97 protein-coding genes and 2 pseudogenes (1 of these 99 running past the window's edge) are annotated in these 115,343 nt (G+C 71.9%); 40 read left to right on the forward strand and 59 right to left on the reverse strand.

The window, feature by feature from the left end; all coding sequences use genetic code 11:
• Positions 1-246: 246 nt before the first annotated feature.
• Positions 247-1,200: a hypothetical protein gene (locus I8N68_RS20440; protein ID WP_307812897.1), complete on the forward strand. Its 954-nt coding sequence runs from the start codon at positions 247-249 to the stop codon at positions 1,198-1,200.
• A 132-nt stretch (positions 1,201-1,332) separates the two neighbouring features.
• Here the strand turns inward: I8N68_RS20440 and I8N68_RS20445 are convergent, their stop codons facing one another.
• Entirely contained in the window at positions 1,333-1,866 is a 534-nt protein-coding gene (locus I8N68_RS20445) for a DUF4240 domain-containing protein (protein WP_200212433.1), read from the reverse strand.
• 150 nt (positions 1,867-2,016) lie between these two features.
• On the opposite strand from I8N68_RS20445, the gene I8N68_RS20450 reads away from it, so the two are divergent.
• The 4 genes from I8N68_RS20450 to I8N68_RS20465 all read left to right on the forward strand — a co-directional run bounded on the left by I8N68_RS20450 (position 2,017) and on the right by I8N68_RS20465 (position 4,814).
• Entirely contained in the window at positions 2,017-2,436 is a 420-nt protein-coding gene (locus I8N68_RS20450) for a barstar family protein (RefSeq protein ID WP_200212435.1), read from the forward strand.
• A 206-nt stretch (positions 2,437-2,642) separates the two neighbouring features.
• Positions 2,643-3,644 (forward strand): hypothetical protein, encoded by a 1,002-nt coding sequence (locus tag I8N68_RS20455; protein ID WP_200212437.1) that lies wholly within the window; start codon positions 2,643-2,645, stop codon positions 3,642-3,644.
• A gap of 248 nt (positions 3,645-3,892) precedes the next feature.
• Positions 3,893-4,336, forward strand: coding sequence for a YunG family protein (locus tag I8N68_RS20460; RefSeq protein ID WP_307812898.1), 444 nt, complete (start codon positions 3,893-3,895; stop codon positions 4,334-4,336).
• Between the two features lie 61 nt (positions 4,337-4,397).
• On the forward strand, positions 4,398-4,814 hold the full coding sequence (locus I8N68_RS20465) for an NUDIX domain-containing protein (RefSeq protein ID WP_234040261.1): 417 nt from the start codon (positions 4,398-4,400) through the stop codon (positions 4,812-4,814).
• Between the two features lie 89 nt (positions 4,815-4,903).
• Here I8N68_RS20465 and I8N68_RS20470 read toward each other — a convergent pair whose 3' ends face one another.
• A complete protein-coding gene (locus I8N68_RS20470; protein ID WP_200212441.1) occupies positions 4,904-5,305 on the reverse strand; it encodes a hypothetical protein in 402 nt (133 codons plus the stop codon).
• Positions 5,306-5,656: 351 nt separating this feature from the next.
• Here I8N68_RS20470 and I8N68_RS32980 point away from each other — a divergent pair, with 351 nt between their 5' ends.
• Together I8N68_RS32980 and I8N68_RS32985 are read left to right on the forward strand one after the other, a co-directional pair.
• Entirely contained in the window at positions 5,657-6,175 is a 519-nt protein-coding gene (locus I8N68_RS32980) for an IS110 family transposase (protein ID WP_234040262.1), read from the forward strand.
• The gene (locus tag I8N68_RS32985) at positions 6,172-6,789 is read left to right on the forward strand and encodes a transposase (RefSeq protein ID WP_234040263.1); all 618 of its coding nucleotides are present in this window, start codon (positions 6,172-6,174) and stop codon (positions 6,787-6,789) included. Before I8N68_RS32980 ends, I8N68_RS32985 begins: the two co-directional genes overlap by 4 nt.
• A gap of 167 nt (positions 6,790-6,956) precedes the next feature.
• Here I8N68_RS32985 and I8N68_RS20480 read toward each other — a convergent pair whose 3' ends face one another.
• The 7 genes from I8N68_RS20480 to I8N68_RS20510 all read right to left on the reverse strand — a co-directional run bounded on the left by I8N68_RS20480 (position 6,957) and on the right by I8N68_RS20510 (position 13,864).
• Positions 6,957-7,142, reverse strand: a complete 186-nt coding sequence (locus I8N68_RS20480) for a ribonuclease (RefSeq protein WP_200212443.1) — start codon at positions 7,140-7,142, stop codon at positions 6,957-6,959.
• Positions 7,143-7,777: 635 nt separating this feature from the next.
• Positions 7,778-8,629 carry a DUF4262 domain-containing protein gene (locus I8N68_RS20485; protein WP_200212444.1) on the reverse strand — a complete coding sequence of 284 codons (852 nt, stop codon included), beginning with the start codon at positions 8,627-8,629 and terminating at the stop codon, positions 7,778-7,780.
• 55 nt (positions 8,630-8,684) lie between these two features.
• Positions 8,685-9,326: an SIMPL domain-containing protein gene (locus tag I8N68_RS20490; protein WP_200212446.1), complete on the reverse strand. Its 642-nt coding sequence runs from the start codon at positions 9,324-9,326 to the stop codon at positions 8,685-8,687.
• Between the two features lie 192 nt (positions 9,327-9,518).
• Complete coding sequence (locus tag I8N68_RS20495) at positions 9,519-10,727, reverse strand: ABC transporter ATP-binding protein (RefSeq protein WP_200212447.1); 1,209 nt, start codon at positions 10,725-10,727, stop codon at positions 9,519-9,521.
• An 11-nt stretch (positions 10,728-10,738) separates the two neighbouring features.
• Positions 10,739-11,575: a carbohydrate ABC transporter permease gene (locus tag I8N68_RS20500; protein WP_200212448.1), complete on the reverse strand. Its 837-nt coding sequence runs from the start codon at positions 11,573-11,575 to the stop codon at positions 10,739-10,741.
• A gap of 1 nt (position 11,576) precedes the next feature.
• Positions 11,577-12,578: a carbohydrate ABC transporter permease gene (locus tag I8N68_RS20505; protein ID WP_307812899.1), complete on the reverse strand. Its 1,002-nt coding sequence runs from the start codon at positions 12,576-12,578 to the stop codon at positions 11,577-11,579.
• Positions 12,575-13,864: an ABC transporter substrate-binding protein gene (locus I8N68_RS20510; protein ID WP_200212449.1), complete on the reverse strand. Its 1,290-nt coding sequence runs from the start codon at positions 13,862-13,864 to the stop codon at positions 12,575-12,577. The genes I8N68_RS20505 and I8N68_RS20510 overlap by 4 nt, the downstream gene beginning before the upstream one ends.
• Before the next feature lie 230 nt (positions 13,865-14,094).
• On the opposite strand from I8N68_RS20510, the gene I8N68_RS20515 reads away from it, so the two are divergent.
• From I8N68_RS20515 to I8N68_RS20525, 4 genes and pseudogenes are all read left to right on the forward strand, one after another.
• Positions 14,095-14,673: a DsbA family protein gene (locus tag I8N68_RS20515; protein WP_200212454.1), complete on the forward strand. Its 579-nt coding sequence runs from the start codon at positions 14,095-14,097 to the stop codon at positions 14,671-14,673.
• A 211-nt stretch (positions 14,674-14,884) separates the two neighbouring features.
• Positions 14,885-15,442 (forward strand): annotated as a pseudogene (locus I8N68_RS32995) (VOC family protein); the annotation flags it as partial.
• Positions 15,443-15,709: 267 nt separating this feature from the next.
• A complete protein-coding gene (locus tag I8N68_RS33000; RefSeq protein WP_307812906.1) occupies positions 15,710-16,141 on the forward strand; it encodes a RusA family crossover junction endodeoxyribonuclease in 432 nt (143 codons plus the stop codon).
• Between the two features lie 47 nt (positions 16,142-16,188).
• Positions 16,189-16,464, forward strand: coding sequence for a hypothetical protein (locus tag I8N68_RS20525; protein WP_200212458.1), 276 nt, complete (start codon positions 16,189-16,191; stop codon positions 16,462-16,464).
• A gap of 52 nt (positions 16,465-16,516) precedes the next feature.
• Here I8N68_RS20525 and I8N68_RS20530 read toward each other — a convergent pair whose 3' ends face one another.
• From I8N68_RS20530 to I8N68_RS20545, 4 genes are all read right to left on the reverse strand, one after another.
• Positions 16,517-17,233 carry an AMIN-like domain-containing (lipo)protein gene (locus I8N68_RS20530; RefSeq protein WP_200212459.1) on the reverse strand — a complete coding sequence of 239 codons (717 nt, stop codon included), beginning with the start codon at positions 17,231-17,233 and terminating at the stop codon, positions 16,517-16,519.
• 144 nt (positions 17,234-17,377) lie between these two features.
• Positions 17,378-17,968 (reverse strand): hypothetical protein, encoded by a 591-nt coding sequence (locus I8N68_RS20535; RefSeq protein ID WP_200212460.1) that lies wholly within the window; start codon positions 17,966-17,968, stop codon positions 17,378-17,380.
• Between the two features lie 395 nt (positions 17,969-18,363).
• Positions 18,364-19,149, reverse strand: a complete 786-nt coding sequence (locus tag I8N68_RS20540) for a DUF4184 family protein (protein ID WP_200212461.1) — start codon at positions 19,147-19,149, stop codon at positions 18,364-18,366.
• A 21-nt stretch (positions 19,150-19,170) separates the two neighbouring features.
• Positions 19,171-19,869, reverse strand: a complete 699-nt coding sequence (locus I8N68_RS20545) for an HAD family hydrolase (protein ID WP_200212462.1) — start codon at positions 19,867-19,869, stop codon at positions 19,171-19,173.
• A 216-nt stretch (positions 19,870-20,085) separates the two neighbouring features.
• On the opposite strand from I8N68_RS20545, the gene I8N68_RS20550 reads away from it, so the two are divergent.
• Positions 20,086-21,435 (forward strand): hypothetical protein, encoded by a 1,350-nt coding sequence (locus tag I8N68_RS20550; RefSeq protein WP_200212463.1) that lies wholly within the window; start codon positions 20,086-20,088, stop codon positions 21,433-21,435.
• Between the two features lie 40 nt (positions 21,436-21,475).
• Here I8N68_RS20550 and I8N68_RS20555 read toward each other — a convergent pair whose 3' ends face one another.
• Complete coding sequence (locus I8N68_RS20555) at positions 21,476-24,181, reverse strand: MGH1-like glycoside hydrolase domain-containing protein (protein WP_200212465.1); 2,706 nt, start codon at positions 24,179-24,181, stop codon at positions 21,476-21,478.
• Positions 24,182-24,223: 42 nt separating this feature from the next.
• Between I8N68_RS20555 and I8N68_RS20560 the strand changes: the two genes are divergently transcribed.
• The 6 genes from I8N68_RS20560 (at position 24,224) to I8N68_RS20585 (ending at position 33,100) form a co-directional block, all read left to right on the forward strand.
• Entirely contained in the window at positions 24,224-26,164 is a 1,941-nt protein-coding gene (locus tag I8N68_RS20560; protein WP_200212467.1) for an amylo-alpha-1,6-glucosidase, read from the forward strand.
• Between the two features lie 145 nt (positions 26,165-26,309).
• Positions 26,310-27,641 (forward strand): glycosyltransferase family 4 protein, encoded by a 1,332-nt coding sequence (locus tag I8N68_RS20565; protein WP_200212469.1) that lies wholly within the window; start codon positions 26,310-26,312, stop codon positions 27,639-27,641.
• 79 nt (positions 27,642-27,720) lie between these two features.
• Entirely contained in the window at positions 27,721-29,574 is a 1,854-nt protein-coding gene (locus I8N68_RS20570) for a serine/threonine-protein kinase (protein ID WP_200212471.1), read from the forward strand.
• Between the two features lie 142 nt (positions 29,575-29,716).
• A complete protein-coding gene (locus I8N68_RS20575; RefSeq protein ID WP_200212816.1) occupies positions 29,717-31,270 on the forward strand; it encodes a serine/threonine-protein kinase in 1,554 nt (517 codons plus the stop codon).
• 100 nt (positions 31,271-31,370) lie between these two features.
• Positions 31,371-32,180: a metal-dependent hydrolase gene (locus tag I8N68_RS20580; protein ID WP_200212473.1), complete on the forward strand. Its 810-nt coding sequence runs from the start codon at positions 31,371-31,373 to the stop codon at positions 32,178-32,180.
• Entirely contained in the window at positions 32,180-33,100 is a 921-nt protein-coding gene (locus I8N68_RS20585) for an amidohydrolase family protein (protein ID WP_200212475.1), read from the forward strand. The genes I8N68_RS20580 and I8N68_RS20585 overlap by 1 nt, the downstream gene beginning before the upstream one ends.
• A gap of 43 nt (positions 33,101-33,143) precedes the next feature.
• Here the strand turns inward: I8N68_RS20585 and I8N68_RS20590 are convergent, their stop codons facing one another.
• The 7 genes from I8N68_RS20590 to I8N68_RS20620 form a co-directional block, all read right to left on the reverse strand.
• Entirely contained in the window at positions 33,144-33,737 is a 594-nt protein-coding gene (locus I8N68_RS20590) for a nucleotidyltransferase family protein (RefSeq protein ID WP_200212477.1), read from the reverse strand.
• A gap of 173 nt (positions 33,738-33,910) precedes the next feature.
• On the reverse strand, positions 33,911-35,584 hold the full coding sequence (locus I8N68_RS20595) for a bifunctional 3'-5' exonuclease/DNA polymerase (protein WP_372433778.1): 1,674 nt from the start codon (positions 35,582-35,584) through the stop codon (positions 33,911-33,913).
• Positions 35,585-35,708: 124 nt separating this feature from the next.
• A complete protein-coding gene (locus tag I8N68_RS20600; protein ID WP_200212481.1) occupies positions 35,709-36,665 on the reverse strand; it encodes a carbohydrate ABC transporter permease in 957 nt (318 codons plus the stop codon).
• An 11-nt stretch (positions 36,666-36,676) separates the two neighbouring features.
• A complete protein-coding gene (locus I8N68_RS20605) occupies positions 36,677-37,618 on the reverse strand; it encodes a carbohydrate ABC transporter permease (RefSeq protein WP_200212483.1) in 942 nt (313 codons plus the stop codon).
• 22 nt (positions 37,619-37,640) lie between these two features.
• Positions 37,641-39,053: an N-acetylglucosamine/diacetylchitobiose ABC transporter substrate-binding protein gene (ngcE, locus tag I8N68_RS20610; RefSeq protein WP_200212485.1), complete on the reverse strand. Its 1,413-nt coding sequence runs from the start codon at positions 39,051-39,053 to the stop codon at positions 37,641-37,643.
• Positions 39,054-39,079: 26 nt separating this feature from the next.
• Positions 39,080-39,829 carry an SIS domain-containing protein gene (locus tag I8N68_RS20615; protein ID WP_200212487.1) on the reverse strand — a complete coding sequence of 250 codons (750 nt, stop codon included), beginning with the start codon at positions 39,827-39,829 and terminating at the stop codon, positions 39,080-39,082.
• Positions 39,826-40,788 (reverse strand): MurR/RpiR family transcriptional regulator, encoded by a 963-nt coding sequence (locus I8N68_RS20620; RefSeq protein ID WP_200212489.1) that lies wholly within the window; start codon positions 40,786-40,788, stop codon positions 39,826-39,828. The genes I8N68_RS20615 and I8N68_RS20620 overlap by 4 nt, the downstream gene beginning before the upstream one ends.
• Positions 40,789-40,985: 197 nt before the next feature.
• Between I8N68_RS20620 and I8N68_RS20625 the strand changes: the two genes are divergently transcribed.
• A complete protein-coding gene (locus I8N68_RS20625; protein WP_200212491.1) occupies positions 40,986-41,975 on the forward strand; it encodes an N-acetylglucosamine kinase in 990 nt (329 codons plus the stop codon).
• Positions 41,976-42,660: 685 nt separating this feature from the next.
• Here the strand turns inward: I8N68_RS20625 and I8N68_RS20630 are convergent.
• The 5 genes from I8N68_RS20630 to I8N68_RS20650 form a co-directional block, all read right to left on the reverse strand.
• Complete coding sequence (locus I8N68_RS20630; protein WP_200212493.1) at positions 42,661-43,092, reverse strand: SRPBCC family protein; 432 nt, start codon at positions 43,090-43,092, stop codon at positions 42,661-42,663.
• On the reverse strand, positions 43,085-43,399 hold the full coding sequence (locus I8N68_RS20635; RefSeq protein ID WP_200212494.1) for an ArsR/SmtB family transcription factor: 315 nt from the start codon (positions 43,397-43,399) through the stop codon (positions 43,085-43,087). Before I8N68_RS20635 ends, I8N68_RS20630 begins: the two co-directional genes overlap by 8 nt.
• Positions 43,392-43,766, reverse strand: coding sequence for a glyoxalase superfamily protein (locus I8N68_RS20640; protein WP_200212495.1), 375 nt, complete (start codon positions 43,764-43,766; stop codon positions 43,392-43,394). The genes I8N68_RS20635 and I8N68_RS20640 overlap by 8 nt, the downstream gene beginning before the upstream one ends.
• Before the next feature lie 91 nt (positions 43,767-43,857).
• The gene (locus I8N68_RS20645) at positions 43,858-44,343 is read right to left on the reverse strand and encodes a G protein-coupled receptor family protein (RefSeq protein ID WP_234040265.1); all 486 of its coding nucleotides are present in this window, start codon (positions 44,341-44,343) and stop codon (positions 43,858-43,860) included.
• Positions 44,344-44,434: 91 nt separating this feature from the next.
• Entirely contained in the window at positions 44,435-45,208 is a 774-nt protein-coding gene (locus I8N68_RS20650; protein WP_200212823.1) for a carbohydrate ABC transporter permease, read from the reverse strand.
• Positions 45,209-45,441: 233 nt separating this feature from the next.
• On the opposite strand from I8N68_RS20650, the gene I8N68_RS20655 reads away from it, so the two are divergent.
• Complete coding sequence (locus I8N68_RS20655) at positions 45,442-46,656, forward strand: RNA-guided endonuclease InsQ/TnpB family protein (protein WP_200212496.1); 1,215 nt, start codon at positions 45,442-45,444, stop codon at positions 46,654-46,656.
• An 11-nt stretch (positions 46,657-46,667) separates the two neighbouring features.
• Here the strand turns inward: I8N68_RS20655 and I8N68_RS20660 are convergent, their stop codons facing one another.
• Together I8N68_RS20660 and ngcE (I8N68_RS20665) are read right to left on the reverse strand one after the other, a co-directional pair.
• Positions 46,668-47,576 (reverse strand): carbohydrate ABC transporter permease, encoded by a 909-nt coding sequence (locus tag I8N68_RS20660; RefSeq protein ID WP_200212497.1) that lies wholly within the window; start codon positions 47,574-47,576, stop codon positions 46,668-46,670.
• Between the two features lie 62 nt (positions 47,577-47,638).
• The gene (ngcE, locus tag I8N68_RS20665) at positions 47,639-49,057 is read right to left on the reverse strand and encodes an N-acetylglucosamine/diacetylchitobiose ABC transporter substrate-binding protein (protein ID WP_200212498.1); all 1,419 of its coding nucleotides are present in this window, start codon (positions 49,055-49,057) and stop codon (positions 47,639-47,641) included.
• 200 nt (positions 49,058-49,257) lie between these two features.
• Here ngcE (I8N68_RS20665) and I8N68_RS20670 point away from each other — a divergent pair, with 200 nt between their 5' ends.
• Entirely contained in the window at positions 49,258-50,691 is a 1,434-nt protein-coding gene (locus tag I8N68_RS20670) for an acyltransferase family protein (RefSeq protein WP_200212500.1), read from the forward strand.
• On the opposite strand, the gene I8N68_RS20675 is transcribed toward I8N68_RS20670, so the two are convergent.
• Positions 50,663-52,153, reverse strand: a complete 1,491-nt coding sequence (locus I8N68_RS20675) for a CoA-acylating methylmalonate-semialdehyde dehydrogenase (RefSeq protein WP_200212503.1) — start codon at positions 52,151-52,153, stop codon at positions 50,663-50,665. The two genes, I8N68_RS20670 and I8N68_RS20675, sit on opposite strands and share 29 nt — an antisense overlap.
• Entirely contained in the window at positions 52,150-53,451 is a 1,302-nt protein-coding gene (locus I8N68_RS20680) for an aspartate aminotransferase family protein (protein ID WP_200212506.1), read from the reverse strand. The genes I8N68_RS20675 and I8N68_RS20680 overlap by 4 nt, the downstream gene beginning before the upstream one ends.
• 246 nt (positions 53,452-53,697) lie before the next feature.
• Here I8N68_RS20680 and I8N68_RS20685 point away from each other — a divergent pair, with 246 nt between their 5' ends.
• Positions 53,698-54,657 (forward strand): hypothetical protein, encoded by a 960-nt coding sequence (locus I8N68_RS20685; RefSeq protein WP_307812901.1) that lies wholly within the window; start codon positions 53,698-53,700, stop codon positions 54,655-54,657.
• Positions 54,658-54,670: 13 nt separating this feature from the next.
• Here I8N68_RS20685 and murD read toward each other — a convergent pair whose 3' ends face one another.
• Positions 54,671-56,017, reverse strand: coding sequence for a UDP-N-acetylmuramoyl-L-alanine--D-glutamate ligase (murD, locus tag I8N68_RS20690; protein WP_200212516.1), 1,347 nt, complete (start codon positions 56,015-56,017; stop codon positions 54,671-54,673).
• Positions 56,018-56,105: 88 nt separating this feature from the next.
• Between murD and I8N68_RS20695 the strand changes: the two genes are divergently transcribed.
• Positions 56,106-57,455, forward strand: a complete 1,350-nt coding sequence (locus I8N68_RS20695; protein WP_200212519.1) for a MurL-like N-terminal domain-containing — start codon at positions 56,106-56,108, stop codon at positions 57,453-57,455.
• Between the two features lie 47 nt (positions 57,456-57,502).
• Here the strand turns inward: I8N68_RS20695 and I8N68_RS20700 are convergent, their stop codons facing one another.
• The 5 genes from I8N68_RS20700 to I8N68_RS20720 all read right to left on the reverse strand — a co-directional run bounded on the left by I8N68_RS20700 (position 57,503) and on the right by I8N68_RS20720 (position 64,363).
• Positions 57,503-58,084 (reverse strand): TetR/AcrR family transcriptional regulator, encoded by a 582-nt coding sequence (locus tag I8N68_RS20700; protein ID WP_200212526.1) that lies wholly within the window; start codon positions 58,082-58,084, stop codon positions 57,503-57,505.
• A 103-nt stretch (positions 58,085-58,187) separates the two neighbouring features.
• Positions 58,188-58,838, reverse strand: a complete 651-nt coding sequence (locus I8N68_RS20705) for a hypothetical protein (RefSeq protein WP_200212529.1) — start codon at positions 58,836-58,838, stop codon at positions 58,188-58,190.
• Positions 58,839-58,885: 47 nt separating this feature from the next.
• Positions 58,886-61,288: a PEP/pyruvate-binding domain-containing protein gene (locus tag I8N68_RS20710; RefSeq protein WP_200212532.1), complete on the reverse strand. Its 2,403-nt coding sequence runs from the start codon at positions 61,286-61,288 to the stop codon at positions 58,886-58,888.
• Positions 61,289-61,464: 176 nt separating this feature from the next.
• Positions 61,465-63,438 carry a PucR family transcriptional regulator gene (locus I8N68_RS34500; RefSeq protein ID WP_200212540.1) on the reverse strand — a complete coding sequence of 658 codons (1,974 nt, stop codon included), beginning with the start codon at positions 63,436-63,438 and terminating at the stop codon, positions 61,465-61,467.
• 76 nt (positions 63,439-63,514) lie between these two features.
• Positions 63,515-64,363: a TrmH family RNA methyltransferase gene (locus I8N68_RS20720; RefSeq protein ID WP_200212827.1), complete on the reverse strand. Its 849-nt coding sequence runs from the start codon at positions 64,361-64,363 to the stop codon at positions 63,515-63,517.
• 102 nt (positions 64,364-64,465) lie between these two features.
• On the opposite strand from I8N68_RS20720, the gene I8N68_RS20725 reads away from it, so the two are divergent.
• The gene (locus I8N68_RS20725) at positions 64,466-64,666 is read left to right on the forward strand and encodes a hypothetical protein (RefSeq protein WP_200212541.1); all 201 of its coding nucleotides are present in this window, start codon (positions 64,466-64,468) and stop codon (positions 64,664-64,666) included.
• 60 nt (positions 64,667-64,726) lie between these two features.
• Here I8N68_RS20725 and I8N68_RS20730 read toward each other — a convergent pair whose 3' ends face one another.
• Complete coding sequence (locus I8N68_RS20730; RefSeq protein WP_307812902.1) at positions 64,727-65,332, reverse strand: dihydrofolate reductase family protein; 606 nt, start codon at positions 65,330-65,332, stop codon at positions 64,727-64,729.
• 106 nt (positions 65,333-65,438) lie between these two features.
• Between I8N68_RS20730 and I8N68_RS20735 the strand changes: the two genes are divergently transcribed.
• Both I8N68_RS20735 and I8N68_RS20740 read left to right on the forward strand, forming a co-directional pair.
• Positions 65,439-66,041 (forward strand): dTMP kinase, encoded by a 603-nt coding sequence (locus I8N68_RS20735; protein WP_200212542.1) that lies wholly within the window; start codon positions 65,439-65,441, stop codon positions 66,039-66,041.
• A 29-nt stretch (positions 66,042-66,070) separates the two neighbouring features.
• A complete protein-coding gene (locus tag I8N68_RS20740; protein ID WP_200212543.1) occupies positions 66,071-66,484 on the forward strand; it encodes a GNAT family N-acetyltransferase in 414 nt (137 codons plus the stop codon).
• 75 nt (positions 66,485-66,559) lie between these two features.
• Here I8N68_RS20740 and I8N68_RS20745 read toward each other — a convergent pair whose 3' ends face one another.
• The 4 genes from I8N68_RS20745 to I8N68_RS20760 all read right to left on the reverse strand — a co-directional run bounded on the left by I8N68_RS20745 (position 66,560) and on the right by I8N68_RS20760 (position 71,391).
• Complete coding sequence (locus I8N68_RS20745; protein WP_234040269.1) at positions 66,560-68,761, reverse strand: transglycosylase domain-containing protein; 2,202 nt, start codon at positions 68,759-68,761, stop codon at positions 66,560-66,562.
• A gap of 93 nt (positions 68,762-68,854) precedes the next feature.
• Positions 68,855-69,655 (reverse strand): hypothetical protein, encoded by an 801-nt coding sequence (locus tag I8N68_RS20750; RefSeq protein WP_200212551.1) that lies wholly within the window; start codon positions 69,653-69,655, stop codon positions 68,855-68,857.
• 150 nt (positions 69,656-69,805) lie between these two features.
• A complete protein-coding gene (locus I8N68_RS20755) occupies positions 69,806-70,912 on the reverse strand; it encodes an SPFH domain-containing protein (RefSeq protein ID WP_200212553.1) in 1,107 nt (368 codons plus the stop codon).
• Positions 70,913-70,917: 5 nt separating this feature from the next.
• Positions 70,918-71,391 (reverse strand): NfeD family protein, encoded by a 474-nt coding sequence (locus I8N68_RS20760; RefSeq protein ID WP_200212555.1) that lies wholly within the window; start codon positions 71,389-71,391, stop codon positions 70,918-70,920.
• Between the two features lie 90 nt (positions 71,392-71,481).
• Between I8N68_RS20760 and I8N68_RS20765 the strand changes: the two genes are divergently transcribed.
• Positions 71,482-72,801, forward strand: coding sequence for a serine hydrolase domain-containing protein (locus tag I8N68_RS20765; RefSeq protein WP_200212829.1), 1,320 nt, complete (start codon positions 71,482-71,484; stop codon positions 72,799-72,801).
• Here I8N68_RS20765 and tnpB read toward each other — a convergent pair.
• Entirely contained in the window at positions 72,770-74,167 is a 1,398-nt protein-coding gene (tnpB, locus tag I8N68_RS20770) for an IS607 family element RNA-guided endonuclease TnpB (protein WP_234040296.1), read from the reverse strand. The genes I8N68_RS20765 and tnpB overlap by 32 nt on opposite strands.
• Before the next feature lie 450 nt (positions 74,168-74,617).
• Positions 74,618-75,430 (reverse strand): DUF3097 domain-containing protein, encoded by an 813-nt coding sequence (locus I8N68_RS20775; RefSeq protein WP_200212557.1) that lies wholly within the window; start codon positions 75,428-75,430, stop codon positions 74,618-74,620.
• 181 nt (positions 75,431-75,611) lie between these two features.
• On the opposite strand from I8N68_RS20775, the gene I8N68_RS20780 reads away from it, so the two are divergent.
• Positions 75,612-76,406, forward strand: a complete 795-nt coding sequence (locus tag I8N68_RS20780; protein ID WP_200212559.1) for an Rv1486c family protein — start codon at positions 75,612-75,614, stop codon at positions 76,404-76,406.
• A gap of 21 nt (positions 76,407-76,427) precedes the next feature.
• Here the strand turns inward: I8N68_RS20780 and I8N68_RS20785 are convergent, their stop codons facing one another.
• The 6 genes and pseudogenes from I8N68_RS20785 to I8N68_RS20810 all read right to left on the reverse strand — a co-directional run bounded on the left by I8N68_RS20785 (position 76,428) and on the right by I8N68_RS20810 (position 82,894).
• Positions 76,428-77,294 (reverse strand): HAD-IIA family hydrolase, encoded by an 867-nt coding sequence (locus tag I8N68_RS20785; protein ID WP_200212561.1) that lies wholly within the window; start codon positions 77,292-77,294, stop codon positions 76,428-76,430.
• A complete protein-coding gene (locus I8N68_RS20790) occupies positions 77,243-78,271 on the reverse strand; it encodes a ferrochelatase (protein ID WP_200212563.1) in 1,029 nt (342 codons plus the stop codon). Before I8N68_RS20790 ends, I8N68_RS20785 begins: the two co-directional genes overlap by 52 nt.
• Positions 78,272-78,341: 70 nt before the next feature.
• Positions 78,342-79,109, reverse strand: a complete 768-nt coding sequence (gene fabI, locus I8N68_RS20795) for an enoyl-ACP reductase FabI (protein ID WP_200212565.1) — start codon at positions 79,107-79,109, stop codon at positions 78,342-78,344.
• Between the two features lie 23 nt (positions 79,110-79,132).
• Positions 79,133-79,837, reverse strand: coding sequence for a beta-ketoacyl-ACP reductase (fabG, locus tag I8N68_RS20800; RefSeq protein WP_200212567.1), 705 nt, complete (start codon positions 79,835-79,837; stop codon positions 79,133-79,135).
• Between the two features lie 929 nt (positions 79,838-80,766).
• Positions 80,767-81,447: pseudogene (locus I8N68_RS20805) on the reverse strand (hypothetical protein); the annotation flags it as partial.
• Positions 81,448-81,484: 37 nt separating this feature from the next.
• Positions 81,485-82,894: a hypothetical protein gene (locus tag I8N68_RS20810; RefSeq protein ID WP_200212569.1), complete on the reverse strand. Its 1,410-nt coding sequence runs from the start codon at positions 82,892-82,894 to the stop codon at positions 81,485-81,487.
• A gap of 152 nt (positions 82,895-83,046) precedes the next feature.
• Between I8N68_RS20810 and I8N68_RS20815 the strand changes: the two genes are divergently transcribed.
• Positions 83,047-85,197: a BTAD domain-containing putative transcriptional regulator gene (locus I8N68_RS20815; protein WP_200212571.1), complete on the forward strand. Its 2,151-nt coding sequence runs from the start codon at positions 83,047-83,049 to the stop codon at positions 85,195-85,197.
• A 520-nt stretch (positions 85,198-85,717) separates the two neighbouring features.
• Here the strand turns inward: I8N68_RS20815 and I8N68_RS20820 are convergent.
• The 3 genes from I8N68_RS20820 to I8N68_RS20830 are packed head-to-tail and all read right to left on the reverse strand — an operon-like array spanning position 85,718 to position 88,751.
• Positions 85,718-86,668 carry a VWA domain-containing protein gene (locus tag I8N68_RS20820; protein WP_200212572.1) on the reverse strand — a complete coding sequence of 317 codons (951 nt, stop codon included), beginning with the start codon at positions 86,666-86,668 and terminating at the stop codon, positions 85,718-85,720.
• Complete coding sequence (locus I8N68_RS20825) at positions 86,665-87,663, reverse strand: DUF58 domain-containing protein (RefSeq protein ID WP_200212830.1); 999 nt, start codon at positions 87,661-87,663, stop codon at positions 86,665-86,667. The genes I8N68_RS20820 and I8N68_RS20825 overlap by 4 nt, the downstream gene beginning before the upstream one ends.
• Positions 87,642-88,751: an AAA family ATPase gene (locus I8N68_RS20830; protein ID WP_200212574.1), complete on the reverse strand. Its 1,110-nt coding sequence runs from the start codon at positions 88,749-88,751 to the stop codon at positions 87,642-87,644. Before I8N68_RS20830 ends, I8N68_RS20825 begins: the two co-directional genes overlap by 22 nt.
• Before the next feature lie 241 nt (positions 88,752-88,992).
• Between I8N68_RS20830 and I8N68_RS20835 the strand changes: the two genes are divergently transcribed.
• The 3 genes from I8N68_RS20835 to I8N68_RS20845 are packed head-to-tail and all read left to right on the forward strand — an operon-like array spanning position 88,993 to position 91,281.
• Entirely contained in the window at positions 88,993-89,223 is a 231-nt protein-coding gene (locus tag I8N68_RS20835) for a hypothetical protein (RefSeq protein ID WP_200212576.1), read from the forward strand.
• Positions 89,224-89,245: 22 nt separating this feature from the next.
• Entirely contained in the window at positions 89,246-89,773 is a 528-nt protein-coding gene (locus I8N68_RS20840; RefSeq protein WP_200212585.1) for a PH domain-containing protein, read from the forward strand.
• The gene (locus I8N68_RS20845; protein WP_372433780.1) at positions 89,770-91,281 is read left to right on the forward strand and encodes a PH domain-containing protein; all 1,512 of its coding nucleotides are present in this window, start codon (positions 89,770-89,772) and stop codon (positions 91,279-91,281) included. Before I8N68_RS20840 ends, I8N68_RS20845 begins: the two co-directional genes overlap by 4 nt.
• A gap of 15 nt (positions 91,282-91,296) precedes the next feature.
• Here I8N68_RS20845 and I8N68_RS20850 read toward each other — a convergent pair whose 3' ends face one another.
• Entirely contained in the window at positions 91,297-92,361 is a 1,065-nt protein-coding gene (locus I8N68_RS20850) for a phosphatase PAP2 family protein (protein ID WP_200212586.1), read from the reverse strand.
• A gap of 165 nt (positions 92,362-92,526) precedes the next feature.
• Between I8N68_RS20850 and I8N68_RS20855 the strand changes: the two genes are divergently transcribed.
• Positions 92,527-92,922, forward strand: coding sequence for a thioesterase family protein (locus tag I8N68_RS20855; protein ID WP_200212587.1), 396 nt, complete (start codon positions 92,527-92,529; stop codon positions 92,920-92,922).
• Positions 92,919-93,749 carry an MBL fold metallo-hydrolase gene (locus tag I8N68_RS20860; protein WP_200212588.1) on the forward strand — a complete coding sequence of 277 codons (831 nt, stop codon included), beginning with the start codon at positions 92,919-92,921 and terminating at the stop codon, positions 93,747-93,749. The genes I8N68_RS20855 and I8N68_RS20860 overlap by 4 nt, the downstream gene beginning before the upstream one ends.
• Positions 93,750-93,772: 23 nt before the next feature.
• Here I8N68_RS20860 and I8N68_RS20865 read toward each other — a convergent pair whose 3' ends face one another.
• Complete coding sequence (locus tag I8N68_RS20865) at positions 93,773-94,705, reverse strand: carbohydrate kinase family protein (protein ID WP_200212591.1); 933 nt, start codon at positions 94,703-94,705, stop codon at positions 93,773-93,775.
• Between the two features lie 196 nt (positions 94,706-94,901).
• Positions 94,902-96,056, reverse strand: coding sequence for an XdhC family protein (locus I8N68_RS20870; protein ID WP_200212594.1), 1,155 nt, complete (start codon positions 96,054-96,056; stop codon positions 94,902-94,904).
• Between the two features lie 233 nt (positions 96,057-96,289).
• Between I8N68_RS20870 and I8N68_RS20875 the strand changes: the two genes are divergently transcribed.
• Genes I8N68_RS20875 through I8N68_RS20885 form a run of 3 tightly spaced genes read left to right on the forward strand, consistent with a single transcriptional unit; the run spans position 96,290 to position 100,006 of the window.
• Entirely contained in the window at positions 96,290-96,790 is a 501-nt protein-coding gene (locus I8N68_RS20875; protein WP_372433784.1) for a (2Fe-2S)-binding protein, read from the forward strand.
• Positions 96,777-97,772 carry an FAD binding domain-containing protein gene (locus I8N68_RS20880; protein WP_200212596.1) on the forward strand — a complete coding sequence of 332 codons (996 nt, stop codon included), beginning with the start codon at positions 96,777-96,779 and terminating at the stop codon, positions 97,770-97,772. Before I8N68_RS20875 ends, I8N68_RS20880 begins: the two co-directional genes overlap by 14 nt.
• Entirely contained in the window at positions 97,769-100,006 is a 2,238-nt protein-coding gene (locus I8N68_RS20885; RefSeq protein WP_200212597.1) for a xanthine dehydrogenase family protein molybdopterin-binding subunit, read from the forward strand. The genes I8N68_RS20880 and I8N68_RS20885 overlap by 4 nt, the downstream gene beginning before the upstream one ends.
• Positions 100,007-100,133: 127 nt before the next feature.
• Here I8N68_RS20885 and asnB read toward each other — a convergent pair whose 3' ends face one another.
• Positions 100,134-102,095 (reverse strand): asparagine synthase (glutamine-hydrolyzing), encoded by a 1,962-nt coding sequence (gene asnB / locus I8N68_RS20890; protein WP_200212599.1) that lies wholly within the window; start codon positions 102,093-102,095, stop codon positions 100,134-100,136.
• 158 nt (positions 102,096-102,253) lie between these two features.
• On the opposite strand from asnB, the gene I8N68_RS20895 reads away from it, so the two are divergent.
• From I8N68_RS20895 to I8N68_RS33670, 3 genes are all read left to right on the forward strand, one after another.
• The gene (locus I8N68_RS20895) at positions 102,254-103,738 is read left to right on the forward strand and encodes an aminopeptidase P family protein (protein ID WP_200212601.1); all 1,485 of its coding nucleotides are present in this window, start codon (positions 102,254-102,256) and stop codon (positions 103,736-103,738) included.
• Positions 103,739-104,037: 299 nt separating this feature from the next.
• The gene (locus tag I8N68_RS33665; protein ID WP_267909629.1) at positions 104,038-106,026 is read left to right on the forward strand and encodes a hypothetical protein; all 1,989 of its coding nucleotides are present in this window, start codon (positions 104,038-104,040) and stop codon (positions 106,024-106,026) included.
• 487 nt (positions 106,027-106,513) lie between these two features.
• A complete protein-coding gene (locus I8N68_RS33670) occupies positions 106,514-108,334 on the forward strand; it encodes a hypothetical protein (protein WP_307812903.1) in 1,821 nt (606 codons plus the stop codon).
• 77 nt (positions 108,335-108,411) lie between these two features.
• Here the strand turns inward: I8N68_RS33670 and pulA are convergent, their stop codons facing one another.
• The 3 genes from pulA to I8N68_RS20920 all read right to left on the reverse strand — a co-directional run.
• Positions 108,412-113,910, reverse strand: coding sequence for a pullulanase-type alpha-1,6-glucosidase (gene pulA / locus I8N68_RS20910; RefSeq protein WP_200212611.1), 5,499 nt, complete (start codon positions 113,908-113,910; stop codon positions 108,412-108,414).
• 247 nt (positions 113,911-114,157) lie between these two features.
• Positions 114,158-114,826, reverse strand: a complete 669-nt coding sequence (locus tag I8N68_RS20915) for a cellulose binding domain-containing protein (protein ID WP_200212619.1) — start codon at positions 114,824-114,826, stop codon at positions 114,158-114,160.
• A gap of 285 nt (positions 114,827-115,111) precedes the next feature.
• Positions 115,112-115,343, reverse strand: the 3' portion of a protein-coding gene (locus I8N68_RS20920) for a DUF6841 family protein (protein WP_200212625.1). Its footprint extends 158 nt past the window's final position; the window shows 232 of its 390 coding nt (coding positions 159-390); its start codon lies beyond the right edge, outside the window; it ends in the stop codon at positions 115,112-115,114.

The following is a 115,343-nucleotide window of genomic DNA, read 5'->3' on the forward strand; positions in this document are numbered from 1 at the left end:
GCACGTCCGGACGGCAATCGGGGCCAGCTCGGCGTGACGTTGAGTAGCGCGCGGATCGCGGCAGATCCGGACATCCGATCGAAGGCCGCCCGCGTGATTCCGGCTTCATGGGCACTGAACACCATGGGCTGCGGTCGGCCGAGTCACGTCCGCCGAGTGCGCCGTTTCCCTCCAACGGGCCAGGGCGTATGCGATCTCCACTCGCACACCTAAGCTCCTCACGTGTATTTCCTGGAGCGGTCGCGCGTGGATTCTCCGTTCAGCAAGTTGATCTTCCACGTGCCGGAAACGACGGTGCTCGGCTGGTTCCAGCGCGCCTGGCACCACGAGGACCCGGAAGCGCTTCTCAACGCCGAGATCGGCGGCGGCGCCTACGGTTTCGACTCGATCTTCGAGGCGATCGAGGAGCACCGCCTCCCCTGCCCACAGACCCTCGACGAGCTGCGCGAACTCCTAGACGAGCACCTCTGGGTCGAATCTGACTACCCGATACGCCTCGACGAGCGCGGGCTGCGGGTGCGTACGAACGACGACGAGGTGGACCTGGCCTACTACTTCCTCGAGGACGAGGCGATCGTCGCCCACCCCGACCGGCTCGCGTACCTCGTAAACGACACTTGGCCGCTGCCGTCCGGCGCCGCCGCGCCCGGCGCGACCTTCACCCCTGACGTGGCGCTCCGCGTCGTCGGCCCACCCGGGCCCGGTCCGGATTCCGTCTACGCCGTCCGCATCACCTGGCAGCACACCGACCACAACGGCACGAACCTGGACCAGCGGGAAGCGACCGTCTTCCCCGGCGTCAACCTGCCCGGACTTGCCGACCACCTACGCGGTATCGCCGATCCCGTGTCCCGGGAACGCTTCGACGCCGACCTGCTGCGCTCCCTCGTCGGACCCGGCGACGAAGGCATCGGCCCCGCCATGGACCGTTACGTCTGCCTCGAACCATACGACTTGTCGATCTTCGGAAAGTGGACCGCACCCAGCCACGAGCAGATCCTGCAATGGAAGCTGCCGCAGCCACCACCGGAGGCCCGCGTCGCGGTGGATGAGCACCTCGCCCAGGCCGCCCGCTACATCGACGACTTCTTCGGCCACGAGCAACTGTTCCTCTTCGACACGCAATGGGCCGCCGCCCACCCCGACCTGGCGCTGTCCCTCCTCCGCTATGCCACCCACTGGGACCCGTTTGCGCCGTGACGGGTTTCCGAACACTCAGTTGCGTCACGGGCTCCTGGCCGCCCGAATAGGTTCACCCCGGAGGCGGGGACTGAACTTGCCCCATCCGCTCCTCGGCATGAAGGCGCTCCGTGGCAGATCCGCTTGACGCGACTAATCCATGAAGAGCGCGGCGAGCCTCGGCAGACGCCGACGGACCTCGCCGTCGTCCTCGAAGTCCCAGCCCTGGCCGAGCTCCGGGTATCTACCAGTGACCGCACTGGGCAGCTCCATGCTCCCTGATACGACCGCGTATGCGTCCCATACGACGCCATACATGGATTCGCATTCAAGATCGAACCCGCCGTCGACCGCAACGCGTTGGACCACCGGCAGGTCGGCGAGCGTATCCGGGTCTGCCACAGCGCGTTCGAACGACTCACGCCCCTGTGTGAGCAGCCAGCCGCGGAAGTACTCGAAGCCGTCGTCGGAGCAACCGCCGTTGATAAGATAGGCCGCCTGCCACAGGTCCCACCCGTACGACTGCGCACGCAGATCCCACAGCGGCTGCGCCAGTTCCGCGATCTTGGCGGCCGGCAGGGCAGCCAGCAGCCGCAGTGTCTGCTCGGCGACGTCCTCGGCGTCCAAGGGGTCGGCCGCAGACTCCCGTGCCTTCGCCACCACGTTCCAGAACTCGTCAACACTCATGACGCGGGAGTATGGCAGCGGTCTCCGACTTCGCCGCCCACCATTCGCCGTCGTGCCCGGTGCCTGACCGCCCGTCTAGCGCACGGAGCCCTGGAAGATGAGCTGATCGCGGCAGATCCGGATGTTGTGGGTCGCGCCCATACTTGCATCGTGACCAACCAGAGCGATGCCCTCCCCGTGCTTGTCATCGACGGAGCCTCGTTCGTCGACTTCGCCGGCTTCGTACGCGAGTTCTCGCAACTGCTTTGTCACGGCACCTGGAACGGAAACCTCGATGCCTTCAACGACATCCTCCGAGGAGGCTTCGGCACTCCGGAGACCGGATGGGTACTCAGGTGGGTCAACTCTGACTCGTCCAAGGTCGCGCTCGGTTATGACGCGACCGTCCGATGGCTGGAGCAGATCCTCCTCACCTGCCACCCATCGCACCGCGCGAACATCGAGGCCAGGGTCAGCAACGCGCAGCGTGGCCAAGGGCAGACGCTGTTCGACATGATCGTAGAGATCATCCACGACCACGGCCCAGGCGGCAGCGAATCCGAGGACGGCATCATCCTCGAGTTGCCCTAACCGTAGGGTGGATAAACCGAACCCCTGACCGTTGCCGCCGGACCCGAGCAGCATCCGCTCACCAGGTCCACGCCTCCGCCGGCCACGACTCCCAGCGACGCGCGAATCGCGGCAGATCCGGGCACGCGATCTTGGTGCCTCGTATCTGTGGCGAGGGAGACCTTTTTCATCGACATTGGTCGTGGGCGGGTCGGTAGGGTCGCGCGGTGAGCAGCTTCCCCGCCCAGGCCGACCGGGTCCGTGATGCCGAGCTGCCGGTGCGACGCCGGCTGCTCGCTTTGCGTGAATGCGCTCTGCGCTTCCCGCCATACGGGTTCCGCGCCACCTGGCATCACTTGGTGGTCAACGCCGGCCTGCCGGTGCGTTTGGAAGAAGATCCCGACTCACTGCTGCGCGCCGTTCAAGAGCTTGAGGAGGCACGGCAGCTTTGGCTCGCCGAGGCACAGACCTTCAAGGCGCGGCGTCGGCAGGAGAAGGGAGCGGGCCGGCGGGAGCCGCGTCCGAACGAGGGGTGGCATACCTGGGCGGGCTGGTTGGCTTTCTGCCCAGATCCGGAGGTACACCCACGGGAGCGCCTCGCGACCGTAGTGCACCGCCTGATCGTCGCGTACCGTTCCGAGGCCGCGCCTTCGGCAGTATGCCCGGCCTGCGGTGCCCTGCGCCCGTCCCCGCCGTGCCCGAGCTGCGGGGCGTATCCCTCGAGCCCGGCAGGCGTCCGGGCGTCCGAAGGGCCCGACACCGGGTTTCGTTGGCAACAGATCTGGCATCGCGCCGTGCGGCGGGAGGCGACGGTCGGAGGTGGTCACATCACCGACTTCCGGACAGAGTTCACGCCCACCAGCGAGGACCGGTTGTTCGGAATACTGCAGGTCTACGTACGTGGCGTTCCGCTCGGCGACGGAACAACCACCGCCCTTCATCCCCATTTCCTGAATCTGCGGGGCCTGTGCGCCGCGGCTGAGCTGCCCGGCTCGCGGGGACCGGAGCCGCTGAGCCTCGGCGACACGTTCGACCATCTGGAGATGAGCCTAGAGACCAGCGAGAGAGACGTGATCTTCACTTTCGTCACGCGCCCGGAGCGGGGTGACCCACCGCCATGGGCGCCGCGGGCGGGCGCCACGATGCGGTTGATGGTGCGGCGGTCGGACGTGGTCAATGCTTGGCGCGAGGCAGAACCGCAGTTCCGCCAGTTCCTGAGCTGGCTCTAGTGCCTACCTTTGACCTATTTCCGCTGGCGAAGGTCTTGTCACTGGGTAGCTCACCTAAGGATTACCCCTCCGGGCGACGCACCCAACTCGGCATGTGCGCATGGCGGCCGAGTCAGCACTTCGTAACGCCGCCTAGCGCGCGGATCGCGGCAGATGAGCGCGCCCGCTAGTGGCGCCGTTCGGCCGGCCAGGACCCGAGGCGGGATATTTCTTGACTCTCGACCCGGTCGAGGGCTGACCCTTCCTGGGTGACGTCTGAAGAGCGCGACCAACGATCAGTCCCTCTCGCGATTGACCTGGAGATGCTGCGGCCGGTACTGCGCGGCGGCTGGGGAGCGGATACCTGCGACCCGCACGATGTGCAGGATTGGCACGCCGGCAACGCAGCCCGTGGTCAATGCGGGGTGACTGCCTTGATCATTCAGGACCTGCTCGGCGGAGAGCTGATCCTCGGCGAGGTCCTCGCCGGAGACGCCAAGGTCGGCTACCACTACTGGAATCGATTGGCCGACGGCCGCGAGGTCGACCTGACAGCTGACCAGTTCCAGCCACCGGAAGTCGTTGTCGGCGGTCAAGTCCAGCAACGCCCGCCGGGCCCACCTCGGCGATGCCGCCAGCAGTACGAGATCCTGCGGGACCGCGTCTTCGCAGCCCTCTACGGCGGCGATCCAACGCAATCCACGCAACCGTGACGGCCGGCGAACAGGCCGAGCGCACGAACGGCGGCAGGTCCGCATGGCTCAGGATGTGCCCATGACGATCTCCGCTGACGACTCCGGTCCGGTCCGGATTGTGACGGCCGTTCTTCGCGACGGCGATCGGGTGTTGCTGTGTCATCGAAGCGCCGGACGCCGTTGGTATCCCGACGTGTGGGACCTTCCGGGCGGTCATGTTGAGGAGGGGGAGGATCCGAAAGAGAGCCTTGTCCGCGAGCTTCGGGAGGAGTTAGGAATCACGGCATCGGAGCCGTCCAGCCCGCCGATGCATGAAATCCGGACCGCGACGTACGACATGCAGATCTGGTTGATCGACAGGTGGACCGGAACGCCCGTCAACGCCGCGCCGGACGAGCACGACGCTGTGGCATGGTTCGAGACGTCCGACCTTGACAGCCTGCGTCTCGGCCACGAGTCGTATCTCTCGATGCTCACCGCCGTGCTCGCCGGGTGACGTCGCTCCGGAAGCCAGGGGTGCGCGCTCATCGGCACGAGCGACACCTGATCAAGCGGTGCTGACGACCAAAACGGCACTGCGCGGGCTTAGAGCCGAACCCACTCTCCGAGTCGTTCAGGTGAAGCAGCATCGATGAAGGCGGCGATCGCCGCCGTTGCCTTGGTGACGCTGGAGACGAAGTCACCTGAGAACGTGCAGTCGTCGCCGAGCACCGGGACTTCGACGGTTTTCGTCGCGGGCAGCCCGCCATCCCCACAAAGAAGGTGGCAGTCGCCTGGGGATTTGAACAGGTGCATGACTGCGTAGCCGCCTCTGAACGAGAACGTCAACAGGGGGTAGTCCGCCTCGACGCGGCGTACCTCGGTGTATCCCTCTCCGGCGCTCGGAAGGTGCTGGAGCCGGGACATGAAGCCGTCGACGTCAGACCGGCTTTCCGTGGAGGCCAGGTCGCCACTTCCAGGATCGGTCGCGATCCATGCCACGTCCATGTGTGTCTCCGGCAGGCGAGTCAACGCGTCGCGCGCAGCGTCGCACACCAGCGCACGGAGACGCTGTCTTCGGCACGGCCGGACGCCGGCCCGACCGAGCGTTGCGTAGCGCGCGACTCGCGGCTACTTAGAGACTTGGTCCAGGACCGGTGTCCGGCCAGACTCGGTCCAGGTGCCCGGCGAGACGCTCCCACATTGCGGCTGCCCACCGGTGTCATTGGTGTGGCTCTCTCATGGCCTGCGGTCTCGCCGGGCACCGCGCGAGGAGTGGCTGGAAAGGGGTTTGTTCTGCTCGAAGTAGCGGTGCCCTCCTTGTGACAACTCCGTCGAGTTCAGCTAAGGGAGGCGCCGATGAGCGTGATCATCGGGATGGACCCGCACAAGCGTTCGGCCACCATCGAGGTCGTCGACGAACGCGGCCGGTTGAAGGCTACGGGCAGGTACGGCACCGACAAGGCTGGCTACGCCGACATGCTCGCGGCCGGTCGCAGCTATGCCGATCGGGTCTGGGCGGTGGAGGGCTGCAACGGCATCGGCAAGCACATCGCCCACCGCCTGGTCCACGACGGTGAGACGGTGCTCGACGTGCCCGCGAAACTGTCGGCGCAGGTGCGGGTGTTCGCCACCGGCAACGGCCGCAAGACCGACCCGGTGGATGCGCACTCGGTGGCGATGGTGGCGCTACACAGCCCGAATCTGGTGCAGGTTCAGGTCGACGCGGACCTGCAGGTGATGGGCATCTCGCCGACCGGCGTGACGAGCTGGGCCGCGCCCGAACCCAGACCATCAACCGGCTGCACCGGCTGCTGCTGGAACTGTTACCCGGCGGGGCGAAGAAGTTCCTGTCCGCGCCACAGGCCCGCGCGTTGATCGCCACGGTCAAACCCCGCGACATCGTGGGCAAGACCAGACGCCGCCTCGCCGTCGAGCTGATCAGTGAACTCGAGGGGATCGACAAGAAGATCAAGGCTGCGGAGAAGGACCTCAAGGAACTGGTGGCCGCCCGCGGCTCTACCCTGATGGAGTTGCACGGCATCGGCCCCTCAGGCGCGGCCCGCCTACTGGCAGACGTCGGGGACATCAGCCGGTTCGCCGACCGCGACCGGTTCGCCTCCTGGAACGGCACCGCACCCCTGGACGCCTCCTCCGGCGACCAGAAGCGTCACCGTCTCTCACGCGCCGGCAACCGGCGGATCAACCGCACGCTGCACATCATGGCCGTGGTCCAGCTGCGCAACGCAAGGCCGCGCCTACTTCGACGCGAGAAAGGCCGCCGGGAAGACCTCCATGGAAGCCATGCGCGCCCTCAAACGCCGGCTGTCCAACGTGGTCTACGCGCGCATGGTCGCCGACCAGAGGAAAAGGGATGCGACGGACCCGGGAGGGCAATCGGGGACGACTCTGCAATCCAGCGTGACCGACCTGACCCCGGACATCGGCCCTTCGGACAAGCCACTTCCCGGACCCGCCACCAACCACCCTAAACCCTTGGTGTCAGCGGCGCCTTGACATAAAGGGGTGCCATGAGAGTGCGCCTGATCAAGCGTCGTCGTCACTCTGCACCAAGCCCGCACCAGCCACTACCGCCAATCACGGCTACCCGCCATGACCGCCGTTGCAGAATGAAGGCGGCCGCTAACTCACTCGGCAGCTACTTCTCCGGGGTGCCCGGACCAACCTCGCCGCGCTTCAGGTGCTCGGCGTTGCGGTCGGCTTCGCTGTGTGCATGCGCCGCCGCGGTGCCCGGGTCGGCGGTTCGGCGTCCTTCGGCGTCCTGATACACCTCGCCGCTCTCAAGCGCTTGCTCCTCCTGCCGCCGACTCTCGGGTGTTGTCATGACCACCTAATTACCCTGCACTTGCGCCAGCAAACAGCCGCAACAGCGACCACATCAGACTTACCGTACCGAACAAAATTAAGCATGCAGCTGGTGGCCCAGCGTCCCGCCGAGGTTCACGACCGGTGCACCCCGAGCCACTGCGAAGGTGACCTGATCATCGGCCGGGCCCACGCCTCAGCGATTGGCACCCCAGTTCCGCAACGCCCTGATCACCCAGACCGCAGCACATCCCGCACCAGCTGTGGCGCAGCCTGACCTGGACCAGGGGCGGGAGGTGACCCTGCACGAGGACATGGCTGCGCTGACCGGCTTCCGCATCCACTTCTGCGACCCACACTCCGGCACCAACGAGAACACAAACCGCCTACTCCGCCAGCACTTCCCAAGGAACCGACCTGTCCGTGCACAGCGCTGAGGACCTTCGCGGTGTCACCCGGCAACTCAACCACCGGCCCGGCCTCTGCCTCAACGACCAGCCTCCCGCTGAGGCATGAGCCGATGGTCGGCGCAGTTTGTCGTCAGCTAGTTCGCGACCTCCGACTCCGTCGGTTGCGGCAGCTCGACCTGGAGCCAGGCGTCCATTGGTCAGGTCCTCGCTGCTGGTCCTGGGCCCGCAGTGGGACTGGCAGGCTTTACTGCGGCTCGACGGTCGAGCGTAGCCAGGTGCCGTCGGGCTGCCGCCAAGCGCGCCAACCCGCCGGCAGGTCCAGCAACTGGCCCACGTCGTGGTGGGCGACGAGGTGGGCCAGATGCGCGGTGGTCAGATCCGGCTGCTCCATCGCGTCGCCGTCGAGGAACTGCCAGCTCCCGTCGTGATCGTGGATCACACCGTTGACCGGGCGGCCGCCGTCCACAATGCGCATGAGCGTGAACACCACCTGGCAAGGATCAAGGTTCGGGTACATCCATGGCGGCGCCGGCTCGGTCCACATACTGCGCGGGTGCTCGTCCATCGGCAGCCACAGCAACGGCTGGGTCTCATGCGCGCCGTCTTCGAGCTCGGGGTCACCCGGGTAGCGGCCGGCCTTGTCGGGCCACAGCAGTTGCACGACCGGAAACGGCGGACGCTGATAGTAATCGATGGCCGCCCCGAACAGCTGCCCGTACCAACTGCTGTGCACGGGAGCGAGCGCGAGCTCGTACCCGTCGATGACGCCTGCCAGCCTGCGGCCGGGGGTCAGCGGCTGCCCGTCACGGATCAGGCGGCCGACCGTGTTGACGATCTCCATGGCCCGCTGCTGCGGGATGCCGAGCAGGCACAGCTCGACGCTGCCGTAGCTGTGCCACAGACCGATCGAGTAGGCCCAGTCGGGCGTGGTCATGCCAAGAACGCCGGTGACGCCCCAACCGTACTCACGAACCAGCCGGGCATTGCGGCGCTCGCGCTCTGGCCAGGACTTTTCTGCGCGCCGCCACCGAACCCGCGGTGTGCCGTCGCCCTCGCAGAGGAGGCAATGACACTCGCGATCGGGCGCGTCGGGCATCCGCGGAGCATACAAGGCGACCGCCCGCGGTTCACCCGATGGAAGGTACGCGGTATCAGTCGTGGGTGATCGAGAAACCGAGGATCACGGCAGCTGACACTACTACGTGTCCGGGTGCGAGGTCCTGTGCGGAAGCGTCACCGCCCGAACCGTGGCCACGGTATCGTTCGTGTCCCACGTTCTCTGGATCGACGTCGTCGATGTGCACGACAGCACCGAGCCGGACGCCGGCCGCCTCGGCGTACAACTCGGCCTTGCGCCGAGCAGCTGCTACCGCCTGACGCCGAGCTTCCGCGCGCATCTCGGCCTTTGTCATGACGTCGAAGTCAACCGCCTCGATCTCGTTCGCGCCGGCGGCTACGACGTCATCGAGCAACTGCTGAACGATGTCCAGACGGTCCGACTCCATGGCAAACGATGCTTGGCACTGATAGCCCAGGAACACCCGCTCTGGGCCATAGCCGCTCCACGAACTCTTGAGATCCAGCCGTGACCGCTCCACAGCACTGTCGGCAACGCCGTGGGCCCGCAGCGCCTGACGCACCGCGTGCACGGCCTCAGCCGCCGCGGCGAATGCACCTGATGGCGTCTGTTCCACCCGCACGACCCGGAATCTCGCTCGGACCAGATCCGGCATGGACTTCACGCTCGCCGCGCCGTACGCGGTGACACCCCACGGCCGTTCGATTAGCTGCATGACGATGATCTTACGAAGGTCTCACTGGCGAGCGTTGTCCCCGATCAGCCTGCCGACGTCAGGGTGATCGCCTGTCATCGGCACCTGGCAAACAGCACCGAGGCTGGTGGAGCTGTGGGGATTTGACCCCTGATCCCCCTCGATGCAGACGAGGACCGGTGCATGCTGTCACCGGCCCCCGTTCGCGTCCGGTCAGTCGGCGAGCGCGCCGGCTGCCCGCCCCTCGTGCAGGGTTAGGTTCCGGCCGGTGGACGGGTCGAACAGGTGGATCTTGTCCAGGTTGAACCAGACCCGCCGGTTCTCCCCCTCCCGTGCCGCCGACTCGGCGGAGAGCCGGGTGACCAGGCTCGATCCGGCGCCGGCAAAGTCGGCCGCGCCCGCGTCGGCGGCCAGCTCCTCCAGCTCGGCGGCGGTGGCCCGCTCCCCCTCGATGGTGAAGTAGACGTACTTGTCCGAGCCCATCGACTCGACGATGTCCACCGGCGCGTCGAACTCCATGCCCCGGCGGCGGGTCTCCTCGTCGATCAGCTCGGCGTCCTCGAAGTGCTCGGGGCGGATGCCGAGGATCAGCTCGCGCGGGGCGTCCGCGCCCTCGAGCTGCCGGCGCAGCCGGTCCCCGACCGGCACGTCGCCGAGCGCCGTGCGCAGCCGCCCTTCGGAGACGGCAGCGTGCAGGAAGTTCATCGATGGCGAACCGATGAAGCCGGCGACGAAGAGGTTGCGCGGGTGGTCGTACAGCTCCTGCGGCGGCCCGACCTGCTGCACGGCCCCGCCCCGCATGATGACCACCCGGTCGCCGAGGGTCATCGCCTCGGTCTGGTCGTGGGTGACGTAGACGGTGGTGGTGCCGAGCTGCTTTTGCAGGCGGGACACCACCGTGCGCATCTGCACCCGCAGCTTGGCGTCCAGGTTGGACAGCGGCTCGTCCATCAGGAACGCCTTCGGCTGGCGGACGATCGCCCGGCCCATCGCCACCCGCTGCCGCTGGCCCCCGGAGAGGTTGGCCGGCTTGCGGTCCAGCAGCGGGGTCAGCTCCAGGACCTTGGCCGCCTCGTCGACCTTCGCGTCGATGGTGGCCCGGTCCAGCTTCGCCAGCCGCAGCGGGAAGGCCATGTTCTCCCGCACCGTCATGTTCGGGTAGAGCGCGTACGACTGGAAGACCATGGCGATGTCGCGGTCCCGGGGCGCCTTGTCGTTGACCCGCTGCCCCGCGATCCGCAGCTCGCCGGAGCTGATGTCCTCCAGCCCGGCGATCATGTTGAGGGTGGTGGACTTCCCGCAGCCCGACGGGCCGACCAGGATCACGAACTCGCCATCGGCGATCTCCAGGTCGACGTCCTGCACCGCGACGGTCCCGTCCGGGAACCGCTTGCTCACCTTGTCCAGCACGATGTCAGCCATGACTACACCACCTATCCCTTGACTGCGCCGGAGGTCAGACCGGAGACGATGCGGCGCTGGAAGAAGAGCACGAACAGGATGATCGGAATGGTGATCACCACGGCGGCCGCGCAGATCGCCCCGGTGGGGTCCTCGAACTGCGACTCGCCGGTGAAGAACGACAGCGCCACCGGCACCGTCCGCGCCCGCTCGGTCGAGGTGAGCGTGATGGCGAACAGGAAGTCGTTCCAGCAGAAGATGAAGACCAGGATCGCCGTGGTGAACAGCCCCGGCGCGGCCAGCGGGGCGATCACCCGCCGGAACGCCTGGCCCTGCGTGGCGCCGTCCATCTTCGCCGCCTTCTCCAGATCCCACGGGATCTGCTTGAAGAACGCCGACAGCGTGTAGATCGCCAGCGGCAGGGCGAAAGTGATGTACGGCAGGATCAGCCCCGGCCAGGTGTCGAAGAGGCCGAGCTGCCGCTCGATCTCGAACAGCGGCGACACCAGCGACACCTGGGGGAACATCGCGATCAGCAGGGAGACCCCGACCAGCAGCTTCTTGCCGGGGAAGTCCAGCCGGGAGATCGCGTACGCGGCCATCGCGCCCAGCACCACCGCGATCAGCGTGGCGATCAGCGCGATGCCGATCGAGTTGGCCAGGGCCCGGACGAACTGGTCGGTGTCGAAGATCGTCCGGTAGTTGTCCAGCGTCCACTCCCGCGGCCAGAACCTCCCGTCGGTGAGGGTGCCCGGGGTCTTGAACGACAGCGAGGCGATCCAGAGCACCGGGATCAGCGCGAAGACGACGACGATCACGTCCAGCAGACCCCAGCGCAGCTTCGCCCGGTTGGTGGTTTCGACTGCCATCTCAGCGCCTCTCCCCGTCGTCGCTGCCCGGGGCAGCGGTACCGAACATCTTCACGAAGACGAAGGCGATGATCGCCACCGTGATGAAGATCAGCACCGACATCGTCGAGCCGATGCCGAGGTTCAGACCCCGGATCAGGTTGTTGTAGGCGAGCATCGACACCGACGAGGTCTCGTTGCCGCCCGCGGTGAGCACGAAGATGTTGTCGAAGACCCGGAACGCGTCCAGCGTGCGGAACAGCAGGGCGACCAGGATCGCCGGCTTCATCACCGGCAGCATCACCTTGGTGAACCGCTGCCAGGAGGTCGCGCCGTCGGTGGAGGCCGCCTTGAGCAGGTCCTCCGGGACCAGGGCCAGGCCGGCCATCAGCAGCAGCGCCATGAACGGCGTGGTCTTCCAGATCTCCGCCAGCATGACGATCGCCAACGAGCTGGCCCGCTCGGTCAGCGGCGCGCTGCCGTCGAAGACGTTCGCCAGGTAGCCGGTGCCGGGCGTCCACGCGTACCGCCAGGAGAAGGCCGCGACGACCGTGACGATGCCGTACGGGATCAGCGCCGCCGTGCGGACGATGCCCCGGCCGACCAGCGTGCGGTGCATGATCAGCGCGAGTCCCATGCCGAGCACCAGCTCGATCGCGACCGTGACCACGGTGATCAGCGCGGTGACCCCGAACGCGGTCCACCAGAACTGGTTGGACAGCACGGTGGTGTAGTTCTCCAGCCCGATGAACTCGCGCTGGTCGGGGAAGCGCAGGTCGAAGCGCTGGAGCGACAGCCAGACCGAGTAAAGGATCGGGTACGCGGTGACCAGCACCATGACCAGCGCGGCCGGCGCGCAGAGCAGCCAGCCCAGCCGGCGCTCCGCCCGCTTGTTCTCGCTCAGCGGGGCCTTCGCCCGGCGGCCGGTTCGCTGGGCCGGCACCGCGGCGTGCCGGCCGCCGGACCGGGTGGCGGTCTCGTCGGCCGCGACGTCCGCACCGGTGGGAGTGGCGTTGATGCTCACGGGAGGACCCCCTTCGACTCGAGGGCGTCGGCGATGGCGTCACGCAGCTCGTTGGCGGTCTGTTCGGGCTGGATCGCCGACGGCGGCGACAGGATCGCGGACGTGACCGTGGAGATGCTCTGGTAGGCCGGGGTCAGCGGACGAACGGCCGGCTCCTTCAGCTCCTCGAGGATGGTGTCCTTCATCGGGTACGCCTTGTCCATCTCCGGGTCGTCGTAGACCTTCTCGATGGTCGGCGGCACGCCGTCGTTGACCGCCGAGAACTTCTGGTTCTTCTCGTTGCGGATGCACCGGGCCGCCTCGAAGGACTCCGTCGGGTGCTTGGAGTAGGCGCTGACCGCCATGTTGACGCCGCCGATGGTGACCTTGCTCGGGGTGTTTTCGTCGATCCCCGGCACGCGCGCCCACTTGACCTTCTTCGCCAGGTCCGGGTTCGCCTCCTGCATCGCGGGATAGACGAAGGGCCAGTTGACCTGGAAGGCACCCGTGCCGGACTGGAACTCCAGCCGGACCGGGTCCTCGATGGCGTTGCTGAACGACGGCGACGTCACGCCCGACGTGGCGAACTTCTTCAGCTGGTCGAGCGCCCTCACGGTGCCCTCGTCCATCACGGCCTTCTTGCCGTCGTCGCTGAGGATCTTCCCGCCGGCGCTCTCGGCCAGGGTGTTGTAGAGGACGACCAGTCCCTCGTACTGGGCCCCCATGGTGAGCACCTGGTACGGCTTGCCCTGCTGCTTGAGCTGCTGGGCCGCGGAGATCATCTCGTCCCAGGTCTTCGGCGGCTGCTGCACCAGGTCGGTGCGGTACCAGAGGAGCTGGACGTTGGTGTTCTTCGGCGCGGCGTAGAGCTTGCCCTCGTAGCGGGCGGTGTCCAGCGGGCCCGCGAGGGTGCCCTGCTCGACCTCCGCCTTGGCCTGGCCGGTCCACTCCCGGATCCAGTCCGCGCTGGCGAACTCCTGGGTCCAGGTGACATCGAGGCCGAGCACGTCCATCCCGCTGTCCTCCGCGGCGAGCCGGCGCACCATCTGCACCCGCTGCTCGTCGGCCTGCCGCGGCAGCACCCGGTAGACGATCTGGTAGCGCCCCTGGGCCTGCGCGTTGCAGTCGTCGACGACCTTCTGCAGGTTCTGTTCCGGCGGGTAGTACAGGTTGATCGTCGGCGTACCGCCGTCGCCGCCGGACCCGCAGGCCGCCAGCGGCGCCACCAACGTCAGCGCGGCGGCTGCGGCCGCCGCGCGGAATCGTGGCCGCCGCCGGTCCGCGGCCTCGTCGGGGTCTGTCGTCATCGCCCTCCCCCTTTCTTCGGCGAGAGCCGGGGGGAGCTGCCCGTGCCCCGGCGCACGGCGAGACGGTCCGGGCGCTGGTTGCGGCAAATCCACTCGGCCCCGGGCGTTTCGTGCGCAACAGTGCCCGACCTGCGACGCTCCGAAACCTGAGCGTCACCAGACGGAACGACCGGGCCTGAGATGGACCGGATCAGCCCTGCGCGTCGGCCGGGCGGCCTTACGCTCGGCGGATGGACGCCACCTTCTTCTTCGATCTCGCCTGCCCGTGGACCTGGCGCGCCTCCCGTTGGCTGGTCGCCGTCGCCGAGGCCCGGGGGCTGCGCATCGAGTGGCGGGCGTTCAGCCTGGCCATCCTCAACGAGGGCCGGATCGCCCCCGAGCACGCCGACGCGATGGCCGCCTCCGGCCGCGCGCTGCGGCTGGTGGAGGCGCTGCGCGCCGAGGGCCGCCACGACGACGCCGGCCGCTTCTACACCGAGCTGGGCGCCCGCACCCACGACGCCGGCAAACCGATCTCCGACAAGATCGTGACGGCGGCCGTCGAGGCGGCCGGCCTCGCCGACGCCGCGCCGGCCCTCGACGACGAGCGCTGGGACCGGGCGGTACGCGAGTCACACACCCTGTCGTACGCCTCGGCGGGGCCGGACATCGGCTCCCCGGTGCTGATGGTGCCCGACGCCGAGCGGGGCATCCACGGCCCGATCCTCACCGAGGTCCCGAGCACCGATGACGCCCTGACCATCTGGGACTCCCTCGTGCCGCTGCTGCGGCTGCCCACCTTCCACGAGGTCAAGCGCGGCCGCCACTAACCACCAGCCCCCGCCCCGCACTTGCCGAGAAAGGGTGGCTTTGGCGCGCGGAATGGCCACTCTCTCTCGGAAAGTGCGCGGATCTTGGGGGCGGCGGTGGGGTTGGGGGTTGGGGGCGGGCGTTCAGGTGGGTGGGTGATGATGGCCGGGTGATCGCGCGCTTCAAGGACCTCTGCATGGACGCCGTCGATGCTTCGGGGCTGGCCGGGTTCTGGGTTCGGATCCTCGGGGGCGGGGTGGTCGAGACCGGGGACGGCGACGCCCGGCTGGATGTGCGCCCGGCGGGGCCGGTCCCGAGTCGATCTGGGTCAACCAGGTGCCCGAGCCGCGTACCGGCAAGACGCGGGTCCACCTGGATGTGCGCCTCGCCGACCCGGACCCGGCGGCGCTGCTGGCGGCCGGCGCCCGACTGGTACGCGAGCCGGACGCGGAGATCGGCTGGTGGGTGTTGGCCGACCCGGACGGCAACCAGTTCTGCGCGTTCCCGCCCGGAGAGGGGAAGCGCCCGGGCGTCTTCGAGCTGGTGGTGGACAGCGCCGACCCGGCCGCGCAGGCGAGGTGGTGGGCGGGCGTGGTCGGCGGTCAGGTCGGCGGCGAGGGCGAGGACTACGCCTACCTGACCGGCGCGGCCGGGTTCCCCTGGGGTTCGTGGATCTTCGACCCGGTGTCGGAGCGCAAGCGGGTGAAGAACCGGGTGCACTGGGACGTCGAGCTGACCGGTGCGGAGGTCACAGCCGTGATCTCGGCGGGCGCGACGCTGCTGCGCGAGCCCGACGACCGGATCGGCTGTGGGTGCTGGCCGATCCGGAGGGCAACGCGTTCTGCGCCTTTCCGCCTCGTCCCAACCAGTGAACGACCAGCTACCCGGCGTGCGCCCCGTGGACTAGCGTTTTTCCCAGCTTCGCAGCCAGCGCGTCGCCGTCGATGTCGATACGCCTCCGGCCGACCCCAGCCCGCCCGAACGGTTGGTAATCGCGGGAACCCCCTTCTGCCGGTTCACCGGTTGGGCAGGATCGTCCCCAACGAGGAGGTTGTCGTGCAGGACACCCGCGCTCTCGCCCTGACGTTCGAGGTGAGCGGCCTGCCCCCGGTCAAGACCGAGGCCCTGTCCATCTTCGCCGCCGGGCACCGGCAGGCGACGCGGGTCCGCGCCCTGCTCCAGGCGGCCTGCACCGCCGCCCAGCAGACCGGCTGGACCCCGCTCGCCGGGCCGATCGAGGTGGACCTGACGCTGCGTTGCCCGCCCGGGCACCGCACCTCCGACGCCAGCACGCTGCTGGGCGGGGTGTGCGCGGTGCTGCAGGACAAGAAGCGGGTGGCGAACATCGGGCTGGCCCACCTCGGCGTGCTCGTCGACGTCGCCCTCTACGACGACGACCGGCAGATCCGCCGGCTGTCGTACATCGAGGAGCCGGCGGAGGACTTCTCGTACCAGGTCCGGGTGGCCGCCGTACCCACCGTGGTTTGACCGACGGCCGCGGTGGGGTACCGCGGACGCCGATGAAGGGAGTGCCGATGTCGGAGCCACATGTCACGCTCGACCCGACCGGGCTGGATCCCGTGCAACAGAAGCTGCGCGGCGCGCTGGAGGATCAGCTGACCTCGGCCCTGCAGGCGGCCACCGAACGGATCCGCGCCAGCTACGCGGGTGAGCCGGTCGAGGAGGTCTGCCGTCGGCTGCTCGACGAGACCCGCACCGGGCTGCACCCGGACATCGCCGCCGGCTTCAATCCGGACATGGACGAGTTCTGTCGGGTGGCCGTGGCGATCGTCCGGGGCGGGGCTTCCTGAGGCACGCCACGACCGCGCCGACACCGTGTCGGCGCGGTCGCGCTGTGCCCGGTCAGCTCCGGCGCACGTCGACCGAGACCACGTGCAGCCCGTCGGGCCGGGTCGACTCCGCAAGTCGGACCGGCAACGGCGCGCCCGCGGTACGCAGCCCGAGGCCGAAGCCGAGGCGTCCCTCGAAGTCGCCGGCCGGTGCCCAGCCGCGCAGGGTCGAATAGCCGATGGCCGGGGCCGGGGCGGCGTAGCTGATCCGACCGCTGTTCAGGTGGCCCTGCGCCGGGTCGAAGCGGACCGACAGGTACCCGTCGCCGGGCAGGTCGATCGGGTCGCCGCTGCCGTCGGACTCGACCCGCGAGACGAGGGCCACCTCGTAGCTCGGCGTCGAACCGCGGAAGGCGAAGGTGATCCGGCTGAACCCCTCCGTCGGATGGTCGCCGACCCGGATGTCGACCAGGACGGGCAACGGCTCGCCGGGCGCCGGGGTGACGGGCACCCGCACGGTGTGGGCGATCCGGGCCGGCGTGGTGGGCGCCGCCCACCCGTACGTCACCCGCCAGTCGCCCGCGGCTGGGCTCGGCCTGGCGGTCGGACCTGCGGTGGTGGGGGCGGGTGCGGTGGGAGGCCCGCTGGTCGCGGGCATGGTGGCGGCGGTCGCGCTGGGCGCGGGCGTCGTCGACGGTGCCGAGGACGCGCCGTCACGGTCGGTCGTGCAGGCGGCCGCCGCGAGCAGCACGACCAGGCTGGCGAGCAGTGGTACGCGCTGAGGTGTCATCACTCAGTCTGACTCCGGCCGAACATCCGCAACAGAGGCGATCGTCCATTTCGGCTGAAGGGTCGGTCGCCACGGCACTGGCACAGGGGCCGTCTCAACGGGCCACCCGGCAACCGGAGTCAGTGGTGACCTTCGGGTACGCGATCAGTCGGTGTCGGCGGTTCCCAGCGACTCAGCCGGAAGACCAGCGGGCCGCAGCCCCCCGATTCCGCTGGACGCCTCTTGACTTTTCGGCGTCACCGTCGGGCAGCCCTGCAGACATCTCCGGTAGAGGATCCGGTTGTTCAGATCGGGATCGCCCACGTAGAAGACCAGGACCGTCTCACCGTCCCGCCCCTCGGCCTCGACCGGAATGCTTCCGGCGGTCGACCTGCCAGCGAGGACGCGGACGCGGAGGTTGACCACACTCTGCGGCCCCTCGGGGTAGCCGAGGGCGGTGTCTGTCGACCACCGCCCGGATCCGGGGAGCTTGTCGCGCTTCCCGTCGAACCCATCAGGAAGCACCCCGAATTCGATGAACTTCTGATAAGGCAGGTTGGTGGCGGCGAACGAGCCGTTCTCGTCGAATTGCAGGACGGATCCGTCCTTGTCGTTCTGCCACACACCGACCACGTCTGCCGCCTTCAGATCGATATCGGTCTGCCGCGAAGACGAGTCCGGGCCCGCTCCGAAGCAACCAGCGGCGACCACGAGAGCCACGGCAGCGACCAGGAGCGTCCCGCAGTTAATCTTCAACGTCTGCTCCCTGTCACCCGGCTTCCCTGGACATCACCAAGGCACGGAGGGCCAGCCGTCACGGCCGGGCGAGCAACCGCCGGGGACGGGTCAGGACCGGGTCCGCAACTCCCCGGTCCTGACCCCCAGCCGTCCGGTGTGGTAGCGGAATTCGCCGTGCGAGCGCGGCGGGCGTGGCACGCCGCCCACGCCGGGCTCAACACGGCGAGCCGGCCCGCATGCACTCAGCTCCACGGTGCCCAACTACCGGACTTCGGCGCGTCCCCGACTCACCCCGAAGAGCCGTGAACGCGGGCCCAGGTTAGGCATCCCGCCGCAGGCCGGACAAGCTTTTCCGAACCCGGCAGAGTGTGATTGATGCCAACGTTGAAATGCGGCATGTCGGCGTAACAGCCTCAGCCGGAAAGACGCTGTTTCTCCACGAAGCGACCGGTCCGCCCAGCGCCCCGACCGGCCTCGTGACGGCCGGCCGCGGCGGCGCCGGCGATCAACGCGAGCGCGCCCAGGTGCAGCAGCCGCACCCCGCCCGGGGCGGGCACCGTGGCGTACGGCAGCGCCGGCAGCACCGCCGCCCCGGCGGCCGTGACGGCCAGCGCCACCCCCCAGAAGACGGCGGGTCGGGCCACTGGCGCCGGCGGGCGTACGCCGTCAAAGATCTCATGCCGGCGCGCGGCGCGCAGCGCCAGGGCGACCACGACGACGGCACCGACCACCGTACTGAGCAGGTCGGCGAAGAACCACCAGTACATGCCGGTGAGCGCGTGCCAGTCCACGCCGAAGGCGCGCAGCCACTGGTCGGTGTGGGTGACCCGGTCCCAGCCGACGTGGCTGGCCGCGCCGAGCAGCGCCGAGCAGACGACGACCTGCCAGGGATGCCGGACACCGGCGAGCGCGGCGTGGTCCCGCCAGGCGAAGGCTCGCTGGCCGGGCAGGTGCACCGCGATCCCCGCGATCGTCCGGCGGACGATCCAGGCGTAGCAGAGCGCCACCGGCAGGCACCACCAGAGCAGTCCGCCCACCGTGTGGGTGCGCAGCCCGAGGTCGAACCGGGTGCCGCTGAACAGGTAGGCGACGTCCGGCGACACGGCGCCGGTGGCCAGCGCCACCCCGTCGAACCAGCGCGGACGCCACAGCTTCAGCGGCAGCACCGCGGCGAGGTGCGACGGGAAGGTCAGCGGCACGACCAGAACGTTACCGGTGGATCAGAAGACCCGGAGTAGGTCCGCAAAGGCCGCCAACCGGACCACCCCGTTGTCGGTCGGGTCCAGCTCGTCGTACTCCAGCACCCAGGTGTTCTCGTTCGGGATGAAGACCGCGTTCAGGCCGGCGGCCCGGGCCGGCAGGATGTCCGACCGCGGGGAGTTCCCGATCATCCACGCCCCGGCCGGGTCGAACCCGTGCTCGGCGGTCAGCCAGCGGTACGTGTCGACGTCCTTCTCCGGCACGATGTGCGCGGCGCGGAAGTGGCGCAGCAGGCCCGACGCGTCCAGCTTGCGCTGCTGCTCCTCCTGCTCCCCCTTGGTGAGCAGTAGCAGCTCGTGGCGGGTGGCCAGGTCGTCCAACGTCTCCGCGACCCCCGGCATCAGCTCGACGCTGTGGCCGACCAGCGCCGCGGCCAGCTCGTCGAGCTCGGTACGCTCCCGCTCGGTGGCTGGCCGCGCGCGCAACCGCTCCAGGCACTCCGCCAGGCTGCGCAGGAAGACCTTGCTGCCGTAGCCGTGCGCGACCGCGTTGGCCCGCTCGATGTCGTCGAGGACGGCCCGGATCTCGGTGCGGTCCAGCGTGGGGTGCTCCAGCCAGTCCAGGAAGTCGTCGATCACCCGCTCGAAGAGGACGTTGTTCTCCCAGAGCGTGTCGTCGGCGTCGAAGATGAGCACCGTCGCGTCCCGGCGCTGTGGCATCGTGTCACCCCTTCCGTGTGCTGGACCGGGACACGCTACTGCACCCGGGCCGCCGGGACAGCCGGGTTTCCGGACGCGGCGGCGCGGACGGCGCCCGGGTGGCGCGGGAAGGACCCCCGGGCCGGCCGGACGGCCGGTGGGAACTGGCCGAACGCTGAGGCACCGGCGGCGGGAACCCGACTGCGCGTACCCGGCCCGGCGCGGGACGCTTCGGCGATGACGACCTTTCGTGATCATCCACAAACGACCCGGGGCCGGCCGGAGGGCCGGCGCCTGCGTCGGCGGAGGGCGGCCGCCGGACTGGTGGCCGCGCTCGTCGCGGCGGGCACCGCGCTCCCCGCGACCCCGGCCCTCGCCGTCAACGCCCCGCACACCACCGTGGTCAGCGCCGACCCGGCGAACTGGACGCCACACGCGCTCGACGGCACCGTCTACCGGATCCTCCAGATCGGCAACCGGGTGTACCTGGCCGGTTCCTTCACCAAGGTCCGCAACGCGGGCGCCACCGCGGAGATGGCCATGCCCCGGCTGGTGGCCTTCGACGCCACCACCGGCCGGATCGACACCACCTTCCGTCCGGTGGTCAACGGGACGGTGCGGGCCCTCGCCGCGTCCGCCGACGGGAAGTCGCTCTACGTCGGTGGGGCGTTCACCTCGGTCAACGGGGCCGCCGCGCCGCGGGTGGCCCGGATCGACGCGGCCACCGGGGCGCGGGTCGCCGGCTTCGCCCCGGCCGCGCTCAACAACCAGGTCAACGACATGCGGCTGGTCGGCGGTCGGCTGGTCGTGGGCGGGGCGTTCCAGACCGTGGCCGGGGTGACCCGTCGCGGCCTGGCGGCGCTCAACGCGACCACCGGCGCCGCCGACGCGTCGGTGAACCTGCGGCTCGACGGCCCCCGGACCACCGCCACCGGGGTCACCGCCCCGGTCAAGGTGGAGGCCCTGGACGTCTCCGCCGACGGCACCCGGTTGATCTTCGTGGGGAACTTCAGCACGGTGGCCGGGCAGACCCGCCACCAGCTCGCGGTCGCGGGGCTGACGGCCGCCGGCGCCACGCTCTCCGGCTGGGCGACCGACCGGTACCAGCCGGGCTGTTCGAGCAGCTTCCCGTCGTACCTGCGCGGGGTGGACATCTCGCCGGACGGCAGCTGGTTCGTCGCGGTCACCACCGGCTACATGTACACCGGCCGGCTGTGCGACGCCGCGGCCCGCTTCGAGTTCGGCGCGGCGACCGGCGGCAAGCAGCCGACCTGGGTGAACTACACCGGCGGGGACACCCTGCTCTCGGTGGCGATCACCGGTGCGGCGGTCTACGTCGGCGGGCACCAGCGCTGGCTGGACAACCCGTTCGGCCGCAACTCGGCCGGAGCCGGGGCGGTGTCCCGCCCGGGTATCGGGGCGATCCACCCGGTCACCGGCAAGGCCCTGGCGTGGAACCCCACCAAGGACCGGGGCGTCGGCACCGCCGAGCTGTACGCCACCGACCGGGGTCTGTTCGTCGGCAGTGACACCGTCACCGTGGCCGGCGAGTACCACGCGCGGGTGGCCTTCTTCCCGCTGCCCTGAACCGCGCCGGGGGCGGGCCGTCCGGCCCGCCCCCGGCCGGTCAGCGGCGCAGGGTGAGGATCAGGTCGGCCACCAGCGCGGTCCACCCGGTCTGGTGCCAGGCCCCCAGGCCGGCGCCGTTGTCGCCGTGGAAGTACTCCGGGAAGCAGATCAGGTCCCGCCAGTCCGGGTGGGTCTGGAAGAGCTGGGCCGCCCCGTAGATCGGTCGGCGGCCCCAGCCGTCCCGGGTGAACAGCGCGATCAACCGGGCGGAGAGGTCGTCGGCGATCTCGTCGAGGGTCCGCTTCTGCCCGGACCGGGTCGGGTACTCGACCTGGAGATCGTCGCCGAAGAAGGCGGCGTAGTCGCGCAGCGCGCTGATCAGCAGGAAGTTGGTCGGCATCCAGATCGGACCGCGCCAGTTGGAGTTGCCGCCGAACAACCCGCTGGTCGACTCGGCCGGCTCGTAGCCGACGCAGAACTCCTGCCCGGCCAGGGTCACCGAGAAGGGCTTGTCCAGGTGCGCGCGGCTCAGCGTGCGCAGGCCGTACTCGGAGAGGAACTCGTCGGTGTCCAGCATCCGGGCGAGCAGCCGCACCACCTGGTCCGGCCCGACCATCGACAGCAACCGCTGCTGGCGGCCGTCCGGGCCCAGCCGGCGGGCGCCGATCACGTCGGCGTACTCGGGGCGGTTGGTGAGGAACCAGCGCAGCCGGGCGCCCAGCTCGGGCAGCCGGTGCAGGGTCCGCGCGGTGAGCCGGGTGGTCGCCGCGAGCGGCAGCAGGCCGACCACCGAGCGGACCTTCAGCGGGACCTGGCTGCCGTCGGCCAGCCGCAGCACGTCGTAGAAGAAGGCGTCCTCGTCGTCCCACAGCCCCTGGTCGTACGCGGCCGCGGCGATATACGCGAAGTGCTCGAAGAACTTCGTCGCGGTGTCCACGTACGCCCGGTCGTGCTCGGCCAGCACGATGGCCATGTCGAGCATGTTGAGGGCGTACATGGCCATCCACGCGGTGCCGTCGGACTGCTCCAGCACCCCGGCCACCGGCAGCGCGGCCGAGCGGTCGAACGGGCCCACGTTGTCCAGCCCGAGGAAGCCACCCTCGAAGACGTTGTTGCCTCCGGTGTCCTTGCGGTTCACCCACCAGGTGAAGTTGAGCAGCAGCTTGTGCATCACCCGGGCCAGGAACTCGTGGTCGCGTGACCCGTCGATCTCGAAGACCTTCAGCGCCGCCCAGGCGTGCACCGGCGGGTTCACGTCCCCGAACGCCCACTCGTACGCCGGGATCTGCCCGTTGGGGTGCAGGTACCACTCGCGCAGCAGGAGCAGCAGCTGCTCCTTGGCGAAGCCCGGATCGACCCGGGCGATGGTGACGCAGTGGAACGCCAGGTCCCAGGCGGCGTACCAGGGGTACTCCCACGGGTCCGGCATGGAGATCACGTCGAAGCTGTTCATGTGCCACCAGGCGCTGTTGCGCCCGTGCCGCCGCCCGGCCGGCGGTGGCGTCGAGCCCGGATCGCCCTCCAGCCACCGCTTGGCGTCGAAGTGGTAGAACTGCTTGCCCCACATCAGCCCGGCGATGGCCTGCCGGGCGACCAGGGCCTCGTCGGCGCTCGCGGCGGTCGGGATGACGCTGTCGAAGAACCGGTTGGCCTCGGCCCGCCGGGCCCAGAGCACCGCGTCGAAGCCGTCGCCCAGGTCGGCCGGCGGCGGCGGGGCGACCGCCGGCGGCGGCGGGGCCGTCCGGGTCAGCCGCAGCCGGATCTGCCGCTGCCCGCCGGCCGGCACGTCGAGGACGTAGTGCAGGGCGCCCTTGGTCCCGATCCGGTCCGGGTTGACGGTGGCCGCGCCGGCCACGACGTGGTCGTTGATGCCGTCCTTCGGGTACGACGACCGGCCCGGCAGCCCCCAGAGCCGCTCGGCGTTGCTGTCGTTGTCGCAGAGCAGCGGGGTGGGCGCGCCGTCGCCCTCGAGCAGGAGCTGGCCGAGCACCCAGTGCTCGCCGACCAGCCGGGCGTCCTCGCCGACCAGCTTCGGCACCCGGTCGCCGCCGGGCAGCCCCCACGCCCAGGTGTTACGGAACCACAGCGACGGCAGCACGTGCAGCCGCTCGGCCCGGTCGGACCGGTTGGCGACCGTCACCAGGACGCACATGTCGGTCGGCGACGCCTTGGCGTAGTCGACGGTCACCGCCCAGTACCGGTCGTCGTCGAAGATCCCCGTGTCGACCAGCTCGTACTCGGTGTCGTCCCGGCCGCGCAGCGCGTTGACCGCGACCAGCTCGTCGTACGGGAACGCGGCCTGGGGGTAGTGGTACCGCCAGCGCATGAAGGAGTGGGTGGGGGTGGAGTCCTCGTACCACCAGTAGTCCTTGACGTCCTCGCCGTGGTTGCCGCCGTCGCCGCCGAGCCCGAACATCCGCTCCTTGAGGATCGGATCCTTCCCGTTCCACAGCGCCAGGGCGAAGCAGAAGGTCTGCCGGTCGTCGCAGACGCCCGCCATGCCGTCCTCGTTCCACCGGTAGGCTCGGGAGCGCGCGTGATCGTGGGGGAAGTAGTCCCACGCCGTGCCGTGTTCGCTGTAGTCCTCCCGAACCGTCCCCCACGCCCGCTCGGACAGATAGGGACCCCATGCGCGCCAGTCCTGCTCCCCGGCATCGGCCTGGGCGAGCCGGAGCCGCTCGGGGTCGGGGGCCGCGGAGGTCGGACGGTCAGTGATCACCTGCACATCTTCGACGCCGCCGGGGTACATCACCACAGCGGCCATTGTCGTCGTGGCGTATTGCACCTCGCCGCCGGTGGAGGAAAATTGATCGACATTGGTTTCGGTACGCAGGTCTGCGGCGAGTTGGCCAGCGCGGCCACCCGGGAATGGCTGATCCCGGACGGCCGGGGCGGCTACGCGATGGGCACGGTGAGCGGGCTGCGGACCCGCCGCTACCACGGGCTGCTGGTGGTGGCCGGCGACCGGCCGGCGACCCGCCGGGTCGGGCTGGTCAGCCTGGACCCGGCGGTCACCCTGCCCTCCGGTGCCCGGGTCCGCCTCGGCGCCCACGAGTGGGCCTCCGGTGAGGTGGACCCGCGCGGCTTCGAGCAGCTGGAGCGGTTCGCCCTCGTCGACGGGGTGCCGCGCTGGCGGTGGCGGATCGGCGACGTGGTGATCGAGCGGGAGATCGCCATGGCGTACGGCCGCTCCTGCGTGGCGGTGGTGCACCGGCTGGTGTCGGGCGGCCCGGTCCGGCTGGACCTGGCCGCGGTCTGCACCTGGCGGGACGCGCACGGCGAGCGCCGGGCGGACGGGCCGACCCCCCGGATGGAGCCGGCCGCCGGCGGGGCCGTGGTGGAGGGCGCGTTCCGGTTGGCCGGCCCGGACTGGACCCCCGAGGGGCAGTGGTGGCTGGGCGTGCACCACCGGGAGGAGGCGGCCCGCGGGCTCAACCCGGACGAGGATCTCTGGTACGCCGGCCGCTTCTCCGGCGTGCTGGCCGCACCGGGCGACACCGTCTCCGTGCTGGCCTGGGCGGACGACCTGGCCGAGGAGCCGGCCGCGGCGACCGCGGTGGTTGCGGCCGCCCGGCGGCGCAACCGGGCGGTGGTGGCCGCGGCGAAGCCGGCCGACGCGGTGGCGGCCACGCTCGCCCTCGCCGCGGACGCATTCGTGGTGCGCACCGCCACCGGCCCCGACGTGGTCGCCGGTTACCCGTGGTTCGGTGCCTGGTCGCGGGACACGATGATCTCGTACGAGGGACTCTTCCTCGGCACCAACCGGGCCGACGAGGGGCGGGAGCTGCTGCGGTCGTACGCGGCGACGCTGTCGCAGGGCATGCTGGCGAACACCGCCGACACCGGGCGGGTGGAGTACAACACGGTCGACGGGACGCTGTGGTTCCTGCACGCGGTGAGCCGGCACGTGACCGTCACCGGAGACACCGACCTCGGCGACGAGCTGCTGCCCGCGCTGCACGCCGTGGTCGAGGCGCACCTGGCCGGCACCCGGTACGGCATCATGGTCGACCCGGCGGACGGGCTGATCACCCAGGGCGGCCCCCCGGGCGTGGCGTTGACCTGGATGGACGCCCGGGTGTACGGGGTGCCGGTGACCCCGCGGACGGGCAAGCCGGTGGAGGTCAACGCGCTCTGGGTGAACGGGTTGGCCGGCCTGGCCGAGCTGACCGAAATGGTGGGCCGGGACGCCGGCGCGCTGTGGGGGCTGCACACCAGGGCGGGCGCCGCGTTCCGGAAGCGGTTCCCGGCGCCGGCCGGGTGGCTGCACGACGTGGTGGACGGCCCGGCGCCGGCGTATCCGCTGGGCGGGGCGGCGTACCACGACGACGATCTGCTCCGCCCGAACCAGCTGCTCGCCTGGTCGCTGCCGTATGCCCCACTGGAACCAAACGAGGCGGCGCTGCGGCGGATCACGGCGGGACTGTTCACCCCGCTCGGGCCGCGCAGCCTCGCCCCGGACTCGCCGGGCTTCGTGGGCCGGCACCGGGGCGGTCCGGCGGAGCGGGACGGCGGCTACCACCAGGGCACCGTCTGGCCGTGGCTGATCGGGCCGCTCGTCGACGCGCACCGCCGGGCCGGACTGCCCACCGATGGCCTTTTGGTGGGGCTTGAGGGCCATTTGCGGGAATTTGGCCTGGGATCGGTGAGTGAGACGGCCGACGGGCTCGCGCCGCACGCCGCGACCGGCTGCCCGTTCCAGGCCTGGTCGGTCGCCGAGCTGCTGCGGGTCCGGCGGGCCGGATAGACACGCGTTACACACCGGCAACGACCGCGTCTCCGCTGGTTATCGACCGTTCGGCAGGATTGGCCCCGACCCGGGCGGGACGACGGGCACCCGGCGAGGTGCCGGCCGTCGCGCGGCGAGGGAACAACTCAAAGGGGGCCGCCGCATGTCACCTGACGCCGACGTGATCGACATCAACCCCGCCCGGCACCAGCGGGTGCTGATGCTCTCCTGGGAGTACCCGCCCGTGCTCGTCGGTGGGCTCGGCCGCCACGTGCACGCGCTCTCCGCGGCCCTGGCCGCCGCCGGCCACGAGGTCACCGTCGTCACCCGGCACGCCGAGGGCGCGCCGCTGGAGGAGTACGCCGACGGCGTCCGGATCCTGCGGGCCCCCGAGGACCCGGTCGCCTTCCCCCTCGCGACCGGCTCGCTGCTGGCCTGGACGATGGCCTTCAACCACACCCTCACCCGGACCGCCCTGCGCGCCGCCGAGTCCGGCCCGTACGACGTCCTCCACGCCCACGACTGGCTGGTCGCGCACACCGCGGTCACCCTCGCCGAACACCTCGACCTGCCACTGGTCACCACCATCCACGCCACCGAGGCCGGCCGGCACCAGGGCTGGCTGCCGGCGGAGATGAACCGCACCATCCACGGCGTCGAACACTGGCTGAGCAACGCCTCGGCCCGGGTGATCGCCTGCTCCGGGTACATGCGCGACCAGGTGCACCGGCTCTTCGACGTACCGCCCGGGCGGATCGACGTGGTCCCCAACGGGGTCGACGACCGGGCCTGGCACGCCCGGCCGCGAGCGGTCGCCGCCGCCCGGGCCCGCTACGCCGGGGACGGCCCGCTGGTCGGGTACGCCGGCCGGCTGGTCTACGAGAAGGGCGTGCAGCACCTCGTGCACGCCGTGCCGTACCTGCGGGACCGGCACCCGGGGCTGCGGGTGGTGATCGCCGGCGACGGGCCGTACCGGGAGGAACTGGTCGCCGAGGCGCGGCGGCTACGCCTCGACGACACCGTGCGCTTCGCCGGCTTCCTGGACTCGACCCAACTGCCGGCGGTGCTCGGCGCCACCGACGCCACCGTGATCCCCAGCCTCTACGAACCGTTCGGCATGATCGCCCTGGAGGCGGCCGCCGCCGGGGCGCCACTCGCGGTGGCCCGCACCGGCGGGCTGGCCGAGATCGTCGAGTCCGGCGTGACCGGGGTGACCTTCCCGCACAGCGACCCGGGGGCCCTCGCCGGCGCGGTCAACCAGCTCCTCGGCGACGAGGTGTTCGCGCGGCGGGTGGCCCGGCGGGCCCGCACCATGGTCGCCGAGCGGTACGGCTGGTGCACCATCGCCGCCCGCACCGCCACCAGCTACGCCGCCGCCCGGCGGGAGCACGGGTCGTTCCAGGCCCGTCGGGTCGCCGCCCTGCTGGCCGGTGGTCGCCCCCGGATCGCCATCCCGGACGGGAATCTGCTGACCTCGGAGGGGGCCGCCTGCTGAGCCGGCACCGCCCTGACGTCCGATAGGTCATACCCGATCCGTTGGCTAAGGTGGACGTCGACCAGCGGTGAGGAGAACCGTGCAGCAGGTAGTGATCGCGCGCCGGTACCGCCTGCTCGAACTGGTCGGCCGCGGCGGGATGGGGCGGGTCTGGCTCGCCCGGGACGAGGTCCTGCACCGCGAGGTGGCGGTGAAGCAGGTCGTCCCGCCGGCCTGGCTCGCCGACGGTGAACGGGACGAGCTGCGCTCGCGCACCCTGCGCGAGGCTCGAACGGCCGCCCGGCTCAGCCACCCGCACGTGGTCCGGGTCTACGACGTGGTCCTCGTCGACGGGGACCCGTGGCTGGTGATGGAGTACGTGTCGTCCCGTTCGCTACAGGACATCGTGGACGACACGGGTCCGCTGGATCCCCGGCGGGCCGCCGGCATCGGGCTGGCGCTGCTGTCCGCGCTGCGCGCCGCGCACGCCGCGGGGGTGCTGCACCGCGACGTCAAACCGGCGAACGTGCTGCTGGCCACCGACGGCCGGGTGCTGCTCACCGACTTCGGGCTGGCCGTCTTCGACGGCGGGGACGGGCTGATGACCCGCCCGGGCCTGGTCCTCGGCTCCCCCCAGTACGTCGCCCCCGAGCGCGCCGCCGAGGGGGTGTCCAGTGTCGAGGCCGACCTCTGGTCACTCGGCGCGACGCTGCACACCGCGGTGGAGGGGCGGTCACCGTACGCCCGGAGCACCGCCATGGCCACCCTGACCGCGCTCGCCAGCCAGCCGCCGGACCCGGCGCCGCACGCCGGCCCGCTGGAGCCGGTGCTCAACGGCCTGCTTTGCCGCGACCCCGGGCAGCGGATCCGGCACGACGAGGCGGGGCGGCTGCTCGCGGTCGCCGCCGCCGCCGACGTCCCGCCCGGCACTCCGGCCCGCCCGCCGGGGCCGGGCACGCCGAGCTGGGACAGCACCGGAACACCGCCGGTCACGCCGGTCGAGAGCCCGAACCCGGGTGGCGCCTCGGCGGCGGCCACGGCCACGGCATGGGCCCGGGCCGCCCGCCCCGGGACACCGTCGCCCGCCACCGGCCGCGGACCCGCCGGCGCCCGGGACGACGATCCGACCACGCTGCTCTCCCCCGCCGCCGGGGTGCCATCGGCGACCGGACCCGGCGGTACCGCCGCCGGCCCGCCGGCCCGGGGTCGCGGTCGGGCCGCCGCCCGGCGCTGGGGACTCGCGGCGGCCGCCCTGGTGCTGGCCGTGGCGGCCGGGGTCGGCACCGCGCTCGCGGTCACCCGCGACCCCGGCGGCGCGTCCACCGCGACGGGGCCGGGTGAGCCGCACGGGCAGCCGCCGGCCGGTTACCCACCCGGGCCCGGCCCGGGCCGCCCCGGCCCGCCGGACGGACGCCGGGTGCCGCCGCCGCCGTTCCCGTGCATCCGGCCGGATGTGGTGGGCGAGCCGGTGGCGGCCGGGTCGCCGCCCGCCGACGAGGAGTCCGCCCTGCCGGCGGCGTGGATCTGGCACGCCGACGCGAGCGGCTTCCGGATCGCCGTGCCGGCGACCTGGCGGTACACCCGCGAGGGCAACGCGGCCTGCTTCCAGGATCCGGCCACCCGCCGCATCCTGACCGTCGAGCCGTACCGGGCAGGCGACGGTGATCCGGTGGACCAGTTGCGGAACGCGGAGCAGCAGCTGATCCGAGCCGGCCAGCTCCCCGGCTACGACGAGGTCCGGCTCGACGCCGCAGCCGGCAGTGTCGAGTGGGAGTTCCGGTGGACGGCGCCGAACGGGGAGACCCCGCACGCCCTGCGCATCCTTCCCACGGACGCCGAAGGCTGGGCGCTGGTCTGGACCACGTTGGACGGCGACTGGGACGCCGGCCGCGCCGACCTGACCCGCCTGCGGCAGAGCTTCCGGACGGGCCGCACCACCCCCTCGGCGGGCTGAGCGGGCCGCTGGCGCCGGCGGCGGGTGAGAAACCACCGACCGCTGACTATCGTGGACCGGGAGTGGCCGAGGGGGCGCCGACGTGCTGCAGCTGCTGGTGGCCGGGCGGTACCGGCTGCTCGACCAGGTGGGGTCCGGCGGGATGGGCCGGGTCTGGCTGGCCCGCGACGAGATGCTGCACCGCGACGTGGCGGTGAAGGAGCTCGTCCCGCCCGTCTGGCTGGCCGAGCCGGAACGGGACGAGTTGCGGCTGCGCACGCTGCGCGAAGCGCGTACCGCCGCCCGGCTGAACCACCCCCACGTGGTCCGCATCTACGACGTGGTGCACGACCGGGGCGGCCCGTGGATCGTCATGGAGTACGTGCCCTCCCGCTCCCTGCAGGAGCTGGTGGACGACGACGGGCCGTTGTCGCCGCAGCGGACCGCCGAGATCGGGCTGGCGGTACTGGCCGCGCTGCGCGCCGCGCACTCCGCCGGAGTGCTGCATCGGGACGTCAAGCCGCACAACGTGCTGGTGGGCCGCGACGGCCGGGTGGTGCTGACCGACTTCGGGCTGGCCACCTTCACCGGCGGGGACGGCGCGCTGACCGGGCCGGGCCTGGTGCTCGGCTCACCGCAGTTCGTCGCCCCGGAGCGGGCCCGGTCCGGGGTGTCCGACCCGCGTACCGACCTCTGGTCGCTGGGGGCCACGCTCTACGCGGCGGTGGAGGGGCACTCCCCGTACGCCCGGGACAGCGCGATGGCCACGCTGAGCGCGCTGGCCACCGAGCCGCCCGACCCGATGCGTCGGGCGGGCCCGCTGCGGCCGGCGCTGGCCGGGCTGCTGAGCCGCGACCCCGAGCACCGGCTGACCGCCGCGCAGGTGGAACCGCTGCTGCGGGCGGCGGCCACGGAGCAGCCAGTGCCGGCGGGCGGCGCTCGGCGGCCGGTGAGCCGGACCGGACGGTCGGCGAGCAGCGCCGCCGATCCGGCCGAAGACGCGCCGGCCGTACCCCGGTCGGGGACGCCCGCCGGGCCGCGACCGGACGGACCGCTGGCGCGCCGGCGGCGGTGGGTGGCGCTCGGCGCGGTCGCCGCGCTGCTCGTCGCTGCCGGAGCGGTGCTGGCGCTGCGTGACCGGGACGAGCCGGCGCCGGCCGCCGGGACGGGGGCCACCCCTCTGGCCCGCCCCGCGGCCTTCGCCTGCGCGACTCCCCCGCCGGCCGGCGCCACCCCGGTCCGCTCCGCGCCCGCCCCCACCGGGGAGCGGTACGCCCTGATCCCCGACTGGACCTGGTACGTGGACCCGTCCGGGTTCCGGATCGCCGCCCCGGTCGACTGGCTGCGCTGGGCCGACGGCTCCGCCACCTGCTTCCGGGAACCGGGCGGGTCCCGGGTGCTCAGCGTGGGCGCCGGGGCGGTGCCGGCCGACCCGGTCGCCCACTGGCGGGCCGAGGAGCGCCGGCTCACCGGCAGCGGGGCGCTGGCCGGGTACCAGCGGGTGGAGATCGCGCCGCTCGACCTGTACCGGGGCGGGGCCGTCTGGGAGTGCGGTTGGGTCACCGGGGCCGGCGACAAGGTGCACAGCGCCCGGCTGCTGGTGTCCGTCTCGCCGACCCGCGCCTACACCGTGTCATGGCTGACCAAGGAGTTCGACTGGCAGGTCAACGCGACATACTTCCTGATGATCCGGCAGAGTTTCCGGCCCGGTTCCTGAGCCCCTCCTCAGTGGACCGTCCGGGTGATGCCCCTGATGACCGGGGCTGACTACAGTGACGTAGTTTTGGCGATCAAGATCTCTGGGAGGGCGAGCCGACATGATGGGACCGTCGCACGCGCTGTCCGGCGCGGCGGTGTGGCTGACCGGGTCGTGGGCGCTGGACCAGTTCGCCGACTACCACCAGACGCCGCTGGCGCTCGCGGTGGGGACCGCGGTCTGCGCGGGCGGTGCGCTCTTCCCCGACCTCGATCTCTCCGGCAAGGTGACCCGCAACCAGGGCGGGGCGACGGTCGCCCGGACCTTCGGCGTGTTCAGCCTCTTCGTCGCCGAGGTGATGGAGAAGATCTCGCTGGGCGTCTACTACGCCACGAAGCTCAGCAAGGACCCGCGGCGGAACAACGGGCACCGGACGCTGACCCACACCCTCCCGTTCACCGGGCTGGTCGGCTGGGGCACCACCACGCTCTGCGCCCACTACGGCAAGTGGGCGGTGGTCAGCATCCTCTTCTTCATGATCGGGCTGGCCCTGCGCGGGCTCTTCGACGAGTGGGCCGAGCGCGCCGGCTGGGTGATCGTGACGCTGGCGTCGGCCGGCGCCGCCTGGTTCACCTTCGCGAACCTGCCGGGCGACCGGGGCTATCCGCTGATCGGGCTGGCGGTCGGGGTGGGCTGTTTCGTGCACATCCTCGGCGACATGATCACCCGGGCCGGCGTGCCGATCCTCTGGCCGATCCCGATCAAGCGCCGGATGTGGATGATGGTCGGCCTGCCCAACGGCATCGCCCTGCGCACCGGCAGCAAGGCCGAGGTGATCGTGCTGCGGGCCGCGCTGACCGTGCTGGCAGTGCTCGCCGCGGTGGGGCTGGTCGCGCCGTCCGTGCTGCACCGGTTCAACATCGAGATGTGATGGCCTCCCGCATCGTTCCGGCCGGTGAACCGCGACCGCCGGTCGAGGACGCGACGGTGCCGGCGTTCTGGCGGGGGCTGGGCCTGCCCGGGCTGGCCGACGTGCACGTGCACTTCCTGCCGCCGCGACTGCTGCGCAAGGTGTGGGCGTACTTCGACGCGGCCGGGCCGCTGGTCGGCACCGAGTGGCCGATCCGGTACCGATGGAGTGACGCGGAGCGGGTGGCGCACCTGCGGCGGCTGGGCGTGCGGGCGTTCAGCGCGCTGGCGTACGCGCACCGGCCGGGAATGGCCGAGGCGCTGAACCGGTGGACCCTCGACTTCGCCCGGGCCACGCCGGGCTGCCTGCCCTCGGCGACCTGCTACCCGGAGCCGGACGCCGTCCGGTACGTCACCGCGGCCCTGGCCGAGGGCGCCCGGGTGTTCAAGGTGCACCTCCAGGTCGGCGGGTTCCTCCCCACCGACCCGGCGCTGGACCCGGTGTGGGGGCTGCTCGCCGACGCGGGCGTACCGGTGGTGGTGCACGCCGGGCACGCGCCGGTCGGGACCGCGCACACCGGTCCGGAGCCGTTCGCCGCGCTGCTCGCCCGGCATCCCGGGCTGACCGCGGTGGTGGCCCACCTGGGCGCGCCGGACTACCCGGCGTTCCTCGACCTGGCGGAGAAGTACGAGCGGGTGCGGTTGGACACCACGATGGCGTTCACCTCGTTCTTCGACCGGTTCATGCCCTTCCCCGCCGGGGAACTGCCGCGCCTTCGCGAGCTGGGGCTGGCCGGCAAGGTGCTGCTGGGCAGCGACTTCCCGAACATCCCCTACCCGTACGCCGAGCAGCTCACCGGGCTGGCCCGGCTCGACCTCGGCGACGACTGGCTGCGGGCGGTCTGCTGGGGCAACGCCGCCGAGCTGTTCGACCTCGGCTGACCCGCGCCGTGGGCCGCTCGGGTGTGCCGCAGTCCAGGGCGGCCTAGACGCCGACCCGCTGCTCGGGGACGGTGAGCCCGTAGAGCGCCATCAGCTCCGGGCTGTCCACCCGGCTGCCGTCGGCCACCGAGTCGCAGGAGATGTCGACGATCTGGTCCTTGTGCGCCAGCAGGTACGGCCGGGCGCCGACGTCGGCGCTGGCCAGGGTCGCGATGCCCGCCCAGTGCCGGCGGCCGAAGAGCATCGGGTAGCCGCGCAACCCGTCGTACGTCGCGCAGACCAACACGTCGGGGTACGGCAGCGCAGCCACCCGCCGGACCGCCCTGGCGGTCAGCCCCGGCATGTCCACCGGTACGACCACGACCGCCTCGACCTCCTCGTCGGACAGCGCGGCCAGGCCGGCGCGGATCGAGGAGCCGACTCCGGTTCCCCACGCGCGGTTGACCACCACGGTCGCCCCGGTCAGGTCGGTCGTCTGGCGGACCTGGTCGGCCGCCGCGCCCAGCACGACCACGATCTGCCCGCAGCCTGCCTCGGTCATCGTGTTGATCAGCCGGTTCACCAGGGGCTTCTCCCCCTGGTGCAGCAACGCTTCGGGTCCACCGATGCGGCGCCCCCCGCCGGCTGCGATGATCATTCCTGCGATCCGGCTCAGCGGGCCACCTCCACTGTCGACGGGGCCCACCAGCACGGCACGCGCCGTCCGTCCCCTCGTACGCACACCGGGTGCAACGAGCACACCGACGATGAGTGTCGGGGCGAAACGGATAATTGGCGCAGATCGCGAATGCTGTGCGCGCGTACCGCGCCCTAGGTGGCGTCGGCGTAGCAGTCGACGACGGACAGGTCCAGCGGGAACCGGACCGGGGTGTCGCCGAAGAGCAGCGCCGACGCTCGCGCGCCGGCCGCGGTGACCGCCTCCGCCACCGCGTCGGCCTGCTCGGCCGGGCAGTGCACGATCACCTCGTCGTGCTGGAAGAAGACCAGCTCCGCGGCGGTGCCCGCGAGGGCGGTGCGCAGGGTGGCCAGCAGCGTGGAGGCCCACTCGGCGGCGGTGGCCTGGATGACGAAGTTGCGGGTGAACCGGCCCCGGGAGCGGGCCGCCCGGGCCCGGGGGCTCTGCGGGTCGGCCCCGCCGTCCGGCTCCGGCTCGTCGGAGTCGGCGAACCCCACGCCGCTGGGCGGGCAGGTGCGCCCGAGCCAGGAGCGGACCAGGCCACCCGCCTCGCCGGTGCGGGCCGCCGCCTCCACGTAGCCGAACGCGGTGGGGTAGTTGCGCTTGAGCACCGCGAGGGCGGGCACCGCCGCGCCGCCGGTCTGCCCGTACATCGCCCCGAGCAGGGCCACCTTGGCCCGGGCCCGGTCACCGGCGAAGGCGTCCCGGGCCAGCGCGGCGTAGAGGTCGCCGGCCCCGCCGGCCGCCGCCAGCCGGGCATCGCCGGAGACCGCCGCGAGCACCCGGGGCTCCAGCTGGCCGGCGTCGGCGACGACGAAGGTCCAGCCGGGATCGGCCACCACCGCCCGGCGGATCACCTTCGGGATCTGCAACGCCCCGCCGCCCCGGGTGGCCCACCGGCCGGAGACCACGCCGCCCGGGACGTACTCCGGGTGGAAGCGGCCGTCGGAGATCCAGGCGTCGCGCCACGCCCAGCCGTGCGCCGTCCAGATCCGGTAGAGCTCCTTGTATTCCAGGACCAGCGGCACCGCCGGATGCGCCACCCCGCGCAGCACCCAGGCGCGGGTGTTGGGCAGCTCCACGCCGGCCCGGGCGAACGCCTTCAACAGCTCCGCCGGGGAGTCCGTGTGCAGCTGCCGGACGCCGAACGCGTCGGCGATCCGGGCGGCCAGCTCGGCCAGCCGGCGGGGCGGCCCGCCCATCGGGGAGGCCTCGCCGAGCAGCTCGGCGAGGAGCGCGTCGTGCACCTCGGCCCGCCACGGCAGCCCGGCCATCCCCATCTCGGTGGCGATCAGCGCGCCCGCCGACTCGGCGGCCACCAGCAGCCGGAACCGGCCGGGGTGCCCGGTCGCGGCGATCCGGGCGAGCTGGTCGGCGTACACCCGGGCCAGCGCCTCGATGCCCGGACCCGGCGGACCGGACGGCGCGTCGAACAGCGCGCCCTGCCCGTGGCCGGGCGGCTCCGGCGAGCGGGGCGCCGGGTCGGGCGGGACCGGCGCGCCGGTCAGCCGCGCCCAGGCCGCGGCGAGCGACCGGGGCTCGCCCCACCGGCCGGCGTGCCCCAGCAGCAGCGCCTCGGTCAGCTCGACGTCGTGACAGCGGTCGAGCCGGACCCCGGCCCGCAGCAGCGCCGGGTAGACCGTGGCGCCGGAGGCCCAGACCCAGCGGGGGCGGTCGGCGACCTCGCGGGCGGCCACCGCGGCGGCGAGGTCGGTGACCGGCTCCGCCGGACCGGCGGGGCGGCCGGCGAGGTCGAGGGGTTGCAGAACTCCCCCACCCCGCTCGTCCGCCACCACCGCCACCAGCACGGACGCGATTCTCCCCCGCCCCTGTGACACTGCGCCCCGCGCGGGCCCCCGAGCACGGAAAGAGTGGCCATCCCGGGCGGAATGGCCACTCTTTCCCGGAAACTGCGCCCCGTGACGGGTGGGGTTACTTGCCTACGCCGGCGGTGAGGCCGGACTGGACCTGGCGCTGGAAGACGATGTACACGATGAGCACCGGGAGCATCGCCATGGTGACGCCGGCGAAGAGGCCCGACCAGTCGGACTTGTAGCCCTGGTTGACCGAGAGCTCGATCAGCCCCTGCGAGATCACCTGGTTCTTCGGCTCACCCGCCACCGACTGCATGAGCAGCGTCGGCAGGTACCACTGGTTCCACTGGCCGAGCACGTTGAAGATGCCGATGCTGATCAGGCCCGGCTTGGCCATCGGCAGCATCACGCTGAAGAACAGCCGGCTGTGCGAGGCCCCGTCGACCATGGCCGCCTCGGCGATCGAGTCGGGCAGCGTCCGGAAGAACGAGTGCATGAAGAAGATCGTGAACGACAGCGACCACGCCACGTAGACCAGCATCAGCATCACGTGCTTGTTCGGGCCGAGCAGCGGGAAGACCACGCCCGTGTTGTAGACGCCCTTGAACAGCGGGACCGCGGCGAGGTAGATCGGCAGGGTCAGCCCGGAGAGGAACATGTAGTAGATCAACCGGTTGCCGCGGAACTCGTAGCGGGCCAGCGCGTACGCGGCCATCGAGCCGAGCAGCATGGTGAGGAAGACGCTGCCGATCATCACCAGGATGGTGTTGAGGAAGAACGCCCCGAGGTGCCCCTCACCCCACGCCCGGGCGAAGTTGTCCCAGTGCAGCGTGTCGGGGATCAGGGAGAGCGGATCGCGGATCACCTCCGAGTCGCTCTTGAGCGCCGACATCACCACCCACAGCAGTGGGTAGATCACCATCACGGCCCAGACCACCAGGAAGGTGTGGGAGAAGCCGTTGAAGATCCGGCCGCCGATCGCGGCGGCGCGGGACGTGGTACGCGGTGCGGGATCGGGTCGGGTGGCCGGGCTCTCGTCGGGCCGGATCAGACCACCGTGTGTCGCCGTGCTCATGTCCAGCCTCCTCAGAACTCGATACGCTCACGACGGGTGATCCTCAGCTGCGCCGCGGCGAGCAGGATCGTGAAGATCGCCAGGGCGACACCCATCGCGCAGGCGTAACCGAACTGGCCCTTCTGGAACGCGGTGAAGTTGAGCACCGACGCGAAGATCTCACTGGCGTGGTTCGGTCCGCCCTGGCTGGGCGTCATGACGAAGACCAGGGCGTACATGTCCAGGGCGATGAAGCCCAGGTACACCCAGGCCACCGAGATCGTGTCCCGCAGCAGCGGCAGGGTGATCCGGAAGAAGGTGTGGAAACGGCCGGCCCCGTCGAGGAGGGCCGCCTCGTAGATGTCCTTCGGGATGGACTGCATCGCCGCCGAGAAGAGCACCATGTAGAAGCCGGCGCCGCTCCAGACCGCGATCAGCAGCAGCCACCACAGCACCGCCGGTACGCCGAGGAAGGGCTCCGGGTCGGCGGTGAAGGCGATCGGGTTCTCCGGGTCGCCCAGCCCGATCTTGATCAGCAGGCCGTTGATCAGACCCTGTCTGTCGGTCCGGTAGATCTGCTGCCACATCACGGCGATGACCACCAGCGACAGCACCTGCGGAAAGAAGAAGATGACTTTGTAGACGGCGGAGCCGAACACCCCCCGGATGCCGGCCCTGTCCTCGCGACCGCCCACGTTGAGCAGGAACGCGAGGAACAGGGCCAGCGCGATGGTGAACAGCGGCACGGTGATCAGGAAGAAGACGTTGTGCCAGAAGGCCTTCCTGATCAACTCGTCCGACAGCAGCCGGACGTAGTTGTCGAGACCGACGAAGCGCTGGGAATCCGAGTACCCGCCCCAGTCGGTCAGCGAGTATCCCGCCGCCTGCGCGAACGGCCACACCACGTAGAACAGGTACAGCGCGACGGGCAGGGCCAGGAAGCCCGTGACGAAACGCGCGACTCCGTGCCGCATTGGACTCACTCTCTCGTTCGGATCAGGCGGTGCGGGTCTGCTTCTTGATCGACGAGTCCTTGGCGACCTTGTCGGCGGCCGCCTGCATCTTGTCGACAAACTGCTGCGCGGTCAGCCGGCCCGCCATCAGCTCCTCGGACAGGTTCTGGCTCTCCTTGTCCAGGTCGGCGTAGAAGTCCTGGAACTTGACCGAGATGAGCTCGCTGCCGCCGTTCTTCATCAGGGTGTTGGCGCTGGCGAGCGCGGAGTCCTGCACGTTGTCGCCGGAGCCCTTGGTGGAGGCCAGCGACTTGGTCAGCTCGGCGAACTTGGCCGAACCCGCCTTCGACAGGATCGCCCGCAGGAACTCCTTCGCAGCCTCCTTGTTCGGGGCCTTGCTCGGCACGACGAAGCCCTCGCCGGACGCGGCGAACACGTCCTTCGGCGCCTTGTCGTCGGCGTTGCTCCAGTAGTCCGACAGGGTCAGCTCGAAGCCCGGCGGGATGGTGGCAGACATCTCGTTCTTCAGCCACGTGCCGACCTGGATGAACGCCGCCTTGCCGTCGAGCCAGGCCTGCTGCGACTGGGTGTGGTCCAGCTTGCCCGGCAGCAGCAGCCGGTCCTTGACCAGCTTCTCCCACGGCTCCAGCGCCTTGAGCACGCCGTCGGCCTTCCAGGCGTTCTCCTTCAGGTTGTCGATGTCGACGACGACCTGCTTGCCGGCGGTCTTCCAGATGCTCGCCATGAGCCCCCAGCGCGGGTAGTAGCCGTGGACCGCGTCGTGCACGTACGGCGCCATGCCCTTGGCCTTGATCTTCGGGGCCAGGGCGAAGAACTCGTCCCAGGTGGTCGGCGCCTGCCAACCCTCCTTCTTGAACAGCGCCGCGTTGTACCAGTTGCCCCACACCGTGTACGCCACGTTCACGACGTAGAACTTGCCGTTCTGCGTGCCGTCGCCGACCGTGCCCGGCAGCAGCGAGTCCGCAACGCTGCCCTCGCTGTCCCAGGCGGGCGCGGTGAGCAGGTCGTCGAGCGGCTCGATGGCGCCCTCGTTGATCAGCGTGCTGCGGTCCATCATGTCGGCGCCCGAGTTCATGACGAGGTCACTCGGCTGCGTCGCCATCTTCGGCTGCTCTTCGGTCTTGATCTTCTGGGTGGAAGACATGTTGACCGTGATGTTCGGGTGCTTGGCGTTGAAGACGACCTTGTCTTCCTTGGCCCACTGGTCGCCCAGGCCGCCGTTGAAGATGACCACCTTGACGGCGCTGCCGTCCTTGACGCCGAACGGGTTGTCCTTGCTCTTGGCGGCGCCGGTGTCGTCGGACTTGGTCGGCTCGCTGCCGGCGCAGGCGCTGAGCAGGCCGGCGACCGGGGTGGCCAGCAGGCCAGCCGCGGCGGCCCGCTGCAGCAGGGTCCGGCGGTTGAGGTCGCCGAGGTTCTCGGGGGTTACCGACATCTCTGTCTCTCCTTGTGGTGTCCGGGTCAGGCGGTCCGCCGGAGGCGCCCGGCGTACCGCGACTCGAGGGCGAGGTTGTGCTCGTCCCCACCGGGGACGTTGGCGGAGAGGTAGATAGGGGGTACCTCCCCGGCCTGGTGGAACCGTCGTACGACCTCGGCGGTCAGCAGCTGCGCCAGCAGCGCGGCGGTGACCGACGAGACCGCACAGACCGCGCCGCCGCCCTCGAGCGGCAGCAGTGCGTCGCCGTACGGCGCGCCGTTGTCCAGCACGACGTCGGCGAGGTCGGCGAGCCGGTACCCGGACGGGTGCCGTGGGGCGACCCGTGCGGTGTGCTCGACCGAGGTGACCGCGATCAGCGGGTGGCCGCGTTCCTTGACCAGCGTCGCCAGCTCGACGACCGAGCCGTTGATGCCGGACTGGGAGGCGACCACGAACACGTCCCGCGGATGCGGCGCCGCGAGGGCGTAGAGCTGGTGGGCGACGGCCGGGTCGCGTTCCAGCTTGGGGTCGGCGAGCACGTCGCGGGGCGCGTCGCCGTGCAGCACCAGGTCATGCAGGGAGAGCCGGTTGGTGGGCACAAGTCCGCCGGCCCGGGCGACCAGCTCGGCGGCGAACGCCTCGGAGTGCCCGGCGCCGAAGCCCTGGAGCACCCCACCGGCCCGCAGCCCGGCGACGATCAGGTCGGCCGCCCGGTCCACGGCTTCGGCCTGGGTGTCGACCACCCGGTCGAGCACCGGTCGGACGGCGTCGGCGTACCGCTGTGCGCTGATCATGAGGCGGCACCCTTCGCGGCCTTGTGGCCGTCGACGGCCTGGGCGGTACGGCGGAAGGCCGCGTGGGCGCGGTCGTGGGTGCGCTGCGCCACCGCGATGTAGAGCAGGTCGAGGACGACGAGCTGGGGGTGCCGGGCGGAGAGCGCGTCCGGCCGGAACGTGGTGGCCTGGCTGGCCGTCAGCAGCACGATGTCGGCGAGTTCGGCCAACGGCGACCGGGGGAAGCCGGTCAGCGCGATGGTGGTGGCGCCCCGGCTGCCCGCCTCGGCGAGCAGCTCGATGGTCTCCCGGGTCTGGCCGGTGTGCGAGATGCCGAGGGCCACGTCGCCGGCGCCCAGCAGAGCGGCGCTGGCGAGTCCCTCGTGCACGTCGCTCCAGGCCCAGGCCGCCACCCCGATGCGGTGCAGGCTGAACTGCATCTCCTCGCCGACGAGGGCACTGCCGCTTGCGCCGAAGATGTTCACCCGGCTCGCGCCGGCGATCGCCACCGCGGCCCGTTCGACCTCGGCGAGATCGAGCAGCGCGGCGGTGTCGTGCATGGCCCGGGTGTCGGCGGCCATGATCTGGTCGAGCACCCGGGACAGCGGGTCGCTGGGCTGGATCTCCCGGCCGATGTCCACCGTCCAGCCCGCCGAGCGGGCCCGACCGGTCTCCGAGGCGATGCCGAGCCGCAGGTCGGCGTAGCCCTCGAAGCCCATCGCGCGGCAGAACCGGGTGATCGTCGCCGGCGAGGTGCCGCTCCGCTCGGCCAACTCCACGATGGTGGCCCGGGCCGCCGCCTCCGGGTCACTGAGCACATGCTCAGCGACCCGGCGCAACGCCCCCGTCAGCTCCCCCGCCCCGGCCCGGACCCTCGCCAGCACCCCGTCCGCGGAGACGCCCAGCGCACTCCGCCGGTCGACCGCATCGGCGTCGACCACCGCGGTCAGCGCGGAGGTGTCCACCTCGTGATCAACCATGGGACGCCTTTCGGAAAAGAGTGTTAACTGTTAGTGGTAAAAGTTCTTACTGAAGGGCCCCCCGTGTCAAGAGCGTGGGCGAAGTTTTCAAACTGTTACCTGGCGCACAGCTCTCCGGACGACCCTGAATCTTGCTTCCGGCGTCCCGCCCGACCAGCATGAAGGCCGCCAGCAGCGACCCCAGGGAGGCTCACCGGATGTCCGGCACCGTCGTGGTCGGTCTCGACGTCGGGGGTACGTCCACCCGCGCGGCCGCGCTGCGCCTGGACGGCGTACGCCTCGGCAGCGGCCGGGCCGGCGGCGGCAACCCGACCAGCCATGGCGCCGAGCGGGCCGCCCACGAGCTGCTGACCGCCCTGCGCGGGGCGCTCGCCGAGGTCGACCCGACCCGGGTGCGCGCCGGGGCCATCGGGCTGGCGGGGGCCGGCCGGCTGCTCGCCGACCCGGCGGGCCGGGCCGCGTTCGATCGCGCCTGGCACGACGCCGGCCTGCGCTGCCGGTACGCGGTGCACGGCGATGCCCTGGTCGCGTACGCCTCGGGCACCGCCGTCCCGGACGGCACCGTGCTCATCGCCGGGACCGGCGCGATCGCCGCGCAGGTCCGCGACCTGCGCCTGGACCGCACCGCCGACGGGCACGGCTGGCTGCTCGGCGACGCCGGCTCCGGCTTCTGGCTGGGCCGGGAGGCGGTCCGGCGGCTGCTGACGGACCTGGACCGAGCCCGCCCGCCGGGCGTCCTGGCCGGCCGGGTTCTCGTGGAACTGACCGGCTCGCCCGACGTGGCGGCCCCGCCCCGGGCGACCGCGGAGGCGGTCGTGCAGGCGGTCACCCGCCGCCCGCCGGTGGAACTGGCCCGGCTCGCCCCGCTGGTGGTGGCGGCCGCCGTCGAAGGGGACCCGACCGGCGTCGAACTGGTCGGCGAGGCCGCCGCCCTGCTCGCCGAGAGCGTCACCCGGATCCGGCCGGCCGGCGCGACCGACCCCGTGGTGCTCGGCGGCGGCCTGCTCACCGCCGACACCCCGCTCGCCGCCGCCGCCCGGGCGGAGCTGGCCCGGCGCTGGCCGGACGCCCCGCTGCGGACGGCGGGTGACGGGGCCGCCGCCGCGGCCTGGCTCGCCGCCCGCGAGCTGCCGGAGGTGACGGATCCGCCGGCCCTGCACGCCCTGCTGGTCCCTACCTCGAGCTGACGGCTTCCTCCCGCTGGCCGCTCGCGCCGGCCGTCGCCCATGGTGCTGGTCGGGACGCGGCGCCCTCGCGAGGCGGGTGGGCTGGTCGGGAAGCGACGCTCGCCCGAGCGGGGGCTCCGCCGCGCGGGCGGGTCCGGGCGCGCCGGCGGGCGGGCCCGGTCCGGCCACAGGACGGGCGGGTCCGGGCGCGGAGCCGCACCCCGCACACCGCGGCCGCCGGACGGGAAGCTCGGCACCTGCCCGAAGCCGGCGGGGATGTGCCTGCCACACGCTTTGGAGCTGATGTCGCAGACGATTCAGGGCCGGAGGGCACACGACCTCCCGACGCCACCCAGCCCGACCATCCGATGCCGCAAACGATCCAGCACGCGACCGGCCCCACGACCTCATGCGCCGCCCAGCCCGATCATCCGATGTCGCAAACGATTCAGCTCCATAGGCGGCTCGCCGTAACAGCGAGCCGACCAGGCCGACCGCGCTGACCGCGCTGACCGGTAGCACCGAACGCGGTCGGCCCGGCGCCACGGGTCGGCCCGGCGCCACCGGCCGGCCCGGCGCGAACGGGTCGGCCCGGCGCGAACGGGTCGGCCCGGCGCGAACGGGTCGGCCCGGCGCGAATGGTCGACGCGGCGCGAATGGTCGACGCGGACCGGGCCAGCGGGCGCCGCTGCCAACCGCCGGGCGGCTAGTCGGTACCGCTGAGCGCCTGCTCCAGCCGGCGCCAGACGTGGCTGCGCCAGCCGCCGTCGAGCAGGGTGAAGGTGCGGCGCTGGACCGGGTCGTCCGGGTCGAAGCCGGCATGCTCGAGGAAGAGCCGGGTGCCGCGCCCCTCGGCGACCAGCGTCCAGGTGACCACGGTGTCCAGCCGACCGCCGCGCCAGGCCCAGCGCAGCCGGCGCGGCGGTTCGATCTCCAGCACCTCGCAGTGCACCACCCCGTCGAAGCCCTGGCCGGGCCGCGGGTCGGTGCGGAAGGTGAACCGGTGGCCCGGGTCGGGACGGAAGTCGTTCGGCATCAGCCAGCGGGCGAGCAGATCAGAATCGGTCAGCGTCCGCCAGACCTTCGTCGGCGGATGAGCCAGGAACTGATCCACGGCGATGGCCCGGGGATCACTCATCGGGCAGCCCGTCCAGCACGTCGCGCAGGTCGGCCAGGCGGGCCCGCCAGAACCGCTCGTACGGCCCGAGCCAGTCGGCGACCTCGCGCAGCGGCTCCGGCCGTAGCGAGTAGAGCCGCTGCCGGCCGACCGGGTGCTCCACCACCAGCCCGGCGTCGCGGAGCACCTTCAGGTGCTCCGAGAGGCTGGGGCGACGCATGTCGAAATGGTCGGCGAGCTGCTGCACCGGCTGCTCACCCCGCTCCAGCAGCAGCCGAAGCAGCTCCCGTCGGGTGGGGTTGGCCAGCGCGGTGAAGACGTCAGACACGGGTCGCCTGCAACACGATGCCGTTGCCGTCGGGGTCGTCGAAGGTGGCGTACCGGCCCCAGGGTGCGGTCTGGATCCCGCCGTCCGCGAAGGCCACGCCCCGGGCGCGCAGCGCGGCCACGTCCCCGTCGAGGTCGTCGGTCTCCACCACGAGGCCCTTGAGCGAGCCGGGCGGCATGGTCGGGAACCAGGTGACCAGGGTCAGCGCGGTGGCGGCCCCCTTCGGGGCGACCTGCACCCAGCGACCGCCGGGGCCCATCGGGTTGTCCCAGATCAGGTCGAAGCCGAGGGTGTCGACGTAGAAGTCGCGGGCCCGGTCCTGGTCGCTGACGGGCACGGAGATGAGCTGCACATGAGTCACGGTCATGCCGCCACAATACGTAGGAGATTTCCTACCAGTCAAGCGGAGGAAGGGCCGGCCGACCCGGGGGCCGACCGGCCTTTTCCCTGCTCCGAGGTCAGTTGGTCGGGTAACCCGGCTGACCCTGCGGGTGGCCGTACTGGCCCTGCGGGATCGGCTGGCCCTGCGGGGCGTGACCCGGCTGATCCGGGGCGGCCGGCCACGCCTGGGCCGGCTGGCCGGGGGCGGCCGGGTAGCCCGGCGCCGGCTGGCCCGGGGCCGCCGGGTAGCCGTGGCCCTGCGGGACCTGCTGGCCCGGGTGGCCCTGGCCGGCGAACTGGTGCGCGGCGGCCTCCTCCTTGGCCTCCTTCCGCGCCTTGAAGGCCCGGACGATCAACAGGATCGGCAGGATGAAGGCGTAGAAGAAGATCCGGTACGTGCCGCCGTCGAACAGGAACATGAGGTAGAAGCCGTAGCCGAAGAATGCCAGGCCCACCACGACGTTCAGGATCCGCGAGCCGATGCCCTGCTCCTGGATCGCGAGGCCGATGACGATCATCGCGATGCCGCCGAGCATCAGCAGGAGGGTGTACAGAAGAAACATGTGATCCCCGTCAATCAGGTGAATGTGCCGGCCCACCATAAGGGAGCCCGGCCCGATCTCGCTGACCCGTTTGCCTGTGGCAACGGACACGTCATTTCAGCTGGCCGGCCGTGAGTCCCGCCTGGATCTGCCGCTGGAAGGTCACGTACACGACCAGCACCGGGAGCACGGCGATGGTCAGGCCGGCGAAGAGCTGTGCGTAGTCGCCGGCGTATCCCTGGTTGACGGCGAGCGCGTTCAGCCCCTGGGCGAGCATCCACCTCGACTCGTCACCCTGCATCAACACCTGCGGCAGCAGGAACTGGTTCCAGTGGCTAAGGAAGTTGAAGATGCCGACGCTGATCAGTCCCGGTCGCGCCATCGGCAGCATCACCCGGAAGAAGAGCCGGAAGTGCCCGCAGCCGTCGATCAGGGCGGCCTCCGCCACCGAGGTCGGCAGCGTGCGGAAGAACGCGGTCAGGAAGAATACGGTGAACGGCAGCGAGTACGCCGCGTACACCAGGATGAGGCCGGTCCAGGTGCCGAAGAGTCCGGCGTTGCGGACCACGAAGAACAGCGGCACCAGGGCCAGGAAAACCGGGAACATCATCCCGCCGACGAACAGGTAGTAGACCACCTGCCGGCCGCGGAACTCGTACCGGGCGAAGACGTACGCGGCCGTGGCGCCGAGCAGCATGGTCAGGGTCAGCGAGCCGGCCACCACCACCGCGCTGTTCAGGAAGTACTGCCCGATGTGCGCCTTGGTCCATGCCCGCGCCCAGTTGTCCAGGCGAAGCGCGCCGGGCAGCCCCCACGGGTCGGCCAGGATCTCGCCGTTGCTCTTCAGCGAGCTGAGGAACATCCAGGCCAGCGGCAGCACGGTCATCGCCGCCCAGAGCAGCAGGAAGGTGTGCGAGAAGGCGTTCGCCACGCCCAGTTCCCGCCGCAGCGGCCGGTCGGCATGCCGAGGTATGGGCTGGCCGCCAGCCTTCTCAACGGCTGTGGCGCCGACGGCGGTCGCAGGGTCCGCCGTGCGGGACGGCGAGGTCTGGTCCGGGTTAGCAGTCACGCCGCTCCCTCCCCTCAGAAATGTCACAGTGGACTCGTAACATGGCGGGCGTGGGTGAAGCGGTGAGGCGAGCGTTCAAGTACCGCTTCTACCCCACGCCGGACCAGGCGGAACAGTTGAGCCGCACCTTCGGATGCGTTCGCCTTGTGTACAACAAATCTCTCGAAGAGCGCACCCGGTTCTACAAGACCAAACGCCGCGCCATGAGCTTTGCAGAGACGTCTGCTGCGCTTACCCGCTGGAAGAGGACGGACGAGTACGCCTTCCTGAACGAGGTTTCGTCCGTTCCGCTCCAGCAAGCGGTCCGTCACCTGCAGACAGCTTTTGATTCCTTCTTTGCTAAGCGGTCTGGATACCCTCGCTTCAAAACCAGGCGGCGTTCCCGCGCTTCGGCTGAGTTCACGCGCTCCGCTTTCACATGGCGGGATGGGCAGCTCACCTTGGCAAAGATGCGCCGTCCGCTGCGGATTGCCTGGTCGCGTCCGCTGCCTCCGGGTTCTGACCCGTCTACGGTTACCGTAAGTCGCGACGCCGCAGGCCGCTGGTTCGTCTCGCTTCGCGTCGAGGATCGATCGGTGAGACCACTGCCAGCCACTGACCGCGTCGTCGGCGTGGACGTGGGCCTGAGTGCGCTGGTCACCCTCTCCACTGGAGAGAAGGTTGCCAACCCGAGACATGCGGCCCCCGAGCGGAGGCGACTGCGAAAGGCCCAGCGAAGCCTGTGCCGTAAAGAGAGAGGATCCGCCAACCGCGAGAAAGCCAGGCTTCATGTCGCCAAGATCCATGCGCGGATCGCCGACCGACGTCGCGACGAACTTCATAAGCTGACCACCCGACTCGTCCGCGAGAACCAAACGGTCGTAATCGAGGACCTCAGCGTCAAGAACATGCTTCAAAATCACAGCCTGGCAAGGGAAATCTCCGATGCTGGGTGGTCGGAACTGCGCTCGATGCTGGAATACAAGGCCCAGTGGCACGGCCGCAGCGTCATCGTAGTCAGCCGATGGTTCCCGTCCTCCAAGCGATGCTCCTCCTGCGGCCATTACGCCGAGCGGATGCCGTTGAACATCCGTTCTTGGAACTGCCATTGTGGGGCAACGCACGACCGGGACGTCAATGCTGCTAAGAATATTCTCGCCGCCGGGCTGGCGGAGAGACAAAACGCCTGTGGAGGACCGGTAAGACCGGAACCGCGTGCGCGGCGACGGCACGGCCCGATGAAGCAGGAAGCCCGACGAGCGATCGCGGCGTCCGCCTCGAAATAGGGCGGAATATGTCAAGAGTACTCGATCCGATCGCGCCGGGCGGCCCGCAGTGCCAGCACCGCCACCGAGAGGGTCAGGAAGAACATCACCACGCCGATCGCCGAGGCGTACCCGAACTTGGTCTCGCTGCCGAAGGCGGTGTCGTACATCCGCATGCCGATGACGTCGGAGGAGAAGTTCGGACCGCCGTTGGTCATCAACTGGACCAGGATGAAGCCGTCCAGCGCGGCGATGGCCAGGTAGATCCAGGCCACCTGGATGGTGTCCCAGAGCAACGGGATGGTGATCTTGCGGAGCATCACCGTGCGGGAGGCGCCGTCGAGCATCACCGCCTCGTAGATGTCGCGCGGGATGGCCTGCATGGCGGCGCCGAAGAGCACCACGTAGAAGCCGACGTTGCTCCAGACCATCACCGCCAGCACGCACCAGAAGGCGAACCGGGGGTCACCCAGCCAGGTCGGCGCGGGCAGACCGACGGCGCGCAGCGCGCCGTTGAGCAGGCCGCTGTTGGGGTGGTAGATCTCCTTCCAGAGCAACGCGATGATCACCACCGAGAGCACCTGCGGGAAGAAGTAGACCAGCCGGTACACGGCGGTGCCGCGGACCCCGGACACGCCCGCCCGGCCCCGACGCCCGCCCATGGTGAGCATGGTGGCGAAGAAGAGACCGAGCGCGATGGTCAGCACCGGCACCACGGCGAGCAGGATCGCGTTGTTCTTCAACGCGTTCCAGACGTAGCCGTCGTGCAGCAGGGTCTGGAAGTTGGCCAGGCCGACGGGGTCGGCCTGCGCGGAGTACCCCAGCCAGTCGGTGGTCGAGATCTGAAAGGCCTGGAGGTACGGCGAGAGCACGAAGACGCCGTACAGCACCAGCGGCGGCAGCAGGAAGCTGACGATCAGCGGGTATCTGCCATGTCGCACCTGCGCGACCCCTCCCTGGTTCGGCCGGCGGGGGCGGGAGGTCCCACCCCCACCGGCGGGTGTCACGCGGCGCGCTTGTACTTCTTGATTGAGCTGTCCTGGGCGATCGAGTCGGCGCCGTTCTGGCACTGGTCGAGGAACTCCGCCGGGGTGGACCGGCCGCTGAAGAACTCGCCGCAGGCGGCGTCGACGAGGTTGCGCTCCAGCTTGCGGTAGTAATTGTTGTAGACCCAGTTGAAGCCGTTGGACCCGGACGCCTCCAGCGCCTTGACCACGCTGGTCAGCCCGAACGGCAACTCGACGCCCTCGGTGGTTCCGGCCACCACGGTGAGGCTGGCGACCTTCTTCGTGAAGTCCTGCGCGCCCTTCTTGGAGAGCATGGTCCGGAAGTACTCCAGGCCGCCGGCCACGTTCTTCGCCTTGGCCGGCACGATGAACGGCTCGCCGGCGGTGCCGCGGATCGCCTCGAAGGGCAGCTTGTCGCCGCTGCCCAGGCTCGGCGTCGGGGCGACGGTCATGTTGAACCCGGCCGGGGTGACGTCCTTCTGCTCGCTCTCCAGCCAGGAGCCGCAGGAGATGAAGGCCGCCTTGCCCTGGCACCACGCGGTCTGCGACTGCTTGTGGTCCAGGCCGGGCGAGCCCTCCAGGATGTACTTGTCCTTGACGATCTGGTACCAGGCGTCGGCGGCGGTCTTCATCGCGTCGGACTTCCAGGCGTTCGGCTCCAGGTTGTCGATCGCCAGGGCGACCGAGGGGCCGCCGAGCTTGATCGCGGTGGAGATCAGCGGCCAGCTCATGTAGCGCGGGTGGATGCCCGCGTACGTCCAGGGGGCGATGCCGGCGGCCTTGATCTGCTTGCAGAGCGCGATGTGCTCGTCCCAGGTCTTCGCGTACTGCCAGTTGCGCTCAGTGAAGAGCTTGGTGGAGTGCCAGATGCCGTACACGGTGTAGGTGTAGTTCATCACCAGGAACTTGCCGTCGTACGAGCCGACGTCGACGGCGCCGGGGAGCAGGGTGTCCTTGACGGTCTTGCCCGGGATGTCGAGGCTCGGGGCGGCGAGCAGCTGACCCAGGTCGGCGAGGGCGTTCTGGGAGACCAGGCCGTTGGGGTCGATCTGTCCGGCGCCGGAGTTGTTCACCACGTCGGGCGGGGTGCCGTCGACGAAGCGCGGCTGGAGGGTCTTGTTGATCTCCTGTGTCGCGGAATGCTTGATCTCGGCCTTGGGGTACTTCTCCTTGTACATGGCCTCGTGGCTCTTGGCGTACTCCTCGCCGAAGCCGCCGTTGAAGATCACCACCTCCAGCGGGGCGTCCTCCTTGACGCCGAGCGGGTTCTGCTCGCTCTTGGTGCCCTGGTAGCTGCCGGAGTCGCCCTTGTCGTCGTCGCCGCCGGAGGTGGCACAGCCGGCGAGCAGACCGGCGGCGGGGGTGGCCAGCAGACCGGCGGCGGCGCTGCGCCGCAGGATGTCACGCCTGTTCATCACTTCTCCTCGGTTCGGGTACGGGCGGCCCGCCGGACTGGGGGATGGCGGGCCCGGCGTCGAGGCACGGGGGTGTGTCGCTTGTCTTCACTTAATGCAATGTTCCTGAAGAATTTCTACGACAGTGGGACGCGGACCACAAGACCCGACGACGAACCGTTATCACCACCGGCCAGCGCCGGCTGGCATAGCCTGGGCCCATGCGCCGCCTGCGGCAGCTCGCCGAGCGCACGCCGGCGGGGCGGGAGCGCTACGTCGACCTGCTCAGAGCGCTCGCCATCATCGTGGTCGTCCTCGGTCACTGGGGCGTGACCGTCATCGGGTACGACCGGGCCGGCCGGCCCACCGGCCACTCCGCCCTCGGCGACCTGCCCTGGGCCTGGCCGCTGACCTGGGTGGCCCAGGTGATGCCGGTCTTCTTCCTGGTCGGCGGGTACGCCAACGCCGCCTCGCTGACCGCGCGCCGCTCCCGGGGCGGCGACACCACCGGCTGGCTGGTCGACCGCAGCGCCCGGCTGGTCCGCCCGACCACCGCCCTGCTGGTCGTGCTGGCGATCGGTGCGGCGGTCGCCCGGCTGCGCGGCGCCGAACCGAGCGAGATCCGCACCGTGGTCTGGTTCGCCACCATCCCGCTCTGGTTCCTCGTCGCGTACCTGATCGTCGTGCCGCTGACGCCGCCGATGTACGCGCTGCACCGTCGCTTCGGACTGGTCGTGCCGCTGGTGCTCGTCGGCCTCGTGGCGCTCGGCGACCTGGGCCGGCTGCTCGGCCCGGCCGGCCTGGCGACGGGGAACTACCTCTTCGGCTGGCTGGCCGTGCACCAGCTCGGCTTCGCCTGGTACGACGCCCGCTCCCCGGACACCCCGCGCCACCGGCGGCTGCCCACCTCCCGGCGCACCGGGCTGGCGCTGCTGGCCGGCGGGCTGGTCGCGCTGGTGCTGCTGACGATCGTCGGGCCGTACCCGGTGGCGATGCTCAACGTGCCCGGCGAGCGGCTGGACAACGCCGCACCGCCGAGCTTGGCGCTGCTCGCCGTCGCCACCGCGCAGCTCGGGCTGATCCTGCTGCTCCAGGCCCCGGCGCGCCGCTGGCTGCGCCGGACCGGCCCGTGGCAGGCGGTGATCGCGGTGAACTCGGTGGTGCTGACCGTCTTCCTCTGGCAGCTGACCGCCGCCGTGCTGCTGATCGGCCTGCTGGACGCCGTCGGCGTGCTCCCCACCCCCCGGGTCGGCTCGGCGGCCTGGTGGGCGTGGCGGGTGCCCTGGCTGCTCGCCCTGGCCGTGGTGCTGGCGGCGCTCGTCGCCGTCTTCGGCCGGATCGAGGCCCGCAGCCGCCGGACCAGCCCGGCCAGGTCCGACACCCGCGCCCCCGGCCCCACCGGGTCCGGCACCGACGGCACCGGTCCGGCCCGGGCGCCGACCCCGGCCGGGGACGCCGGACCGCGCACGCCGTCCGTCCGGGCCGTGCTCGCGGTCGCCGGGTACGCGGGCGTCGTCGCCGGGCTGCTGCTGAACAGCCTGACCCGCAAGGCCGACCCGGAGCCGCTGGGGCTGCCCGCCCCGGCGCTGGTGGCGTACCTGGCCGGGGCGGGGGTGCTGCGGCTGCTCAGGTCTGGGTGGGGAAACCGAGGTTGACCCCGCCGTGACGCGGATCGAGCCAGCGGCTGGTGACCACCTTGCCCCGGGTGAAGAAGGCGACCCCGTCGGCGCCGTGCGCGTGCAGGTCACCGAAGAGCGACGCCTTCCAGCCGCCGAAGGAGTAGTACGCCATCGGCACCGGGATCGGCACGTTGATCCCGACCATGCCGACCTGCACCTCGTGCTGGTAGCGCCGGGCCGCGCCGCCGTCGTTGGTGAAGATCGCCGTGCCGTTGCCGTACGGATTGGCGTTGACCAGGTCGACCGCCTCGTCGTACGAGCCGACCCGGACGACGCTGAGCACCGGCCCGAAGATCTCGTCGGTGTAGATCGACATGTCCGGGGTGACGTGGTCGAAGAGGGTCGGACCGAGCCAGAAGCCCGCCAGCTCCCCGTCCGGCGTGACGTCCCGGCCGTCCACCACCGGCACCGCGCCGGCGGTGATCCCGGACTCCACGTAGGAACGGACCCGCTCGGCGTGCGCGGCGGTGACCAGCGGGCCCATGTCGCAGCCACGCCGGCCGTCACCGGTGCGCAGGCCGGCCATCCGCTGCGCGATCTTCGCGACCAGGGCGTCCGCCACCGGCTCCACCGCGACCAGGGCGGAGATGGCCATGCACCGCTCGCCCGCCGAGCCGAAGCCCGCGTTCACCGCCGCGTCGGCGGCCAGGTCCAGGTCGGCGTCGGGGAGCACCACCATGTGGTTCTTGGCCCCGCCCAGCGCCTGCACCCGCTTGCCGGCCAGCGACCCACGCTGGTGCACGTACCGGGCGACGGGGGTGGAGCCGACGAACGAGACCGCCTTGACGGCGGGGTGGTCGAGCAGGGCGTCGACCGCCTCCTTGTCGCCGTTGACCACGTTCAGCACGCCGTCGGGCAGGCCGGCCTCGGCGAACCACTCGGCCAGCAGCAGCGCCGCGCTCGGGTCCTTCTCGCTCGGCTTGAGCACCACCGCGTTGCCGCAGGCCACGGCGACCGGCACGAACCACAGCGGCACCATCACCGGGAAGTTGAACGGCGAGATCACCGCCACCACGCCCAGCGGCTGCCGCAGGCTGTAGGAGTCGACCTCGGTGGAGACGTTCTCGCTGAAGCCGCCGCGCAGCGCCGCGGGGATGCCGCACGCGTACTCGATCACCTCCAGGCCGCGCTGCACCTCGCCGGCGGCGTCCGCGAGCACCTTGCCGTGCTCGGCGGTGATCACCTCGGCGAGCTGGCCGCGCCGGGCGTGGACCAGCTCGCGGAAGGCGAACAGCACCGCCGTCCGCTTCGAAAGCGACGCGTCCCGCCAGGCCCGCGCGGCCCGCTCGGCGGCCTCGACCGCGCCCGCCACGTCCGCGGCGCAGGCCAGCTCCACCTCACCGGTACGCCGGCCGGTGGCCGGGTCGAAGACGTCGGCGCGCCGCTCGGAGCTGCCGTTCACCCGCTTGCCGTCGATGAAGTGCCCGATGGTGGTCACGCCGGCACCTCCGCCGACGAGCGGATCGCGTCGACCAGGATGGCCAGCCCTTCCCGGGCCTCCTCCTCGGTCAGCGTCAGCGGCGGGCCCATCCGCAGCACGTTGCCGTACAGGCCGCCCTTGCCGGCGAGCAGGCCGCCGGCCTTGCACGCCTCGAAGACCCGGACGGTCATCGCCGGGTCGGGCTCGGTGGTGCCCGGGCGGACGAACTCGACGCCGAGCATCAGCCCCTTGCCGCGTACCTCGGCGACGCAGTCGAGGCCGCCCACCGCGGACCGCAGGCCGTCGGCGAGGATCGCGCCGACGCGGGCCGCGTTGGCCTGGAGGTCGTGGTCGAGCAGGTAGTCGAGGACGGCGTTGCCGGCGGCGGTGGAGATCGGGTTGCCGCCGAAGGTGGAGAAGCTGATCGCCGGCACCGACTCCAGTACGTCGGCCCGGCCGACCACGCCGGCCAGGGCGAAGCCGTTGCCGATGCCCTTGGCGAAGGTGAGCAGGTCCGGGGTGACGCCGTGCGCCTGGTAGCCCCAGAAGTGCTCACCGGTGCGGCCCCAGCCGGTCTGCACCTCGTCGGAGACGAACAGGATGCCGGACTCGTCGAGCACCTTCTTCCAGGCGGCGAAGAGCCCGTCCGGCGGGTGCACGAAGCCGCCGACGCCCTGGATCGGCTCGGCGATCAGACAGGCCACCTCCCCGGCGGTTTGCGTGGCGAGCACCTCCCGCAGGTCCTCCACCGCCGCGTCGACCTGGTCGTCGGGACCCAGCCGGGACAGCAGGCCGCGCAGCCGCTCCCCGGAGTGCAGCCAGGCCACCTGGAGCGGGTTGAGCGCGCTCGCCGACCAGCTCCGGTTGCCGGTGATGCCCATCGCCGCGTACGACCGACCGTGGTAGCTGTTGCGCACGGCGAGGATCTGGTGCGAGCGGCGGTAGTTGGTGGCGACCAGCAGGGCCGCCTCGTTCGCCTCGGTGCCGGAGTTGGTGAAGAAGACCCGGGCGTCCGGGATGCCGGAGATTCGCGCGATCTTCTCGGCCAGCTCGACCTGTTGGCGGATCAGATAGAGGGTGGAGCTGTGCACGATGCCGGTGGCGAGCTGGCGCTGTACCGCCTCCCGGATCTCCGGGATGTCGTAGCCGATCATGTTTGTCAGCACGCCGCCGAAGAAGTCCAGGTAGCTGCGCCCCTGCGCGTCGGTCACCCGGCGCCCGGAGCCGGAGACCAGCTCGATCGGCTCGTCGTAGTAGAGCGGCATCCAGGACGGGAGCACGGCCCGGTGCCGGGCCAGCAGGTCGTCGGAGATCATCGATCGCACCCTTCAGCGGCTGTTCGGTCCTCGCACGCTCTCACCGCCCGACGGCAGGGACAACTGTCACTGTGTAGCGCAGCGACGGTGCCGGCCTGACAGCGCGTCAACCGGCCGCTGCGGTTTCCAGGGCAAAGCGTGATGATCGCTTACCTTTCCGTCGCTCTGGCCGCTGGTCAACCACGCATTCCGCAGCGGCCGTCGGACGGGCCGATGGCGGCGGCCGGCGGCGGTAGCATCCGCCGGGTGTGGACGGTGGAGGTGGCGCTGCCGGCCGGGACGACCGCTGCGGAACTGGCGGTCGGGGTACGGGCCTGGGCGGAGTCCGCCCCGCTGCGGGCCCTGGTCCGGCGCTTCGGCGGGGACTGGCCGGCCGGGGACCTCACCGCGGTGCTGGCCCGGCTGGACGAGTTCTCAGCCCGGCACTGGGACTTCCGCCAGGGGCGGGAACGGCCGGACGCCCGGGAGCCGGCTCTCGACCCGGCGACGGTCGGGCTGATCCTCGACTCGGCCGCCGCGCTCGGCCTGGTCCGGGCCGCCGCGCCGCCCCGGCCCGGGTACGCCCACCTGGTGGTGCTCGGCGGGCTGGCACACGCCTGCCTGCGCCGGGTCGCGTACGCCGCCCACCTGCTGCGGGACGGGCCGACCGTGGACGGCGAGGTCGCCGTGCTGGGCAGCTTCCGGCCGCTGACCGGGCCCGAGCGGCGGGTCCTCGCCGACACCGGGCTGAGCGGGGAGACCGAGGTGGACGTCCTGGACGCCGCCGTGCGCCGCTTCTTCGGGCTCGCCGCGCCGGTCGACGAGGACGGCCACGACGGCGGTCACCCGCACCACTCCTGGTCGTCGCGGACCTACCAGCCCAACGGGCTGCCCCCGGTGCGGGTGCTCGCCGCGCCGTCCAGCGAGCCGGAGCGGCGACGCGCGCACACCGCCGACACCCAGCGGTTCTGGGCGGAGCACGTCCGGCTGCGCGGCGAGGACCAGGTGCTGATGGTGACCGCGCCGATCTACGTGCCGTTCCAGCACTGCGACGCCCTGCGTACGCTGACCCTGCCGTACGGCTGCGGGATCGACACGATCGGCGTCGACCCGGCGCTGGCCACGCTGGCCCGGGTGCCGGAACCCACTCTCACCGCCGGGCGCTACCTCCAGGAGATCCGCTCGGCGATCCGGTCCCTGCGCGCCCTGCACGGCGTGCTGGTCTGACCCGCCGACGGGTTCACCGGGCGGTGTCGGCGACCGCCTGGGCGAAGACCTCCGAGCGGTGCTCGAAGTTGCGGAACCGGCCGTAGCTCGGGGCGGCGGGCGAGAGCAGCACCACCCCGCCGGCCGGGGTGACCTTGCGGGCCAGCCCCACGGCCGCGACCAGGTCGTCGGCGAGTTCGGCGCGGACCGCGGGCAGCCCGGCGAGCGCGTCGACGATCCGGGGCCCGCTGTCCGGGATGCCGATCACGGTGATCTCCCGCTCGGCCAGGTGCTCCCGCAACGGGGTGTAGTCCAGCCCCCGGTCGGTGCCGCCGACGATCACCGTCAGCGGCCGGCCCTCGTACGCGTCGATCGCGTGCATCGCCGCGTACGGGCTGGTGGCGAGGGTGTCGTCGACGAAGGTGAGGCCGGACGGGTCGGGGATCTCGGTGAGCCGGTGGGCCAGGCCCTGGAACCCGGCGACCGCGACCGCCAGGGAGTCCTTCCGGGCCACCACGTCGACGCCGAGCGCGTCGAGTACCGCGAGGGCGACGCAGAGGTTGCTCTCGTTGTGCCGGCCGACCAGCGGCAGCACCGCCCGCGGGAAGAGCGGCTGGTCACGCAGGTGGAACCACGGGGCGCCGTCCGGACCGGAGGCGACCTGGGTGGTGTCCGGGGAGCCGGCCCGCACCGCCGCGCGGTCACCGAGCTCCACGGCGAGCCGGGGATCGGCGCCGTTGACCACCACGGTGTGCGGGCCGTGGGCGAGCAGGTTGAGCTTGTCCTGGTAGTACTCGCGCTCACCGCCGTGCGCGTCGAGGTGCTCGGGGAAGAGCGCGGTGACCACGGCGACCCGGGGCGAGTCGGTCAGATCGGCGCACTGGTAGCTGGAGAGCTCCAGCACGTACAGCTCGGCCTCGGGCAGGTCGAGCAGCGGCACCCCGATGTTGCCGCCGAAGATGTTGGGCCGGTCCATCGCGGTCAGCAGGTGACTGATCAGGCTGGAGGTGGTGCTCTTGCCCTTGCTGCCGGTCACCCCGACCGTGCGGTCGGCGTGGTCGGCCATCCAGAGGGCGCTGCCCTGGGTGACGGGCACCGCGCGCCGGCGCAGCTCCACCATCCACGGGTGGGTGTTCGGCACCCCGGGCGAACGGACCACCACGTCGGCGGCGACCAGCCGGTCGAAGCCCACCTCCCCGGTGATCAGGGGGGCCGCCTCGGCCAGCGGGCCCTCCCAGGGCAGGCTGAGGAAGTTCGCACTGTCGTCCACCGCGACCAGTCCGGCCGGGCCGTGCGCGGCGATGGCGGTCACCGCCGCCCGGCCCTCCCGGCCGGTCCCCCAGACGGCGACGGTACGTCCGCGCAGTTCAGACAGGCGCACGGGCTCTCCTCGGGGGTTTCGACAACGGTCGGCGGGCAGGGTCCGACGCAGCCGGACACGGCGGACGAACCAGGGCCTAGTATGGCGTGTGCCCAACGAGCAGCTCCGGCGGATGGACGCCTTCACCTTCCCGTCCTACTCGATCGACCTCGCCACCGGCGAGGCGTTGTTCGACTACGCCCTGACCGGGCCGGACGGCGAGCAGCGGTTCACCGAGGTGATCACGCTCCCGCTGCCGGCCGAACCGCCGTCGGACGAGACCGTGGCCACCCTGGACCGGGTCCTCGAACTGCTGCACCTGGTCGCCGGGGTCAGCTACTACAAGGCCGCCGCGCCGCCCCGGCTGGTGCTGCCGGCGCCGCTGGGCGCGGCCGCCGTCGAGCTGGTCACCGCCGTCTACACCAAGGGCCTCGCCGAGTACGCGTACCGCAACCAGCTGCCGCACGTGCTCGGGCTGCACCCGGAGGTGCCAGCCGGCGAGGTGACCCCGCCCCGGGTGTACGACGACTCGGACCGGCGGCCGCTGTCGGCCGTCGGCGGCGGCAAGGACTCGATCGTCAGCCTGGAGGCGCTGCGCCGGGCCGGCTTCGACCCGGTGCCCTTCTCGGTCAACCCGAACCACGTCATCGTGTCGGTCAACGAGGCCTCCGACCTGGTGCCCCTGGCGGCCCGCCGGCGGATCGACCCGGTGCTGTTCGACCTCAACGCGGCCGGCGCGCGCAACGGGCACATCCCGGTCACCGCGATCAACTCGCTGATCGCGGTCGCCACCGCCGTGCTGCACGGGCTCGGCCCGGTGGTGATGTCCAACGAGCGGTCCGCCTCCGACCCGAACCTGGTCTGGAACCGTCACGAGATCAACCACCAGTGGTCCAAGGGCGTCGAGGCGGAGGGGCTGCTCCGGGCCGCGCTGGCCGAGCACGCCGGGCTCACCGAGCCGTACTTCTCGCTGCTGCGGTCGCTGTCCGAGCTGCACATCGCCCGGCTCTTCGCCGCCATCGACCGGTACGACGACGTGGTGACCAGCTGCAACGCGGCGTTCAAGTTACGCGACGCGAGCGAGCGCTGGTGCCGCGACTGCCCCAAGTGCCGGTTCGTCTTCCTGGCCATGGCGCCGTTCATGTCCCGGGAGCGGATCACCCACATCTTCGGCGGCGACCTGCTGGCCGACGAGTCGCAGGTCCCGGGCTACCGGGAGCTGCTCGGGGTGGACGGGCACAAGCCGTTCGAGTGCGTCGGTGAGGTCGAGGAGTCGGTGGTGGCGCTGAGCCTGCTGGCCGAGCAGCCGCAGTGGCGCGACGCCCCGGTGGTGCGCGCCCTGGTCGACGCGCTGCCCGACACCGCGTGGTCGGCCGCCGCCACCTCGGACGTCTTCACCCCCGGCGGCCCCAACTTCGTCCCCGCCGCCTACGCCAAGGCCCTCACCGCCCTCACCTAACCCCCGCCCGGTTGCTGCCCAGCTGGGGTGAGCTGACCAGTCTGGGCTCAGCCGGGTACGGCGGAACTGAAGATCATGTCGAGGTGGGCGTCCAAGGCGCTCAGGGCCTGCTCGGCGGTGTACTGCCCGCCCAGCAGGTAGACCCCCAGGCCCTCCATGAGCGCCAGCAGACCGGCCGCGGCTTCGCTGGCGTTCGGCGCGGGAAGGACGCTGGCGATGAAGGCGATCAGCTGCGCGGTCTCCTCGCGGAGGCCGGCGGCGGCCGCCGGTCGGACCGCGGTGTAGGCGAGGAACGCCAGGGCCACCCGCCCGTCGCTGCGCGTCTGTTCGTCGAGCGGCAGCAACGCCGCGATCATCGTGCGCAACAGCAGCCGTGGGCTCGGGTTGTCACCCAGCCGGGCAACCGCCTCGGTGACCCGGATCTGGCTGCGATCCCGGACCACGGCCAGCGCGAACGCCATCATCTCGTCCTTGGTGCGGAAGTAGTGCTGCACCATCCCGGCGGAGACGCCGGCCTCGGCCGCCACGTGGCGCAGGCTCACCGCCTCGAGGCCCTGCTCCGCAGCGACCCGCATCAACGCGTCGGCGATGAGCGTACGTCGCTCCTGGGGGTCGACCTTCTTGGGCATGACATCGATGCTTTCACAGTGCGGTCGTATTGACAGCTGCTGGTCGGCGGCGCGGTGCTCCGCGACGCCCGCCTGATCGAGGGTTGCCGCCGCCGCGACGGTCTCATGCCGCCGACGTGCCTCGTGAGCTGCGGAGAAAGCCGTCGGGGTCGTCGGCGTAGAGGCGCAGCTCGTCGACGGGCTCGGTCTGCCCCTTCGGCAGCACGAAGGTCGTCGGCCGACGCAGCCGGATGTCGACGCTGGTCTGGCTGCCGACCACGAGGTGCAGCACCCTGCGATCGCCATCCTCCTCGACCTGTACCGACCTGCTCGAGGGCAGCGAGCGGTAACGCTTGCTCACCGCCTCGACGTCCGCCCACGGCACGAAGATGTCGATGCCCGCGCTCAGGCGTACGCGGATCCCCGCGTCGCCGACCACGTGGGGGTGGATCTTCATGCTCGCGAAGAGGCCGATCATCCAGAGCAGGCCCCAGACGCCGAGGGCGAGCACGATCCAGCGGGCCGGCCGCCACGGCACCACGTTGCTGACGATGAGGTCGAAGATCGGGATTTCGACGGCCGACAGGCCGATGAAGATGCCGAGGATCGGCTTGACCACCCCGAGGTAGCCGAACGGATCGTCGCCCGGGGCCAGGGCCAGCGGCCTGCGGCGCGCCCACAGGTACATGCTGCGCCACATCGCGCCCTCGGTCGCGGCTGCCCGGCGCAGCAGCGAGCCCGTCCCTGCTGTGGTGGGGGTCTTCGTGTCGCTCATCGTCGTCCTCACGCGGTGGATGTTGCTGGCAGGGGCAGGTGCTGTCGTCAGGTGATGGTGACGGTTCCGGCTCCGCCGTCGACGGTGATGATCTGCCCGGTCGAGATGGTGCGGGTGGCGTCGGGAACGCAGATGACAGCGGGGATGCCGTATTCACGGGCCACGGTGGGGCCGTGGGCCATGACCGCGCCGGTCTCGGTGACCAATGCGCCGGCGGTGAGGAACAGCGGGGTCCAGCCGGGGTCCGTGGTCGCGACGACCAGGATCTCCCCCGGTTCGATGTGGGCGGTGGCCGGGTCGTGGATCACCCGGGCGGGGCCGGTCGCCCGGCCCGCTGCCGCCCCCACACCACGGAGTGCGCCGTCCGGGGTGGGCGCCGCCGGCAGGACGGTCTCGATGTCGGTGCCGTCGGACAGCAGCGCTACCGGTACCGTCCGGCGGCGCAGCTCCCGCTGGTGCACCGCCTTGCGGGAGCCGACCGCCTCCCGGTGGTCGGCGCTCTGGTGCACCGCCGTGTGCGCCTCCGCCAAGGTCAGGAACATGATGTCGCCAGGCTGCTCCAGCAGGCCGGCACCGGCCAGGTCGGCGCCGATGAGCAGCAGTTGCCGCCGCATCTCGCGCAGCCGGTACAGGCCGGCGAATTTGCCCGCCTCCCGCAGGCCCGCCAGGGACCGCGCCCGGCGCAGCAGGAACCCGGCGATCCGGCCGCGCACCGGCCGGCGGCGGCGGGCCCGCGCGACCAGCTCGTGGAGCGTCGCTTCGGCGGTAGCGGCGGCGCGGGCGAAGCGCCGGTCGGGTGCCTGTCGAGGGTCGGTGACCCGCAGATAGTTGGCGATCATGGCGAAGACCGGTGTCGGGTCCTCGTCCCAGCGGGGCACTCCGAGGTCGACCTCGGCGACGCCGCGGTGGCCGTAGCTGTCCAGGAACACCGCCAGTCCGATGTCCGGGAGCGTCCCGCGTCGGTACCGCGCGGCCAGCTCGTCCGGCGGGGTGTCGAGGAGTAACCGGCGGTGCTCGCCTGCGTGTTCGGCGATCCGCCACAGCGCCAGATCCATCTCGATGGTGACGTTGTGCGGCATCCCACCGAGCACCATGTGGATCTCGTCAGGCCCGGCGACGCCCTTGAGCAGGTGAGCCGGCAGCGCGGCCGCGAGCATGCCGGTCACGATGGGCCAGGTGATGTCGTCAGAGCTGTCCAGCGGGCCCTGTGCCTGCACGAAGCGCAGCCGTTGCGCGGCGGTCTCCAGCCCTTCCGGGGCTGCCGATCGCAGCCTCAGCTGCTCGATGGCGTCGAACATCCGTACCCGGGCCGCATCGGGCCGGGCCAGCGTCCGCACGATCCCGACCACCGCGTGCACGGCGGTCCGCAGCGGTGGGACGTTCGCGCCACCGCCGTGCTTCGTGGCGCCGTTCCGGGCGGCGAACCGGGGATCAGCCAGGACGTGCTGCATCACCGCCTGGGCCCGGGGACCGAAGTCGACCGCCATGAGTTTGACCAGTCGCTTACGGGCGGACCTGCTGCGCGCCAGATCGGTCAGGTCACCGTAGAGGCGCCCGCCGATGTCGACGATGTCGACCCTGATGCCGAGTGCCGCGAGCATCGCCGCGACCAGCGATTTCAGGGTGGACATCCCCATCGGGGTGACGGGCTGCAGCATGCCCTGCACGTGGCCGAACTCCAGGTAGACGCGGGGCAGGGGCTTCTCGGTGTCCGGCGGAAGGGGGAACAGCGTGGTGATCGGCCGCGACTGCAGCAGCCACACCGTGCCATGCTGGTCGATCGCCCACTCCACGTCCTGGGGACGGCCGAAATGCCCCTGCAGCCGCTCACCGACAGCCCACAGCTCCGCCAGCTGCGCCGGCGTCACGCACCCCGCGTGGTCCTGCTCCGATCCATCGAGAACGTAGTGTTGTGCGACCGTGGCGCCATCCACCACCGACGTGCCGGGCCCCGGGGCAGCGTCGACCGTCATCACGGTACGGCAGCCGGTGAGCGGGTTGGCCGTGAACAACACCCCCGCCACCTCAGCGGTGATCATCCGTTGCACGACGACGGCCATGCGCACCGTTTCGTGGTCGATGTGGTGGGCCTCGCGGTAAGCGGTCGCCCGGGCGCTGTGCAGCGACCGCCAGCACGTCTCGATCGCGGCGATCAGTTCCCCGGCGCCGGTGACGTCGAGGACGGTGTCCTGCTGTCCGGCGAAGCTCGCATCCGGCAGGTCCTCCGCGGTCGCGCTCGACCGCACCGCCACCGGACCGCCACCGAGCTGCTCATAGGCCTCGATGATCTCCGCCTGGGGCAGCGCACCGAGCCGGCGCGCCTCGGTGGTGACGCAGAAACCCGGCGGCACCCGTTCGCCGCGCCGGATCAACTCACCGAGGGCGGCCGCCTTGCCGCCGACCAGGTCCACCATGTCGGCGGTTACCTCGGACAACGCGATCACACGCACCTGCGGCCTCCCCTGTTGCAATGCACCTGCATTGCAGCGAGCATATCCGCTGGCAATGCAACTGCAATGTCAACGGGGGTCGAGCGTAGCCCGTGCTCTCCTTGGCGGCGACTTCATGATCAACCGGACCGTGGGTCAGCGGCCCGGGCCGGGAGGGGGCTCGGCGGGCAGGCGGGTTAGGGGGTGCGGACGGCGTCCAGGGCCAGCAGGGCGACGTGGAGAGACAGACAGGCCTCCACCGAGTCGAGATCGACGTCGAGGATCCGGCCGATCCGGGCCAGCCGCTCGTAGAAGGACGGCCGGGACAGGTGCGCGGCGGCGGCCGCCGCCGACTTGTTGCGGCCCTGCTCCAGGTACGCCCGCAGGGTGCCGAGCAACTGCTCCCGGGGGTGCTGGGCGTCGTACGCCAGCAGCGCGCCGAGTTCCCGCTCGACGAAGGTCTGCAGCCGGGGCTCGTCCCGCAGCAGGTGCAGCAGGCCGGCCAGCCCGACGTGCGGCAGCCGGAAGATGGCCAGGTCCCGCCGGTCCCGGCGGGCCGCCTCGGCGATCTGCCGCGCCTCGACCAGGGAGCGCCCCGCCTCCCGCAGGCTCACCACCCCGGAACCGGCGGCCACGATCACCGCCGCGGGACTCGCGCCAGCCGATCGGTGGGCGCCGGCGCCGGTCTGGGCGGTCCGGGAGGGCGCGTCGGTCGGCCGGGCGAGGCCGACGGCGGCGGCCTGGCGCGGGGCGGGTGAGCGGGGCGGCGTGGCGTCGAGGCGTACCCGACGGAGCGCGGTCGCGAACGCGGCCAGCGCCTTCTCCTCGGCGGCCGGGTCGGGCAGCGCGAGCAGCGCGCCGACCGCCTGGTCGTCGACGGCGCTGGTCAGGGCCGTCAACTTGGCGTCGCGCAGCGCCTGGCCGACGGCCTCGGCGAGGTCGCGCAGCCGGGCCGGACCGGCCTGCGGGCCGGCGTCGCCCGACGGGCCGGCGTCGGGGTCGTCGGCCCGGTACCGGACCACCACGCCGACCAGGTGCCGGCGGTCCAGCGTCACCCCCAGGGCCTTGGCGCGCAGCGCCACCTCGTCCACCGGGCGGGAATGGTCGAGCAGTGCGGTGAGCAGGGTGCGGTGGAGCTGCCGTTCCAGCCCTTCGGCGTCGCGCCGGATCAGCCGGCCGAGCGCGAGGGTGGAGGCGGCGCGTTCGATCAGGATGGTCAGCCGGGTCGGCGGGGTCCCCGGGGACCGGACGTCCGCGGCGAGCGGGCCGGCCTGGTCCGGGCCCGCATCCCCACCGCGGCCATCGGCTCGCCGCGCGCCGACTTCCGGACCGGCCGCCGGTCGGTCCGCCCCAGCCCGATCCGCATCGGCCACCGGCTGGCCCGCGCCGGCCTGAGCCCGACCGCCGGCCGGCGGCGGCGGGACGGGGCCGCGCGTGGACAGCTCGCCGCCGCCCGGCCAGCGCAGCAGCAGCCGGCCCCAGTCCTGACCCCGGGCGCCGACGGTGGTCACCAACCAACCGCTGTCCGCGTCGTACGCGGTCCGGCCGGCCGGCCGGATCCCCCGCGAATGCTGCTCCCAGCCGTCCAGCAGCAGCTCCGCGCTCTCCCCCGCCGGGTCGTACGCGAGCACCTGCCGGGACAGGTTCTCCAGCACCACCGGGCAGCCGGCCAGCTCGGCGGCCTGCCGGACCACCTCCGCCGGGTCGGCGCCCTCCACGGACAGCTCGGTGAACCGTTGGTGGATCTCCTCGGCGGCACGCAGCTCGGTGAGCTGCGCATCCACGATCAGCGCGTGCACCGCCTCGGTGATCCGCACGAACGGGGTGGCCCGCCGCAGCTCGACCAGGGGCAGCCCGCGCCGCTCCGCGGCAGCCACCATCACCCGCGGTACCGCGGTGAGGTAGCGGCGACCCAGCTCGACAACGAGCCCGGAGACGCCGACGTCGGCCAGGTCGCCGATGAACGCGCGCAGCCCGGCGTCGTCGGCGGGCAGTCCGATGCCGGTGGTGAGCACCAGCTCACCGCCGCCGAGAAGGGTCGCGATGTCCGGCACCTCGGTGACGTGCACCCAGCGGACCGGCCGGTCCAGGCCCGCGTCCCCGGCGACCAGACGCGGGGCGCCGTGGCGGACCGGGTCGAGCGCGAGAACCTCACGGACGGTAGGGAACACGGGCGACACGCTACCCTGCGTCACCGCCGATCTCGACAGCCGACCGGCCGCCGCGCCGCCGCCTGTCGCGGGGCCGTTAGAGCGGATCGTCCCGACCCAGCTCCCAGCAGGCCACCGCGGTGGCGGCGGCGACGTTGAGGGAGTCGACGCCGCGCCGCATCGGGATCACCACGCGGACGTCGCTGGCCGCCATCGCAGCTGGGGTCAGCCCGGCCCCCTCCGCGCCCATCAGCAGCGCCGCCCGGGCCCGCTGGGCCACGTCCAGCCGCTGGATCGGCACGGCGTCCGGCGCGGGCGTCATCGCGAGCACCGTGAAACCGGCCGCCCGGACCTGCGCCAGCGCGTCCGGCCAGGGGTACAGCTTCGCGTACGGGATGGCGAAGACCTCGCCCATGCTGACCCGGACGCTGCGCCGGTAGAGCGGATCGGCGCAGGTCGGGGAAAGCAGCACCGCGTCCACGCCCAGGGCGGCCACGGCCCGGAAGATCGCGCCGAGGTTGGTGTGGTTGTTGACGTCCTCCAGGACGACCACCCGGCGGGCGGCGTCGAGCACCTCGGCGGCGCTCGGCAGCGGCTTGCGCCGGAACGAGGCCAGCACGCCCCGGTGCACGTGGAAGCCGGTGGCCCGTTGCAGCACGTCCTGGGTGGCGGCGTAGACCGGTGCCTCCCCGGTGTCCAGATCGGCGAGCTGGTCGACCCGCTTCGCGTCGACCAGGTACGACCGGGCCGGATAGCCGGCCCGCAGCGCGCGCCGCAGCACCAGCTCCCCCTCGGCGATGAACAGGCCGTGCGGGGGCTCCCAGCGGGTCCGCAGCTCGACGTCCGTCAGCGCGCGGTAGTCGGCGATCCGGTCGTCGTCGGGGTCGGTGATCTCGTGAACGGGCACCCGACGATTCTGCCTGCCCGGCCCCGGCGGCCCGGCCACCGGGCGCACGGAGATGGCCTCGCCCGCCCCGCGGTCCGCCCACTGCCGCTGAGCCGATGCGCTGGTTTGCATGGCCCGCAACGACGCGGGTAGCCGGCAGACATGAACAGTTCGCTTGCGCACCTGCACGGCGGGCCGCTTGATGGCACGGACCAGCAACTGGGCAGTCCGGACGAAGTCGTGGAGTTCACCCATGAGACCCCCGACGGCACCTGGTACGTGGAGTACCGCAGGGACCGGCGCACCGACGACGGCTGGCATTACCAGGCCACCGGCACGATGGACAAACAGGATGAAGAATGACGGGTAGCTCACGAGGGGTCACGGCCTTCGGGGTCCCGTCTGCGGTTCATCCACCTGCCGTCAGGCCCGCTCGTAGCGCAGCAGCACCGACCGGCCGTCGAAGCCGCGGGTCTCGACGAGCCGCAGGTCGAGGCGCTCCTTGCCGGGGAAGACCGGCGTGCCGCCGCCCAGCACCACCGGGTGCACCACCACCTCATACACGTCGATCAGCCCCAGCTCGGTCAGCGCCGCGGCGGCACCGGCACCGCCGGTGAGCAGCAGCTCGCCGCCGGGCTCCGCCTTCAGCTCGGCCACCTCCGCGGCCAGGTCGCGGCGGCCGACCACCCGGGCGCCGTACTCGGCGCTCTCCAGCGTGCGAGAGATGACGATCTTCGGGGTACGCCGCCAGACCGGCGCGAAGGCCAGGTCGTGCGGGTGCTGGGACAGCTGCTCCGCCCGGGGCCAGAAGTAGGACATCAGCCCCCAGACCTTGCGGCCGTAGAGGCAGGCGTCGGCCCGGCCGGTCAGCTCGAAGGAGTACGCCGACAGTTCCGGCCCCATCGCCGGCCAGTCGAACTCCCCGTTCGGCCCCTCGATGAAACCGTCGACGGACTGGTGCACCCAGTAGACAAGCTTGCGCATGGCGTTGCCCTCCTGCTCCGGTCGCGCCCCGGCGGGCGCGCTCACCGGTGGGTCGGAGCCGGCCGACCCGGATCCGACAGCCCGCGCGAATTTCTTGCCGACGAATCCGAGGGCGGCCGGGCTTTGCGCGGTCCGGATACCGTCCTGACTCGTGGCCCGTCCCGTGATGATCGCCCTGGTCGGTGTCGACGGCTCCGGCAAGAGCACCCAGGCCCGGGCGCTGGCCGACCGGTTGACCGCCCGCGGGATGCCGGCCAGCTACTTCGAGAACGCGGGTGGCCGGCCGCTGTGGAACCAGCTCGCGCGGGCGCTCGGCCGGCCCGACGGGGTGGGGCTGTTCGGCCGTACCCTCTACCCGGTCCTGGAGGCGACGGTCCGCGCGCTCGCGATGACCCGCACGCTGCTGGCGTCCCGGCTGACCGGGCGGACGGCGGTGCTGGACCGCTGGGCGTACTGCCAGTACGTCGTCATGGCCGCCCGGGGCGACCGGGGGCGGCGGTGGGTCCGGGCCGCGTACGCGCTCTTCCCGCCGCCGACCGTGGTGTGCTTCCTCGCCACCTCGCCCACCGTGGCGCAGCGCCGGGTGCTGGCCCGGGGCATCGACACCGAGGAGCTGGCGCACCTGCGCGCGCTCGACGCCGGCTACCGGGCGCTGCCCGAGTTCGCGACGTTCGTGGTGGTCGACGGCGACGGCGACCCGGACGAGGTGGCGGCGGCGCTGGACCGGGTGGTGTCGCCGCTGGTCCGGCGCTGACCACCCGCGCGCCGACTAGATTTCCGATCATGGACTACCGCCTGGTGGACCGGCTGCCCACCGTCGAGGAGTTCGTCGCCGTCACGTCGGCCGTCGGCTGGGCCGACGCGTACGACCCGGCAGCCATCCCGGCCTCGCTGGCCGCCTCCCTGCACGCCGTCGTCGCGGTCGAGGGCGACCGGGTGATCGGGCTCGGCCGGCTGGTCGGCGACGGGGCGATCTACTACTACCTCCAGGACCTCGCGGTGCTGCCCGAGCGGCAGCGGCGCGGGGTCGGCGCGGCGATCCTGGCCCGGCTGGAGGAGTGGATCGCCGGGCGGGCCTCGCCCCGGACGTTCGTCGGGCTCTTCGCCGCCGGGACGTCGGTCAGCCTCTACCGCCGCTTCGGTTACGCCGTGCACGAGGGCATGACCGGGATGTCCCGCGTCGGCCCGTACCGCTGAAGCGACGCCCGCCGGCCGGGAGAGCGATCTCGGGCGGTTGCCGTTCGGCAACCGCCCGAGATCTGAAGCGGTCCGTCAGCCGCGGCGGTGCTGCAGCCAGCGCAGCAGGTCCGAGGGGAGGCCCCGGTCCCGCTGCCGGGGCTGGTCGCGCTCCGGGGTCGGCTGCGGCTTCGGGCGCTGCGGGTCGCCGGCCAGCTCCCGGCTCGGCGCGGTGAAGTCCTGCACCGGCTGACCGCTGACCGCGGTCCTGATCACCCGGGCCACCGCGTCGATCACCTTGGCCTGCACCGGCGCACCGACCAGGTCGGTCGAGTCGTCCGGGTTGGCCGCGATGCCGGCGACGGCGACCTGCGGGGTGAAGCCGACGAAGGTCTCGGTGGCGTTCCGCTCGGAGCTGCCGGTCTTGCCGGCGACCGGCCGGCCCACGATCCGGTCGACCGAGGTCGCCGTGCCACCGTTGCACTGCCCGTACGCCGACTGCTGGCCGACCGGGCAGCGGGCCGCGTCGGTGGCGGCCCGGGCCACGTCGGTGTCCAGCACCTTCTTGCAGGACGGCTGGCCGACGGCCACCTTCTCGCCGTTGGCGGCGGTCACCGAGACCACCGGCACCGGAGTGCAGTACGTCCCCTCGGCGGCCACGGTGGCGTACGCGTTGGCCAGGTCGAGCGGGGTGGTGGCGGCCACGCCGAGGGTGAACGCGCCCCAGTTCTCCGCGTTGTCCTTGGCGAAGTCCGCGTCGGAGTCCGCGCGGAAGGTGATGCCGAGGCGCTGCGCCATCTCGACCGCCTTCGCCGGCCCGACCTGCTCGGCCAGCCAGACGAAGTACGTGTTGACGGAGCGACCGAAGCCGTCCCACATCATCCGGTACCCGTCCATCCACTCCGGGTTGGCGTTGGCCGGGCACCACTTGCCGTCGCAGGCGCCCTCGCCGTCGGCGGCGTACCGGGTGGGCAGCTTGGCCGGCGCGTCGAAGCCGGTCGAGAGGGGCTTACCGGCCTCCAGCGCGGCGAGCATGGTGAACAGCTTGAAGGTGGAGCCGGCCTGGTAGCCGTCGACGCTGTCGCCGCCGGAGATCAGCGGGTTGACGGTGTTGGGGTGGTTGGCCTGCCCGGCCGGGTTCTCGTCCAGGCTGTAGTGCCGGTTGACCGCCATCGCGAGCACCCGGCCGGTACCCGGCTCGACCGCGGCGATCGGCAGCGCGCGCTTGTTGTCGTACCCGTAGACGGCGGTGGCCTGCTGCTGCGCGGTCTGCTGGATCTTCGGGTCCAGCGTGGTGACCACGGTGTAGCCGCCGCGGCGCAGGGCCTGCTCGCGCTCCTTGACCGTGCTGCCGAAGGCCGGCTGGGTCAGCCACCACTGCCGGAGATAGTCACAGAAGTAGCCCCAGTCGTCGTGCCCCTGGGCGACCGAGGTGCAGCCGTTCGGCTGGGCGGTCGGGTGGAGGGTGAGCTTCTCCGCCTTGACCGCGGCGGCCTGGGCGGGGGTGATCGCCCCGGTTTCGGCCATCGCGTCGAGCACGTACGCCCGGCGCTCCAGCGACCCGGCCCGGTCCCCGTCGATCGGGCTGTACTCGTCCGGCGACTTGACCAGCCCGGCGAGCAGGGCCGCCTCGCCCATGGTCAGGTCAGCGGGCGCCTTGCCGAAGTAACGCTGGCTGGCCGCCGCCACGCCGTACGCCCCGGAGCCGAAATAGGCGATGTTCAGGTACCGGTTGAGGATCTCGTCCTTGCTGAGGCTCTTCTCCAGCGCGGACGCGTACCGGATCTCCTGGATCTTGCGGCCGACGGTCTGGTCGGTGGCGGCCTGCCGCTCCTCGGCGGTGCGGGTGGGATCGGTCTTGAGCACGTTGCGGACGTACTGCATGGTGAGCGTCGAGCCGCCCTGCTCGGTGCCGCCGCCGCGCAGGTTCGCCACCAGCGCCCGGGCGATGCCGCGCAGGTCGGCGCCGCCGTGGGAGTAGAAACGCCGGTCCTCGGCCGCGACGATCGCCTGCCGCATCACCGGGGCGATCTCGGCCAGCGGCACGTCGCTGCGGTTGACGTCGTAGAACGTGGTGATCAGCGTCTCGCCGTCGTTGGCGTAGAGGTAGGAACGCTGCGGCTGCGTGGGGGTGCGCAGCGCGTCGGGCAGCTCCGCGTACGCCCCGAGCGCCGCCTTCGCGACCTGCCCGCCGATCAGGTTGCCGGGCAGGGCTGCGACCGCGAGCACGAGCCCGGCGAGGACGCCGGCGAGGAGCACGGTGAAGAGCCGCGACAGCGGCGACCGGGGTGACGGCATGCCCCCCAGGATTACCGCGAAAGCCGCCAACCGGCCACCCCGCCAGGCAACTGTCAGTTACCTCACGGTGATCTCCCAGCTACGGCCGGGTCATCAGGTGGGCAGCGGGCCGTTCGGGGAGGAACCGGGCAGGGCGGGGCTGGCGACGCTGGCGGCGGCGGCATCGCGGGCGATGGTCGCGGGCACCAGCCGGCCCGAGCGATAGCCGATGCCGATCCCGGCGACCAGCACGAAGAGCGCGCCGAAGGTCTGCAGCGAGCCGATCAGCGCGCCGCCGAGGCCGAGCAGCGGCGCGGCGATCATCAGCATGGTCCCGTCGCCGTAGCTGAACATCCCGGAACGGGCGACCGACCATCCGGTGAGGAACCAGCCCAGGCTGTAGCAGGTGGCCCCGACCACGACCAGGTTCCGCGCGGTGGTGCCGAAGACCGGCGTCTGCTCGGCCAGCCCGGCGAACGGCAGCATCAGCACGGTGCCGGCGATGCTGACCAGCAGGCCGGCCGCCGCGACCCGGCGGCACCGGGTGGCGGCGAGCAGGCCGGTCAGCGCAAGCAGGGCGAGCAGGCCGAGCCAGACCGCGGCCACCCAGCCCACCAGGTAGAGAGCCCGGCCGTCGGCCGGGTAGGGGCCGTTGCCCACGCCGCCGTCGCTGGCCATCGCCACGGCGCCGTAGAGGATCGCGTACGCGGGCAGCAGCCAGACCGCCGCGCGGGCGAACCGCCGTACCGACCAGGCCCAGCTCGCGTTGGTGGCCGGGGCGGCCGGCCCGGGGTCGGCGACGAATGGCAGCACCCCGAACCCGCCCCCGGTACGCCGGGTGCCCAGCGGGCCGGCGGGATCGTGCGCGCCGGGCACCGGCTCCCGGGACCACAAGCTGTTCGCCGGATCCTTCATGCGTCACCTCGCTGCGCCTGCGGGCGGCGCGGGACGCGGACGGCGCCCCGGCTCCTGCTCACCACCCGTCCTCAGACCGATGGTGGCAGGCGCCGGGGCGCCGTATGAGTGTTTCTCGCATTTGCCGCCCGGGCCCGGGCGGCCGCCGGATCAGCCCCGCTCGCGCTGGTCCGCGGGGTCGTTGAGCAGGCTCTCCGGGGAGACCGGCTCCGGCGCGGGCAGCCCCTGCGGCTTCGCACCGCCGGTGGCCTGCGCCTCGGCGACGCGTACCTCGTCGTGGATCTGCTGGGCCGCCGCGGCGGCGGCCTGCGCCGCCTCCGCGGCCTCGCGCTCGACCTGGCTCGCGTGGTGGGCCGCCTCCGGCGCCGGGAGGTCACCCACCATCTGGCTCAGACCGCCCAGCGCGCCGCCCATCCCCTCGAGAGCCTTGGTCAGCTCCGCCGGGATGATCCAGACCTTGTTGGCGGTGCCGTTGGCGATCTGCGGCAGGGCCTGGAGGTACTGGTAGGCGAGCACCTTCTGGCTCGGGTTGGCCTGGTGGATCGCGTCGAACACCGTCCGGATCGCCTTCGCCTGGCCCTCCGCCTGGAGGATCCGGGCCTGCCGGTCACCGTCGGCGCGGAGCACCGCGGACTGCTTGTCACCCTCGGCGGTGAGGATCTGCGACTGCTTGTGACCCTCGGCCGTGAGGATCGCCGCCCGGCGGTCCCGCTCGGCGCGCATCTGCTTCTCCATCGAGTCGCGGATGCTCGCCGGCGGCTCGATCGCCTTGATCTCCACCCGGGTGACCTTGATGCCCCACCGGCCGGTGGTCTCGTCCAGCACCCCGGACAGGTGCCGGTTGATCTCGTCCCGGCTGGTCAGCGCGCGCTCCAGGTCGAGCGAACCGATCACGTTACGCAACGTGGTGACGGTCAGCTGCTCGATCGCCTGGAGGAAGCTCGAGATCTCGTAGGTGGCGCGGACCGCGTCGACCACCTTGAAGTAGAGCACCGTGTCGATCGAGACCACGAGGTTGTCGGACGTGATCACCGGCTGCGGCGGGAAGCTGACCACCTGCTCCCGCATGTCGACCTTGGTGCGGACCGCGTCGATGAAGGGGACCAGCAGATTGAGGCCCGGGTTGAGGGTGCGCTTGTACTTGCCGAGCCGTTCGACCACGTCCTGGCGCTGCTGCGGCACGATCCGCACCGCCTTGATTAGCGTCACCACGACGATCAACGCCACGGCGACCAACAGCACCAATCCAACGTCCATACCGTTCACCTTCTCGCTTCGGGAAACTCACCGGGGTGGGAAATGTCGTCCTGCCAGACCAGGGCGGTGGCGCCCCGGACCTTGATCACCTGCACCCGCTCACCGGGAGAGAAGGTCTGTGTCACGTCGTAGGCGCGGGCGCTCCACAACTCACCGTCGATCTTGACCATGCCGTGCTCGGCGTCCACCCGTTCCAGCACCAGCGCGGTGGAGCCCTCGATCGCCTCCACGCCGAACGCCTGGTCGCCGCTCTCCAGCGCGGACTGCGCGTGCCGCCAGATGACCGGCCGGACGACCGCCACCGAGAGCGCGGAGACCACCGCGAAGATCAACGCCTGCAGCGCCACGGGGGCACCGAGCGCGGCGGCGCCGGCGGCGGCGAACGCCCCGGCCGCGAACATGATCAGGAACAGCGTCGTCGTGAAGATCTCGGCGACCGCCAAAACCACACCCAGCACGATCCACACCACGGCGTCCACGTAGCAATCGTGACACGTCGAAGCACGCGGCAACGACCCGCGATGATCAGTAAGCTCGGCGGCACCCCCGCGCCGACCGAGGAGAACGCCGTGCCCCTGCTCCCCGAAACCAGCCGACAGCTCGACGCCCTGGTCAATCGGGCCCAGTCGGAGGGGCGGGCGCCCTCGCTGGCCGTCGGGGTGGTCCGCGACGGCGCGCTCGCGCACCTCGCGGTCGCCGGCGAGCACCCGCGGCCGGACGCCGACCGGCAGTACCGGCTCGGCTCGATCAGCAAGACGATGACCGCGGTCCTGGTCATGCAGCAGCGCGACGCCGGACGGCTCGCCCTGGACGACCCGCTGGAGCGGCACCTGCCCGGCACCCCGGTCGGCACGCTCACCCTGCGCCAACTGCTGGGCCACGCCAGCGGCCTGCAACGCGAGCCGGACGGCTCCTGGTGGGAGCGGACCGAGGGCGTCGACCTGGCCACGCTGGTCGCCGGGCTGACCCCGGGGAAGATCGCCTACCCACCGCACCACGTCTACCACTACTCCAACCTCGCGTACGGGCTGCTCGGCGGGGTGCTGGAGCGGGTCACCGGCACGCCCTGGTACGACCTGCTCCGCGAGCGCGTGCTGGAGCCGCTGGGCATGCGCCGGACCACCTTCCACGCCACCGAGCCGTACGCCCGGGGCTACGTCGTGCACCCCTGGCACGACACCCTGCGGGAGGAGCCGCGCACCGACACCGGCGCGATGGCGCCCGCCGGCCAGCTCTGGTCCACCATCGAGGACCTCGGCCGCTGGGCGGCGTTCCTGGCCGACCCGGCGCCCGAGGTGCTCACGCCGCAGACGCTGACCGAGATGTGCGCGCCGGTGGTGATCAGCGACCTCGACTCGTGGACCGGCGGGCACGGCCTCGGGGTGGAGCTCTACCGGGTCGGCGACCGGGTGTACGTGGGCCACGGCGGCTCGATGCCCGGGTACGTCGCCGGCCTGGCGGTGCACCGGCCCGGCCGCACCGCGGTGGTCGACTTCGCCAACTCGTACGGCCTACGCGGCGGCCATCACATCGTCGGACTGGCCCGGCAGGTCCTCACGCTGGTGCTGGACGCCGAGCCGGCCGCGGTGCCGCCGTGGCGCCCGGCCGCCGCGCCGCCCCCGGCCGCCCTCGCCGAGCTGACCGGCCGCTGGTGGTGGATGGGCCTGGAGTACGAGTTCCGCGCCGACGCGGCCGGGGAACTGCTGGGCGGCCCGGTCGGTCAGCCAGTGCTCCGGTTCACCCCAGAGGGCCCGGATCGCTGGCGCGGCCGCTCCGGTGGCCAGGACGGCGAGATCCTCAGCGTCGTCCGCGACACGTCCGGCCAGCCGGTCGCCCTCGACATCGCCACCTTCGTCTTCACCCGCACCGTAGCCTCTCATGATGCCTAAACGGCACATGGTCGGCCGTCCCGTCTTGCGGTGGGACGGTCCCGGTCTGACCCGCTGAAGCGGCGGTGCCGGGTTGACGTTTCACGGCCACCGGCCCGCGGGGGCGGGTCTTACGGTCGGCTCCACGTCCGTTTTGCGACTCCCGGCCACTCCGGGCGTCGATGACCTCACACGCGAGCGCGGCGAGGTTGCGTGCGGCGTTTAGATCCCGGTCGAGGGTCAGGCCGCAGGTGGTGCAGGTGTAGGTCCGCTCGGACAGGGCCAGCTTGGTTTTCACCGCGCCGCAACCCGAGCAGGTTTTCGAGGACGGATACCAGCGGTCGGCCACGACCAGCCGACCGGCGTTCCATCCGGCCTTGTAGGCCAGTTGCCGACGTAGCTCGGCGAATCCGGCGTCGGCGATGTGCCGGGCCAGCCACCGATTGCGCAGCATCCCCGCCACGTTCAGATCCTCCACCACGATCGTGCCGTACTCGCGGGCCAGCCTGGTGGTGAGCTTGTGCAGCCCGTCGCGGCGCAGGTTCGCCACCCGGGCGTGGGCCCGGGCCACTTGGCGGCGCGCCGCCTCCCACCGCTTCGACGGGCAACTACCGGTACGCCGATCAGGTCCCACCCGCCGGGACATCCGCCGAGCCCGGCGCCGCATCCGCCGCGCCGTGGTGTCAAGGTGACGTGGGTTAGGCACCAACTCACCGGTGGAGAGCCCCGCGAGGTGCTTAACGCCGACGTCCACGCCGATCGTCGTGTGCGGTCGGGCCGGCACGCGCTCGGTGCGGTCGAGCTCAACACAGAACGAGACATGCCATCGGCCACCGTCACGGCGGACCGTCGCGGACAGGATCCGGGCGGTGCCGGCGTCGAGGCGGCGGGCGAGCTTGCGGGTCGACTCATGGGTCTTGAGCCGGCCCAGCCGCGGCAGCACCACATGCTTACGGTCGGACTCCACACGGATCGCGCCCGTGGTGAACCGCATTGTCGGGGTCGACCTGCGGCGGGACTTGAACCGGGGGAACCCGACCGGCCGCCCGGCACGCCTACCCGCCCGGGAGTCGGCCCAGTTCTTCAACGCCCGAGCGAGGGCGTCCAGGCCGGTGTTGTACGCCTCCTTCGAGCACTTACTCCACCACGGTGCCACGTCGTTCTTCGCGGCGTTCCACGCTCGACGAAGTGCTGGCAGCGTCCAGCCCGCCGCAGGTGTGAGATCAGCCTCGTCGACCCCGTAGCTACGTTCGGCCGCCCGCTGGTCAAGGACGGCTTTCACCCGCGCCAGGGACCAGTTATACGCCAGCCGCGCCGCGCCGGCGTGCGTCCATAGCGCCCGCTCCTGCCCGGGTGTGACGTCCAGGGCAAAGCGGTAGGCCTGCATCGTCTTCACGCCGAGTTGCTCTCGCCTCTGACGATCTTGAGAGCTCGACGGGCGCGGTCGGACTTCGCGCGCCGCCGGTACGGACGGGCACACGGTGAGGTCAGAATCTCGGTGACGTCGGGCAGCGTGTCATCGTCATGCATCATAGATCATCACCGATTGACCACTGCTGGCGGCACCCGCCACACCCGGCCGCCCACAAGAGGCGAGGCCAGGCGAGGCCAGGCGAGGCCACAGCTTCCGGCAGCTGCCGTTCAGCCAACATGGCCAAACCGAAACACGATATTGGGAAGGGCCAAGGGGCCTGACCCCGCGGACCCTCAACCACGACGGGGCCTACGGCCGCCGTGACCGGCCGAGGGATCAATCCTGCACGTCCGCAGCGTCACGGCGGCCCCTCTCGGCAACCCGAACCGATGAGCGATCGCAACGGACATGCGACCAAAGAGATCACTCGGGCGACGTAACGAAGTCGATCAACCGTTCCATCGCGTTGATCAGCGGCGTCTCCACGTCGGCGAAGCTGTCGACCCGGGACAGGATGCGTCGCCACATGTCCGCCGGCTCGCCCACTCCGAGGGCCGCGCAGACGCCCTCCTTCCAGGGCCGTCCGGGCGGCACCACGGGCCAGGCCGGGATGCCGAGCGCGGCCGGCTTGACCGCCTGCCAGACGTCGACGTACGGGTGCCCGGTGACCAGCACGTGCGGCGAGGACACCTTCGCCACGATCCGGCTCTCCTTCGAGCCGGGCACCAGGTGGTCGACGAGCACGCCGAGCCGCCGGCCCGGCCCGGGCGCGAAGTGGCGGACCTCGGCGTCGAGGGCGTCGATGCCGTCGAGCGGCTCCACCACCACGCCCTCGATCCGCAGGTCGTCGCCCCAGATCCGCTCGACCAGCGCGGCGTCGTGCACGCCCTCGACCCAGATCCGGCTGGCCTTGGCGACCTGCGCCCGGACGTTGTCGACGGCGATCGAGCCGGAGGCGGTACGCCGGCGGGCCGCCGGCACGGGCGCGCGGGCGGGCCGGCGCAGCGTCACCGGCCGGCCGTCGAGCAGGAACGCGGCGGGCAGCAGCGGGAAGTTGCGCCGCCGGCCGTGCCGGTCCTCCAGCACCACCGCACCGGCCTCGAAGCCGACCACCGCGCCGCAGAAGCCGGAGTCCGCGTCCTCGACCACGAGGTCCGGCTCGGCGTCCACCTCGGGGGTGACCTTCCGCCGTCGCCAGTCCCCCGCCAGCACGTCCCCGTCGTATCGCCCCGCCATGTCGATCACGCTAACCGGCGCTCCGGCGCGTCGCCCGCCGACGCGCCGCCGGGCGGGCGGGCCGGCCCGACGACCGGCCACGCGGACCGCAAAATTGGGGCGAAGCAGGCAGTTCGGGGCAGGCTACGCGGCCGGAGCGGCAGTCGAGACAGGGGCGGCGGCGAACACGTACCCTTTCCGCATGTCCCTCCCCGCCACGGGCGCGGCCACGCTGGCTCCGCGCCGGTCCAGCCGTTTCGTTGCCTGGGTGCGCGCCTGGCGCGCCGGCCTGGTGCCCTTCGACGAGGTCGCCGAGTCCATCGCCGGCGACGAGGAGCACCTGGTCGCCGACGCCCCTGGCACCTGGACCGACGTGCCGCTGCGGGACGCGCTGCCGACCCTGGCGAAACTCACCCCCGACGAGATCCGCCTGGTGCTGCCCGCGCCGGGCGACCCGCGCGGCCTGCCCGGCCCGGGTGACTTCGCGGGCGCCGCGCTGCTCGCCGGCGAGGCCGTGGTGGCAGGTGGTCTCGGGTTCATTCCCGAGGTGCGGACGCACACCTCCGGCTCGGGGATGACCTGGGAGACGGTGCTCTGGCGGGTCTACCCGCTGCCGTCGGACGCGCCGAAGGCGTCGCTCGCCGCCCCCGGGGCGGCCGAGGCGGAGGCCGAGCTGGCCGCCGCCCTCGCCGAGACCACCGCCGCGCTGACCCGCCTGGACGTGGCCCAGTGGCGGCCCGAGCTGGCCGGGGCCCTTGCCGCGCTGCGCCGCCCGGACGGCGCCACCGATCTGCCGCCCGGCTTCGACCCGCGGGCCCGCCGGCTCTTCGCCCGCGCGGCCGTGCTGGACCGGGTGCTCGCCCTCGCCGGGCACAGCGCGCCCGGCGGGGCGATCAACAACTACGAGGCGCAGCAGCGCGACGCCGCGCTGCGCCCGCTGACCACTGCGTGCCGGCAGGCCCTCGTCGCCGCCTGCAACGCGCCGCTGCGCCCCTGAGCATCAGACGCCTCGTCGGCGTCAGACCTCGTCGATCAGGTCGGCGACCGACTCGACGATCCGGGACGGCCGGTACGGGTACCGCTCCGCCTCGGCGCGGCTGCTGATCCCGGTCAGCACCAGGATGGTCTCCAGCCCCGCCTCCAGCCCGCACAGGATGTCGGTGTCCATCCGGTCGCCGATCATCGCGGTCGACTCGGAGTGCGCGTTGATGGTGTTCAGCGCCGAGCGCATCATCATCGGGTTCGGCTTCCCGACGAAGTACGGCTCCACCCCGGTCGCCTTGGAGATCATCGCCGCCACCGAGCCGGCCGCCGGCAGCGCGCCCTCCACCGAGGGACCGGTCACGTCCGGGTTGGTGCAGATGAACCGGGCCCCGTCATTGATCAGGCGGACCGCCTTGGTGATCGCCTCGAAGCTGTAGGTGCGGGTCTCCCCCAGCACCACGTAGTCCGGCGCGAAGTCGCTGAGCACGTACCCCACTGCGTGCAGCGCGGTGGTCAGCCCGGCCTCCCCGATCGCGTACGCGGTGCCGCCCGGCCGCTGGTCGGCCAGGAACTGGGCGGTGGCCAGCGCCGACGACCAGATCGCCTCCTCCGGTACGTCCAGCCCCATCCGGACCAGCCGGGCCTGAAGATCCCGCGGGGTGTAGATCGAGTTGTTGGTCAGCACCAGGAACGGCTTACCGGAGGCCCGGAGCCGCTTGATGAACTCGGGCGCGCCGGGCACCGGCTGGCCCTCGTGCACCAGCACGCCGTCCATGTCGGTGAGCCAGCTCTGCACCGGCTTGCGGTCATGCATCTGTCGTCCCAGGGGGTGTCGGAGGTCGGTCGGGCTCACGGACGGCGGGCGGCGGGCACGCAGCACGGCGTCGGGCAGGTGTCCCACATCGGCAGCTCGCCGAGGCGGCGGCGCAGCCGCTCCCCGGCCGGCTCGGTGCGCTCGCGGACCAGCTCGCGGACCATCGTCACAAAGCGCGGGTCGGTGCCCGGGGTGCCCGCCCGGACGAAGTCCAGGCCCCGCTGCTTGGCCGTCTCCCGCGCTTCGGTGTCCAGGTCCCAGACCACCTCGAGGTGGTCGGAGACGAACCCGATCGGGCTGACCACCACGCTGGTCACCCCCTGCTCCGCGAGGGCGGCCAGGTGGTCGTTAATGTCCGGCTCCAGCCACGGCACCTGCGGCGGGCCGGACCGGCTCTGCCAGACCAGGTCGTACGGCAGGTCGGGGGCGGCGGCGTGCACCAGCCGGGCGGTCTCCGCCAGCTGGGCGGTGTACCGGCCGCCGTTCGGGCCCGCGGTGGCCGCCATCGAATGGGGGACGGAGTGCGCGGTGAAGACCAGCCGGGTACTGTCCCGCTTCGCCGGGTCGAGCTGGGCCAGCGCGGCACGCACCGCGTCGATGTGCGGCTCGACGAAGCCGGGGTGGTCCCAGAACTGGCGCAGCTTCTCGATCACCGGCGCGCCGGGGCCGACCGCGGCGCGGGCGGCGGCGATGTCCTCCTGGTACTGCCGGCAGGACGAGTAGCCGCCGTACGCGCTGGTGACGAAGGCGAGCGCCCGCTGGACGCCGTCGTCGCGCATCCGCGTCACGGTGTCGGCGAGCATCGGGTCCCAGTTCCGGTTGCCCCAGTAGACCGGCAGGTCGACGCCGTTCGCCGCGAAGTCCGCCCGGATCGCGGCGAGCAGTTCCCGGTTCTGCTGGTTGATCGGGGAGACCCCGCCGAAGTGCAGGTAGTGTTCGGCGACCTCCGCGAGCCGCTCCGGCGGTACGCCCCGTCCCCGGGTGACGTTCTGCAGGAACGGCAGCACGTCCTCGGGCCGTTCCGGGCCGCCGAAGGAGACCAGCACCAGTGCGTCGTACGCCATGGCGCCATTCTCCCCCGACGGCCGTGACAGGCCCGCGACCACCCCGGGACGGCCCGGTCTCGGGCTCGTCTCAGGCGCCGATCGCGTGGTAGCCGCCGTCGACGTGGACGATCTCGCCGGTGGTGGCCGGGAACCAGTCCGACAGCAGCGCCAGGCAGGCCCGGGCGGCCGGCTCCTGGTCGGTCAGGCTCCAGCCCAGCGGGGCGCGCGCGGTCCAGGCGTCCTCGAACTGGTCGAAGCCGGGGATGGACTTGGCGGCGATGGTACGCAGCGGGCCAGCCGCGACCAGGTTGCTGCGGATGCCCTGCTCGCCCAGGTGCAGCGCCAGGTAGCGGGAGGCGGACTCCAGCCCCGCCTTGGCCACGCCCATCCAGTCGTAGACCGGCCAGGCCTTGGTGGCGTCGAAGGTGAGCCCGACCACCGCGCCGCCCGCCGACATCAGCGGCAGCGCCGCCATGGCCAGGGACTTGTAGGAGAAGGTGGAGACCTGCAGTGCGGTCGCCACGTCCTCCCAGGGGGCGTCGAGGAAGCCGCCGCCGAGGCAGCTCTGCGGGGCGAAGCCGATCGAGTGCACCACCCCGTCCAGGCCGTCGACGTGCTCCCGCACCTTGTCCGCGAGGCCGGCGAGGTGCTCCGGGTTGGTCACGTCCAGCTCGATCACCGGGGCCGCCTCGGGCAGCCGCTTGGCAATCCGCTCGACCAGGGAGAGCCGGCCGTAGCCGGTGAGCACGACCTGGGCGCCGTTCTCCTGGGCGAGCTTCGCCACCGAGAAGGCGATCGAGGCGTCGGTGATGACGCCGGTTACCAGCAGCCGCTTGCCGGCGAGCAGTCCTGACATGTGAAGGCTTCCTCCGTACGTTCTCAGTGACCCATGCCCAGGCCGCCGTCGACCGGGATGACGGCGCCGGAGATGTAGCCGGCTGCGTCCGAGGCCAGCCAGGTGACCACCCCGGCGACCTCGTCCGGCTCGGCGAAGCGGCCGGCCGGGATGGCCTTGCGGTACTCGGTGCGGCGCTCCTCGGGCAGCGCGGCGGTCATGTCGGTGTCGATGAAGCCGGGCGCGACCACGTTGGCGGTGATGTTGCGGCTGCCCAGCTCCCGGGTGATCGAGCGGGCCACGCCCACCAGGCCGGCCTTGCTGGCCGCGTAGTTGACCTGGCCGGCGCCGCCGTACAGGCCGACCACCGAGGAGATGAAGATCATCCGGCCCCACTTCGCCCGGAGCATCTTCGCCGAGGCCCGCTTGGCGCAGCGGAACGCGCCGGTCAGGTTGGTGTCCAGCACCCCGGTGAACTGCTCCTCGGACATCCGCATGAGCAGGGTGTCGGCGGTGATGCCGGCGTTGGCGACCAGCACCTCGACGGGGCCCAGTTCCGCCTCGATCGTGGTGAAGGCCGCGTCGACGGAGGCGGAGTCGGTGACGTCGCACTTCACGCCGAACAGCCCCGCCGGAGCGTCGCCGCTGCGGTGGGTGACCGCCACCCGGTCGCCCTGCTTGGCGAACGCCTGCGCGATGGCCAGGCCGATCCCCCGGTTGCCGCCGGTCACCAGCACGGTACGGGCCACGGGTCCCCCTCTGCTCAGCTGATCTCCCAGTCGGTGGCGAGCCTAGGGGTTACCGGCAGGTAAGCGCTAACGGGGAGGTGCCTCGAGCGGCGGGAAGAGCAGGCGGGGGTGCCGCGCCGAACTGGCACGGCACCCCCCGGTCGTGAGGGTCAGAAGGTGTAGGGGTAGGGGGCGTCGTTGCCGTAGTCGAAGTACTCGTCGGCGGTCCCACCGCTGACCGAGTTCTTCAGGTACCAGCGCCAGACCCGGGACTCGAAGTTCTCCACGATCCCGGGCTCGGTGGCCGCCGTCGCGCCGTTCCAGTTGCCCGGCACCGGATACGTCCCGTGCGAGCCGTAGTTGAACTGGACGTCGGCCAGCCCGTCCGTGCCGAGGTCGTTCTTCAGGAACCACCGCCGCGGACCATCGGTGTCGTCCACCACCGCCGGAGTCCACGTCAGGTTGCCGTCCCAGTCACCGGCCACCGGCCACGTGTTCGAGTTGCCGTACCGCAGGGTCGCACTCACCGCACCACCGCTGTTGGCGTTACGCAGCTCCCACTTCCACGCCCCGTTGTCCCTCGACACCACCCCCGGCGTGAACGTGCCGTTGCCGTCCCAGTCCCCCGCGACCGGGATGTAGTCCTTGCCCCCGTACAGGAAATTCACGTCGGAAACCCCACCGGCCAGCGAGTTCTTCAGATACCACCGCCGCGAGTTCGACTCGTTGGCCACCACCCCCGGCGTCCAGTCGCCATCGCCGTCCCAGTCACCGGCCACCGGCACCATGTCCGCGTCCCCGTAGGTGAACTTGACATCCGCCGCACCACCAGACTGGGACCGCTTGATGTTCCACTCCCACACCGAACCGGACCGCTGCACCACCGCCGGCGTGAACTCACCCGTGCGGAACCAGTCGCCCGACAAGGCGTACGACGCCCCGCGGCTCAGCCACTGTTCCACGGTTTCGCCCCGCAGCACGCTGAGCAGAGCCTCTTTGTTCTCGTAGCTCGACACCTTGCCGCGGTCCTCGCTCAGGTGAATGTGCCACAGGTGCGAGGAGTCCGATGACACGGCGGTGTCGTACCGGAAGTCCCACCCCTCCACACTGCTGTCGGTGTCGGCCTGGCCGTAGAACTCCCGCCAGCCGTCGAGACGCGGGTCGCTCGGATCCTTGCCGGATGCCAGGAGGCGGCTGGAGTAACGGGCGATGTTGCTGTAGTCGGAGGTCGTGGCCTGCAGCCCGGACGGAAGAAGCAGGTCGGGCTCCGCGCCGGTCTCGCCCGCCGCCAGCGCCAGGCTCTGCGCTTCCGGGAAGGTCCAGTCGTAGGCGGCCGCCTTGTCCGACGGCCCGGCCTGGTCCTCGGCGTCACGGACGGAATAGTCGCTCGGATCGTTGGCTGCGCGGGTGTTGTGATAGCCCGGCTTGTTGGCGTAGATACCGCCGTTCTGCGTCCCCGGGTCGAGTTTCAGGAGTTCCTCCATGAGCCACCAGGAAGCCTCGGTGATCCTGGACGGGTTCGGGTTCTCGGCGGCGCTGGCCGGGGCGGGGGAGACGACAGCGCCGGCGATCAGCAGTGCGGACATGACGACGGCGGCTCCGCGTGGAATCCGTAGCGCCAGCTTTTCCATCGACAGGAATTCGTTACGCATCATTGAGGGCTCCCAGTCAGAAGGGGTAGGGGTAGGGGGCGTCGTTGCCGTAGTCGAAGTACTCGTCGGCGGTCCCACCGCTGACCGAGTTCTTCAGGTACCAGCGCCAGACCCGGGACTCGAAGTTCTCCACGATCCCGGGCTCGGTGGCCGCCGTCGCGCCGTTCCAGTTGCCCGGCACCGGATACGTCCCGTGCGAGCCGTAGTTGAACTGGACGTCGGCCAGCCCGTCCGTGCCGAGGTCGTTCTTCAGGAACCACCGCCGCGGACCATCGGTGTCGTCCACCACCGCCGGAGTCCACGTCAGGTTGCCGTCCCAGTCACCGGCCACCGGCCACGTGTTCGAGTTGCCGTACCGCAGGGTCGCACTCACCGCACCACCGCTGTTGGCGTTACGCAGCTCCCACTTCCACGCCCCGTTGTCCCTCGACACCACCCCCGGCGTGAACGTGCCGTTGCCGTCCCAGTCCCCCGCGACCGGGATGTAGTCCTTGCCCCCGTACAGGAAATTCACGTCGGAAACCCCACCGGCCAGCGAGTTCTTCAGATACCACCGCCGCGAGTTCGACTCGTTGGCCACCACCCCCGGCGTCCAGTCGCCATCGCCGTCCCAGTCACCGGCCACCGGCACCATGTCCGCGTCCCCGTAGGTGAACTTGACATCCGCCGCACCACCAGACTGGGACCGCTTGATGTTCCACTCCCACACCGAACCGGACCGCTGCACCACCGCCGGCGTGAACTCACCCGTGCGGAACCAGTCGCCCGACAAGGCGTACGACGGCTGGGGCGCGGGAGCCCAGAGCGCGTCCACAATGATCTGCGCGTCGGCGGCCTGCACCTGGTACTTGTCCGGGTAGGCGGAAACCTGCACCTTCTGGCAGACCGTGCCGATCGGGGCACTGGCCCAGGACCCGTTGGGGTAGAGCTCGACCATCTTCTGCAGGAACTTGCCGGTCGCGTAGTCGGGGTTGAGCCGCTGTTCACGGGTGCCCCACCAGTCCTGCTGCTGGAACAATCCCAGGCTGGTGTGGTCGACCATCTCGTCGATGTTCTGCAGGTGGGTCTCCACGATCACCGTGGCGATGGCGATGACCGCCGCCCGGGAGGCGAAGCCACGCGCCCGCACCGCCTCGACCACCTCCCGTGCGCAGGACACCCGATAGGCGGTCAGGTAGCCCGCCATGTCGGCGTTCAGCTTCGAGTTGAGGTCGGTTGCCAGGGCGCCGTCGGCGGTCGTCGGACCGTTCGGGTCGCACGGCGCCACGCTGTACAGCGTCGTGATCGGTGCCAGCGCCGGCGGCAGCGCCGGCTCGGTGTCGCTGGCGGCGGCCGGTGACGCCGCCGTGACCGCGGCCACGGTCAGTGCCGCGGCCAGTCCGAAGTGTCGTAGTCCCGACACTCCGTTGAAAACACGTCGATTCATGTACATCTCCAGTTCACGACGGATCCCCGTGGACCGGTCGTGCGTCCGAGCATCCCGGCGGGCGCTGGATCGGTGCTGGAGGGACGGCACCGGTACCGGATCGGTACTACCGTCTGTCGCGGTCAAGACAGTCAGTGACGGGGGTTGATGACATGCCCATTGGCGTGAGCCTGCCCGGGTACGGTTTCGCCGGCCTGCTGCGGCGTTGCCGCGAGGAGGCCGACCTCACCCAGGTGGAACTGGCCCGGACGGCGGGTCTGAGCCCGACCGCGGTCCGGGACCTGGAGCAGGGCCGGACCTGCCGCCCGACCGCGGGATCCATCTCCCGCCTGGCCGACGCCCTGCGGTTGACCGGGCCCGAGGCCGCCGAGTTCCACCGCGCGGCCCGCGACCCGGTCACCCGGCCGGCGGGTCCCGACCCGGTTCCGGCTGGCGAGTCGGCGGCACGGCCCGCCATCCGCATCGAGGTGCTCGGCACGCTGCAGATCCAGCGCGGCCACGGGCTGCCGCTGCTCGCGTCGCCCCGGCAGCGGGCGCTGCTCGGCCGGCTCGCGATCAGCCCCGGCACCGTGGTGTCCAGGGCCGAACTGATCGACGTGCTGTGGGGAGAGGATCCCCCGCGCTCGGCGGTGAACCTGGTGCACACCTATGTGGCGCGGCTGCGCCGGCTGCTCGAACCGCAGCGCACGGCCAGCGGTGTGGCCACGGTGCTCCGGCTGGTACCCGGGGGTTACCGGCTCGACCTGTCGGAGGAGCAGCTCGACCTGCGGCGCTTCGAACGACTGGTCCGGGAGGCGAACCAGGATTCGCCGGCTGTGACGGCCGCGACGAAACTGGAGCAGGCGCTGGAGCTGTGGCGCGACGACCCGGTCGCCGACGTGGAAGCCCTGACCGCACATCCGGCGCGTATGCTGCTCGTCGCCCGTGGCACCGCCGAGGCGACCCGTTGCGCCGACCTGCTGGACGAGCTCGGCGAGTACGACCGCCTGGTCCGCGTCCTGCGTCCGTTCGGCGGCCGGCACCCGCTGGACGAGCAGGTCCACGGCCGGCTGGCGCTGGCCCTCGGTGCCACCGGGCGGCAGGGCGAGGCGTACGCCTGCTACGACGGCGTGGTGCGCCGCCTCGCCGACCAGCTCGGGGTGGACCCGGGCCCCGAACTCCGGGCGTACCGCGAGCGGCTGCTCCGGCAGCAGTGGCACCGGACCCGATCCTCCGCCGCCCGGCGCAGCACGCCGACACCGTGGCAGTCGCCCGCGCCGCCGGCCGACTTCACGGGTCGCGAGGCGGAGCGGGCCGAGTTGCGCCGGCTTCTCGACGACGCCGGCCACACCGGCCGCCGGGCCCTGCCGGTCTGCGTGATCACCGGCCTGCCCGGGGTGGGCAAGTCAGCGCTGTCGGCCGCCGCGGCGGCCGGGGTGGCTTCTCTCTTTCCGGACGGCCATCTGCATGCCGACCTGCGGGGCAGCTCGGCGCGGCCGGCTCGGGCCGCCGAGGTGCTGCGCCGATTCCTGCGGACGCTCGACGTCGCCGAGTCGGACCTGCCGGAGGACGAGGCGGGGGCTGGCGCGCTGCTCCGGAGCCTGCTCGCCGACCGGCGGGTGCTCATCCTGCTGGACGACGCCCGGGACGCGGCCCAGGTCCGGCCGCTGGTGCCGGGCTCCGGCCCCAGCCGGGTGCTGGTCGCCAGCCGCAACCGCCTGGTCGACCTGGAGGCTGCGCGCCGCCTCGAACTGGCCGTGTTGCCGACCGACGACGCGCTGGCGATGCTCGCCGCGGTGGCCGGCACCGCCGGGCCGGAACGCGACGCGGCGGCGCGGGACCTGGTGCGTTCCTGCGGTCGCCTGCCGATGGCGTTGCGGATCGCGGGCGTGCTGCTGGCCCGTCGGCCGGGCTGCACGACGGCCGCCCTGGCTCGCCGCCTCGCCGACCCGGACCAGGCCCTGCACGTGCTGCGGGCCGGTGACCTCGATCTCCGCGCGGTCCTCGGATCAGGCATGGCGGGGCTGTCCGCTCCCGCCGCGCGGGCGTTCCGGCTGGTGGCCGCCGCACCGCTCGAGCGGATCACGGTCGCGGCCGCCGGAGCACTCCTCGATCACCCGGTCGCGGAGACCGAGGACCTGCTGGGCCGGCTCGCCGACGTCAGCCTGCTCACCCCGCTGGACGGCCAGCACTTCCAGATGCACCGACTGCTGCGCGCCTACGGCCGGGAGCTCGCCGAGCGGCACGAGCCGCCGGCCGCCCGGTCGGCGGCGCTGCGCCGGCTGGTGTCCTGGCAGCGGATCAGCGGCCCGAAGGCCGCCTGAACCAGACCCACCTGGGCACGGCCCGGGCGGCCGGATGTCACACCGGCTGCCCGGTCGGCCGAGTGCGCGCCGCGCGCGCCGCGGGTGTACGATGATCGCGTTTGCGGGCAGTGGATCGCCCGCCGTCGAGCCCCGCCGACCGCAGGAGGTGATCGCTGTGCGAGATAGCGATCCTCCCAGTCGTGGCCGGGCCGACCGTCAGCCCCGCTGAGCCACGACTCAGCCGGCGCGGCTGACCCCGCTCCCCGCCCTCCGCACCGCCCCGATCTCCCCGGCCGTCCGCCCGGGCGACCCCGGCCTGCGGCGCGGGCGGAGCACCCCGGTCACGACTTCGTGTGCGTACGCCCTGATCCACCCCGCGGTCCGTCCCCGCCCGGACCGTCCGTCGCCACGGAGCAGTCCCATGAGCCGTTACGTCGCCCCGCTGGGCTTCACCCTCGCCGCCGTCTGGGTGGCCGTCCTGTTCGTCCTGGCCGGCGGCGGTCACTGACCACCGCCGGCCGGGCGCCGGCGCGCCCGCTCAGAGCAGCCGCGACGACCAGAGCAGGCTCAGCCCGCCCGCGCAGAGCGCCAGCAGCAGCGCGATCCCCGCGTACCACTGGGTGATCTCGCGCGGCTCGGTGCGGAAGCCGATCGAGCTGCCCATGTCCTGGTAGACCTGCTTCAGCTCGCTGGCCGAGGCGGCCTCGTAGAAGAATCCCTCGGTGGTCTCCGCGAGCTGCGCCAGCGCCATCCGGTCCACCGGCACCCGCTGCGGCTGGCCGCCGATCTCCACCTGACCGGAGTCGGTGCCGAACGCGATCGTGGAGACCGGGACGTTCGCCGCCTGGGCTGCCGCGGCGGCTTCCTCCACCGACCGCCCCGAGGTGCGGTACCCGTCGGAGAGCAGCACGATCCGGGCCGGCGGGATGCCCGCCGCACCGTCGGCCGGCACCGACCTGATCGCCTCCAGGCAGGTGAAGACGGCCTCACCGGTGGCCGTCGACTCGGCCAGCACCAGCCCGTCGATGGCGGTGGTCACCGCGTCCCGGTCCTTGGTCGGCGAGACCAGCACGTTCGCCGACTTGGCGAAGGAGACCAGCCCCAGGTTGTAGTTCTCCGGCAGCTCGCCGACGAACTGTTTGGCCGCCTCCTGCGCGGCCTCCAGCCGGTTCGGCGCCACGTCGTCGGCCTGCATGGACAGCGACACGTCGATGGCGAGCATGACGGTGGCCCGCTCCAGGGGCTCCTTGGTGTCCATCGCCGGCCGGGCCAGCGCGGTGGCCAGCACCAGCAGGCAGAGCAGGAACGCGGTGGCCGCCGCGTGTCGCCGCCAGCCCAGCCCCTTCGGCGCCAGGGTCCGCAGCAGGTCCACGTTGGTGAACCGCATCGCGTACGCCCGGCGGTGCAGCTGCCGCCAGACGTACGCGGCGGCCAGGGCGAGCACCGGCAGCACGGCCAGCAGCCACCACGGTTGCAGAAAACGGATCATCGTGTCGTCCCTCGAGTGCGGGCGTGCCGCTGCGCGGCCACGAAGCGCACCATGTCCAGCAGCCAGTCTCGGTCCGTACGCAACCGCAGGTGGGCCGCGCCGGCGGAGCGCAGTTCCGTGGCGATCGCCGCCCGCTGGGCGGCGGCCGCGTCGGCGTACCGGCGGCGCAGCCGCGGGTCGGCGGTCTGCACCTCGTGCAGCTCCCCCGTCTCCGGGTCGACCACCGGCAGCACCCCCACGTCGGGCAGCTCCAGCTCGCGCGGGTCCACCACCTCGATCGCCAGCACGTCGTGCCGGACCCGCAGCTTACGGATCGGCCGGCCCCACTGCTGCGGCGGCGCCAGGAAGTCGGAGATGACCACCGCCACGCCGCGCCGGCGCGGCGGTCGGTTCAGCATGTCGACCAGCGCGCCGAGGTCGCTGCGCCCGGGTCGGATCTCGGCACCGGCGATCGCCCGCAGCAGGCCCTGCGCCTCCTTGCGGCCGGCCCGGGCGGGCAGCCGGACCAGGGTCCCCGGCCCGGTCGGCGGTGCCGGGCCGCGCCACCGGCCGGCCGGCGCCGCCGCCGGGGCGCCGGTGCCGACGACCGCCCCGATCCGGTTGCCGCCGCGGACCGTCAGGTGGGCCAGGGCGGCCGCCGCGGCGACCACCACGTCCCGCTTGAGCCACCGGCCGGTGCCGAAGTCGAGGCTCGCCGACAGGTCCACCGCGAGCCAGGTCTCCAGCTCGCGGTCGGCCACCGTACGCCGGACGTGCGGCATGGTGGTCCGCGCGGTGACCGGCCAGTCCATCCGGCGCACGTCGTCGCCGGGGCGGTACTCCCGGGACTCCCCCGCCTCGCTGCCCGGCCCGGGCAGCAGGCCGGCGTAGTCGCCCTGGAGCAGCCCGTCGAGCTTGCGGGTGACCATCAGTTGCAGCCGGGACAGCACCGCGCCGCTGCGGTCCGCGCCGGCCCCGTCCGGCGTCGGTGGGGTCACGGCCGCTGCCCGGGCCAGCCCGCGCCGGCCGGGGCGCCCGGTGGCGGCGGGGTGGCCTGCTGCCGGGGCGCGACGGCGGGCAGCGGGATGGTGGACATCACCCGGTGCACGATGTGGTCGGCGGGCACGTCGTCGGCGAGCGCGTCGTAGCTGAGCACGAGCCGGTGGCGCAGGATGTCCGGGGCGATGTCCTGCACGTCCTGCGGCAGGGCGTAGTCCCGGCCGCGCAGCAGGGCCAGCGCCCGGGTGGCCCGGACCAGCCCCAGCGAGGCGCGCGGGCTGGCGCCGTACTGGATGAGCTGCGCGACGTCGGGCATGCCGTGTTCGGCCGGGGCGCGGGTGGCGAGCACCAGCCGGACCGCGTAGTCGACCAGCGCGTTGTGCACGAAGACCTGGTCGGCCTTGCGCTGCAGGGCGATCAGGTCGGGGGTGCTGAAGATGGGCGTCGGCTCGGGCGGGGCGACGCCCATCCGGTAGACGATCTCGCGCTCCTCGGCGTCGGTCGGGTAGCCCACCACGATCTTCATCAGGAAGCGGTCGCGCTGCGCCTCCGGCAGCGGGTAGACGCCCTCCTGCTCGATCGGGTTCTGCGTCGCCATCACCAGGAACGGGTCGGGCACCCGGTGGGTGTCGCCGCCGATGGAGACCTGCCGCTCGCTCATCACCTCCAGCAGCGCCGACTGCACCTTGGCGGGCGCCCGGTTGATCTCGTCGGCGAGCAGGAAGTTCACGAAGACCGGGCCCAGCTCGACGTCGAACTTCTCGCTGGACTGGCGGTAGATCCGGGTGCCCATGATGTCGGCGGGGACCAGGTCGGGGGTGAACTGGATCCGGGCGAAGGAGCCGCCCACCACCTTGGCGAGGGTCTCCACCGCGAGCGTCTTGGCCACCCCGGGCACCCCTTCGAGCAGGCAGTGACCCCGGGCGAGCAGGGCGACGAACATCCGCTCGACCATCCGGTCCTGACCGACGATCACCCGTTTGATCTCGAACAGCGCCCGTTCCAGCAGGGTGGCGTCCTCGGCCGGGGTGGTGGTGACCGGCGGCGGCGCGTCCGGCTCGGCCTCGGTCGGGGTCGGGGCGTCGGGCGTGGTCGGCTGGGCCACCGGTCCTCCACAGCATGGTCGGTCGTCGCGGCGTGGTGCGCATCAAGACTGTCATGCCCGGCTGAGAGCCGAGGGTGGGAGCGGGACGATTTTCGCCACGCCGTCCCGCGGCACGGAAAACGCTGAACACGGGTGGACAGGAAGGGGTCCGGCGTGTGTACGATTCACCCCGTCGCCGGGCGGCTCCCCCCGTGGCCGCCCGGCGCTAAAACTTCCCGGTGCGCGGCCTAGACTCGCCCGGATGACCACTCCCCGCCCTGCCGACGAGGCGCCGATCTGCTCGGCACGCGGCTGTCGCGCGCCCGCCGCCTGGGCGCTGCGCTGGAACAATCCCCGCCTGCATGATCCGGAGCGGCGCAAGACCTGGCTCGCCTGCCCCGACCACCGGGAGTCGCTCGGCGCGTTTCTCGACGCGCGTGGCTTCCTGCGCGAGGTGGCGGCGGTCACCGGATCGCCTACGCTCGAAGGGTGAGCGAGCGCAGCGGATCACCCCGGTGAACGGTGACGACCTCGCCGGGCCGCCGCCGGCCCCGGCCGGCGCGCTGGAGCCCTGGCCGGAAACCGTCCGCTGGCAGCCCATCTCCCGCGACCTGATCTGGGTGGAGCTGATCCGGCTCGGCCTGCTGCTGGCCGTCCTGCTGGTCGGGCTGGGCCTCGGCTGGGCGTTCAGCGGGCACTGGTTGTTCGGCGCCGTCCTCGGCGCGGTCGCCCTGCTGGCCGGGTGGCGCGCGCTCACCATCGTCCGGGCGGTGAGCGCCTGGGGGTACGCCGAACGGGAGCAGGACCTGCTGGTCCGGCACGGGCTGCTGGTCCGGCGGCTGTCCATCGTCCCGTACTCGCGGATGCAGTTCGTCGACGTCAGCGCCGGGCCGCTGGAGCGGGCGTTCGACCTGGCCACCGTGCAACTGCACACCGCGGCGGCGGCGAGCGACGCGCGGGTGCCCGGGCTGCGGCCGGCGGAGGCGTCCCGGCTACGCGACCGGCTGACCGCGCTCGGCGAGGACCGGGCGGAGGGCCTGTGAGCGACGGTCCGGCCGAGCCGCGGCCCGACGCGCCGCCAGCGACCGGCCCGGAGCTGCCCCCACCGCACGCCGGCCCCGCCGGGCCACCCTGGCCGTACCCGCCGCCGCCCTGGCCGGCCGCCCCGCACCCCGGACCGCCCGGACCGCCCGGGCCGCCCTGGCCCGGGACCGGCTGGCCGGGGGCGCCGCCGTCGGGCGCGGAGCCCCGGCAACGGCTGCACCCGTTGAGCCCGGTGCTGCACGGGGCCAAGTCGCTGGTGGTGGTGATCGCCGGCCTCTCCTGGTCGACGCTGTCCCGGGTGGGCTTCGGCTGGTTCGCGGCGATGGCCGCGGTGCTCGCCCTGGGTGCCACCGTGCTGGCCGTGATCAGCTGGTACAACACCGGCTACCACGTGATCGGCCGCGAGTTGCGGGTGCACGAGGGGCTGATCTGGCGGCGTACCCGGGCCATCCCGCTGGAACGGTTGCAGGCCGTGGAGGTGGTCCGGCCGCTGCTGGCCCAGCTCACCGGCCTGGCCGAGCTGCGCCTGGAGGTGGTGGGCGGGGGCAAGACCGAGGCGCCGCTGGCCTACCTCGGGGTCGCCGAGGCGGCCGCGCTGCGCCAGCGCCTGCTCGCCGTCGCCGGCCGTCCGCCGGAGCGAGTCCCGCCGGCCGCCGGCCCGGCCGCCGCACCCGCGCCGACCGGACGCTGGCTGCACACGGTACGCAATCAGGACCTGCTGGTCAGCCAGCTGCTCACCCCGCAGGCGTTCCTGCTCCCCTTCGGCGTCGCCTTCGTGGTGGCGCAGTTCCTCTCCGAGGGCTCCCGGTCCTTCATCGCGGTCGCCAGCACGCTGACCGCGATGGCCGGCATCCTGCTCCAGCCCATCCGGCGGGTGCTCGACGACTGGGGCTTCCGGCTGGACCGGGACGGCGACACCCTGCGCATCCGCAACGGCCTGCTGGAGACCCGGGCGCAGACGGTGCCGCTGCACCGGGTGCAGACCGTCGGGGTGACCTGGCCGCTGCTGTGGCGGATGAAGGGCTGGCTGCGGCTGCGGCTGGAGGTGGCCGGCTACTCGGCCGCCGAGCCCGACGACCGGAACCGGCCGGACCGGCTGCTCCCCGTCGGCGACCTGCGCACCGGCGAGCTGGTGGTGGCGGAGGTGCTGCCCGGCGTACGCCTCGCCGCGCTGCCGCTGACCCCGCCGCCGCGCCGGGCCCGCTGGCTGCGCCCGCTGAGCCGGTCGGCCACCGGCGCCGGCCTCGACGACAGCGTGTTCGCCGCCCGGTCCGGCCTGCTCACCCGGCAGCTCGCGGTCGTGCCGTACGCCCGGATCCAGAGCGTGCGGGTGACCCAGGGGCCGGCGCAGCGGCGGCTGCGGCTGGCCACCGTGCACGCGGACACGGCCGGCGGGGCCGGCGCGGCCGCCTACGACCGGGACGTGACCGAGGCGTGGGAGCTGGCGGCGGAGCTGACCGCCCGGGCGCACGCCGCCCGCCGCGCCGACGGGGGCCGCCGGCCCTGAACCGGCGCCGACCGGTCAGCGGTCGGCCGGTACCGCCGACGGCTCCGCCGGGGTGTCCCGGGCCACCTCGGGGCCGTCGCCCGCCCGGCCCGCGAGCGCCGCCGGGTCCGGCGGCGCGCTCGCCGCCGGCCGGACCCGCCGGGCGACCCACCAGCGCTCGGCCAGGCCGACGACGAGGAAGGTCATCCCCACGTACGCCCAGCCGACCAGCACGTCGATCATGTAGTGCTCGCCGCTGTAGACCAGGGTGAACGTCATCGCCAGCGGATACGCCAGCAGCAGCGGCCACCAGCGACGCCGGGTCGCCCCGAGGAAGAACAGCACCACGAAGAGCGCGAACGCGGTGTGCAGCGAGGGCATCGCCGCCACCGGGTTGGACGCGATCTGCCCGGCGTTGAGCAGGTTGCCCGCGCCGTGCATGCCGAACGCCTTCCAGCCCCGGGTGGAGATCCGGGCGACCTCGGTGAGCAGGCCGTTCTGCGCGGCCCACCACGGCGGCGCGGCCGGGTAGAGGAAGTAGGTGACCAGCCCGGCGGCGCAGAGGAAGCCCCACCGGCGCATGTACGCCGCCCAGCGCCCCCGGTCGCGCAGCCAGAGCACCGCGGCGGCGGCCAGGGTCACCACGAAGTGGGAGAAGTAGACCCAGCTGGCCAGCACGTCCCACCAGTGCACGTCCGGCCGGTACAGGTGCTGCTGCAACCAGATGGTGGGCACCTCGCCGCCGGTGCCCCAGCCGAACAGGAAGCGGTCGGCGACGATCAGCTCCATGGCGTGCGGCGTCGCCCCGTTGTCGGCGAACCCCCGGGAGAGGTTGTACCCGGCCAGCAGCAGCACCACCGGTATCCAGTCCCGGGCGAACCGCAGGTGGCTGCGCCACGGCCGGGAGGAGTTCCAGGCGATGGTGGCCGCCCAGATCCACACGAAGGCGTACGCCGGGTCGGTGGGCAGGCCGATGGCGAACCAGCCGGCCAGGAACGCCACGCCCCAGATCACCATGGCGACGACACGGCGACGCCCGCCGTCGGGCGACGCGGTCGGGCCGGTCCGGGCGGGGGGCTGAGGATCTGTCACGACGGCCATCGCGGTCAAGGTTAACGACGGGCGACGCGCCCACCGAAGCGGGTGGTGCCGACCGGTGGCGCCACCAGCGGCGGACCGGACGGACCGGCGGCCGGGTGCCGGCGGGCGCACCCGGGTTGTCGCCCGCCGTGGCCCGGACGGCGGGCGAGCACCTAGGCTGGGACCATGCACGAGCCGCCCTTCGCGCCGGGGCTGACCGCCCGGGTCGAGCTGACCGTCACCGACGCCGACACCGCGCAGGCGGTGGGCTCCGGGGACGTGCCGGTGCTCGGCACCCCCCGGGTGCTGGCCCTGGCCGAGGCGGCGACCGTGGCCGCGACCGCCACCCGGATGCCCGCCGGGCAGACCACCGTCGGGCTGCGCGTAGAGCTGGACCACCGGGCCCCCACGCCGGTCGGCCGGACCGTGGTCGCGCAGGCCCGACTCGCCAAGGTCGACGGCCGGCGGCTGTTCTTCGAGGTGACCGTCACCGACGGCGGGGAGACGGTGGCCGACGGGCGGGTCGACCGGGTGCTGGTCGACCGGCAGCGGTTCCTCGAGCGCGCCTCGCGGGCGTCATGACCGGCCGCTTCGTCGAGGTCGCCGACGGCGTCCACGTGCTGCGCGAACCGCTGCTGAGGGTGAACGTGACGCTGGTGGTCGGCGACGGCACGGCGCTGCTGGTGGACACCCTGTCCACCGCGGGCCAGGCCCGTGCCCTGGCCGCCGCCGCCCGGGTGATCACCCCGCACCCGTGGATCGTGGTCAACACCCACCACCACTTCGACCACTGCTTCGGCAACGCCACCCTGGCCGCCGACCCACCCCGCCCGGTGTACGCGCACGAGCTGGCCGTCGAGGCGCTGCGCGACCACCCCGACCAGCTCCGCCGGGCGGCGTACGAGGAGGTGCGCGAGGAACGGCCGGCGCTCGCCGCCGAGCTGGCCGAGACCGAGCTGCTGGCCCCCACCCACCCGGTGCTCACGGAGACGGTGCTGGACGTCGGCGGCCGGCAGGTGCTGCTGCGCCACCCGGGGCACGGCCACACCGACGCCGACCTGGTGGTGCACGTCCCCGACGCGGACGTGCTGGTCGCCGGGGACCTGGTCGAGCAGAGCGGGCCGCCGGCCTTCGAGGAGTCGTACCCGTTGCAGTGGCCGGACGCCGTCGCCGACCTGCTCCGGCTCACCACCCCGGGGACGGTGGTGATCCCCGGCCACGGCGATCTGGTCGACGTCGAGTTCGTCCGCGCCCAGCACGCCCAGCTCGCCCGGCAGGCCTGGACGATCCGCGCCGGCCACACCGGCAACGCCCCGCCCGAGCGGGTGGCCGCGGAGTCCCCCTTCGGCGCCCGCCCCGGCCTCATCGCCGCCCGCCGCGGCTACGCCGAACTGGACGGCCGCCCCTAACCCCACCCCCCCCCGCTATTGGGTTAGCTGGGGAAGCGGTGGGTCACGTCGGCGCGGGTGGGCATGGCGACGGCGCCGCCGGGGGACTCGCAGACCAGGGCGGCCACCCGGAGGGCGAAGGCGACCCGCTGCTGCCAGCCGGCCGGGTCCTCGGGTTCGCCGGCGGCGAGCAGGTCGGCGATGAGCGCGCCCATCACCGAGTCGCCGGCGCCGGTGGCGTCCACCGCGTGGACCTTCGGCGCCGGGATCCGTACCACGTCGGGGCCGGCGGCGACCAGCGCGCCGGCCGCGCCCAGGGTGACCACCACGGTGCCCGCGCCCAACTCCCGCAGGTACGCGGCCACGCCCTCGACCGGCTCGCGGGGATAGAGCACCTCGGCGTCGGCGGTGCTGAGCTTGACCAGGTGGGCGCTCGCGGCGAACTCGGCGACCACCTCGCGGAGCCCGGCGAGGGCCGCCGGGCCGGCCAGCAGCCGGGGGCGGACGTTCGGGTCGAAGACCCGCAGCGCCCCGGCGATCGACCAGGCCCGCCGGGCGGCGGCGAGCACCGGCGGGTCGAGCAGCACGATCGAGCCGCAGTAGACCACGTCGGCGCCCTCGACCAGCGCCACGTCCAGGTCGTCGGCGGTGAGCAGCGCGTACGACCGGGGCTCGCCGTAGAAGCGGAAGTCGGGTTCGGGGCCGGCGAAGGTGGCCACGGCCAGCGCGGTCGGCGCCGGCACGGTCACCGCACCGGCGAGCCCGACGCCCGCGGCGGTCAGGAAGGCGCGGATCCGGTCGGCCAGCGCGTCGTCGCCGAGCGAACCGACGAACCGGGCGTCCCCGCCGAGCCGGGCCACCGCCACGGCCACGTTGAGCGGGCCGCCGCCGATCGCCTGCCGGTAGACGGGCTGCCCGTCGTGTTCGGCGTCGAGCAGGTCGACCAGCGCCTCACCGAGCACCACCGCGTATCCCATTCCGGTCCTTTCGTCGTCGACGCCGCCGCACCGTCCACCGCGCGCCTCGACCGATCTTGTCGCCTCAGGCTGGCACAGTCCGCGGCCTGATGGCCGTCGAAGACACGGTATTGGCGTGGCGGGACGGGTGCGAGTCGCGGGTTGAGCGCCGAGTCACCAGGTACGCCCGGTCCGCGCGCCAGGCGCGCGCTCCGGCCTATTCCGGACGGTGGATGGGTCCGGCCAGCTCCGCCAGCGGTCTCCCCGTCCCGCCCCAGCGGCCGGCGACGATCTGCGCCGCCACACTCACCGCGGTCTCCTCCGGCGTGCGCCCGCCGAGGTCCAGCCCGATCGGCGCGGCGAGCCGGTCGAGCTGCGCCACGCTGACGCCCGCCTCCCGGAGCTGCTTGCGCCGCTCGTCGTGGGTACGCCGGGAGCCCATCGCCCCCACGAACGCCAGTGGGTGCCGCAGCGCCAGGGCGAGCACCGGCACGTCGAACTTCGGATCGTGGGTGAGCACGCAGACCGCGGTCCGCGCATCCACGCGGCCGGCCTCCAGCTCCGCCCGCAGGTACCGGTGCGGCCAGTCCACCACCACCTCGTCCGCCTCGGGAAACCGCCGGGCGGTGGCGAAGACCGGTCGCGCGTCGCAGACGGTCACCCGGTAACCGAGGAACGCGCCGATCCGGGCGACTGCGGCGGCGAAGTCGATGGCCCCGAAGACGATCATCCGGGGCGGCGTGGCGTACGTCGCCACGAAGAGGCTGAGGCCGCTGCCGCGCCGCTGCCCGTCGTAGCCGTAGCGGAGCACCGCGCCGCGGCCGGCGGCGAGCAACCCGAGTGCGTCGGCGGCGGCAGCGGCGTCCAACCGCTCCCCGCCCAGCGTGCCGCTCGTCCCGTCCTCGGTCAGCACCAGCCGCCGGCCGAGCCGGCCCGCCGGGTCGACCGGTTCCGCCAGCGCCGGTGGATCGCCCGCGTCGGCCGCGACGCAGGTGACCACGGCTACCGGCCGGCCGGCGCGCCGCGCGGCGGCGACTGCCCCCAGCTCCGGGAAGCCCGCCGGGTCGACCCGCTCCAGGAACACGTCGAGCTCCCCGCCGCAGGTGAGGCCGACCGCGTACGCGTCGTCGTCGCTGACCGCGTAGCGAACGAGCTCCGGGGTTCCGGTGTCGAGGACGGCGCGCGCCCGCTCGTACAGGTCGGCCTCGACGCAGCCGCCGGAGACACTGCCGGTGACCGTGCCGTCGGCCGCGACCAGCATCGCGGCGCCGGACGGTTGCGGCGCGGACCGCCGGGTGGCCACGACGGTGGCCAGCGCCACCGGCTCGCCACCCCGCCAACGTCGGTGCAGTTCGTCGAACACGTCCGGCACCCGTCCCGCCTCTCCGTCCGGTCGACGCGCCGCCGGCTGACGGCCGGCGCGGGGAAACGGGGCGGCCAGCTGGGCCACCCCGGCACGCCGCGGCCGGTACGCCAGCGGCACCAAGTCCGACGATCTGTCCTTTCCAGAGCATTCCGAAATATATGTTCGCTTCAGACACGAGGGGGTGCGAGTTGGTGAAGTCGTACCAGGCGATCCGGACCACCCCGGCCCCGGACAGCGCGGTGGTCCGGGGTCCGGGCGAGGTGGAGGTCCGCCTGCGGGTGAACGGGGCGACCCGGACCATGTCGGTCGAGCCGCGGGTCAGCCTGCTCGACGCCCTCCGGGACCGGCTCGAGCTGACCGGCACGAAGAAGGGCTGCAACCAGGGCGCCTGCGGGGCCTGCACGGTCTGGGTGGACCGGCGGCGGGTGCTGGCCTGCCTGACGCTCGCGATCAGCTGCGAGAACCGCGAGGTGGCCACCATCGAGGGGCTGGCCGATGGGGACACGCTGCACCCGATGCAGCAGGCGTTCCTCGACGCGGACGCGCTCCAGTGCGGCTACTGCACGCCGGGGCAGATCATGTCCGCGGTGGCGCTGCTGGCCGAGGGACATGCCGGCGACGACATCGAGATCCGGGAGTGGATGAGCGGCAACGTCTGCCGCTGCGCCGCGTACCCGCACATCCGCGCGGCGATCCGCCGGGTCCGCGACGAGAAGGGCAGCGGCGATGCGGCCCGTTAGCTACTCCCGGGTCGCCGACGTCGGCACCGCGATCGGCACCGTCAGCGCCGATCCGGAGAGCGCCTTCCTGGCCGGCGGCACCACCCAGGTCGACCTGATGCGGATCTACGTCGAGCAGCCGCACCGCCTGGTCGACATTAGCGACCTGCCGCTGAACCAGGTCGAGGAGCTGCCCGGCGGCGGGCTGCGGCTCGGCGGGCTGGCGCGGATGAGCGACGTGGCGCAGGAGCCGGCGGTGGTCCGGCGCTACCCGATGGTCGCCGAGGCGCTGCTGCTCGGCGCCTCCCCGCAGCTGCGCAACATGGCCACCGTCGCCGGCAACCTGATGCAGCGGGTGCGGTGCAGCTACTTCCGGGACGTGGCGGCCGGCTGCAACAAGCGGACCCCGGGCACCGGGTGCAGCGCGCTGGACGGGGTCAACCGCGGGCACGCGGTGCTCGGCACCAGCGACTGCTGCATCGCCACCCACCCCTCCGACGTCGCCGTTGCCCTGGTCGCGCTGGACGCGGTGGTGCAGACCGAGGGACCGGCCGGGCGGCGCAGCATCCCGATCGACGACTTCTTCCTGCTCCCGGGGCAGACCCCGGAACAGGAGCATCCGCTGACCCACGGCGAACTGGTGACCGGCATCGACCTGCCACCGCTGCCGGTGGCGGCCACCTCCCGGTACGTCAAGATCCGGGACCGCGAGTCGTACGAGTTCGCGCTCGCCTCGGTGGCGGTGGCCATGTCGGTGGCCGGCGGCCGGATCGCGGAGATCCGGCTGGCGCTGGGCGGGGTGGCCACCAAGCCGTGGCGGGCCCGGGCGGCCGAGCGGGTGCTCGACGGCGCCCCGGCCACCATCGAGGCGTTCACCCGCGCCGCGGAGGCGGAGCTGGCGCCGGCGGTGCCGCACGGCATGAACGCCTTCAAGATCGAGCTGGCCCGGCGGACCATGGTCCGGGCTCTGGAGGAGATGGCGCAGCGGGAGGGGACGGCATGAGCCCGGCGATCGGCGGCACCCTCAACCGGGTGGACGGCCGCTTCAAGGTACGCGGCGAGTCGCGCTACTCGGCCGAGGTGCCGGTGACCAACCTGGCGCACGCGGTGATCGTGAACGCGAAGATCGCCAGCGGCCGGATCACCGCGATCGACACCAGCGAGGCCGAGCGGGCCGAGGGCGTGCTGGCCGTGCTCACCCACCTCAACCTGGGCCGGGTCGCCACCGTGCCGCGGCTGCTCCCCTCGCTGGCCGGGCTGGCCGCGCCGGGGCAGACCTTCTTTCCGATGCAGGACGACCTCGTCCACTACGGCGGCCAGCCGGTCGCCGTAGTGGTCGCCGACACCATCGAACGCGCCGACCACGCCGGCACCCTGATCCGGATCGAGTACGAGACCACGCCCGCCACCACCCTGCTCGACCAGGCCCGCGACCGGGCGTACGTGCCGGAGCGGATCTTCGGCGGCCTGCTGCCCGGGCACTCGTCCCGGGGCGACGTGGCCAAGGCGCTGGCCGAGGCGGAGGTGTGCGTGGACGCCACCTACCGGTTCGCGCCCAACCACCACAACCCGATCGAGCCGTCGGCCAGCACCGCCGTCTGGGAGGACGTGGACCGGCTGACCGTCTACGACTCCACCCAGGGACCGAACGCCGTCCAGTTCACCCTCGCCGAGCTGCTCGGCCGGCCACCCATCTCGATCCGGGTGGTGAGCCACGCGGTGGGCGGCAGCTTCGGCTCCAAGGCGATGGTCTGGCACCATCCGGCACTGGCCGCGCTCGCCGCCCGGCACGTGGGCCGGCCGGTGCGGCTGGTGCTCAGCCGGGAACAGATGTTCACCTCCTGCGGGCACCGCGAGGAGCAGGAGCAGCAGATCACCCTCGGCGCCCGCGCCGACGGCCGGATCACCGCCCTGCGCCACCACAAGCTCTCCCTCACCTCGCCCTTCGACGACTGGGCGGAACCGTCGTTGCAGAGCCCGTCGGTGGCGTACACCAGCCCCCACTACGAGGGCGTCTACCACCTGGTCCGGGGCAACACCATCACCCCCACGTTCACGCGGGCCCCCGGCGAGGCGACCGGAATGTTCGCGCTGGAGTGCGCGATGGACGAGCTGGCCGAGCGGATCGGGATCGACCCGCTGGAGCTGCGGCTGCGCAACTACTCGGCGACCGACCCGGAGAGCGGCAAGCCGTGGTCCAGCAGCGGGCTGACGGAGTGCTACCAGCGGGCGGCCGAGCTGTTCGGCTGGCGCGACCGGGATCCACGGCCCCGGTCCCGGCGGGACGGGCAGTGGCTGATCGGCAGCGGCATGGCCAGCGCGCTCTACCCGGTGACCCAGCCGGTGAACCCGCAGCGCTCCCGCGCCCGGCTCTACAACGACGGCACCGCGGTGATCGAGGCCGGCGTGTCCGAGTTCGGCACGGGCGTGTTCACCGCGATGACCCAGGTCGCCGCGGACGGGCTCGGCATCCCGGTGGAACGGGTGCGTTTCGTCGGGGGCAGCAGCGATCTGCCGAACGTCACCGCCGCGGTGGGCTCGGCCGGCACCAGCGCGGTCGGCTCCGCCGTACACCTGGCGGCGACCCAGCTGCGCGACGAGCTGATCCGGCGCGCGGTGGCCGACGACCACTCGCCGCTGCGCGACGCCGACCCGGCAAACGTGGAGGTCCACGACGGCAAGATGGTGCTCCGCGACCGCCCCGACGTCGGCGAGACGTATGCGGACCTGATGCACCGCACCTTCGTCCCCGACGTGGAGGTGCTCGGCACCTGGAACCCGCCGCCGCAGGACGTCGGGTACGGGGTGCACACCTTCGGCGCGCAGCTGGCCGAGGTCGCGGTGGACGCCGATCTCGGCGTGGTCCGGGTACGCCGGATGGTCGGCGTGTTCGCGCCGGGCCGGGTACTCAACCGCAAGACCGCGCACAGCCAGCTCATGGGCGGCATGCTCTGGGGGCTGGGCCAGGCGCTGCTGGAGGCCACCCGGATGGACCCGCGGCTGGGCCGCTGGGCCAACGCCAGCCTCGGCGACTACCTGGTCCCGGTCAACGCGGACGCGCCGGACGTGGTGGTCGACACCATCGAGGTGCACGACGAGGTGGTCAACCCGCTGGGGATGAAGGGCGTCGGCGAGATCGGTGTGGTGGGCGCGGCCGCCGCCATCGCCAACGCCGTCTACCACGCCACCGGGCGGCGCCAGTACGAGCTGCCGATCACGCTGGAGAAGCTGCTCTGAGCACCGGTTGGCACATCCGGCCCCCGAGGTCCCGCTGAACGATCAAGAGGTTCGCGCCCCGCCGGAGCCGCCTCCGCCAGACGCGAACCTCTTGACCAACAGCGGCGGGCCGGAGGCGGCCCGACGGTCAGCGCACCATGCTGCCGACCACCGGCTTGGTGAGCAGGGCGGACTGGTTGCGCTGGATGCCCGGGTCGAGGGTCTTGGCGACGAAGATGGCGTGCCAGATGCAGAAGATCAGCACCGTCCACACCTTGCGGGAGTGGTCGGCCTCCTCCCGCTTGTGCTCGTCCAGCAGCCGCAGCGCGTACGACAGGTCGAGCAGGTCGCCGGCGCCCGAGGTGGACAGGATGTGCCGGGCCCACTCGTACATCTCGCCGCGCAGCCAGACGCGGGTCGGAGTCGGGAAGCCGAGCTTCTTGCGGTTCACGATGGCCGGCGGGACCACGCCCTGCAGCGCCTGGCGCATCGCGTACTTGGTGGCGTCGGAGCGCGGCGGGAGCTTCAGGTCCACCGGGATGCCGGCCGCGACGTTGAACACCTCCCGGTCGAGGAAGGGCACCCGCACCTCCAGCGAGTGCGCCATCGAGATCCGGTCGGCCTTGACCAGGATGTCGCCGCGCAGCCAGGTGTAGAGATCGACGTACTGCATCTTGGTGACGTCGTCCAGCTCGGTGCACTCCGCGTAGATCGGCGCGGTGACGTCGGTGTAGCGGACCGAGGGGTCGTAGCGGCGCAGCAGGTGCTGCTTCTCCTCCTCGGTGAACATCCGGGCGTTGCCGTAGTAGCGCTGCTCGATCGGGGTGGTGCCGCGCTCCAGGAAGCTCTTGCCCTTGACGCCCTGCGGGATGGCCTTGGAGACCGCCCGCAGCCCCTTCTGCATGCCGCCGGGCAGGCCGTTGACCGCGCCGAGGGAGAGCGGCTCCCGGTAGATCGTGTAACCGCCGAAGAACTCGTCCGCGCCCTCGCCGGAGAGGACCACGGTGACGTGCTCGGCGGCCTTCTTCGCCACGAAGTAGAGCGGCACCAGCGCCGGGTCGGCCACCGGGTCGTCCAGGTGCCAGACGATCTTCGGCAGCGCGTCGATCATGTCCTGTGGCCCGATCTTGGTCGGGATGGTGGTCACGTCGAGGTGCCGGGCCGAGTCCTGGGCGACGTCGATCTCGGAGTAGCCCGGGACGTCGTAGCCGACGGTGAAGGTGAGGATGTTCGGGTTGAACTCGCGGGCCAGCGCGACCACCGCGGTGGAGTCGATGCCGCTGGAGAGGAACGAGCCGACCGGCACGTCCGAGCGCATGTGCATCCGGACGCTCTCCCGCAGCGTCTCCCGGATCTCGTGGTAGAGCTTCTGCTCGTCGGAGACCGGCGCGGGCCGGAACACCGGGCGGTACCACCGGCGCACCTCGATCCGGCCGCCCGGCGTCCAGGTCAGGTACTCCCCCGACCCGATCCGGTTGATCCCCTGGTGCAGGGTGCCCGGCTCCGGGACGTACTGGAGGGTCAGGTAGTGGCTCAGGTTGGCCGTGTCGATCCCGGCGTCGCCCTGATACGCGGACTGGGCGAACGGCAGCAGCGCCTTCTTCTCGGAGGCGAGGTAGAGCCCGTCGGCGGTCTCCAGGTAGTGCAGCGGCTTGATGCCGAAGTAGTCCCGGGCGCCGAACGCGCGCCGCTCCTGCCGGTCCCAGATGACGAAGGCGAACATGCCCCGCAGCCGGGTGAGCACCTGCTCGCCCCAGTAGTGGTAGCCGGCGACGATCACCTCACCGTCGCCGTTGGTGGCGAACTGGGCGCCGAAGTCCCGGATCAGCTCGTCCCGCAGCTCGATGTAGTTGTAGATCTCGCCGTTGAAGGTGAGCAGGTAGCGACCGCCCGCGTAGGGCAGCGGCTCGTGGCTGAGCGCCACGTCGATGATCGCCAGGCGCTTGTGCGCGAACACCCCGTCCGCGTACCGGCCGGAGGCGTCGCCGACCACCTCGACCCCGGTCTCGTCCGGGCCGCGGTGGTGCAGGCACTCCAGTGCTCCGGCGATGTTGTCGCGGTGGGCGGCGGCGTCGCCGCGCGCGCTGAAGAAGGCCAGGAGTCCGCACATGGTGGTCATCTTCCCACGCAGCCCATTCGGACGTTGCGGCACCGCTGGCTCTGCCCCTCCCCACGCGGCCGGAGCGGCCGTCGCGGCACCGCAGGCTCTTCCCGTCCCGGTCCGCACGGTACGGTCTGGACCAGCGACGAGGCGCAAGGAGGCGGATCATGGCCGAGGAGCGGGCGCAGCAGAGCAAGCCGGCGGACGGTACGGAATCACACGACCCGGACTTCCCCGAGGCGTTCCTGGCGTTCATGCGGCAGGGTTGGCGGGACACCGAACTGCCGGTGGGCCCCCGGCCGGAGGTGCCGAACTACGCCAAGCGGCGGGCCGCGCTCTCCGCGGCCTTCCCCGGCGAGACGCTGGTCATCCCCACCGGTGGGGAGAAGGTACGCGCCAACGACACCGACCACCCGTTCCGGCCGGGCAGCGACTTCGCCTACCTGACCGGCGACCACGACCCGGACAGTGTGCTGGTGCTCCGCCCGAACGGCTCCGGGCACGACGCCACGCTGTTCATGCGGCCCCGGTCGTCCCGGAAGACCGACGAGTTCTTCCGCAGCCGGCACGGCGAGCTCTGGGTGGGCCGGCGGCACACCCTCGGCGAGAAGTCGACCGAGCTGGGGCTGCCGACCGCCGACCTGACCGAGCTGGACGCGACGCTGGCCAACTGCGCGCCGGGGCGGACGCGGGTGCTGCGCGGCTTCGACGCCCGGGTGGACACGGCCGTACGCCCGTACGACGGCGCGCGCGCCGAGGGCCAGCCGGCCCGCGACCGGGAGCTGGCCATCGCCATCTCCGAGTTGAAGCTGGTCAAGGACGAGTGGGAGATCGCCCAGCTCCAGGAGGCGTGCGACGCCACCGTACGCGGCTTCGAGGACGTGGCCCGGGCGCTGCCGGCCGACCGGAGCGTCTCCGAGCGGCTGCTGGAGGGGATCTTCGCGCTGCGGGCCCGGCACGACGGCAACGAGGTCGGCTACAACTCGATCGTCGGCGGCGGCGAGCACGCCACGATCCTCCACTGGGTGCACAACCACGGCGCCACCCGACCGGGTGAGCTGCTGCTGATGGACATGGGCGTGGAGAACCGCCACCTCTACACCGCAGACGTGACCCGGGTGCTGCCGGTCGACGGACGGTTCACCCCGCTGCAGCGCCAGGTGTACGACGCCGTCCACGCCGCACAGCAGGCCGGCATCGACATCATCAAGCCGGGCGTGGCGTTCCGGGACGTGCACCTGACCGCCATGCGGGTGCTCGCCGAGGCGCTCAAGGATCTCGGGCTGCTGCCGGTGAGCGTGGACGAGGCGATGGATCCGGCGTCGACGGTCTACCGCCGGTGGACCCTGCACGGCACCAGCCACATGCTCGGCATCGACGTACACGACTGCGCCAACGCCCGCAAGGAGACCTACCGCGACGGGCCGCTGGGCGAGGGCTACGTGCTGACCGTCGAGCCCGGCCTGTACTTCCAGCCGGAGGACGAGCTGGTCCCCGAGGAGCTGCGCGGAATCGGCGTGCGGATCGAGGACGACATCCTGGTCACCGCCGCCGGGGCGGTGAACCTGTCGGCCGGCCTGCCGCGCGCTTCCCACGAGGTGGAGACCTGGCTGGCCGAGCAGCGCGAGGCGGGTCCGCGCCTGCCTGGCTAAATCCGGAGGTACGACCACCGCGGCGGGCCCCGCCGCCGGCGTCTGCGACGTTTCCGTCGTTACGGCACCGGTGGCGGGGCCCGCCGCTCCTTGTATTGCTCAGGGCTCCCTTTGGCTGCTGCCCCCGCCTCACGTCGAACGCCCCGATGTGAGGAGAATGCGGGGTTTTCTCGGATACGTCCGCCAAGTGAGGATCGTTCTCATACGGTGTCCATCAGAAGCTGCAACCGATTTGTAGCTGCTCGACCCGCCTGAGGCGGTCCGAACACATTTGGTAGCAGGAAGGGCGGAAGGCTCTGATGTCCAACGACGTAACGACTTCCGACGGCGGGTCCCCGATGACCCCGCCGACGAACAGGCGGCGGGCGCTCTGGGTCGCCACCGGCGTGGCCGGGCTGACCGGCGTCGTCGGTCTGGCGGCGCTGGGTGGTCTCGCCGCTCGTGACGACAAGTCCGACGATCCCAAGCGCGCGTCGGAGAACCACGTGGCCGCGCCGCAGAACGCGAGCGACAGCGGCAAGGCCGACGCGAAGTCCGATGAGAAGTCCGACGAGGCGGGTGCCGGCGACGAGTCCGACCGGGACCAGGACGGCCGCGACGGCAAGGACCGGGACGACGACCGGGACCACGGGAGGGTCCGTGAGGTGCCCTGTGACGAAGAGGAGCTGGTCGAGGCCGTCGACCTGGCCAACCGGGACCACGGCGGCACGTTGAAGCTGGCTCGGGACTGCACGTACGAGCTGGACTTCTCCGACAAGAAGTCGGGTACGGGCCTGCCGACGATCAGGCAGGAAATCACCATCAAGGGCAACGACTCGACGATCAAGCGGGACTCCGAGGACGCCTTCCGGATCTTCCGCGTCGCCGACGGCGGTGACCTGACCCTGAAGGACCTCACCGTCAAGGGCGGCAACGCCGCCGAGTTCAAGTACGGGTCAGACGGACCCGGCGGACCGGGCGGACCCGGCGGGCCGAGCGTGCCGGGCGCGGCGGGCGGAATGAGCGCGCCGGGCGCGCCAGGTGGCCCCGGCGGGCCGAGTGGACCTGGCGGGCCAAGCGGGCCCGGCGGTCCCGGTGGACCGGGCGGTCCCGGTGGGCCGGGTGGTCCCGGTGGGCCGGGTGGGCCTGGTGGGCCCGGCGGTCCCGGTGGGCCTGGTCATAACGACAAGGACGACAAGGAAGGCGAGGCGGACGGCGGCGCGATCCTGGTCGAGCGTGGCGGCAGCGCGCACCTGGAGAAGGTGAAGCTGACCGGCAACAACGCCGAAGGCAACGGTGGCGCCATCGCCAACTTCGGCCGGGTCGACGTCGAGGACAGCAAGATCGAGAACAACCACGCCCGAGAGAACGGCGGCGGCATCTTCAACGTCGGCATCCTCACGGTCAAGGAATCCCACATCGCCAACAACACCGCCGGCAAGAACGGCGGCGGCATCGCCAACGGCAAGGGCAAAGACAAGGACAAGGACAAGGACAAGGGCGAGCACGGCCCGCACCGGGTGAACGGCCGCGACAAGGCCGGCAGCGTGGAGATCTTCAAGACCTCCATCGAGGGCAACCAGGCCGGCGAGAACGGCGGCGGCCTGTTCAGCTCCGGCGGGTTCGTCAAGATCGTCATGTCGACCATCAAGGAGAACACCGCCTGCAAGAACGGCGGCGGCATCTACGCCCGCGACACCAACCTCGACCTCGACAAGGTCCTCGTCGCCAAGAACCACGCCGACAAGGACGGCGGCGGCATCTACAACACCGGCGGCGAGGACAAGAAGAAGGACGGCCAGGACAAGAAGAACGGCCAGGACTGGAACAAGGACAAGGACAGGGACGAGGACAAGGACAGGGACAGGGACAAGGCCACCGCCACCGTCTCCGACAGCAAGATCGTCGACAACACCGCCGGACGCTTCGGCGGCGGCATCTTCAACGGCGACCCCGACGTCGAGCTCAAGGACGGCTTCGAGGACCACTCCGACAGCAACGACGGCAAGGACGACGGCAAGGACGACGGCAGGGACGGCAAGGGCGACAACGCGACCCTGATCCTGCGGGACACCGAAATCAAGGGCAACACCGCCCTCAACGGCGGCGGCATCTTCAACAACAAGGGCACGGTCATCCTGACCGACACCCGCGTCACCAAGAACACCGCCACCGACTCGTCCAAGACCCACCGCGTCGCCGGCGGCATCCTCAACAACGACGGCAAGGTCAAGCTCGACGACAAGTCCACCGTCACCGACAACGACCCGACCAACTGCGCCGGCACCGTCGAAGACTGCTTCAACTGAACCACCACATAACCGAGGGGGTCCCTTTCCGCCGCCGGGCGGCGGAAAGGGGCTCCCCTCCCCCGCGTCGCTCACCGCGTGGTACGCCCGTGCGCGTCACCAATGCGGGCTGCCGGAAGCGGCCGCGCGCTTTCCGCCCTCCACGATGCTCTTCGCTACCCGTGACACCGCTGCCGCACCCCCGTCCGCCGTGCTGTCGGCTGCACCGCCCACATACCTAATGTGGGCTTTCTTCGTATACGCCCACGAGGCGAAGAAGATTCCCATACGGTGTTGTTCAGCAGCTACAACCGATTTGTAGCGAAGGCCGCCTCGCTGTGGCGAAGCGACCTTGTCAGGTACAAGGAGAGGGCAGAGAGCTCCGATGTCCAACTACCTTCGCAATAACGATGACGCCAGTCGTGGCACGACCTCCCCGATCCGTCGTCGCCGGCTCTGGCTCGCCACCGGCGTCGTGGGCCTGACGGGAGCGGTCAGCCTCGCGGGTGTGGCCTACGCGACGACCGGGGCCACCGGCCCCCACCGGCTCACCGACCTGAAGTGGTCAACCGCCCAGCAGGTCAGCGACGACAACAAGGGCGAGCAGCGCGACGAGGACCGGAACGGTCGGGACGGCAAGGACCGCGACGAGCAGGGCAGGGACGACCGGGACCGGGACCGGGACGACGACCGGGACCACGGGAGGGTCCGTGAGGTGCCCTGTGACGAAGAGGAGCTGGTCGAGGCCGTCGACCTGGCCAACCGGGACCACGGCGGCACGTTGAAGCTGGCTCGGGACTGCACGTACGAGCTGGACTTCTCCGACAAGAAGTCGGGTACGGGCCTGCCGACGATCAGGCAGGAAATCACCATCAAGGGCAACGACTCGACGATCAAGCGGGACTCCGAGGACGCCTTCCGGATCTTCCGCGTCGCCGACGGCGGTGACCTGACCCTGAAGGACCTCACCGTCAAGGGCGGCAACGCCGCCGAGTTCAAGTACGGGTCAGACGGACCCGGCGGACCGGGCGGACCCGGCGGGCCGAGCGTGCCGGGCGCGGCGGGCGGAATGAGCGCGCCGGGCGCGCCAGGTGGCCCCGGCGGGCCGAGTGGACCTGGCGGGCCAAGCGGGCCCGGCGGTCCCGGTGGACCGGGCGGTCCCGGTGGGCCGGGTGGTCCCGGTGGGCCGGGTGGGCCTGGTGGGCCCGGCGGTCCCGGTGGGCCTGGTCATAACGACAAGGACGACAAGGAAGGCGAGGCGGACGGCGGCGCGATCCTGGTCGAGCGTGGCGGCAGCGCGCACCTGGAGAAGGTGAAGCTGACCGGCAACAACGCCGAAGGCAACGGTGGCGCCATCGCCAACTTCGGCCGGGTCGACGTCGAGGACAGCAAGATCGAGAACAACCACGCCCGAGAGAACGGCGGCGGCATCTTCAACGTCGGCATCCTCACGGTCAAGGAATCCCACATCGCCAACAACACCGCCGGCAAGAACGGCGGCGGCATCGCCAACGGCAAGGGCAAAGACAAGGACAAGGACAAGGACAAGGGCGAGCACGGCCCGCACCGGGTGAACGGCCGCGACAAGGCCGGCAGCGTGGAGATCTTCAAGACCTCCATCGAGGGCAACCAGGCCGGCGAGAACGGCGGCGGCCTGTTCAGCTCCGGCGGGTTCGTCAAGATCGTCATGTCGACCATCAAGGAGAACACCGCCTGCAAGAACGGCGGCGGCATCTACGCCCGCGACACCAACCTCGACCTCGACAAGGTCCTCGTCGCCAAGAACCACGCCGACAAGGACGGCGGCGGCATCTACAACACCGGCGGCGAGGACAAGAATAAGGACGGCCAGGACAAGAAGAACGGCCAGGACTGGAACAAGGACAAGGACGAGGACAAGGACAAGGACAGGGACAGGGACAGGGACAGGGACAAGGCCACCGCCACCGTCTCCGACAGCAAGATCGTCGACAACACCGCCGGACGCTTCGGCGGCGGCATCTTCAACGGCGACCCCGACGTCAAGATCGAGGACGGCTACGAGGACAAGCGCGACGGCGAGGACGACAACGCCACCCTGACGCTGCGGGACACCGAGATCAAGGGCAACACCGCCCTCAACGGCGGCGGCATCTTCAACAACAAGGGCACGGTCACCCTGACCAACACCCGCGTCACCAAGAACACCGCCACCGACTCGTCCAAGAACCACCGCGTCGCCGGCGGCATCCTCAACAACGAAGGCACGGTCACGCTCGACGACAAGTCCACCGTCACCGACAACGACCCGACCAACTGTGCCGGGACCGTCGAGGACTGCTTCAACTGACCGACGGTCAGCGGACGCAGCCAGCCACAGTCCGGCCCCCTGCCACCTCGGTGGCAGGGGGCCGGACCGTCGTCAGGTCAGCTCTGGACGAAGACCGCCACGCTGCGCGCCGGCACGGTGAACGTGCCGCTCGCCCGGTCGAACGAGGCGGTCCGCAGCACCGGGTCGGCCGAGCTCCGCAGCACCGGGTGCAGGGCGATGCTCGCCCCGCGCAGGCCGGTCACCGTCTGCTCCGCCGCCTCCGGGGTGGCGTTGAAGACCACGGTCACCGACTTCCACTGCCCGTCCAGCCCCCGGGCGTCCAGGGTCATGGTGAGCACCCCCGGGGTCTCCTGCTCGCCGGAGAGCGGGAAGGCGACGCGCTTCTGCACCTGGTCAGCGGTGGCCAGCCCGAACACCGGCGACGACCCGCGGATCTTCAGCAGCTCCGCGTACCGGGCGTCGGCCAGGTCGATCGCCGCGCAGTCGGGCACCAGCTTCGGGTCGGCCAGCAGCGGCTTCGCGTACGACCACTTGCTCTCGTTGTCCTGCGCCGGTGGGAGACCGGCGCCGAAGCCGTTGCCCTGGGCGCAGTCCCAGCGGATCTGGTTGAACCAGTCACCGGAGTTGAACGAGTTGCGGTCCAGCGACTTGGAGCGCAGCCGGTCCGAGCCGGCCGTCACGAACCCGGTCCCCTGTCCCATCACCACGGTGCTCAGGGCGAGCACCTGCATCCGGGCCCGGTCCTGCGCCGAGGTGCCCTGCGGCAGCTTGTACGCCAGCGCGTCGTACAGGATCTCGTTGTCGTGCGCGTCGACGTAGGTGACCGCCTCGCCCGGCGCGGCGGTGTAGCCGGCCGGCGAGCCGTTGTAGTCCACCTGCGCCCCGGTGACCGGCTTGCCCGCCGAGTCGGTGAACCGGTAGCCGCGCAGGTTGCCGGCGAGCCCGACCTTGATCAGGTCCTGCTGGTGCAGCAGCCGGGCCTTCTGCTCGGCCGCCGTCCCGTTGACGTCGTCACCGTTCGGGTCGGTCCAGAGCCCGGACGCGAAGCCCTGGATCCGCGGGTTGCCGTCGAACGGGCCGCCGCCACGCACGGCGTCGCGGAGCCGGTCGTTGAAGGTGCCGATCCCGGTGCCGGCCATGTTGGCCTGGGTGGCCTGCACGAACCGGGCGTCGTTGGCGACCTCGCCGAAGTTCCAGCCCTCGCCGTACAGCAGGATCTTCTTCCCGTCCACGCCGTCCCGGGCCAGGGTGAGCTTGTTCAGCGCGGCCCGCACGGCCAGGATGTTCGCCTTCGGGTGGTGGCCCATCAGGTCGAACCGGAAACCGTCCACCTTGTACTGCCTCGCCCAGGTGACCAGGGAGTCCACCACCAGCTTGCCCATCATGGCGTGCTCGGGGGCGGTGTTGGCGCAGCAGGTCGAGTTGGCGACGCTGCCGTCGTCCAGCAAGCGGTGGTAGTAGCCCGGCACCACCTGGTCGAGCACCGACTTGCCGTCCGTGCCGGCGGCCGAGGTGTGGTTGTAGACCACGTCCATCACCACGCGCAGGCCGGCGTTGTTGACCTCGGCGACCATCTGCCGGAACTCGGTGGTCCGCGTCGCCCCGGCGGGGTCGACGGCGTAGCCGCCCTCCGGCACGGTGTAGTGCAGCGGGTCGTACCCCCAGTTGTAGCCGTCCTTCTCCGCCACCGCGGCGACGCACTTCTGCTGCTGGTCGGAGTCCGGCGGCAGCGCGGACAGATCGCAGGCCGGCTGCTGCTGGTCGGCCCGCTTCTCGGGGATGGTGGCGAAGTCGAACGCCGGCAGCAGGTGCAGGTAGTTGACCCCCGCGTCGCCGAGCGACTTCAGGTGCTTCATGCCGGCCGTGTTCGGGTCGGTGAAGGCGAGGTAGGTGCCCCGCCGCTCGGCCGGCACGCTCGCGTCCGCGATGGAGAAGTCCCGGACCGACAGCTCCTGGATCTGCGCCTTCGACGACGGCACGGCCGCCGGCTTGCGCAGCTTCGCCCAGCCGGGCGGCGCGAGGGCCGGGTCGTTCAGGTCGACGATCTGGCTGTGCGTCGAGTCCGATGCCAGTGCCACCGAGTACGGGTCGGTCACCGCGGCGGTGACCACCTTCTGCACCGCCGGCTGCCAGGCTTCCACCTGGTAGCGGTAGTACTTGCCGTGCCACGCCTTGGTGCCGCGCACCGACCAGACGCCGGTGTTGTCGTTGCGGCTCATCGACACCGTCTTCGCTTCGGCGGCCGGCGAGTCGAACAGCTGCAACGCCACGGTGCGGGCGGTGGGCGCCCAGACCGACAGGGTGGGCACGTTGCCGGCGAACGTCGGGCCCAGATTCGCCGTGGTGGCGGCCCGGTAGACGTCGTCGAGCACGCCGGGGATCTGCACCCCGGTCGCGCCGAGCAGCGTGCCCTCGGCGTCCCGCTCGGTCACCACGAGCTGCCCGCGCAGCGCCGCCGGCACCTTGGCCAGGTCGGCCCGGTCCAGGCTGAAGGCGCGGTAGGACCAGAGGTGCGGGTACGCCGCGCGCTGGGCCTCGGTGAGCCCGTTGCGCTGCGCCCGCAACGGCAGCGTGGTGTACGTCCCGGACAGCTCGCTGTCGGCGATGCTCAGCCCGCCGGTCGGGGCGGCCACCAGGGCGAACTGCTTGCCGTCGGTCGGCCCGGTCTGCCAGGCGACCGTGGACCGGTCGATCCACTGCGCCCGCTGCTTGGTGATGTCGACGTCCTTGGCGACGCCGGAGGAGGTGGCGGGCAGCAGCCGGCCCTTGACCCCGGCGAGCAGCCAGACCTCGTGCCCGGCGGTGGCGAAGTCCAGCCGCTGGTCGTCGGGCTGATCCTTGGTGTCGCCGTTGTGGATGATGTAGTTCAGCCCGGTGGCCCCGGCCGCGAGCGGGACCCGGAACACCGCGCCGTACGAGTCGATCTTCTCCGGCTTGAGCGGGTTGCCCCAGTCGGTCGGGTTGGCGGCGCCGTCCCAGAGGTGCAGGCCCCAGCCGTCGTAGTTGTTGTCGGCCTTGCGCCAGTGGATGACCGCGGTGCTCTGGTCCACGGCCGGATCGGGCTCGCCGGTGGCGGCCTGCCGGGTCGGGTAGAGCGCGCCGTCGCCCTGCTTGACCCAGACCTCGCCGGTCTGCGTCACGTCGATGGTGCGGTCGTTGCCGACGTCCTTGTTGCCGTTGGAGTCGACCACGAGGAAGCCGACGGACCTGGCGCCGGGCTTCAGTTTGACCCAGGCGAACCGGCCGAACGAGTCCTCACCGGCGAACGGCTGCCCTTTGGGCCACTCGGTGGCGTACGCCGGGTCGATGTCGCCCCAGGTGTAGAGGCCCCAGTCGGCGTACCCGCCGGCCGGACGCTGGTAGTGCACCACCGCCCAGTCCCGCGACGCGCTCTGGGCCGGGGTGCCGACGACGCCGGTGGCGCGGGAGCTGGCGACCCGGCCCTTGCCGTCGCGGACCACGGCCTTGTACTCCACCTTCGTGCCACCGGCCAGGCCGGTCAGGTCGTGGTAGACGGTGTAGGGGGCCCGGTGCGCGCTGCCCAGGAGGGTCCACTTGCCACCGGGAACCCGGGCGGCGAAGGTGACGGTGGCCAACGGATCGCCGGTGACCTGGGCGGTGACGGCGGCCTTGGTGGCGACCGGGGCGTCGCCCGGTTCGGTGAGGGTGATGCCCGGGGCGGCGCCCGCCTGGGGGATGGCCCGGTCGGCCTTGAGCACCACGGCCGACATCGCCGGCACGGTCACGCTCAGCTTGCCGTCGGCGGCGGCCGTCGAGCCGGCCGCGCCGCCGTAGACGCCGCCGAAGGTCGCGCCGGCCGACCAGGTGTCCACGGCGACAGTCTGCGCGGTGGCCGCATTGTTCACCGCGACGACGTACTCGGTGCGTTCGGCGGGCGCGATCCGGGAGAAGGCGAAGACGCCGGCACCGTCGGCCGCGTACCGGGTGACCTGGACCCCGTCGCGCAGCGCCGGGTGGGCCGCGCGCAGCTGGCCCAGCTCGGCGATGGTGCGGTACAGCGGGTGGCTCTTGTCGTACTGGTCGGCGGCGTGGGTGCGGGTGGTGCCGATCAGGTCGTCGTCGAGGTAGTCCGCGGTCTTCGTGGCGAACATGTCCTGCCGGGCGTCCTTGTCCCCGCCCGGGCCGGTGAATCCCTGCTCGTCGCCGGAGTAGACGACGGGCTGGCCGCGGGTGAGGAACATCAGCTGGTGGGCGAGCTGATCCCGCCTGAGCTGGCTGGCGTCGTCACCGCCGCTCGCGGCGATGAACGAGCCGATCCGACCCATGTCGTGGTTGCCGAGGAAGGTGGTCAGCCGGTTGGCGTCGGTGTCCCGGGCGGCGTAGAGGTCGTCGCGGGCATACAGGTCGGCCAGCGCCTTGGCGGAACCGTCGGCGGCGGTGTAGCCGCGGGCGGCCTCCTGGAAGGAGAAGTCCAGGGTGGCGGGCAGTCCGCCCTGCCGGACGTACGTCGACTCGATCTCCTGGTCGGCGCTGTAGACCTCGCCGAACATGAAGAAGTCCTTCTTGCCGGCCTGCTCGGCCGCCCGCTTGATGCCCTGGCTGAACTGCGGCCAGAAGTCCAGGTTGGCGTGCTTGACGGTGTCCAGCCGGAAGCCGTCGACGCCGGTGGACCCGATCCAGTCGCCGTAGACCTTGGTCAGCCCCTGGACCACCTCGGGCCGCTCGGTCCACAGGTCGTCCAGGCCGAAGAAGTCGCCGTACTCGCTGTTCTCACCGGTGAAGGTCGAGTCACCGCGGTTGTGGTACATCGTCGCGTCGTTCAGCCACGCCGGGACCTTGACCTTCGCGTCGGCGGCGGTATCGAACGTCGGCGTGTACGGGAACGACTTCAGGTCCACCTGCGGGAAGTCCCGCGTGCCGTCGGCGTAGTTGCGGTCCTCGAAGGCCCGTCCCTGCGCATCCTTGTAGGGCGCGGTCTTCTTGTCGACGTAGGCGTACTTGTTCTCGGCGTACTTGATGACGTCGGCGGTGTGGTTGACGATGACGTCGAGGTAGACCTTGATGCCCCGCTGGTGCGCCAGCGTGACCAGCCGCTTCAGCTCCTCGTTGGTGCCGAAGTGCGGGTCGACCTGGGTGAAGTCGGTGATCCAGTAGCCGTGGTAGCCGGCGGAGACGTCCGCGCCGGCGCCCTGCACGGGCCGGTTCTTGAAGATCGGGGCGAGCCAGATGGCGGTCGTGCCGAGCCCCTGGATGTAGTCGAGCTTGTTGATGACGCCCTTGAGGTCGCCGCCGTGGTAGAAGCCCTTGTCGGTCGGGTCGAGCCCGGTGCTCAACCGGTCACCGGTGAGGCCGCCGGTGTCGTTGCGCTTGTCGCCGTTGGCGAAGCGGTCCGGCAGGACGAAGTAGAACTGGTCGGCCTTCGCGGTGTTGGCGCTGGCCTTGAGCAGGGCCTCGGCGGACGGCTCCTGACGCCACTGCGCCGCGCCGGCGGCCGCGAGGAGGTCCGTGCCGACGGACCGGTCGGTGGCGTCGGCGCCAAGCTGGTGAACGGCGACCGGCACGCCGACCAGGGCGAGGGTGAGGGTGGAGACCAAGGCGAGCAGCGCCTTGCGCGATATCGGCGGGGGTTTCATCGACGGCCTTCCTCTGGTCGCTGATTCGCCCGCACGCTAGCTCTTGCCGAAACATTCTGCAATAGCTTGCAAACCGAGTCGCAACAAAGCAGTCCCCTTGCGAAACATGACACCGCATCGGCGCAGCGCGGCCGTCGCCCACGAGGGCGGCAGGACGGTCGAGCGCGGCGACAGCCCGGGCACCACCGGGGCGGCGGCAGCGATCGCGAGCAATGCCGGAAAACGTCCGCCCGGGCGGGTACGGGCCTCAGCCGATGGCGCAGTCCGCGCCGTTGACGGTGCACTGACCGGGCCGGTCACCGGTGCCCGTACGACCGAACCGCATCTGCACGGTGGCGCTCTGCCCGGCGCCGAGCGGGCTGGTGCCGCGCAGCACGAACGAGCCGTTGCCGCGGGACGTCACCGACAGGCCCGAGCTGGAGGAGGCCTGGATACTCTTCACGTTGCCGGTGAAGAGCAGCTCTACCCGCCAGTCCTGGCTGCGGGCGGATCCGTTGCTGACCGTCAGCCGGGCCTCGAAGGAGTCCCGTCCGCTCGCGGTGACCTGGTAGCGGGCGGTCACCGTGCCGGCTCGCGGGGCCGGGCGGGTCGACGCGGACGCGGACGGCGGGGAGCTGACGCTCGGTGAGGGGCTGAGGCTGGCCGACGGGGTCGGCGTGGCGCTGGCGTCGACGGCGACCAGCGGGGCGTCGGTCGGCGCGATGGAGGCCGTCGTTGCGGCCACGGTGGGCAGGTAGATCGGCGGGGCCGGCGGCGGGGCGACCGGCCGGCCCTCCGGCCCGCGCAGCGCGAACACGGCGACGAGCAGCAGGACGGTCAGCACGCTGACGCCCAGCAGGACCACGACCCAGGGCACCGACGTCAACACCCTCGCCACGGGCGATGTCTCCGAACGCTCGTCGTGCCGGATGCTCATCCGGTCCCCCCTCTCCGGAGCCGACGCGCCAGCGTAGCCAGCCACGGCCGGCGAGGCGGTACCGCCCACCCCGATCGGACCGTCCGGGTGGCGGGACACGGAAAACGGTCGGTCCGCGGCGGCGGTTCGGTGTCTACTCACGACCATGCCCGCGTTGATCCGCCCACCGAACGGCTGCGCGTAGGCATCCTCGCCGCGATGGCCGGTTCCGTGCCGCAGGGCGGTGCGACCGGGCGCTGCCGGTGACCCACCCGCGCACCCTCGGCGACCGACCGGGGCCGCCGGTCAGGCGGTACGGATGACGGTGCAGATGGCCGGGCCGTCCTCGGTGGCCCGCAGCAGGTAGCGGTAGCGCTCGCCCGGCACCGCCCGCCCCTGGCTGTCCAGGAACTCCCATCGCACCGCTACCTCCGTGAGCAGCGCGGATACCTGCTGCACGTCCTCGAACTGCGCGTTCGCCGCGACCAGTTCGCGCTCCTGGTAGTCGGGGGCGGCGCCGACGAAGGAGAGCGCCACC

Origin of the sequence: Micromonospora coerulea (assembly GCF_016598485.1) — a bacterium.
In the GTDB taxonomy this organism is placed as follows: Bacteria; Actinomycetota; Actinomycetes; order Mycobacteriales; family Micromonosporaceae; genus Micromonospora; species Micromonospora coerulea.

Coding starts and splice junctions, on each gene's coding strand:
- I8N68_RS20485 (WP_200212444.1), bottom strand. CDS start 8,629: ATGCCCGACGCGCCCGATCGCGAGTGTCATTGCCTCCTCTGCGAGGGC.
- I8N68_RS20600 (WP_200212481.1), bottom strand. CDS start 36,665: ATGAGCACGGCGACACACGGTGGTCTGATCCGGCCCGACGAGAGCCCG.
- I8N68_RS20545 (WP_200212462.1), bottom strand. CDS start 19,869: ATGCCACAGCGCCGGGACGCGACGGTGCTCATCTTCGACGCCGACGAC.
- I8N68_RS20645 (WP_234040265.1), bottom strand. CDS start 44,343: ATGTTTCTTCTGTACACCCTCCTGCTGATGCTCGGCGGCATCGCGATG.
- I8N68_RS20630 (WP_200212493.1), bottom strand. CDS start 43,092: ATGAGTGATCCCCGGGCCATCGCCGTGGATCAGTTCCTGGCTCATCCG.
- I8N68_RS20445 (WP_200212433.1), bottom strand. CDS start 1,866: ATGAGTGTTGACGAGTTCTGGAACGTGGTGGCGAAGGCACGGGAGTCT.
- I8N68_RS20850 (WP_200212586.1), bottom strand. CDS start 92,361: ATGGCCGTCGTGACAGATCCTCAGCCCCCCGCCCGGACCGGCCCGACC.
- I8N68_RS20640 (WP_200212495.1), bottom strand. CDS start 43,766: ATGACCGTGACTCATGTGCAGCTCATCTCCGTGCCCGTCAGCGACCAG.
- I8N68_RS20895 (WP_200212601.1), top strand. CDS start 102,254: ATGGCCGAGGAGCGGGCGCAGCAGAGCAAGCCGGCGGACGGTACGGAA.
- I8N68_RS20790 (WP_200212563.1), bottom strand. CDS start 78,271: ATGGCGTACGACGCACTGGTGCTGGTCTCCTTCGGCGGCCCGGAACGG.
- I8N68_RS20555 (WP_200212465.1), bottom strand. CDS start 24,181: ATGGCCGCTGTGGTGATGTACCCCGGCGGCGTCGAAGATGTGCAGGTG.
- I8N68_RS20500 (WP_200212448.1), bottom strand. CDS start 11,575: ATGGCAGTCGAAACCACCAACCGGGCGAAGCTGCGCTGGGGTCTGCTG.
- I8N68_RS20865 (WP_200212591.1), bottom strand. CDS start 94,705: ATGGGATACGCGGTGGTGCTCGGTGAGGCGCTGGTCGACCTGCTCGAC.
- I8N68_RS20590 (WP_200212477.1), bottom strand. CDS start 33,737: ATGATCATCGCAGCCGGCGGGGGGCGCCGCATCGGTGGACCCGAAGCG.
- I8N68_RS20755 (WP_200212553.1), bottom strand. CDS start 70,912: ATGGACGTTGGATTGGTGCTGTTGGTCGCCGTGGCGTTGATCGTCGTG.
- I8N68_RS20855 (WP_200212587.1), top strand. CDS start 92,527: ATGCACGAGCCGCCCTTCGCGCCGGGGCTGACCGCCCGGGTCGAGCTG.
- I8N68_RS20495 (WP_200212447.1), bottom strand. CDS start 10,727: ATGGCTGACATCGTGCTGGACAAGGTGAGCAAGCGGTTCCCGGACGGG.
- I8N68_RS20915 (WP_200212619.1), bottom strand. CDS start 114,826: ATGAGCATCCGGCACGACGAGCGTTCGGAGACATCGCCCGTGGCGAGG.
- I8N68_RS20550 (WP_200212463.1), top strand. CDS start 20,086: ATGACGACCTTTCGTGATCATCCACAAACGACCCGGGGCCGGCCGGAG.
- I8N68_RS20510 (WP_200212449.1), bottom strand. CDS start 13,864: ATGACGACAGACCCCGACGAGGCCGCGGACCGGCGGCGGCCACGATTC.
- pulA (WP_200212611.1), bottom strand. CDS start 113,910: ATGAAACCCCCGCCGATATCGCGCAAGGCGCTGCTCGCCTTGGTCTCC.
- I8N68_RS20680 (WP_200212506.1), bottom strand. CDS start 53,451: ATGATCTCCGACGACCTGCTGGCCCGGCACCGGGCCGTGCTCCCGTCC.
- I8N68_RS20565 (WP_200212469.1), top strand. CDS start 26,310: ATGTCACCTGACGCCGACGTGATCGACATCAACCCCGCCCGGCACCAG.
- I8N68_RS20525 (WP_200212458.1), top strand. CDS start 16,189: ATGTCGGAGCCACATGTCACGCTCGACCCGACCGGGCTGGATCCCGTG.
- I8N68_RS20670 (WP_200212500.1), top strand. CDS start 49,258: ATGCGCCGCCTGCGGCAGCTCGCCGAGCGCACGCCGGCGGGGCGGGAG.
- I8N68_RS20880 (WP_200212596.1), top strand. CDS start 96,777: ATGCGGCCCGTTAGCTACTCCCGGGTCGCCGACGTCGGCACCGCGATC.
- I8N68_RS20620 (WP_200212489.1), bottom strand. CDS start 40,788: ATGGTTGATCACGAGGTGGACACCTCCGCGCTGACCGCGGTGGTCGAC.
- I8N68_RS20575 (WP_200212816.1), top strand. CDS start 29,717: ATGGGCCGGGTCTGGCTGGCCCGCGACGAGATGCTGCACCGCGACGTG.
- I8N68_RS20815 (WP_200212571.1), top strand. CDS start 83,047: ATGCCCATTGGCGTGAGCCTGCCCGGGTACGGTTTCGCCGGCCTGCTG.
- I8N68_RS20860 (WP_200212588.1), top strand. CDS start 92,919: ATGACCGGCCGCTTCGTCGAGGTCGCCGACGGCGTCCACGTGCTGCGC.
- asnB (WP_200212599.1), bottom strand. CDS start 102,095: ATGTGCGGACTCCTGGCCTTCTTCAGCGCGCGCGGCGACGCCGCCGCC.
- I8N68_RS20470 (WP_200212441.1), bottom strand. CDS start 5,305: ATGGACGTGGCATGGATCGCGACCGATCCTGGAAGTGGCGACCTGGCC.
- I8N68_RS20750 (WP_200212551.1), bottom strand. CDS start 69,655: ATGAAGGATCCGGCGAACAGCTTGTGGTCCCGGGAGCCGGTGCCCGGC.
- ngcE (WP_200212498.1), bottom strand. CDS start 49,057: ATGAACAGGCGTGACATCCTGCGGCGCAGCGCCGCCGCCGGTCTGCTG.
- I8N68_RS20605 (WP_200212483.1), bottom strand. CDS start 37,618: ATGCGGCACGGAGTCGCGCGTTTCGTCACGGGCTTCCTGGCCCTGCCC.
- I8N68_RS20810 (WP_200212569.1), bottom strand. CDS start 82,894: ATGAATCGACGTGTTTTCAACGGAGTGTCGGGACTACGACACTTCGGA.
- I8N68_RS20490 (WP_200212446.1), bottom strand. CDS start 9,326: ATGCAGCTAATCGAACGGCCGTGGGGTGTCACCGCGTACGGCGCGGCG.
- I8N68_RS20775 (WP_200212557.1), bottom strand. CDS start 75,430: ATGGCGGGGCGATACGACGGGGACGTGCTGGCGGGGGACTGGCGACGG.
- I8N68_RS20465 (WP_234040261.1), top strand. CDS start 4,398: ATGACGATCTCCGCTGACGACTCCGGTCCGGTCCGGATTGTGACGGCC.
- I8N68_RS20480 (WP_200212443.1), bottom strand. CDS start 7,142: ATGACAACACCCGAGAGTCGGCGGCAGGAGGAGCAAGCGCTTGAGAGC.
- I8N68_RS33665 (WP_267909629.1), top strand. CDS start 104,038: ATGTCCAACGACGTAACGACTTCCGACGGCGGGTCCCCGATGACCCCG.
- I8N68_RS20725 (WP_200212541.1), top strand. CDS start 64,466: ATGAACAGTTCGCTTGCGCACCTGCACGGCGGGCCGCTTGATGGCACG.
- fabI (WP_200212565.1), bottom strand. CDS start 79,109: ATGTCAGGACTGCTCGCCGGCAAGCGGCTGCTGGTAACCGGCGTCATC.
- I8N68_RS20700 (WP_200212526.1), bottom strand. CDS start 58,084: ATGCCCAAGAAGGTCGACCCCCAGGAGCGACGTACGCTCATCGCCGAC.
- I8N68_RS20745 (WP_234040269.1), bottom strand. CDS start 68,761: ATGCCGTCACCCCGGTCGCCGCTGTCGCGGCTCTTCACCGTGCTCCTC.
- I8N68_RS20740 (WP_200212543.1), top strand. CDS start 66,071: ATGGACTACCGCCTGGTGGACCGGCTGCCCACCGTCGAGGAGTTCGTC.
- I8N68_RS20515 (WP_200212454.1), top strand. CDS start 14,095: ATGGACGCCACCTTCTTCTTCGATCTCGCCTGCCCGTGGACCTGGCGC.
- I8N68_RS20625 (WP_200212491.1), top strand. CDS start 40,986: ATGTCCGGCACCGTCGTGGTCGGTCTCGACGTCGGGGGTACGTCCACC.
- I8N68_RS20835 (WP_200212576.1), top strand. CDS start 88,993: ATGACCACTCCCCGCCCTGCCGACGAGGCGCCGATCTGCTCGGCACGC.
- tnpB (WP_234040296.1), bottom strand. CDS start 74,167: ATGCAGGCCTACCGCTTTGCCCTGGACGTCACACCCGGGCAGGAGCGG.
- I8N68_RS20580 (WP_200212473.1), top strand. CDS start 31,371: ATGATGGGACCGTCGCACGCGCTGTCCGGCGCGGCGGTGTGGCTGACC.
- I8N68_RS20820 (WP_200212572.1), bottom strand. CDS start 86,668: ATGATCCGTTTTCTGCAACCGTGGTGGCTGCTGGCCGTGCTGCCGGTG.
- ngcE (WP_200212485.1), bottom strand. CDS start 39,053: ATGTCGGTAACCCCCGAGAACCTCGGCGACCTCAACCGCCGGACCCTG.
- I8N68_RS32980 (WP_234040262.1), top strand. CDS start 5,657: ATGAGCGTGATCATCGGGATGGACCCGCACAAGCGTTCGGCCACCATC.
- I8N68_RS20885 (WP_200212597.1), top strand. CDS start 97,769: ATGAGCCCGGCGATCGGCGGCACCCTCAACCGGGTGGACGGCCGCTTC.
- I8N68_RS20530 (WP_200212459.1), bottom strand. CDS start 17,233: ATGACACCTCAGCGCGTACCACTGCTCGCCAGCCTGGTCGTGCTGCTC.
- I8N68_RS20585 (WP_200212475.1), top strand. CDS start 32,180: ATGGCCTCCCGCATCGTTCCGGCCGGTGAACCGCGACCGCCGGTCGAG.
- I8N68_RS20650 (WP_200212823.1), bottom strand. CDS start 45,208: ATGACCGTGCTGCCGCTGGCCTGGATGTTCCTCAGCTCGCTGAAGAGC.
- I8N68_RS20615 (WP_200212487.1), bottom strand. CDS start 39,829: ATGATCAGCGCACAGCGGTACGCCGACGCCGTCCGACCGGTGCTCGAC.
- I8N68_RS20780 (WP_200212559.1), top strand. CDS start 75,612: ATGTCCCTCCCCGCCACGGGCGCGGCCACGCTGGCTCCGCGCCGGTCC.
- I8N68_RS20705 (WP_200212529.1), bottom strand. CDS start 58,838: ATGAGCGACACGAAGACCCCCACCACAGCAGGGACGGGCTCGCTGCTG.